Raw genomic sequence first — 115343 nt, 5'->3', positions numbered from 1 at the left:
CCGGACGCATCACCTCCTATTTCGACGGCTACGTGAGCACCTCGGGCAGGCACGAGGGGATCGACTTCGCGCGCGGCTTCGGCGTTCCCGTGTACTCGATGACGCAGGGCTACGTGATCAGGAAGACCGAGGGCAGCAACGGCAGCGGTGGCCTGTCCACGCTGGCGATCTACAATCGTGATCAGGATTTCACCATCATCTACCTGCACCTCAACCCGTCGAACGGGCTCGCGGTCGGTGAGTTCGTGAACCGCGGCCAGCAGATCGGCACCGAGGAGTACCGCGGCGCCACCGCCACGCACACACATGTCGAGTACCGGCCGGGCAGGCACGAGAGCGCCTCGGACAGCACCGGCGATCCGGTGCTCGACAACCCGAGCCCGTCGATGTTCTGGCGGAACCACGGCTACAACATCTGCTGCGGATAGCGCCGCCGGGCCCGCTCCGCTCACCTGAGCCGAGCGGGCGCCCTCCGGCCACGCACGTCGAACCGGCACTTTTTCGGTGAAACTTCCGGTTGTCCCTCCCCTGTCACTTTCCGACCATATGCGCATCGGTGACGTGAGTCGCTGAGCGAAGCGGAGGACGCCAGTGACCCGAGGTGTTCACATCGGCCTGCCCGGCAGGCAGGCGATCGTGCTGGACGTATTGTTGCTCAACGCGAACCGGGTGGTCGGCATCGACCGGTTGGTCGACGCGGTCTGGGCCACCGAACCGCCCGCCACCGCGCGCACCCAGGTGCGGCTCTGCGTGTCGGCGCTGCGGGCGAACCTGGACGGGATCGGCCTGCCGTCGTCCATCGTCACCAGACCTCCCGGATACCTCATGCGGGTGGCCGATGCCGCCCCGGCACTGGCGTCCATCACCCCGGCGGATGATCGTCCGGTCCATTTCGGCGAGTTGCTGCGGCGCCACCGGCAGAGCCTCGGCGCGACCCAGCGGCTTCTCGCCGCACGCTCCACCGTCAGCGTCCGGGCGATCAGGGACCTCGAACACGGCCGGGTCAGCAGGCCCCGCCGCGACACGGTCCGGCTCATCGCGGCCGGGCTCGGCCTGTCCGGCCAGGCGCGCGCCGACTTCGAACGGGCAGCGGCCTCGTCCCGACCGACCACCGGCACGTCAGCGCCGGGAAACCACCGCAAGAGGAGATCCGTATGAAGCATCCGTGGAGAGCGGCGCTGGCCGCCACTCTCGCCGCTCTCGCCGGCTTCGCCATCGGCGCCGTGCCCGCCGGCGCCGACGTGACACCGCAGGCCGACGCTCTGCCGCCGCTCGCGATCGAGGGACCCTGATCGGCTTCTCGAGGAATCGGCGAAGTTCTTCGACCGCCTCGCGGACTGGGCAGGCCTGCTCTCCGCCAGCTGCAGTATCGGCGCGTTGCTCACCGCGGGAGCGCTACCGCTCGCCGCCATCGGCACCGCCGCCAAGATCGTGTCCATCGCCTCCGGATTCCTCGCGGCGGGAGCGAACGGCATGCGTTACGGCTGGGAGAGCAGTGAGTTCCACACCGCCCTCGGGAAGGCGATGGTGAACACCGTATTCACGGGAATCGGGGCGATCAAGATCAACAAGAGGTCGCTGCCGGAGGGTTGGTCCGCAATCCCGCAGACGTTGCTGGAGCGCCATTACCAAAAGATCGGTTCGTGGACGTGGGACAAGTTCGATGACACCTTCGGCTGGCTGCACCGCCTCTTCAACCCCTGATCCCCGATCACCGGACGGGCCGGGTCCTCGCTCGCCGCAGGACCCGGCCCGGCGGGCGTTTTCGACCAATTTCGATCAAAATTCTCGGTGAACCTCTACATTTCGTCGTCGCGCCCGCTCTACCATCCGCAAAATGGACCCCCGGCCGAGGTCGTTGCTGGGTGAGTCGCGGCGGGACGCCGGGCTCACGCAGGAGGAGTTGGCGGAACGCACCGGGCTGACGGTGCGGAGCATCAGCAACATCGAGCGCGGCCGGGTCGCCCGGCCGCGCCGTCATTCGGTGGAGGCACTGGCGCTGGGGCTGGGTCTCCAGGGCGAGCAGGCGAGCCGGTTCGTGCGGCACTACTGCCCGGACGCCGTGTCGCCTGCGAGAACGCCGGTCGTCTCGGTGCCCGCGCAACTGCCCTCCGGCATCACGTCGTTCATCGGGCGGGAGCGGGAGATCGACGCGCTCGACGCCCTCCACGGCGAAGGGGCCGACGAGGGTGTCGTCGTGGCGGTGCTGGAAGGCATGGCCGGGGTCGGCAAGACCTCCTTGGCCGTGCAGTGGGCACAGCGGGTCAAACACGACTTCCCCGACGGGCAGCTGTTCGCGAACCTGCGCGGGTACGGGCCGGGGGCGCCCGCCGACCCGGCCGAGGTGCTGCGGTCGTTCCTGCGGGCGCTCGGCGTGCCGGTGGCGGACGTGCCCGCCGACCTCGACGACCGGGCCGCGTCGCTGCGCAGTGTGCTGGCCGGCCGGTCGGTGCTCATCGTGCTGGACAACGCCCGCTCGGCGGACCAGGTCCGGCCGCTGCTCCCGGGCCACGCGGGCTGCGCGGTGGTGGTGACGAGCCGCGCGGCACTGCACGGGCTGACGATCAGCGCCGACGCGCGCCGGGTGCCGGTGCCGCTGCTGACCGAGCGGGAGTCGTTCTCCCTGCTCGACCGGTTGGCAGGCCACGGGCGGAGGTTCGCCGACCGGACCGCGCTCGCCGACATGGTGTCGGGGTGCGGCGGCCTGCCGCTCGCCCTGCGCATCGTCGGTGAGCGGCTCGCGCACAACCGGAACCTGGCGAACGTGGCCTCCTCCATGCGCCCGACCGGGGACCGGCTCGCCGCGCTGACCACCGAAGAGAAGACCACCTCACTGCCCTCGGTGCTGTCCTGGTCCTACGAGGCGCTGCCCGGCGACGTGGCCTCTGGCCTGCGTCTGCTCGGGCTCCATCCCGGCCCGCACTGGGACACCGCCGCCGCGGCGGCGCTGCTGGGCACGGACCCGGCGGAGACCCGCAGGCTCCTCGACGCGCTCGTCGACAGTCATCTGCTGCTCGCGCACCGCGTGGACGGCCGGTTCGAATTCCACGACCTGGTCCGCGATTACGCGCGCGGCCGCGCCGACGAGGAACCGGCGGAGCGGCGGTCGGCAGCCCTGCGCCGCCTCGGCGAGCATTGTGTGGCCGGAGCGGCCGACGCGGCCAGGGCGATGACGGCGGGCGACCCCAACCGAAGACCCCTGCTCACCCCGGTCGCCGGGAACGTCGTGTTCACCGGCGCCGAGGAGGCGGCGACCTGGCTGGCGGCGGAGCTGCCCACCTTGATCGCCATCGCGGAACAGTCGTCGGCCACCGGCGACACCTATGCCCGGGACCTCTCGACCGTGCTGTGGCAGGCGTTGCGCGTGAACGGTCACTACGGCGCCCTGCGCACCCTGCACCGGCTCGCGCTCACCGAGGCACAGCGGGCGGGCGACGCCATCGGCACCCAGCAGGCGCTCGTCGACCTGGCCGCGATCTGCGCCAGGCTCGGCCATTTCGACGAGGCGGTGACGCATCTGACCCGCTGCCTCGACGTCGACGGCAGCCCGGTCGTCGCCGGCCGCGCGCTGAACACCCTCGGCACCGTGTACGCGCAGCTGGGCCGGTACACCGCCGCGGCGGACCATCTGAGCAGGGCGGTCACGGTCTCCCAGGAGACCGGGGACCGCCTCAACGAGGGACGTTCGCTGTCCAACCTCGGCTTCATCCACGAACGCCGGGGCGATCTGGACGCCGCTCTCGGCTGCTACCGGCAGTGCCTGACCATCGCCCGAAGCATCGACGACCGGCTGAGCGAGGCGATCTCGCTGCACAACCTCGGCGACGTGTACCGCGCGCTCGGCCGGTGGACGGAAGCCCGCGACCACCTCGACCGGTCGCTGGCGGTCAGCAGGGCCGAGGGCCACCGCGAGGCCGAAGGGTACGCGCTGGCCTATCTCGGGCTGGTGCACCTCCGGCAAGGCGACCTGGCCGCGGCCCGCCTGCATCAGGAGGCGGCGCTCGACATCGCGGTGGCGACCGGCATCCGGCCGCTGGAGACCCTCGTGCACAACGGGCTCGCGGACAGCGCGCTGGCGTGCGGGGACCGGTCGTCCGCGATGGCGCACTACACGCGGGCCGCCGACCTCGCCCGGCTCACCAGCGAACCGCACGAGGAGGCCCGCGCGCTGACCGGGATCGCCGCGACCCACGACGACGCCGGTGATCCGGACAAGGCGAGGCCGTTCCGCGAACGCGCGCGGACGCTGTACGACGCGATGGGCACCGCGATGGTCTCGTCGTGACCGGAACTTCGCCCGCCGAATAGTTCCGGTCGGAGTTCCTGGTCCCGGCGTCGTCCCGCAAGTTCAATCTGCCGAGGTCCGGAAGTCCGGACGGGCATGAGGGGATTCAGCGGGTTGCGGGCAGATCTGGGTGCGTTCGACCGGGTACACGAGGCGTTCGAGGAGCAGGTGCGGAAGACGCCCCACCGCTGTGCGCTCGTCGCGGGTGACGAGAGGCTGAGCTACGCCCGGCTGGACGAGGCCGCGAACTCGGTCGCGCACGCCCTGCTCGGCCGCGGGGTGGCGCGCGGTGACCTGGTCGGCGTCTGCCTGCGCCGCGGCCGGTGGCTGGTGCCCGCGCTCCTGGGAGTGCTGAAGGCGGGGTGCGCGTACGTCCCGCTGGACCCGGCCGCTCCGCCGGCGCACGGCGCGTCGGTCGTCGCGGACTCCGGGCTGTCGCTGGTGCTGGCGGACGAACCGGATCCGGCCGCGCTCGCGGAAGCCTGTGTGCCGGTGCTGGCCGTCGGAGACGTCACCGCCTCGCCCACGACCTCCCCCGGTGTCCCGGGTTCCGGTACGGATCTCGCGTACGTGATCTACACGTCCGGCTCCACCGGCAGGCCGAAAGGCGTCCAGGTCGAGCATCGCAACGTGCTCGCGTTGCTGGCTTGGGCCGCCGCCACCTACGGCGACGACGAACTGCGTGGCGTGCTCGGCGCCGCGTCGGTCTGCTTCGACGCGTCCGTCGCCGAGGTGTTCCCGCCCCTGGTGACCGGCGGGAGCCTGGTGCTCGCCGAGAACCTGCTCGCGCTGCCCGGGCTGGCCGCGCGGGACGAGGTGACGTTCGTGCAGGGCGTGCCGTCCGTGCTGGCGGTGCTGGCGCGCACGCCGCTGCCGCGTTCGGTGCGGACCGTCGCGATCGCGGGCGAGGCACTGCACCGGTCACTCGTCGACCGCCTCTACGCCAACGAGGGCGTGCGGCGGATCGTGAACTGCTACGGCCCGACCGAGGCGACGGTGAACTGCTCGTGCCACGAGGTCGGCCGGGACGGGCTGGACGACCCGCCGATCGGCACCCCGCTGCCCGGCGCCGCGTTCTCGGTGCGGGACGCCGACGGCCGCACGCTCGGCGACGGCGAGGTCGGTGAGCTGTGGGTCAGTGGAACGCTCGTGACGCGCGGGTATCTGGGGCAGCCGGAGCTGACCGCCGAGAAGTTCGTGACCGACTCCCGCGGCGTCCGGCACTACCGCACCGGTGACCTGGTCCGGCGCCACGACGGCGTGCACCATTTCGTCGGCCGCGCCGACGACCAGGTGAAGGTGCGCGGCTTCCGGATCGAACCGGGACAGGTCCAGGCGGCGCTGCTCACCCATCCGGCCATCGGCAACGCGGTGGTGCTCGCGCCCGCCGACGAGCACGGGGAGCGCAGGCTCGTCGGGTTCGCCGAACCGGCCGGTGACTCGGTGTCCGAGCCGGAACTGTTGCGGTGGCTGCGATCGCGGCTGCCCGCGCATCTGGTGCCGTCCCGGATCGCCGTGCTCGACGCGATCCCGCTCGGCACGACCGGAAAGGCGGACCGGGCCGCGCTGGCGGCGTGGGTGTTCGACCGCGAGGAGACCGAGTACGTCGCCCCGCGTACCGAGGCCGAGCGGCTGGTCGCCGACGTGGTCGCGGCCGCGTTCGGGTTGCCGGGGATTGGAGTGCACGACCGGTTCTCCGAATCGGGCGGGCACTCCCTCGCCGCGGCGCGCGCGGTCGCTCGGCTGCGGGAGGGCACCGGCCGGGTGGTGACGCTGGCGGAGTTCCTCTCCGATGGCACGGTGGCGGCGGTCGCGCGGCGGCTCGCGGACGCCCCTGCCGCGGCGCCCTCGGTGGCCCTGACCGAAAACCCGGACCGGGAGATTTACCCGCTGACCGGCACGCAGCGGGATCTGTGGACCCTCGCCCAGCTCGGCTCGACCGGCACCGCGACGACCGTCGCGTGGCGGCTGCGGCTTCATGGCCGGGTGTCGCTTCCCACGCTGCGGGCGGCCGCGGACGGGATCGTGGCGCGGCACGAGGTCTTGCGCGGCACGATCGGTGACCACGACGGCGAACCGGTCATGGTGGTGGGTCCGCCGGCGCCGGTCCCGGTGGACGAGCACGACCTGCGCGGGCTCGCCGACGCGGACCGCCGCGCCGGCGAACTGGCCGAGGCCGCCGCCCGGCACGCGTTCGACCTCACGAAGGACACGCCGCTCCTGCGGATCACCCTGCTGCGCCTCGCCGACGACGTGGCCGACCTGGTCGTCGTGTCCGACCACATCGCCACCGACGGTGCGTCAATCGGTGTGCTCATGGCGGAACTGGCCGGCACTCCCGCGGCTTCCTTCGCGCAGGTCGGTGCGGTGGCGTTGCGGGAACGCTCGCTCGCGGAGGTGCCCGGCGAGCGAGACCGGCTGACGGCGTACTGGTCGGCCGAACTGGCGGGGGCGACGCCGCCGGACGCCCTGTTCGACCGCGTCGTACACGGCCGGCGGCGTTTCGAAGGCGAGCGGATCAGCACGCCACTGCCCGAGTCGCTGGAATCGGCGGTGCGCGCGCTCGCCGAATCGAGCGGGGTGACGCCGTTCGCGGTTTACCTGTCCGCGGTGGGGGTGCTGGTCGGCGAACTGGTGCGGGGCCAGGACGTGCTCCTCGGGATGGCGGCCGCCCAACGGGACCGCGCCGAGCTCGAACACACCATCGGCCCGCTGGTCGACGTCCTGCCGGTCCGGTTGCGGCTCGACGCGGACACGTCGTTCCGCGACCTGCTGCGCACCGCCATGACCACCGCGGCACACGCCATCGATCACCGCGGCCTGCCCAGCGGTGAACTCGCCGGACTGTGGGGTTGCGACCGGCCCGCTGGGGTCCCGCTCACCCCCGTGTCGATCGCGGTGCAGCCCGACGGCGTCCCGTTGTCGGCGCACGGGCCGGACACGCGGCTCGGCCTTCTCGGCGAACTGCCGACCGGCGGCAGCCACACCCCGCTGACGGTGTTCGTGAACGCCAACGTCGGCGGCGCCGAACTGATCGTCGAGCACGATCCGTCGTGGCTCGATCCCGGCCGCGCCCGCTGGTTCACCCGTTCCCTGCTGCACCTTCTGCGCTCCGCTGTGTCCACACCGGACACCGCGTTGTCCGCGCTGGCACTGGCGGCGGACGGGGAAGTCGCCGAGCTGACGGCGTGGGGAACCGGCCCCGCGCTGCCGGACGACGGCACGACCGGCGTGCCGGACGCGGTGTGGCGCAACGCCTCGCGGACACCGGACGCGGTCGCGGTGTCGTCGGCGAGCGGGCGGCTGACGTACGCGGAACTGGCAGGCCACGCCGACCGGATCGCAGGCGTACTCGCCGCGTCCGGGGTGACGGCCGGCGACACGGTCGGCGTGTGCCTGCCGCGCGACGAGTTCCTGCCCGCCGCGCTGCTCGCCGTCTGGCGGGCGGGCGCGGGGTATCTGCCGCTCGACACCGAGCAACCCGCCGCCAGACTGGCCCAGCTCGCGAGTGAGGCGGAGCTGCGCGTCGTGCTCACGCGGGGCGACGCCCAGCCGATGGCGTCGGAGGTCGCCGAAGCCGTACCGGGCCTGCGCGTGGTCGACGCCGACCGAACCGACGGAGAGCCCTTCGAGCCGGTGTTGCCGGACGGCGACGCGCTCGCCTACGTGCTGTACACGTCGGGGTCGACCGGGCGGCCCAAGGGCGTCGAGATCAGCCACGCCAACCTGCACGCGTTCGTCCGGTCCCGGATGCTCTCCCCCGGCATGACGCGGGACGACGCGATGCTCGCGCTCGCGCCGCTCGCCTTCGACGTGTCCGCCGAAGAACTGTGGTGGCCGCTCGCCACCGGCGCGCGCTGCGTCGTCGCCGACCGCGACACCGCCGTCGACGGTCACCGGCTCGCGCGGCGGATCGCCGGGAGCGGTGTCACGGTCGTCGACCTGACGCCCACGAGCCTGCGGATGCTGCTCGCCGCGGGCTGGTCAGGCGACCCCGCGCTGCGGCTGCTGCTCGGCGGCGAGGTGCTCGACCCGGAGCTCGCCGCGCGGGCCCTGCCGCTGGTCGGCGAGCTGTGGAACGGGTACGGCCCCACGGAGACCACGGTCGCGGCGACCGCGCACCGGCTCACCGGCCAGGACCGGGTCCCGATCGGCTCGCCGACGCCGGGCGCCCGGCTGTACGTGGTGGACGAGGCGGGCAGGCTCGCGCCGCCCGGCGCGATCGGTGAGCTGTGGATCGGTGGCGCCGGTGTGGCGACCGGCTACCGGGCGCGGCCCGAGCTGACCTCGTCCGCGTTCGTCGCCGGCCCGGTCCGTCCCGGCGAACGCTGCTACCGCACCGGTGACCTGGTCCGGTGGCGTCCCGACGCGACGCTGGAGTTCCTCGGGCGCGCCGACGACCAGGTGAAGGTGCGCGGCAACCGGTTCGAGCCGGGCGAGATCGAGACCGTCCTTCGTGGACTGTCCGATGTGGACGACGCGGCGGTGGCGGTGGCCGCGGACGGCGTGGACGCGCACGTGATCGGCTACCTCACGCCCGCGACCGTCGACGCGGCGGCCGTCGAACGAGAGCTGCGGCGGCTGCTCCCCGCCTACATGGTGCCGAGTTCGTGGCGCACCCTGGACACGCTCCCCTTGCTGCCCAACGGAAAGCTCGACCGGCGCGCGCTCCCGCCGGTGCCCGCCGCCCCTCCGGCCGCGGCCGCGCCGCTGTCGGACGCCGAGGCGCTGGTCGCGCAAGTGTGGCGGGAGTGCCTCGAACTCGACGAGGAGATCGGGCCGGACAGCGACTTCTTCGCGCTCGGCGGCCGGTCGCTGGCGGCGACCAGGGTGGTCGGCCTCCTGCACACCCGGCTGAGACGCCGGGTCACCGTCCGCACCTTGTTCGACCACCCGGTACTCGCCGACTTCACCGCACGGATCGACGCGGACGCCGCCTTCGACGACCACCCGCTCGTCGCCCGGGCGGACCCGGCCGCACCCGCGCCGCTGTCGCCGGCGCAGCGCATGCTGTGGTTCGCGGCGAAGCTCGACCCGGACAGCGCCGCCTACAACTCCCCCACCGTGCTGCGGATCCGGGGCGCACTGGACGAGCCTCGGCTGTACCGCGCGGTCCGCGCGCTCGCGACGCGCCATCACGTGCTGCGCAGCCTCTTCACCGAGATCGACGGGGAGCCGGTCGCGCTCCTCGGACCGGCCGACGCGATTCCGATGTCCACTGTGGACATAGCGGAGCCGTCGGCGGACGCGACGGTGGCGGCCGAGATCCGGCGGCCGTTCGCGCTGGACGCCGCGCCACCGCTGCGCGTGGTCCTGTTCCGGCTCGCGCCGGACCACCACGTGCTGACCGTGACGTGCCACCACATCGCCACCGACGCGGTCTCCCAACGCCTCCTGTTGTCCGAAGTGGACCGGTGGTACCGCACGGAACCCGACGACTGGCCGCCGCCGCCCTCGCTCCAGTACGCCGACCACGCCGCACGGGAGCGCGAGCAGGACCACGCCGCGGGGCTCGACTGGTGGGAGCGGCGGCTCGCGGACCTGCCCGCGTTGCGGTTGCCCGCCGACCGGCCCCGCCCCGCCATCGCCGACTGGACGGCGGACGAGGTCCCGGTCCGGCTGTCCTCGGACGTCACCGGCCGGGTCCGCGCGATGGCGGGCGACGCCGGGACCACGCCGTTCACGATCCTGCTCGCAGCCTGGCAACTGCTGCTCGCGCGACTTGCCGGGGTACGGGACCTCGCGGTCGCCGTCCCGCACAGCGGCCGCCGCACCGCCGAACTGGGCGCGATGGTCGGCTTCTTCGTCGACACCGTGGCCGTCCGCGCCGATTTCGGAGCCCGGTCGGGCCGCGACCTCGTGGCCAGGACACGCGCGGCGGTACTCGACGCGTTCGCGCACGCCGACGTGCCGTTCGACGAGGTCGTGCGGCGGCTCGCGCCGGAGCGGGACCCGGCGAGCACCCCGGTGTGCCAGGTGATGATGAACGTCCTCGACGAGCAGGCGACCGCGGAGCTCGGTGATCTGGCCGTGACGGTGCTGCCGCAACCGGTCGCCACCGCGCTGTACGACCTGAACCTGGACCTCGCCGCCACCGGCGACGGCTACGTGGGAAGGCTCGTGTTCCGCGCCGATCTGTTCGACCGCGCCACGATCGAACGGTGGTCCCGCTGGTACGGCACCCTCCTCGACCGGCTCACCGCCGATCCGGACGCCGAACTGTCCACACTGGACATATCGGACGACGCGGAACGGGCGGCGCTGCGCCGCTGGGGTACCGGGAACCCGTTGCCCGCCAACCGAACCGTGGTCACCGACGTACTCGCGCAACCGCCCGGCGCGGTGGCGACGTCGTCACCGGCCGGACGACTGTCCTATGGAGATCTGGCCGACCGGTCGGCACAGGGCGCCCGCGGTCTGCTCGCCGCGGGCGTCACCACCGGCGACGTGGTCGGCGTATTCCTGCCCCGCGACGAACACCTGCCCGCCGGGCTGCTCGCGGTGTGGCGGGCGGGTGGTGCGTACCTGCCACTGGATCCCGGCCATCCCGCGGACCGGATCGCGGCGCTCGCCGCCGACGCCGGGGTCCGGGTCGTCGCCGCCCGCGGCCACGCGCTGGACGTGGCCCGCGCCGCGTTGCCGCACCTGACCGTCGTGGACCTCGACGCCCCCGTCACGGACACGCGCGCCCTGCGAGAGCCGGGCCAAGACGACCTCGCCTACGTCCTCTACACGTCCGGCTCGACCGGCGAACCGAAGGGCGTCGCGGTCACGCATCGGAACCTCGCCGCACTGGTCCACGCCTTCCGCGAAGTCACCGGCGTACAGCCGTCCGACACGTGGCTCGCGGTGGCGCCGCTCGTGTTCGACACGGCCACCGGCGAGATCTGGACGACGCTGACCGCGGGCGCGCACTGCGCGATCGCCGACCGGGACTGTGCCGTCGACGGGCACGCGCTGGTCCAGCGGCTCGTCTCCACCGGCGCGACCAGGTTCAACCCGACACCGACCACCTTGCGGATGCTCGTCGCAGCCGGGCTTCCCGATCTGCCGGGACTGCACGTGTACTCCGGCGGCGAAGCCCTCGACGTCGTACTGGCGCGGCAGATCACCGCCCGCGTCGCCAGCCTGCGCAACTGTTACGGACCCACGGAGACCACCATCACCGCGACCACACATCTCGTGACCACCGCCGATCTGGCGGCCGACCGGCCGATACCGATCGGCGGACCGCTCGGCGGCACGCTGCTCACCGTGGTCGACCCGTTCGGACAGACCGCGCTTCCCGGCGCGGTCGGCGAATTGTCCATCGGCGGCGCCGGTGTGACACCGGGTTACCTGGGCCGCCCGGAGCAGACCGCGGCCGCCTTCGGCACCGACCCGTTGCACGGAGGGCGTTCCTACCGCACCGGCGATCTGGTCCGCTGGCGCGCCGACGGCGTAATGGAGTTCCACGGCCGCGCCGACCACCAGGTGAAGATCCGCGGGAACCGGGTGGAACTCGGAGAGGTGGAGCACGTGCTGCGCACGGTCCCCGGAGTGACCGACGCGGTGGTCGTGATGCGCACTGGAGAAGGCGAACCACATCTCGTCGGTTACCTCACCCCGTCCACTGTGGACACCGAGACGGTGGCGGCCGTGCTGCGCGGCCGGTTGCCCGACTACGCGGTGCCGCACCGGTGGGTCTCGCTCGACGCGTTCCCGGTCACCGCGACCGGCAAGGTGGACCGCGCCGCGTTGCCCGCGCCCTCGGCACCGGCGCGGCCGGACAGCCCGCCCGCGTCGGCGGTCGAGGAACTCATCGCAATGACCTGGGCCGAGGTTCTCGGCCGGGAGCGGGTCGGCGCCCTGGACGACTTCTTCGGCCTCGGCGGACATTCGCTCGCCGCGACCAAGGTCGTCGGCCGCCTCGCCGAGGCGTTCGGTTTCCCCGTCCCCGTGCGGTGCCTGTTCGACCGGCCGGTGTTGCGGGAATTCGCCACGGAACTGGAACGGATCGCGATGACCGCACTGGCGGACGACGGCGCCGATGTCCCGACCGGGAGCACCGCATGACCGACTCACTCGTCACTCCCGCACAACGACGCCTGCGCGAGCTGCTCGCCGGCCGCGCCACCGCCGCGTTGCATGGCGGGACACCCGTCGCGAAGGAGCCCGCCATCCCCCGGCTCCCTCGCGACGGGTCACCGGTGCCGCTGTCGTCCGCGCAGGCCAGGCTGTGGTTCCTGGCCCGCTTCGAACCCGGCGGCCACGCCTACAACCTGCCGCTCGTGCTCGACCTGACCGGGCCGGCCGACGAGACCGCGCTCCTCGCCGCGGTCCGGGACGTCGCCGACCGCCACGACGTGCTCCGCGGCGTGTACCGGGAGATCGACGGCGCGCCGATGCGGTGCGCCGGACCGGCTGTCCCGGTGTCCATTGTGGACGTCCCCGCGGCGGAGCTGGACGCCGAGGTGGGCGCCGAGGCCATCCGTCCGTTCGCGCTCGAAGACATGCCACCGATGCGGGCGGTGCTGTTCCGCGTCGCCGCCGAGCGGCGGGTGCTGGCGCTGACGTTCCACCACATCGCGATGGACGCCCCGTCGGCCGCGGTCGTGCTCGACGACCTCGCCGCCTGTTACGCGGCCCGCCTCGGCGTCCGTGACATGCCGCCGGAACCGGCGCTCCAGTACGCGGATCTGGTGGCGTGGAACGGTTCCAGGCCGGACACCGCCGAGGCCGACCTGGCTTGGTGGCTCGAACGGCTCGCCGGGCTCCCTCCGGTGCTGGAGCTGCCGACCGACCGGCCTCGCCCGGCCGTGGCCGGGGACGACGGCGCGGAGGTCGAGGTCGAGGTGCCCGCCGCGCTCACCGCGCGAGTGCGGGAGATCGGCCGTGCCATCGGTGTCACCCCGTTCATGGTGTTCCTGGCGTGCTGGCAGACACTGCTCGCCAGGCTGGCCGGGACCACCGACGTGCCGGTCGGGGTGCCGGAGTCCGGCCGCCGCCACCCGGAGGCCGAACGGGTCGTCGGCTGCTTCGTCACCACGCTGGTGCTGCGCACCGACCTGGCCGGCGCGACCACCGGCCGCGAACTGCTCTCCGCCGCCAGGGACACGGTGCTCGACGCGTTCGCCCACCCGGACGTGCCGTTCGAGCGGATCGTCGAACGGGTCGCGCCACGACGCGGGCTCGACGCTTCGCCGATCTTCCAGGTCATGCTCAACGTGCTCGACGAACCGTCGCGGGCGCCCGAATTCCCCGGTCTGGCCGCGCGGGTCACCGAACCGCCGGTGCGGAGCGTCAAGTTCGACCTGAGCCTCGCGCTGTCCCGGTCCGGCGACGGCTATTCGGGCGGGCTGTCCTACCGCACCGACCTGTTCGACCGGGGCACCGCGGACCGGATCGCCCGCTGGTTCGTCACCCTCGTCGACGGGATCACCGCGGACCTCGACCGGCCCGTGGCCGAGGTGCCGATCGAAGCCGTCACCGCCCCGGTGCTGGCGGGACCGGAACCGGACCAGGGCGAACTCCGCCCCGTGCACACGCTGATCGAGGACGCCACCGACCGCTGCCCGGACCGGATCGCCGTGGTCGGCGCGACCGGCTCGCTCACCTACCGGCGGCTCGACGAACGGGCCAACCGCATCGCGCACCGGCTGCGGGCACTCGGCGTGCGCGCCGACGAGCCGGTCGGGATGCTGCTCGAACAGGGCACGGACGTGGCGTGCGCGGTACTGGGCATCATGAAGTCCGGCGGCGCGTACCTGCCGATGGACACCACCTACCCGCGGGCGCGGGTGGCCGCCATCCTCGCCACCGCGGGCGCGCGGATCCTGCTCGCCGAACCCGGCCTCGACGTCACCGTTCCCGGCGTCACCGTCCTGACGGTCGACGACGCGGTGGCCGCCCAGCCGGACACCCGGCCGGACGTCCCGGTCTCGGGCCACGATCTGATCCACGTGATCTTCACGTCCGGTTCGACCGGGGCGCCGAAGGGGGTCGCGGTCGAGCACCGCAACGTCGCGCACTACCTGTCGGGCATGCTGCCCCGGCTCGGCGACGTGGCGGGCGCGTCGTTCGCGGTCGTCTCCACCCCCGCGGCCGATTTCGGCCTCACCGGCGTGTACGGCGCGCTGACCACCGGCGGCACCGTCCACCTGGTCGACCGGGACACCGCGATGGATCCGGAGTCCTTCGCCGGATACCTCGCCGAGCACCCCGTCGACGTGCTCAAGTGCGTGCCCAGCCATCTGGAACTCCTTGCCCGGCACGGGGATCTGGCCACCGTGCTGCCGAGGCGGCTGCTGATCCTCGCCGGTGAGGCGTGTCCGTGGCCGCTCGTCGAGCGCGTCGAGGCGGCCCGCCCCGGCCTTCGGGTGCAGAGCCACTACGGGCACACCGAGAGCACGATGATCTCGATGACGTGCGACGTGGCGGCCGTCCCGCCGCACGAGCGCACCGGATACGTCCCGCTCGGCACGCCGCTGCCCGGCGTCGTCGGTCACCTCGTCGACGCGCGCGGCGCGGTCGTACCCGAGGGCATGACCGGCGAACTGGTGATCGGCGGGCCGCAGATCACCCGCGGCTACCTGGGCGACGACGCGCAGACCGCGGCCCGGTTCGTGCCCGACCCGCTGGGCACCGGCGTGCGGTGCTTCCGCAGCGGCGATCTGCTGCGGGTGCGGGCCGACGGCGCCGTGCAGTTCCTGGGCCGCGCCGACGACCAGGTCAAGGTGCGCGGCCACCGGGTCGAACTGGGCGAGGTCACCGCCGCCCTCCGCGACGTCGACGGGGTGGCCGAGGCCGTGGTGCTTCCGGTCGGCACCGGCCTGGACCGCAGGCTCGCCGCCTGGCTGGTCGGGCCGGGGCTCGACGTGGCGACCGTGCGCCGGACGCTGCGGGAGCGCCTGCCCGACTACCTGGTGCCCGTCTCGCTCACGGTCCTGGATCGCTTGCCGCTCAACGCGAACGGCAAGATCGACCGGGCCGCGCTGCCGGACGTCGCCGAGCGGGAGCCTGCCGCGCGGCGGCCGGTGGCGACCCCGGCCGAACGGCTCGTGGCGCGGGTCTGGGGCGACGTGCTCGGGAACGCCGACATCTCCGCCGACGACGACTTCTTCGCCGTGGGCGGTCATTCCTTCGCCGCGGTGCGCGTGGCGGGGCGGCTGGGTGAGGCGCTGCGCCGGGACGTCGCCGTGCGCACGGTGTTCGAGCACCCGGTACTGGCCGACCTCGCCGCCGTGCTGTCCGCCGACCCGGGCGGCGCGTTCGGTGGCGCGCCCATCCCCGTGCGGCCGGACCCCGAAGCGCCCGCGCCCTTGTCGTCGGCGCAGGCGCGGCTGTGGTTTCTCGAACTGCTCGGCCCGGGGTCGGCCTATCACGCCGATCTCGTGCTGCGGCTGCGCGGGCCACTGGACGCGGCGGCGATGGTGCTCGCCGTGCGGGACGTCGCCGCCCGGCACACCGTCCTGCGCAGCGTCATCGAGGAGCGGGACGGCATCCCGGTGGCCGTTCCGGTCCCCGCCGAGCGCGTTCCGGTGTCCATTGTGGACATAGACGCCGACCGGGTGGACGCGGCGTGGCGGGCGGAGCTGGCGCGGCCGTTCGCGCTCGACCGGGAGCCGCCGCTGCGGGCCTCGCTGTTCCGGATCGCCGCCGATGAGCACGTCCTCGCGCTCACCGTGCACCACATCGCGACCGACAACTGGTCGCGCGGCGTCATCGGCGCGGACCTCGCCGACGCGTACGCCGCGCGGCTCGCGGGATCGGCACCGGACGCGGCCCTGCCCGTCCAGTACGCGGACTACGCCGCCTGGCTGGCCGCCCGCGGACGCGACGAGGACCTGGACTGGTGGTGCGACCGCCTGTCCGGGCTGCCGCCGCTGCTCACGTTGCCGACCGACCGGCCCCGCCCGGCGGTGGCCGACTGGTCCGGCGGCCACGTCCGGTTCGCCCTCCCCGCCGCGCTCACCGCACGCGTCCGGCAGGTCGCGGCCGAGACGGGCGTGACGCCGTTCATGGTGCTGCTGGCCTGCTGGCAGGAGCTGCTCGGCCGCCGCGCCGGGACCGACGACGTCGCGGTCGGCGTGCCGGAATCCGGGCGGCATCACCCGGACGCCGAGTCGACCGTGGGCTGCTTCGTCAACACTCTCGTCATGCGCACCGACCTCGGCGGCGACCCGACCGTGCGGGAGTTGCTCGCCCGGTCCCGCGAGACCGTGCTCGGCGCGTTCGCGCATGCCGAGACACCCCTCGAAGGGATCATCGAGCGGCTGCGGCCGGAACGGTCCGTGGGCGCGACACCGATCTTCCAGGTGTTGCTGAACGTCCTCGACCAACCGGCGGCGCCGCCCGTCATCCCTGGCGTCGAGGTGACGGCCGTCCGCGACGCGGGCGAGCAGGTGAAGTTCGACCTCAGCATGGTGCTGGTCAACGACGGCGACACCTACCTCGGCGGCCTCGCCTACCGGACCGACCTGTTCGACGCCGGCACCGCCGACGGGATCGTCGCGGACTTCCAGGCACTCCTGACCGGGTTACTGTCCGATGTGGACCAGGCGGTCGCTGCGGTCGGTCCGGCCCGCAACGAGTCCCGCCCGACCACCGCACCGGTTCCCGTGCCGGTGACGGGTTCGCGCGCGCCGGAAACGCCGACCGAGCAACGCGTCGCAGAGGTGTGGGCGCGGGTTCTCGAGGTGCCCGAGGTCCGTGCGGACGACGACTTCTTCGCCCTCGGCGGCCATTCGTTCACCGCGGTCCGCGCGGTCCGGCTGATCGACGGGCGGCTCCGGGTCATCGATCTGTTCCTGCACCCGACCGTCCGCGAATTGGCCGCCCATCTCGACGCCGGGCGGGAGACCGACGACGGGCGCCTGCTGCACCGCCTCTCCCCCGCCCGCGCGGGCGCGCCGGAGCTGACGCTCGTCTGCGTGCCCTACGGCGGCGGCTCGGCCGCGGTGTTCCAGCCACTGGCCACCGAACTCGCCGCGGCCGCACCGGATTTCGACCTGCTCGCCGTCGAACTGCCCGGCCACGACGTGGCCCGGCCCGACGAGGCGTTCCGCACCGTCGACGAGGTCGTGGACCTGCTGGCCGACGAGATCGGCCGGACCGTCACCGGCCCTGTCGCGGTGTACGGGCACTGCGTCGGCTCCGCGGTGGCCACCGCGCTCGCCGCCCGGCTCGAGTCCGACGGCCGCGTCGTCGCCGGAGTGGTCGTGGCGGGCAGCTTCCCCGCCGCACGCCTGCCAGGCAGGCTGTCGGCCTGGCTGCAGCGCCGGTTCCCGCGCGAACGCTGGGTGGCGGACCGGCTCTACCGGGACACGCTGCGGGCCACCGGCGGCCTGCTGGACGACATGGACGAGTCCGCGAGCGCGGCGATGCTGCGGGCGTTGCGGCACGACGCCGGACAGGCGCAGGCGTGGTTCGGCCGCGCGCTCGACCCGGACGCCGCCGGAAGACCCCGGCTCACGGCCCCGGTCCTGTGCGTGGTCGGGTCGAGCGACCCGGCGACCGAGCTGTACCAGGAGCGGTACCGCGAGTGGGGCGTGTTCGCCGATCGCGTCGAACTGGCCGTGCTGCCCAAGGCCGGGCACTATTTCCTGCGCCACCAGGCCGCCGAGGTCGCCGCACTGCTGCGGGACCGGCTGTCCCGCTGGGCCGGCGGCGACCTGCCGCCCGAAGTCCACGACGTCCCGGTCGCCGCGACCGCGACCCGGCGCGGGCTGCGCGCGTTCTACACCGTGGCGGGTGGCCAGGCCGTGTCGATGATCGGCAACGAACTGAGCGCGTTCGCCCTCGGCGTCTGGGCCTATCAGCTCAGCGGCCGCGTCGTCGACCTCGCCTTGGTCATGTTGCTCGCCCGCGTGCCGAGCATGTTGCTGACCCCGATCGGCGGCGCGCTCGCCGACCGGGTCGACCGCAGGCGGATCCTGCTGTGCTGCGACCTGACGAGCGGCGCGGCGATGGCCGTGCTCGCCGTGCTGTTCGCCTTGGGACGGCTGGATCTCGTGGCGGTGTGCGCGATCGTCGGGGTGATGTCGGTGGCGTCGGCGTTCCACCGGCCCGCCTACCTGGCGGCGATCGCCCAGCTGGTGCCGAAGCCGTACCTGCCGCAGGCCAACGCGCTCGCCGACATGGGCGCCGGTCTCGGCACCGTGCTCGGGCCCGTCCTCGGCGGTGTCCTCATGGGACTGTCCGGATTGACCGCGGTGGTCGTGGTCGACGTCGCCACGTTCGCGATCGGGGTGCTCACCCTGGTGCTGGTGCGGTTCCCGAACCGGATGTTCTTCACCCAGGCCGAACCGTTCGCGAAGGCGGTCACCGGCGGGTGGAAGTTCGTGCTGCGCCGCAAACCGCTGCTCGTGATGATCGGCTACTTCGCGGTGGTCAACTACTTCACCGCCGTGATGTGGGTGGGGCTCACCCCGCTGGTCCTGTCGATCGGCTCGACGGGCGAACTGGGGGTAATCAGTGCCGTCGGCGGGATCGGCGCGGCGGTCGGCGCACTCGTCGTGGTCACCTGGGGCGGCACCGCGCGCCGCGCCACCGGCATGATCGCCTTCGTCATCGGCTCCGGGCTCGGCGTGGCGCTGATGGGCGCGTGGCCTTCGGTGTTCGTGGTCGCGATCGGCCTGTTCGTGCGGCTGGCGTGTATGAGCATCGGCAACGCGCACTGGCTGTCGGTCATCCAGACGAAGGTCGGCCAGCGGCTCCAGGGCCGGGTGCTGGCGATCAACGTCATGCTGGCGACCGCCATGCAACCGCTCGGGTTCCTGACCGCGGGACCGCTCGCCGACCGGCTCGGCGGCTTCGCCACGCTGATGGTGGTCTCCGGTGCCGTGCTGGTGGTGTGGGGCATGCTCGGCCTGCGCTACCGGCCGCTGCGCGACATCGAGGACCTGCTGCCGGACGCGGCGCCACCGGCGGAGATCGACGCCGACCTCGACCGCGTGCAGGCGGTCGCCGACCGGAACCTGGCACGGTGAAGCCGATGTCCTCCCTCGTCACCGTGGCCGACATCCGCTCCGCCGCCGCACGGATCCGGCACTCCGTGCACCGCACGCCCCTGCTCGGGCCGTTCGGCGACCTGTGGCTCAAGCCGGAGCACCGGCAGCGGACCGGTTCGTTCAAGGTACGCGGCGCGCTCAACGCGGTCGCCCGGCTCACCACGGGCCACGTCCTCGCCCAGTCGTCCGGTAACCACGGGCGGGCGGTGGCCTTCGCCGCCGCACGGCACGGGCTGCGGGCCACGGTCGTCCTGCCCGCCACCGCGCCCGCGTTGAAGGTGGACGCGGTCCGCGCGCTCGGCGCGCACGTCGTGATCGTGCCGCCCGCGCTGCGCGAGCGGGCCACGGCCGAGCTGGCGGCGCGGACCGGCGCCACCGTCGTCGGTTCCGCCGACTTCGACGTGATCGCCGGGCACGGAACGGTCGGCGCCGAGATCGTGGCGGATCTGCCGGACGTCCGCACCGTCCTGGTGCCGGTGTGCAACGGCGGGCTGCTCGCCGGAGTCGCCGTCGCCGTGAAAGCGGTGTCCCCCGGCACCCGGGTCGTCGGCGTCGAGCCGGCACTGGCCGGGGACGCGGCGGAATCGCTGCGGCTGCGAAAACTCGTGCGGTGGCCGGTGGAGCGCACCTACCGCACGATCGCGGACGGGCTGCGCGCGCCGGTGCTCGGCGAACTCGCGTGGCGCCACATCAGGGTGCTCGTGGACGACATCGTCACCGTCGACGAGGACGGCATCGTCGCCGCGCAGGAGTACCTGTCGGACCGGTTCGGTGTGCGAGCCGAGCCGAGCGGGGCGGTGGCGACCGCCGCCCACCTGACCGGGCGATGGCGGGGCACGACCGTGGCGATCGTGTCCGGCGGCAATGTCGCGGCTCCGGTGGCCGAGGGAGAGCGGGTGTCCGTTGAGCACGGATGAGTTGAACGGTGTGCTCGCGACGATCGGCGGCACGCCGCTGGTCGCGCTGGAGCGGGTCGTGCCGATCGCGGACGTCCGGGTGTTCGCGAAGATGGAGAAGTTCAATCCGGGCGGCAGTGTCAAGGACCGCACCGCGCTGCACATGCTGCGCGGCAAGATCGAGGCCGGGGAGCTGGTACCGGGCCGGTCGGTGGTGGTGGAATCGACGTCCGGCAACCTCGGTGTCGGCCTCGCCCAGCTGTGCGCCTACTTCGGGCTCGAGCTGATCTGCGTGGTCGACACCCGTACGACCGCGCAATCCGTCGCGCTGTTGCGGGCCTACGGCGCGGCGGTGGAAGTCGTGTCCGCGCCGGACGGCGACCTGCTCGGCGCGCGGATCGCGCGGGTCCGGGAGCTGGTGGCGCTGTTGCCGGACGCGTTCTGGCCCAACCAGTACGAGAATCCGCTCAACGCGGCCGCGCACGAGCAGACGATGGCCGAGATCGTCACGGCGCTGGACGGACGGGTCGACTACCTGTTCTGCTCGGTCAGCACCGGCGGCACGCTGCGCGGCTGCGCCGACCACATCCGCGACCGCGGCCTGGCCACGAAACTGGTCGCGGTCGACGCGGCGGGCAGCGCGATCTTCCACACCCCGACCGAGCACCGGCTCATCCCCGGGCACGGTGCCGGCTGGCGGCCGCCCTTGGTCGGCTCGGCCGATTCCGCCGGTGTGATCAGTGAGATCGTCCACGTGACCGACCTGGAATGCGTGCGTGCCTGCCGGTCGCTGGTGGCGCGCGAAGCGATCCTGGCGGGCGGGTCGTCCGGGGCGACCGTGGCCGCGCTCGGCAAGCTGCGCCACCGCATCCCCGCCGGTTCCCGCTGCGTGCTCGTCTTCCCCGACGACGGCAACCGCTACCTCGACACCATCTACTCGGATTCCTGGGTGCTGGAGCACTTCGGCGAAGTTCCCGAGGTCACGACCCGGCCGTTGACCGCCGCCCGCTAAGGAGAAACCTTGCGCCATCTCATTTCCCTCGACGATCTCACCGACGAGGAACTGCGTTCCGTCGTCGCGCGCGCGACGGCCCTGGCCGCCGACCCGCGGCAAGCGGGCGCGCCGCTGTCCGGTGAGGTCGTCGGCATCTACTTCAGCAAGACCTCCACGCGCACCCGCACGGCGTTCTCGTCGGGCGCGCTGCGGCTCGGCGCGCGCATCGTCTCCTACGGGCCTAGCGATCTGCAGCTCAACACCGGGGAGACCATCGCGGACACCGGCCGGGTGCTGTCCACCATGCTCGACGCGCTCGTGGTGCGCACCGCGGGCGATCCGGCGGAGCTACGGGCCATGGCCGACCAGAAGCGGATGTCGGTGGTCAACGCCATGACCGCGGACGAGCATCCCACCCAGGCACTCGCGGATCTCACCACGATGGCCCGCCGGTTCGGGCGTGTCGACGGGCTGCGGGTGCTGTACCTGGGCGAGGGCAACAACTCCGCGGCCGCGCTCGCGTTGGCACTCACCCGGTTCCCCGGTACCGAACTGCAGCTGCGCACCCCACCCGGCTACGGCCTCGATCCCGCCGTGCTGGCGCGTGCGCGAGCGCACGCCGCGCGACACCAAGCGTCCATTGTGGAGCGTCACGACATGGACGACCTGCCCGTGTCCGATGTCGTGTACACCACGCGATGGGAGACGACGGGTACGACCAAACCGGACCCTGACTGGCGCGAGGTTTTCGCGCCGTTCCAGGTGACGCGGGCGTTGTGGCGGACCAGTCCGGACGCGGTGTTCATGCACGACCTGCCCGCGCACCGCGGCGAGGAGGTCACCACGGAGGTGCTGGACGGCCCGGACAGCATCGCGTTCGTCCAGGCGGAGAACAAGATGTACAGCGCGATGGCGGCACTGGAATGGTGCCGCGGCAAGGATTCGGCATGAGCGAGCAGTGGTACGACCAGGCGGACACGGGACTCGCGGGCGCGGGCCGGGTGACCGTGCTGTCGCGCGCGGACGTCCGGCGCTGTCTCGCGACCATCGACCCGGTCGAGATCGTGCGGCGGACGCTGGCCCGGCACGACCGTGGCGAGAGCCTGCTCCCCGCGGAGGCGTACCTGCGGTGGGAGAATTCGCGGGGTGCCTACACCCGGTCGATCGGCATGCCCGGCGCGGTGGGGCCGCACCACGGCATGAAGATCATCAATGCCAGCGTGTCCAACCCGGCGGCGGGCCTGGAACGCGCGGGCGGGCTGGGCCTGTGCTTCGACGCCGAGACCGCCCGGGTCACGTCGATCATGGAGGCGGGCCTGCTGAGCGCGGTGCGCACCGCGGCGGTGAGCGCGGTCGGTGTCGACGTCACCGGTTTCGGCGGCGCCGGCTCGCTCGCGATCGTGGGATGCGGAGCGCAGGGGCGGATGCACGCGGCACTGCTGAGCCGCCGGTTGCCTGCTCTGCGCGCCGTGTCGCTGCACGACCGCGACCCGGCCGTCGCCCACCGACTCGCGGACCTGCTCTCCCGCGACGACCTCGAAGTGACCGTGCACGACAAGGCCCGCGACGCGGTCGGCGCCGGCGAGATCGCGGTCTTCACCACCACCGCCGACGAGGGTTACGTGACCCCCGACTGGACGCGCCCCGGCGCGCTGCTGGTCAACGTGTCCTTGGGCGATCTCGCGGACGAGACGTTCCTCGACGCCGCGGCCCTGTACGTGGACGACCTCGACCTGGTGGCGGACAACCCCCGCCGCCCACTCGGCCGCCTGATGCGCGACGGACTCGTCACCCGCCCGTCGGACGGTACGGCGAAACCCATCGACGCCACCTTGGGCGGGCTGCTCACCGGGCGGTACCGCAGCCGTGGCACCGCCCGGCCGCACGTCGTGCTCAACCCGTTCGGCATGGGCGTGCTGGACGTGGCGCTCTACGGCGCCATCGCCTCACAAGCCCGTCACTTGGGCTTCGGATCGCTCGTCGACCTCGGCTGATGTCCCGTTCCGGCGTTTTCGAACAACCTCGATCAAGATCACCGCACAAGATCACTAGGCGGCTCCGCACATTGCCGATAATGTTCGCCGTAGCCAGTTGATTGGCTGACGGAAAATAACTCACGCGGGCAAGTCGTGTCTTTCCGGCGCGGCCGACGGCCTATCGAACGCGAAAGAAGGCCCGGCGGAATTCGCCGTGGCTTTCGATCCGAACGACGAGAAAGAGAACACCAGTGAAGAAATGGACGACACGGGTCACGACCGGCCTGGTGGTCGCGGGTATGGCACTCGCCGCGCAGAGCGCGCCGGCGATGGCCGAGGAAGAAGCGGGCACCGCCACGGTCGCCGCCTCGGAGGCCGACGGTGACACGGCCGAGGTCACGCTGACCGAAGAGACTTCGGAAGTCGGCACCGCCGACTGCGGCGACTGGCGTCGCGCCCTCGCCGGCTACGGCAAGTGGTCGGTGAGCAAGTACGGCTGTGGCTACATCAGCCCGGATTCGAAGAAGAACCCGCAGCACCGCCGCTACACGTGGAAAATCCCGGCGGGCAGCAACGGCCGGGTCTGCGTCCAGGCGGAGGGCCACTACTGGAGCACCAAGAAGAAAAAGAGCGTCTCGACCTGGACGACGGCGGGCTGCGGGACCGGCGGCACCGTCGTCGTGCGCTGGTCGGGCCCGCCGAAGAAGGGCGGCGGTTATCTCGGCCTCGCCTCGACCCCCAGGGTGCGGGCGAAGGTCCAGCCGGGCTTCGGCGGCGCCGCGTACAGCTGGAAGTGAGCCGGCTCGCGCCGGCGTGACCGACGGCCACCACGGATCCGCCCGTCGGTGCCATGTCGCGAAAGCCACTTTCGGGACATCACACGTCTCGAAAGTGGCTTTCGCGACACGTGTCCGAGCCATCTGGGCAGGCCGCCAATGTTGCGAAAGCCACTTTCCCAACCTTCACCGTTGCGAAAGTGGCTTTCGCGACCCGCCACATTGCGTTGCCCCGCTGGAACGGCCATTGCCGCCTAGCGCAGTCCGATCTCCGTGAGCAGCGCCTGCGCTTTCCGCCCGTGTTCGTCGGCCATGCCGGTGTCGCCGGCGACGGCCGCTCCGTGCCCGATCCCTTTGTGCGCCCGTGCTTGTTCGTAACGGTCACCGAGTTTTTCGGCGACCGCAAGCGCTTCGCGGTGCCGGGTGATCGAACCCGCTGCGTCGCCCAGGTCGCCGAGTGCGATACCGATGCCGTTGAGCGCCTTGATTTCGAACTCTCCCAAGCTGTTCCGGCGCGCGAGGTCCAGTGCCTCGGTCAGGTGTGTCAGGGCGTCGTCGTGCTCGCCCAGCCGCGCGAGCAGCGAGCCGATGTGGAGCAATGCCTCGGTCTCCGGGAACGGGTAGCCGAATTCGCGTGCGGTGGCGAGCGCCCGCCGGTAGTGGCCGAGTGCCTCGGCGGAGTGACCCTGCTGCTCGTGCACCGTGCCGAGGTTGCCGTAGGTCAGGCATTCCCCCACCCGGTCCCCCACCTCCAGCATGATCGCCAAGGCCTCGTCGAGGTACGCCTCGGCCTTGTCCCAGTCGCCGACGCGCATCGCGCTGTTCCCGAGGTTGCCCAGCGCGCGGCTCTCGCTGGTGCGGTTGCCGGTCTCCCGGTGCACGAGCAACGCCTGCCGGTAGCAGTCCTCGGCCGCGGCGAAGTCGCTGAGCCGGTCGAACGCGTTGCCGAGGTTGTTCAGTGCCCGCGCCCAGCTCGCCCGGTCGCCGCCCGCCTCGTAGCGCGCGAGCGCCTGCTTGAGCCGGTCGATGCTCTCCTGATAGCGATTGGAACGCAGGTAGACCGCGCCGAGGCTCAGGTACGCGCTCGCCTGGACCAGCGGGTCGGCGGCGCGGACCGCGATACCGTGCACGATCTCCGCGTCGGCGAAGTGCAGTGCGTTGTACAGGTACCGGTTGAGGATCGGCGACATCGTGGCCGCGTCCTCGTGTCCGCCCTGTTCCTCGGTCAGCACGGTGATCCCGACCAGGTTGTGCCGCTCGGCGTCCAGCCACGCCGTCGCCGCCGCGACATCGGCGAAATCCGGCGCCGGAACGTCCGAAGTGGACACGACGGGTCTGCGGTCGCACTCGTGCGGGGCGTAGCGGTCCATGGCTCGGCAGGCGGCGTGCCGGTAGTAGCCGAACAACCGGCCGAGTGCGGCCCGCCGCGCGGAGGCGGCGTCCACGTCCCGCGCCAGTCCCGCCGCGTAAAGGCGGACGACGTCGTGCAGGCCGAACCGGTCCTGGACGCTCCGCTGCACCAGGCTGCCGGCGACCAGTTCACCCAGCAGCGCCTCAGCCTTGGGTAGATCCACCCCGGCGAGCGCGGCCGCCGCGCGGGTGTCGACGTCTCGGCCGGGGTGGATCGCGAGGAGCCGCAGCAGCAGCGCGGCATCGGCGGGCAGGTCCGCATAGGACAGGCCGATGGCGTTCTCCAGTTCGTCCTCGACCCGCAGGCTGTCCCGGCGTTCCGCGAGCCGGGCGGCGTGGTCGCGCAACGTCCAGTCGCGCCGGTTCCGGATCCGGCCGGCCACCACCGTCAACGCGAGCGGCAGATGGCCGACCAGCTCGGCGATCCGCGCGGCGGCCTCGGTGTCCTCGGCGACCTTCGCTTCGCCGACCAGCCTGCGCAACATGTCGAGCGACTCGGTCTCCGGAAGCGCGTCCAAGTGCACGAGCCGTGCACCGGCCAGGCCGGTCAGGCGCCGTCTGCTGGTGATCAGCACGATGCCGCCCGGCCGGTCCGGCAGCAGCGGGCACACCTGATCGGCGTCCGCAGCGTTGTCCAGCACCACGACCGGCCGCCGGTCCGCGAGCAGCCTGCGGTAGGTCGCCTGCCTGCCATCGGGGCCGAGGCGGTGGATCTCCTTGCCCGGCACCCCGAGCCGCCGGAGGAACTCGTCCAGCACCGCGAGCGGATCGGCGGGCGCGCGGTCGGCGTCGTAGCCACGCAGGTCCGCCCACAACCGGACCTCGGCGCCGTCCCGGTGTGCCAGCCGGTGCGCGGCACGGACGGCGAGACTGGTCTTGCCGACGCCCGCCATCCCGTCGACCACCACCACCGGCGACCGCTCGCCGCCCCCGGTGATCGCGGCCAGCTCGGCGTGCCTGCCGACGAACTCCGTGCTGTCGGCGGGCAGCTCACCCGCCACGGTCACCCACGACGAGTCGGCCGTGAGGCCCGCGATCACCTGACACACCTGCCGCCACCGCGCCACCACCGCCTCGTCGGCGGCGAGCGCGCGCACGATGTCCGCGACGAGGTCCACGTCCATCCGCCGCCTGCCCGGCTGCAGGCACCGGTAGACCGTGTTGAACACCGGCAGGTCGGGGTTGCCCGCCGCCCGCCGCGCCCGTACGACCCGGCGGTGCAGCTCCCGGTAGGACACGCCGTTCCAGCCGCGCAGCGAGTTCAGCCGGGCCGCCAGCTCGTCGAACGAACCGGCGCCCACCGGCTCCGGCGTCCCGTCGGGATCCATGGTCGAAAAGGGTAATCCGTTCGGCCGATCGGCAAGGTCCGAACAGGACAATCCGCCCGGCACCGAGTTCGCCCATCCGGCCCACCCCGGTCGCCGATCTCGACTATGGTCGAGCCGCATTCACGTGTCCAGGGGGTTCCCGTGCCGGAGGAACGGCCGCCGAGTCCGATCGGGGCTCGGTCGTACGACGAGCTTTCCCAGCGGCTGCGGCAGGCGCTGGCCTGGGCGGGATTGACCCACCGGGAGCTGCACCGCCGGGTGCGGCGCCTGCGCACGGCCAGGGGAACGGCCGACCTTCCCGCCTACAACACCGTGTACCGCTGCCTGCTGCCGGGACGCAAGCGACTGGACGTCGAGCTGGTGGTCGACATCGCGGCCGTGCTGCTCGGCATGGACGTCGCGGCGGAATGGCGGCAGGCGCACCGGGTGATCACCGGGCACGCCACCGAGGCGGCCGTGATCAGCGTGGCCGATCACCTGCCCGCCCCGGACGGCGGGTTCGTCGGCAGGCAGGCGCAACTGCGCCGGATACTGGACGCCGAGCCGGACGACGCCGGCGTGTGGGCGATCTCCGGGATGGCCGGGGTCGGCAAGACCCGGTTCGCCAGCGAGGTCGCGCGGCTGCTGGCCGAGCGGGGCCGGTTCTCCGACGTGCGGCTGGTGGTGAATCTCCGCGGCTTCGACGCGGATCGGCCCGCCGCGGACCCGGCCGCGGTGCTCGAAGGCTTCCTGCGCCGGCTCGGGGCGTCCGGTGGCGAGATCGGCTGCCTCACCCTCGCCGGCCGGAGCGCGCTGTTCCGGCGGCTGCTGGACGGGCGGCGCGCGCTGATCCTGCTGGACAACGCGGCGTCGGTCGACCAGGTGCTGCCGTTGCTGCCCGACCTGCCGACCTGCCTGGTGCTGGTCACCAGCAGGCGCCGCCTCGCCGGCCTGGACACGGCCCGGCACGTGGCGCTGGACGTGTTCACGCCGGAGGAGTCGGTCGAGTTGCTCCGCGACGGGATCGGCGACGAACGCGTCGACGCGGAGCAGGGCGAAGCGGCCGACATCATCGAACTGGTCGGCCGGTTACCGCTGGCCCTCGCACTGGTGACCCGGCGGCTGGCCGCCTCGGACGAGTGGACCATGGCCGACCACCGGGACCGCCTCGCCGACCTGCGGACCATGCTGCGGCTGGACGACGGGGTCGAAGTCGCGCTGCGCACGTCGTACGACGAGCTGGCCGAGCCGGACCGCGTCCTGCTCGGCCTGCTCGCCGTCTATCCGGGACGCGATGTCGACGACCACGCGGCGGCGGCGCTGGCGGGCGTCGAGGTCGACGTCGTGCGCCGTCAGCTCGACGACCTGGTGGCGGCCAACATGATCACCGCCCGCGCGTCCCGGTTCGAACTGCACGACCTGGTCCGGGTGTTCGCCGAAAAACGCGTCCGGGAGAACGTCCAGGCCCGGATGCGCCGGGCCGCGGCCGTCCGGCTGCTCGACTTCCAGCTGGCCACCGCCCGTGCCGCGCTCGTCACCTGTTACCCCCACGAGGCGGAGCGGTGGGAAGGCCTGCCCACCCCCGAGGCACGGGCTCTAGTGTTCGGCGGGGCCGACGAGGCGATGGCCTGGCTGGACACCGAGCGGGTCAACCTCGTCGTCGCGTCCGGCTGGGCGCTGAGCGAAGGACGCGACGACCACGTGACGCGGCTCGCGTGCGTGATGACCAGCTATTTCGAGGCCCGCGTGCACGTGAGCGACGCGCAGGCCCTGTTCGGCAACGCCGTCCGGGTCGCGTCCGGTGGCACCCGGGGGCACGTTCTGAACGGACTGGCCATGACCCATTGGCAACGGGGCGACGCCGCCGAGGCGCTGGTCGTCCTGGAAGACGCGATCAGGGAGTTCTCCGCCGCCGGCGAATCCGATTACGTCGTCTACCTGTCGGGCAACGTCGGCCTGCTGCTGACCGGTCTCGGTGACTATCGTGCCGCGTTGCCCTGTTTCCGGCAGGCCTTGGAGTTCGCCGTCGCGAGGAACAACGAGTCGTTCCGGGCACGGCAGTTGTGCAATATCGGCCTCGCCGAAATGCGGCTGGGGAACTATCCCGCCGCCGTCGACTATTTGTCGCAGGCGCTCGACGTGACCAGGGCGAGCGCGGACCACCTCTGCGAATGCCGTGCGCTCGACGGTCTCGGCACCACGTACTGGCGAATGGGAAAGGACACCGAGGCAGGGGCCTGGTACGAGCAGGCGCTCGCCGTGGCGAGGCAGTCGCACAACCGGGCCGACGAGGGCAAGGTGCTCAACCATCTCGGGGTCCTGCTCGTCGCGGCGGGGCGGTTCGACGAGGCCTTGGCGCATCACCGCCAAGCCATCGAGCTGGCCAAGGAAATCGGTAGCAGGGAAGGAATGCTGGCCGCGAACACCGACATGGCGGCGACCCTGCTCGCCGCCGGGCGGGCCGCCGACGCCGTGCGTCGCCTGCGGCAGTCGATCGAATCCGCGACCGCGGCGGACAGCCGCTACGAACTGGCCAGAGCCCAAAGTGGACTCGGCGACGCACTGTCCGCCGCCGGTGATCCGGTCGCCGCGCGGAAACACTGGCGGACCGCGCACGCCGCGTTCGCCGAGATGGGTGTGCCGGAAGCCGTCGACGTCCACGAACGTCTCGTGTCGGCCGCGACGGTGGCGTCGTAGGGCAGGCCCGTTGGAGCGACGTTCCCGCCGCTCCAACGGATCCGGTCAGTCGTCGAGGGCGTCGAGCACGCGTCCGAGGTCGACGAACTTGAAGTTCGTGGCGTCCCGGCCCGGCTCCCCCGGCTTGTCGTCACCGTCCTGGACGACGAGCAGGCCGTTCGGGTACTTGCCGCCGAGCGGCTCGTTGAGGACGGCGGCGCCGTCGCTCTCCTCGGTGCCGTCGAGGGTCGCGGACGCGGCGGTCACCCGGAAGCCGCCTTCGTACTCGTTGTCTTCGTCGAGTTCGCGGTCGTAGGCGGCGAAAGTGTCGTCCCCCTGGCTGGAGGCGAGCAGGTAGCCGTCGCCGTCCTTCTGCTTGAGGATGGTGAGCCCTTCGACGTCGGCCGACAGGCGCTTGCCACCGTAGCCCGGGTCGGATCCGGGTACGCATTCCTCGGTCGCCTCGTCGTAGGTTCCCGGGATGCCGTACTCGCGGACCTTGTCGATGAGCTTCGGAGTGCCTTCGAGGTCGGCGTCCAGCCGCCAGATACCGACATCCTCCTGTCCCGCATAGAGCGTGCCGGTCGCGGCATCGACGACCATTCCCTCGACCTGGGGCAGTTCACCCGGCTCACCGCACGGAGTCCACGTCTTGCCGTTCGGCAGCCGGAACTCGGACGGCAACACGAGCGAGCGCACCTTGCGGTAGGAGACCGTGCCTCCGGCGCCCGCGGTCAGCTCCAGCAGGCTGAGAGCGGTGCGTTCCCGCTGGCTGACCACCGCGTACGAACGGCCGCTGGCGGGATCGGTCCACGTGGCGAGGCCGTAAGCGGTGCGCTGGTCGTTGATCTCCTCCTGCGACGAAGAGAAGATCGCCGGCGCGGCGGGATCGGTGACGTCGGTGAGCGGGGCGCCGGGGTTTCCGCCGTCGATACGGTAGATCCGCAGCCGGTCACGGCCGCGATCGCTGGTGACGGCCAGATCGCTCACCCGGGAGCCGACCTTCACGCGGTGCACGAGGTCGACGTTGTTGAACCGGCCGGGAGCATCGTCCGGTCCGGGCGCTTCCGGCGCCGGTATCGACTGCACTTCGCGGCCGTCGAGGTCGTAGACCCGCAGGCCGCCCTCCTTGACCGTGGCGACGACGAGGCTCCGGTCGGGAGCCGCCGGGTTACGCCAGATCGCCGGGTCGTCGGCGTCCGCGTTGCCGCCTGCTTCGTCGTCGTACACGGCCGGGGTTTCGGTCGTCGGCTTGACGCCGGGCAACGCGTCGGCCGCCGCGGCCGAAGGGGGCAAGACCGCGGAGAGCGCCGTGACCAGCACGAGCCCGCCGACGGTGAGGCGGGCTCTGGAGGCCTGAGCCATGAAGGTGTTCCTTCCTGAGGCGAATCGGACAGCCCACTATGAAGTCACCGCGTGACAAGTTACCCGAAAGTAACGGCACACCGAGGTGACCGGAACGTGAACACCACCGGCCGTCGCCGTGGGATCATCGGTCCCGTGCGCGCGCTGAACCGCCTCCTGCTGGTGCTGTGCTCAGGTCTCGTGGTGGCAGGCTGCGGGCCGGATGGTCCGGACGTATCCCAAGCGGACACGTTGCGCTCCTACCAGCCGCGCTTCGAGGAGGTCCGGCGCAAGCTGGCCCAGACCAAATCCCTGCTACCGGCGGCGAAGATCGGCTCGGCGTCCTGTGCCGTACCCACCCCGTTGGACCCCAAGTTCACGTACACGACCGAATACGACGTCCGGACCGGGCAGAGCGCGAACAACGTCGAGATCATCTCCGAACGGGCCCTCACCGACCCGGACACCCGGGTCAAGTACATGGACGCCTTCGAATACGGCCCGACGCAGCTAACCGAGGCGTTGCGCTGGACCGGGCCGCACGGCCCGCTCGGCGACGGCCGGATCGAGCTCCTTCCACCGGCGGCGTCGTGGGACGAGGAGGACGACCGCAAGCTGCGGGCCAAACTGGACGTCGGACTCGGCACCCGGTACGCCCTGGTCCTGCGCACGATCGAATACACGCCGCCCCAACGGATCGACGAACCCACCAGACAGGAGTTCCACAGCCGTATCGTGGTCGACGCCTTCATCGTGGACCTGCGACAGCCGGCCCTCCTGTGCTCGTTCACCGCGGACGCGAAGTACTCCGATCTCGCCGTGATGTACAACAGCCGCACGAGCTGGGCCGCCGAGATGTACGAGGACATGTCGGAAAGCCTGGGGTATCAGATCGTCCGGCAGCTGGAGACGCTGACCGGCGGCACCGCCGGCAAGCCGAAGTGACCCGCTCGCGCCGGCGCTGTCTTCCCCGGCGCCGATCGGTTTAACCTGGCCGCATGCCCTCGCCTGATCGTCTGGCCGCTTTCGCGCTCGCGTCGTTCGTCCTGATCCTCGTCCCGGGCCCCGCCGTGCTGTTCGCGATCAGCCGGGCCTTGGCGTACGGCCGTCGGACCGCGCTGATGACCGTGCTCGGCGGCGCGGCCGGCAGTTTCACCGCCGCCACGGCCGTCGCCATCGGCGTCGGCGCCATCATCCAGACCTCCGCCGTGATCTACACGGTGATCAAGCTCGCCGGCGCCGCTTACCTCGTCTACCTCGGTATCCAGGCGATCCGGCACCGCCGGGCGCTACGGGACGCCTTCGAGGCGCGAGCGGTCCCGATCAGCGGCGGACGCACCCTGGTACAGGGTTTCGTCGTCGGCGTCACCAACCCCAAGACCGTGGTGTTCTTCGCGGCGATCCTGCCCCAGTTCGTCGACCCCTCCGCCGGGCACGCCGGACTGCAGATGGTGGTGCTGGGCGCGGTGTTCGCCACGATCGCCCTGGCGATGGATTCCGTCTGGGGTATGGCGGCCGGGGCGGCCCGAACCTGGTTCGCCCGCTCGGCGCGGCGCCTGGACCTGGTCGGCGGAGCGGCCGGTCTCACCATGATGGGGCTCGGCGTCGGCCTGGCGGTCAGCGGCCGCAAGGAGTAGCGCTCAGCCGAGATGGTCGTTCGCGCCACTGACCCAAGCGGCGTATCGCTCGGCGGAACGGAGAACGGCGTCTTTCGCGCCGGCTCGCACAACGCCTCCGGTGAGGCCGTAAAGCCGCTCGAACTCGTAGGGCGCGAGCCGTTCCGCGATCCGCCGCACCAGCCCGGCCGAAAGCGGGATCGCGTTGGGATAGCTGCGCATGAAGCTCACCCAGCCCTCGGCGGCCACCGGCACGATGGTGTCACCGACCAGGAGCGAGCCGCCGTCCGTGGCGACGTGGGCGACCGCGGCACCCGGGAAGTGCCCGCCCGCCTCGACAAGGGTCACCCCGGGAAGGATCCGTTCGACCCCCTGCCACTCCCGGATCACCGGATCCTCCCGCCGCACCCACCGCCGGTCGGCGGAATGCACCAGGACCGGAACGTTCCCGAGGTGATGGCTCAGACTCACCTGCGAGCCGTACATATGCGGATGGCTGGCCACGATCGCGGCCGCCCCGCCGAGTTCGGCGATCTTGTCGAGCAGGGGCCGGTCGAGAGCGTTCGGCGGATCCCACAGGAGATTGCCCTGATCGGTCTGGACCACGTACGTCCACTGGCCGATCGCGAACTCCGGTTCCCGGTGCAGGCGGTGGATTCCCGGCTCCGGTTGTTCGTGCACCAGCTCGTGCGGTTCCGCGGCGAGTTCGTCCACTGTGGTCCAAGACTGCCCGGAGGCGCGGACGTACTGTCGCTCGTCCGCGCAGATCCCGCAGACCCCGGCCGGTGGTTCGCCGGTGTCGGGATGCTCGACGCCGCAGGTGCCACAGATCCAGATCGTCATGGGCCCAGCTTGGAACCTTCAGCCGACTGGAGGTCAAGCGGCCGCGAGTTCGAGTATCGCGACCGGCGGCAAGTGATTGCGCGATCCCGCCGCCGCGGTCTATCTTCCTACGTGTCCGGATAGCGTTCCGCAGTGTCCGCATACCGGACACGTGCCTGTCCGGCCGACTCGACGAGGAGCGAAAGTGACGAACGTGCCCGCCTCGCACGAAACGGCCGGTTCGAGGTCTGGCGGCGTCAGCCGGTCGGCGTTCCGGCGGGTCCTGGCGGGCAGTACCGCCGGCGCGGTGCTCGAGTGGTACGACTTCGCGCTCTACGGAATCCTCGCGGCCACCGTGCTCGGGCCGCTGTTCTTCCCCGGCGGCGACGGGTTCGCCCAGCTGCTGCTCGCCCTGGCGACCCAAGGGCTCGGCTTCGTCGCGCGCCCGATCGGCGGCATCGTGTTCGGCCATCTCGGTGATCGCCTCGGCCGCAAACCCATGCTGGTGACCACTTTCCTGTTGCTCGGGCTGTCGACCTCCGCGATCGGGCTGCTCCCCACCTACGCCCAGGCCGGTATCGGGGCGACGATCTCGCTCGTCGTGCTGAGGCTGATCCAGGGATTCGCCCTCGGCGGCGAGTTCGGCGCGGCCGTGCTGATGGTCAGCGAGTACGGAAGCCCGAAGCGGCGGGGCTTCTGGTCGGCGTGGCCGCAGGCGGGAGCGCCGCTGGGCACGGTGCTCGCCACGGCCGTCGTCGGCGGGATCGCCTTGGTACTCCCCGAAAACGCCTTCGACCAGTGGGGCTGGCGAGTCGGTTTCCTGTTCGCGATCCCGTTGCTGGCCATCGGTTTCTGGATCCGTCGGCGGATCGACGAGTCACCGGTGTTCCAGGAAGCGCAGGCGCGGGCCACGGCATCCGCGGACGCCGTCCGGGAGCGGTCGAGCATCCTGGAGACGCTCGCCCACCCCGGCCCCGTCCTCCGCGGGCTCGGCGTGCGGCTGGGCGAGAACGTGGCCTTCTACGTCTACACCGTCTTCGTGGTCGCCTATGCCACGAAGACCTTCGGCTACGACAAGTCCGACGTCCTCCTGGCCGTGGCCGTCGGGTCCCTGCTGCAGTTCGCGGGGATGCTGGCCGGCGGCTACTGGTCGGACCGCGTCGGACGGCGTGTCGCCATGCTGGTCCCGGCGGCGGGCCTCGCGGTGTGGGCACCGGTCTTCTTCGCCATCGTCCAAGCCGACAATCTGCCGCTGCTCTATCTCGGCATCGGCGTCGGCGCGGCACTGCACGGACTCCTGGCCGGGCCGGAAGCCGCGTGGATCGCCGAACTCTTCCCCACCCGCCGCCGTTTCGCCGGTGCTTCCCTGGTGTTCCAGGGTTCCTCGATCATCGCCGGCGCGCCCGCTCCCCTCATCGCCGTGTGGCTGGCCGAAAAACAGGGCCCGACGGCGGTCGTGCTGTACCTCGTCGGCACGATCGCGGTCACCCTCGTCGCGTTGCTCCTCAGCGCCGAAACCCGGGGATCCGACCTGAATTCCGACAACCGGTGACGTCTGTCCACTATGGATCGAACCTCACCGCCGGGAATTCGGGTGCGGGAAGCCGGGACGGCCGCTACGGTCCTGGCCATGACCTCGGATGAGTTCGTACCGGCCGGTTTCGTCCCTCCGACCTCGCTCGTGACCGAACGGTTCCGCCTCGAACCGCTGGGACCGCAACACAATTCGGCCGACCACGCCGCGTGGATGTCGAGTATCGAGCATATTCGCTCCACTCCCGGCTATCCCGACGGCGACTGGCCGCCTCGCGACGGCATGACTCCCGAGGCGAACCTCGACGATCTTCGCCGCCACGCGGCGGACTTCGCGCGACGCACCGGGTTCACCTTCACCGTCCTCGACCCGGCGGACGACGTCATCGGTTGCGTGTACCTGTATCCCCCGGACTCCGAAGAATGGGACGTCACGGTGCAATCCTGGGTACGGGCCGACAAGGCGGACCTCGACGCGGCACTCGCCGACGCCGTCGCGCGCTGGCTCGCCTCGGAATGGCCGTGGAAACGCGTGGACCGCTGCGGCCGCTTCTGATCTGTCGCTTCTCAGCTCCAGGCGAACAGGTCCTGCTTGAGGTTCATCGCCGCGAAAAGGTGATCGCGAGAGGTTTCGAGTTCCCGGCGCAACCGCGCCAGGTCCACGTCGAGCAGCCGCCCCTTCCACTTGCGCACCTTGCCGGCGACGATCACCGTCTCGACGTTGGTGCGGTCCATCAGCGACACGATCGCTCCCGGCACGCTGTTGAGCGGAGCCACGTTGAGCGCGGTCGCGTCGAGCAGGACGATGTCGGCCTCCTTGCCGGGCGTCAGGGTGCCGGTCCTGCCGTCGAGGCCGAGATGCTTGGCACCGTTGATGGTCGCGTACCGCAGCACGTCGCGGACGGTGAGCAGCTCCGGCGTGCCCGGGGCCGGCGTCGGCCAGTTGCCCGGCGGCACCAGGTCACCCTGGTCCAGGATCATCTGGTTGACGATCATGCGCTGCATGGTCATCGCGGAGCGCATCAGCGTGAAGGGGTCCGCGGCCATCGTCGTCTCGACGTCGGAGCTCAGCGAAGGTTCCATGCCGAGTTCCCGCAGCTTGAGGATGGGCGGCGTGCCGTGCCGCATGGTCATCTCGATCGGGAACGCCAGCGAAACCTGCGCACCGGCGTCCCGTAGCCGTCGCCAGGTCCGGTCGGACATGCCGGTCATGTGGATGAACAGGTTGTCCGGCCCCACCTCGACCCCGGCGGTGCCCTGGGCGAGGTCGTCGAAGACCGGCCGCATCCCCCACGAGCCGACGGCGTGCGCGGCGATCTTGAGATCCAGCTCACGGGCGATCGCCCAGGCGCGGGTGTACACCTGCCTCCCGAGGTGGAGCTCCCCGCCCATGACCATGGTCACCAGCCGGTCGTTCGAGGAGAACCATCGGTCGCGGATGCGGTACGCGTCCTCCGGATACCGGGCGCCCGTGCGGCCGTCGCCCTCGAAGAACCCGAACGCCGAACGCCGCCCGGTGTCGACGAGCGCCTGGATCGCCGCGTCGGTGTGCTCTGGTGAATGGTGGATCTGCGAGACGTCCAGCACCGTCGTGACCCCTGCGTCGAGCTGGGAAAGCCCTCCGAACAACGAGTTGACGTAGACGTCCGCCGGCCGGTAGGCCCGCGCGAAACCCTGCAGGATGTGCTCGCCGTAGTTCGGTTGCGCGCTCGGCGAGCCCGAGTGATCGTCGAGGAGCAGGCCGTTGGCGAGGAACGCGCGCTCCGCCGTCTCGAACAGGTGGTGGTGCGTGTCGACGAAGCCCGGCAGCACGACGCGCCCCCGTGCGTCGATCTCGCCGGCGCTTTCGGCGCGGATATCCGGCCTGATCTCGACGATCTTGCCGCCCTCCACCAGAACGTCGGCGGTCGCGAAGTCGCCGACGTTCGGATCCATGGACATCACCGCGCCGCCACGGATGACGTAGCGGCGTCCCGGCCGCCCGCTGTCTTCCGGCGGCCCGCCCTCGGCACGTCTTTCGGTCATGGGGGTGCCTTTCTTCGTGCGAGCACTATGAGTTGACGTATCAACTGATAGTCGTCGCTGAGTTGACTTGTCAACTCATGGGATAAGGTGGTGCCATGAAGCAGCAGGAGTTGACGGAACACGAACTCCGCGCGTGGCGGGTGTCCTTCCAGATGCTGGAGCTGCTGCGGACACGAATCGAACAGCAGCTCCAGGCCAGCAGCGGCCTGTCCAACGCCGACTACACCGTGCTCGCCCTGTTGTCCGAGGCGCCGGACGGGCGGATGCGCGTCTACGAACTCGGCCGCGCGGCCTCCTGGGAAAAGAGCCGCATGCATCACCAGCTCACCCGGATGGGCAAGCGGGGCCTGGTCACGCGGGAACGCTGCGGCTCGCGCGGCATGGAGGCGGTGATCACGGCGAACGGCCTCACCGCGCTCAAGCGGGCCTCGCCCAGCCACGCCCAGGAGGTCCGGCGCCTTGTGGTCGACCGCCTCACTCCTGAAGAACTCGACCAGTTCGCCGATATCGCCACCACGATCCTCGAGAATCTGCAGGCGGACCAGCCACCCGCCTAGCGGCTTCACCGATCAGGAAGGATCGACGGCCATGACCGACGCCAGACCGCTCGGCACCGACGAAGCCACGTTCATCGCGGCGGCCCGCTCAGGCGATACGGCACGGTTCGCGCTCATCACGGAGCCCCACCGGCGCGAGCTGCAGGTGCACTGCTACCGGATGCTCGCGAACTACGAGGACGCCCAGGACATGACGCAGGAGACGTTCCTGCGGGCATGGCACAAGCGGGAGTCGTTCAAGGGCCACGCCGCGCTGCGGACCTGGCTGTACCGGATCGCGACGAACGTCTGCCTCGACTTCCTGGAGAAGCGCCACGACCGCACCCCCGTCCCGGCCGAGCTGGCGGACTCCGAGCTGGGCTACCTGCAGCCGTTCCCCGACCGGATGCTCCCCGAAGACCCGCAGGAATCGGTGGTGGCGCGGGAAACGATCGAGCTGGCGTTCATCGTCGCCGTCCAGCGGCTGCCGCCGCGGCAGCGGGCGGTGTTCGTGCTGCGCGACGTCCTCGGCTGGCCGGCGCCGAAGGCCGCCGACGCCCTGGAGCTGACCGTCGCCTCGGTGACCAGTGCTCTGCAACGGGCGCGCGCGACGATGCGCGAGCAGCTGCCCGGCCCCCGTCTCGACTGGCGGAGCCCCGCCACCCATGAGCTGTCGAAGGACGAGCGCGGCGTGGTGAAGTCGTACATCGACGCCCACGAGCGCAACGACCTCGACGGCCTGATCTCCCTGTTGCGCGACGATCTGCGCTTCGCGATGCTGCCCGATCCGGGCACCGTGACCAGGACGGCCGGGGACGCGGTGGACGGCTGGATCTCCGGTGGGCTCTTCCAGCACGGCCACGACGACTGGCGCGGTATCCCCACGACGGTCAACCGCATGCCGGCCGCCGCACTGTACCTCCGCGCCCCCGGCACCCCGGACTACCGGCTGTTCGCCATCGCGGCCCTGCGCGTCGTCGACGGGAAGATCGCCGAACTCACCGGATTCGACGTCACCGGCAAACCATGGCTGGACCTTCCCCCGGCACTGTGATCGGTCACCGCCTCGTCTCGTATCGGGTCAGCACCACGCCGCCGGGGAACGTGCGCGTCTCCACGAGGTTCAGCTTCACCCAGCTGTCCAGCGCGGAGAAGAACGGCGTGCCCCCGCCCACCAGAACCGGCACGGTGACCAGCAAGTACTCGTCGATCAGCCCGGCCCGCATGGCGGCGCCGGCGAGCGTCGCGCCGCCGATGTCCATCGGGCCGCCGTCCTCGGCCTTGAGCCGGGTGATCTCGGTGACCGCGTCGCCGGTGACCAGGCGGGTGTTCCAGTCGACCGTGCCGGTCTTCGAGGAGAACACCACCTTCGGCATGTCCCGCCAGCGGCGGGAGTACTCGATCTCCGCCGGGGTCGCGCCGGGCCGCTGATCCGCGGTCGGCCAAGCGGCACTCATCACCTCCCACAGCTTGCGCCCGTACAGCGCGAGCCCCGTCGCGGCCACCCGGTCGGACCACCACTGGAACAACTCGCCGCTCGACGACGAGTCCGGTCCGTCACCCCCGCTCCAGCCGAGGTCGTCGCCGGGCGCGGCGATGTAGCCGTCCAGGGACACATTCATGCCGAAGGTCAGTTTTCGCATGGCGTCAGCCTCCCGTGAGTAGATCTCACCCATACAGACGGACGGGGCGGGAAAACCTGATCGGTGCCGGCACGGACCACTAGACTTCCGCGGCGTTCCAGGTCGGACGGCTGAAGGAGCTCGGGTGGCGGTCGATTCGGAGGACGCCGGATCCGGGGCGCCCTCGCCGTCGCCGGTGACGGATTGCGCGGTGTACGTCGACGGCCGCCGCTTGCCGGGCCTGCGCGATCACGCCGAGGCGCTGGCCGAAGTACGCCGCCGTGGCGACGGGTTCGTCTGGGCCGGCCTCTACGAGCCGGACGCGGCGCGGATGCAGGGCGTCGCCGAGGTGTTCGGGCTGCACGAGCTGGCGGTCGAGGACGTCGTTCACGCCCACCAGCGCCCCAAACTGGAGCCCTACGGCGACACGTTGTTCATGGTGCTCAAGACCGTCCGGTTCGTCGAGCACGAGTCGCCGACCACGGCGAACGAGATCGTGGAGACCGGGGAGATCATGGTGTTCCTCGGCAAGGACTTCATCGTCACGGTGCGCCACGGGCAGCACTCCGCGCTCCGCAGAGTGCGCTCGGAACTGGAAGCCATCCCGGAACGCCTGGCCGCCGGGCCGTCCGCGGTCCTGCACGCGATCGCCGACCACGTCGTCGACGGCTACCTCGACGTGAGCGAGGCGTTCGAGAACGACATCGACGTGATGGAGGCGCTCGTGTTCGCCCCGGGCAGCCCGATCAGCGCCGAGCAGATGTACCTGGTGAAACGGGAGATCGTCGAGCTGCGGCGGGCGGTGATGCCGCTGGCCACCCCGCTGCGGAGGCTGGCCGAGGGCTCCACCCCGCTCATTTCCGAGCAGGTCCGGACCTATTTCCGCGACGTCGACGACCACTTGACCACCGTCACCGAACGGGTCGCCGGGTTCGACGAACTGCTCACCACGCTCGTCGACGCGACACTGGCGAAACTGTCGCTGCAACAGAACAACGACATGCGCAAGATCACCTCGTGGGCCGCCATCATCGCCGTCCCGACCATGGGAGTCGGGATATACGGCATGAATTTCGACTTCATGCCCGAACTGCACTGGAAGTACGGCTATCCCGCCGTGATGGCGGTGATCCTGACCGCGTGCCTGGTCCTCTACCGGATCTTCAAAGGCAAGAAATGGCTTTGAACGACCGAGCCTGCCGAGACCAGGAGACAGCGTTGTCGAAACCGAAGAAGCCCACGTCCGCACGCTGCTTCCAAGGACCGTCGCCCGTCCAATGTGGCCTCCGTCGCCGCTGGCAGGCAAGTCGACCACGGCCCGATCGTTCCCTCCGTATCACCGAGGCGGTGGGTGGCCGCCCAGGCGGGATCGTCCGATACAGAGGGAAATTCCCGCCCAGGCGCCACCGCCGAGGGCTCACGGCCGCCGGAAACCCCTCACACGAATCCCCTCGTTCCGGCGGTTTTCCGGTCAGTAGTCACGTCCTGCGGTCATGACACCTCCTTTCGCCCTCCGCGACGCCGCTTCCGGCATCGCTCGGGCAGGACCTTAAGACGGGTGACGCGACAGCCGCTGTCATCGCACTTGCACAGCGCTGTCACCCGTCCGCGGCGACATCGCCGATCGTCAGACGAGCGATCAGGCCCGCGTCCACTTCGAAGCAGTAGCGCAAAGTGACGGTATTTCCGGGAAAGTTCCCGTCGAGCCGGATCCGCACGACGGGCCGGGTCGTGTCGGCCTCGGTCTGCCCGATGCGGGTGCTGGTGTACTCGTACTCACCGGCGGAGCGTTCGATCCACGCGCCGATCTCGTCGATACCGCGGTAGGTCTTGCCGTCGTCGATGACCGTCGCGTCCTTGGCGAAGGTGGCCTTCGCGTCGTCGTAACGGCCCTCGTCGTGAGCATCGAGGTACGCCAGTACGACGGAGGGCAGCCGCGCGGCGTCATAAGCGGTGTAGCTGTCGGTCATCGAGCGCTTCTTTCTATAGATGGGTTTTGCGGTCAGATCGTGCGAAGGGTGCCGCCGTCGACGACGATGTCCGCCCCGACGATGCTGGAGGCGGCCCCGGAGACGAGGAACGCGACCGTCTCCGCGATCTCGTCGGGCATGGCGAAGCGGCCCAAAGGCACACCACCGAGCGCGGCCATCAGCGAGTCCTGCGCCGCCGCCCGGTCGCCGTCGAACCGCTCGGCAAGGCGATCGACGAGATGGTCGGCGGCGTCGGTCTGGATGCCGCCCGGGGAGATCGTGTTGACCCGGATGCCGTGGGAGGCGAGCTGGCCGGCCAGTCCCTTGCTGTAGGCGCGTAGCCCGGCTTTCGCGGCCGCGTAGGCGAGCGTGCCGTCCCACAGCGGCATACGGGACTGGATCGAGGTGACGTGCACGATAGCCCCACGCCCTTCCTCGATCATGGCGGGGACGAGCGCGCGATCCAGACGCACCGCGGCCATCAGGTTCAGATCCAGCTCCTGCCCCCAATGAGCCTCTTCCAACGCGGCGAAGCCCCCGGCCGGCGACTGTGAACCGCCGGCGACATGGACGATCACCTCCGGCACGCCCCCGGCGAGGACCTCACCGGCCGCCCGGGACACATCGGCCGGATCGGTCAGGTCGCACGCGAGGAAACGCGCTTCGCCGTCACCGGCGGTGCGGGCGATGACGGTGACATCCATCCCCTCTCGCTGGAGGCGGCGTGTGACGGCGGCACCGGTACCACGCGTTCCACCGGTCACCACGGCGCGGACGAGGGACGCTCGCGAACGAGTCACTTCTAAATTAGCAGTCATAGTAACTGCTAGAGTAGCAGTAACCTGAGTTCTGGAGGAGGACCCCTTGGCGGCACGCGTCCGCGCCGAAGACCGGGAGTGCCCGCTGTCGACGGCGATGTCCTACGTCGGGGAGTGGTGGACGATGCTGATCCTCCACGACTGCTTCGACGGCTACACCCGCTTCGACCAGTTCGAGGCCAACATCGGCCTGTCCTCCAGCATGCTCACCGCCAGGCTGAAAACCCTGCTGGAGAACGGCATCCTGACCAAGCGGGCCTACCAGGACCGCCCCGTGCGGTACGAGTACGTGCTCACCGAATTCGGCCGCTCACTGCGCCCGGTCCTGGTCGCCATGGCCGCCTGGCGCAACGAGCAGCTCGCACCCGAGGACCGGGCGATGATCCTCGTCGACGCGGTCACCGGCCGTGAGGTCGAGCCGACGGTCGTCGACCCCGCGACCGGGCTGCCCGTCTCGGATCCGCGGTTCGTCTACACCGCCGGGCCGGCCGCGGGCGAGCAGATGCGCGCGCGCTATCGATCGCGCCCCTGAAGTGCGCGCATGAGGACATCCGCAACGGCGCGGAGGACCGCGTGACCTCGACCGTGGAGGATGTGACGGGGAGGCGGGCGCGGTCGTTCCGCGAGTTCCTCACCCGAAGTTCCAGCGCCACCCTCATCCACGAAAGGCGCCGTCCATGACCGAGACGCCCACCCCCGCCGATCCCGGCAACCCGCCCGTGCCGCCCGGCAAGCTGTTGCTGGAGCTGGTGCCGGTGCCGGTCACCGACATCGAACGGGCCAAAGCCTTCTACCAGGACCGGCTCGGGTTCCGCCTCGACGTCGACGTCAACCCGAAGCCCGGTGTCCGCATCGTCCAGCTCACCCCACCCGGTTCGGCCTGCTCGATCACCCTCGCCGAAGGCCTCCCCACCCTCGACATGCCTCCGGGAACACTGCGCGGCCTGCACCTGGTGGTCGCCGATATCGAGGCGGCTCGCGCCGAACTCGTCGAACGCGGCGTCGAGATCAGCGAGGTCGAGGACCTCGGCGGAGTGTTCTACGCGTACTTCGCCGACCCTGACGGCAATACCTGGTGCCTGCAGCACATGCCCTGGCGTTGACCATCGGGGACACGGCATGGCCGTCCCTGGGGGAACGACAGCGCGCGTCCGGCCATGAGCTCACGCGATCGCCGCGGCTTGGCCGACATGGATGAACGGCGCGTTCATGACGAACGCGCCGTTCACGACAAACCGGTTATGGCGTGAAAGCCCTTTCCTAGCTGAGGTAGAAGCCGCCGTCGTTGCGGAGGACCGTCGCCACGATCGGGAACCGTCGGCTGCCGTTCCACCAGTGGTAGACCGCGTGGTACTGGCCGTTCGCCGCCTGGAAGAAGTCCATCCCGCCCGGGCCGGGGTGGTTGCCGGGCAGGCCGCGGTAGGGGTTGAGACCCCCGGTGCCGGTGTACCCGAAGTACGGCCGCTCGCCCCCGTTCTGCCGCGGCGTGCAACGCGTCGACGGGAGCGGTCCGGTGCCACACCTGGCGATGCCGGTCGCGTACCGCGCGCTGTCCCAGTTGTTGCCGGAGTAGGCCAGGTACCAGTAGCCGTCGGCGGATTTGAACATCGACGGGTTCTCGACCACGTGCGTGCCGCCGCTCATCCGGATGGTCTCCCAGCCGATGTCGGTGCTCTTCAACGCGTCCCGGCGGGTGTCCCAGTCCGCCATGCCGTTGGAATGGGTGCGCACGATCGAGATGCCGGTTTCCGGGTACGAGGTGATCGCGTCGTCCCGGTAGGCGACGTACATGGAACTGCCCGAGACGAACGGGTTCGCGTCGATGGCCCAGCGGCCGCTGCCCGGGCACGCCCACTCGACGGGGTTGGTGAACGGTCCCCGCGCGCTGCCCGAGACGGCGCGGCCGAGGCATTTCTGGCCGCTTCCCCGCTTGGACGCGGTGTAGTACATGAAGTAGGTGTCGCCGAAGCGGACGACACCGGGTGCCCAGACGTTGCCCTCCGCCCAGCTACCCGGCCCGTTGGGCAGCGCGTCGGCGGACGCGCACGTACCCACACCGACGGTGTTGCCGGAGCCGTGCACGAGCACCGGCACGAACAGGTGGCCGGTCACGCCGCATCGGGCGCCGACACCGGCGCCGACCGAGGTGCCGTAGGTGACGTACGAGCCGTCCTTCGCCTGGACGGTGTCCGGGTCGGCGAGCGGGAACGTCGACTCGGCGGCCGCGGTCGAGACACCGTCGGCCGCACTGGCCGTGCCGACCGCCACGACGGCGGCCGCTGCGGTCGTCGCGAGCACGCCCGCCACGAGTAATCTGGTCGTCCACTTGCGCATACTGAATCCCTTACTAGGCAAGGAGAGTAGGGTCGATCACAAGGCGCACCGCCGCGATGCGGAACAACGATTCGCCGGGGTGACCGGCCGGCCTCCCCGGTTACTTGTGGACGGACAAGTGCGCCAGTCGGAAAACTATGTGACCCCCGTCGCCGACGCGACCGAAAGCGCGGAAACTGCCGCTCGATACATCCGTACGGCCCATCCGGCGGAGCCGTTCGAGCTACCCCATGCGCCGCGCGGTGATCCGCTCCCGCCGGACGGATCCGGGGACTCACGCGAGGCCGCCCCGTGCCCGGCTCGGGTTGCCGAACACCACCAGCAGGGAACCCTTCGCTGTTCCGGTACTAATCGCGTCGTTTGGCTGTGCGCGAGCGAATTACCGCACCCAGCAGGGCACCGGCCGCGCCACCGATCAGGGGAAGCCCGATCGAAGGTAGCTCGTTGACCCAGAATACGACTCCGGCCCCACCCAGCACTATCAAGAACAGGAAGGCCGCGCCCTTCTTGGACATTTCACCCAATCTGCCAGCCTGCCGCACTAGTGGAAGTCGTGGGGATTATTGCAGAGATAGCCTTCCCGGTGCCCGTAGGCCGATCAGGCGGGACTCGACAAATGAATATCGGCGGGCACCGAGAGGCACCCGCCGATATTTCCGCTCCACTCAGGAAGTCGCGAGTTCGTAGGCGCGTTGCGGGACGAACTGGCCAGCCGACGCGATACAGCCGTCGGCCTCACCGGGCGGCTTCACCCACAGGAACGCGTCGATCCGCCCGTCCCCGGTGTTCGTGGTGCTGGCCGTCCCGATCCGGCGGCCCGGCGGATCGCACCACTCGCTCCCCGCGGGTCCGTTGCCGTTGCGGCTGGTGTCCACGACCGCGCGCAGCCTGCCGTCGCCGATCCCGGCGAGCACCGCTCCCGCGAAGGCCACTTCGTCGGCGGTCCTCCGGTAGTTGGAAACGTTGGTGGAGATGCCATCCGCGGCGACGGAGATCTGGGCCGCCCGCAGCCGCGCGGCGGCTTCACCGGGCGAGAGCCACGCGGAATGCCCGATGTCGAAGTACACCTTGGCCGCCGCCGACCCGGCCTTCAGCCGCTTGCCCGCGTACGCCATGGACGCGCTGGTCTCGGCCTGCTGCCCGGCGTTCTGGCAATTGGTCATCAAGGGCAGGACGTCCGGTTCGAGCACGATGGACGCCGGCCGCCCGGCGAGACCGGCCGCCACCTCGTCCACCCAGGCGCGGTAGGCGGCGTGCGACGGCGCGCCGCCGGAACTGGCGCCACCGCAGTCGCGGTTCGGGATGTTGTAGACCACGATGATCGGGATCTGGTTCGCGGCCGCCGCGGCGCCGACGAAGGCGTCGACCTGCGCACGCACCGTGCCGGTGTTCGTCGTGGTGAACCAGCGCGCCTGCGCCACCTTCGCGATCCGGTCGCGGATGGCGGCGGCCCGGCCGTCGTTCGGGTTCGCGGCCACCCACCGGGCGGCGTTGGTCTGCGGGTCGACGTAGAACCCGGCCGGCGCGCCCTGCGCCGTCCCCGCGGTCAGGGGGACGACCGCGAGCGCGGCGAGCACCGTGGCCCCTGTCTTGAGCGTCATTCCTACCTCCGGAGAATCGTCGGGAAACTCAGGCGGACACGCATCGCCGGCCGTCGACCATGAATTCCGACGGCGACCGATGGGCGCCGGTGTTGTTCGCGTTGAAGCCGATGGACACCGACGCGCCGGGCGCGACCACGGCGTTCCACGACGCGTTACCCGCCCGGACGGCCGCGCCGGTCTGGCTCCACGCGGCGCTCCAGCCGTGCGTGATCCGCTCCTCACCCCCGAAGGCGAAAGTCAGCGCCCAGCCGTTCCACGCTGTCGTGCCGGTGTTCTTCACGGTGAGCGCCGCGGAGAGCCCGGTCTGCCAGGTCGACGCCGTGTACGTCACCTGACAGCCCGACGCCGGCGCGGTGGCGGAGTGTTCCGCCACCCAGTTCGACAGCCACGCGAACGCCGAGTTCCAGTTGACCGTCACCTCGTTGAGCGAATAGGCCTCGATGTGGTCGACCCAGCACCGCTGCGGGGCACAACCGGGCAGCAGCCGCTGCGCGACCGGGTCCTGCAACGCGCTGTTGGGCCCGCCCGACAGCGCACCGGGCGGCGCGGTCGGCAGCGACGGATCCTTCTGGTTCGCCCAGTGCCGGTGGTGCACGTTGCGCACCGGCCGGTCGCCCCAGCCGGAGACATAGGAGAAGTCGACCGGGTTACGGCCCAGCAGGTAGTCCATCGTGGCGAAGGCGCCGTTCCGGTACTTCGCCGCACGGGTCAGGTCGTAGGCGAGGCCCAGCAGCATTCCGTTGTTGGCGACCAAGCCGTTCGATCCCCACTCGTACCCGCCGTCGCCGGTGCGGTACGGCGCCGGGTGCCCGGCGGACGCCATGTTCGCGAGGTGCGCGTCCGCGGTCGTGACGATCGCGGACCGGATGTCCTCTGTGGACACCCCGCGCGAGGCCAGCACCAGGGAAATGTCACCGAGCGCGCCCGTGGCACCCCAGTCGAAACCGCGCGCGTCGAAGCTCTTTCCGCCGAACAGCGGGGAATCCGTCACGTCCGCGCGGTACCGCCCGGTGGACACGTACAGTTCGGCCGCGGCCCAGTAGAACTCGTCGGTCACCGTGGGATCGCTGTACGAACCGCCGCCGACGCCGTCGTTCGGGTCGGCGATCATGCCGGGGTGCGCCTTCGCCGCCGCGTAGGCCTTCTCACCGGCGGAGAGCGCGCGGGCCGCGAACTCGGCGTCGTAAGGAGCCCACAGTCGCGACGCCTGCGCCGCCACCGCCGCGAGGTTCAGGGTCGCCGCGGTACTCGGTGCGGACAGCCTGCGCGGCTGGGCGTCCTGATGCGGCAAGGTCGGCAGGCCGGTCCACTGCTCGTCGTGGATCTTGTGGTGGGCCATACCGGACAACGGCCGCCCGTCGGGGACCTGCATGCTCAGCAGGAATTCGAGCTCCCACCGCGCCTCGTCGAGCACGTCCGGCACTCCGTTCGACCGCTCGGGAATGGCGAGGGTGCCGTCGCCGAGCGCGGCTTTGTCACCGAACAGCGCCGCCCGCTCGTAGGTGTTCTGCAATTGCCACGCGGCGATCCCGCCGTTCACCACGTACTTGCCGTGGTCGCCGGCGTCGTACCAGCCGCCGCGCACGTCGAGGGTGTATCCGCAATCGAGGTCCGCCCGGCAGGGGACCTCGTCGTCCCCTTGGTTCGGCGCCACGTTCGCATGTCCGGCCGGCCGCGCGTAGTCCTCCCCCACGTACCGCGCTTCGATCGGTGTGCCGCTGCGCTGGTGATAGAAGAACGCCAGCGAGTCTTGCCGCAGCCGGGTCATGACCGTCGGGGAGATGTCGAACGGGCGGCTCACGTCGTCGCCGACACTCAGCGTGTAGCCGCTGCCCTGCCGGTCGTAGGCCGAGAAGTCGATGGCGTGGACGTTCTCGTCCGACGCCGCGTCATGGCCCTTCGGAGTGGTCTGGCCGGTGGCGACGGACGCACCCGTGCCGTCCCGCAGCGTCCAGGTCAACGGGGTGGTCGAGCCGGTCGCGAGGCTCGCTTGTTTGGGCAGGCCGGGCACGTAGCCGACCTGGTTCACCCGCAGCGGCCCGGCGGGTTCCACGCCCGGTGGTGGCAGCACGCCACCGACGAGCGAAACGTTGTCGACGCAGACGGTGTTGTCGAACGACTGGCCGCCGAACCAGAACGCGAACTGGCCGTTGCCCGCGGCCGGAAAGTCCAATGCGGACTGGAAGGTCAGCGTGAAGGTCTGCTTGACGGGTGTCACGGTCACGTCGGTGCGTGCGATCTGTCGGTACGGATCGACGGCTTCCCCCGCGACCGCGGACAGCGGTTGCGCGACGGTCGCCCGCGCGTCGAATTTCAGCGTGTAGGACTGGCCGGCCTCGTACGGCACACCGTTCTGGCCGGACAAGGCGTCGTATCCGTTGGCCGTGCCGCCGGTGACGGCGACACAATATTCCCCGTCCGTCACCGAACCGCGGGTGTTCGCACCGGCCCACCAAGGGTCGACGCCACCCGCGGAGAAGTCACCGTTCACGATCCGCTCGTACTCCGCCGCCGAGGAAGAGGCTTCGGGAGCGACGGCGACGGCCGCGATGAGTACGGCGGGAAGCAGCACACGCCAATTGTCGATCACCACGTCGTGATCCTTTCGGAAGGCCGAATTTTGGGAGCGCTCCCACAATTTAACCCGGCGTCGTCCGGCAGGGAAGACCGTTACGCGAATTCGCCGATACCGGACGATTCTCACTCGTTCGGCCCTGTTCCCCCGATGCGCGACTCACGCTAAGGTGCCGACACTGGGAGCGCTCCCAGTCTTTGTCGGAAAGAAGGCGCGATGACACACAGAAAGGCAATGACCGCGATACTGGCCGTCGTCACCACGATGGTGGCCGGTCTCGTGACCGCGACACTGAACGCTCCGACCGCGTCGGCACACGGCGCGCTGATGAAACCGGGCAGCAGGACTTTCTTCTGCTGGCAGGACGGACTGACACCGCAGGGCAACATCGTCCCGAAGAACTCGGCGTGCAAGGCGGCCGTCGCGCAAAGCGGGGAGAACTCGCTCTACAACTGGTTCTCCGTACTCCGTTCGGACGGCGCGGGCCGCACCGAGGGGTTCATCCCGGACGGGCAGCTCTGCTCGGGCGGAAATCCGAACTTCGCGGGTTACGACCGCACGGGGAACTGGCCGGTGACCCATTTGACGGCCGGCGCGTCGTTCGGCTTCTCCTACAACGCGTGGGCCGCCCACCCCGGCTGGTTCTACCTGTACGTGACCAAGGACGGGTACGACCCGAGCCGCGCACTGCGCTGGGACGACCTCGAGGAACAGCCCTTCCTCACCGTCGACCACCCGCAGGTGAGCGGTAACGTCGGCAGCGTCGACGGCCAGTACAAGTGGACCGGCAACTTCCCGGCGGCCAAATCGGGCAAACACGTCGTCTACTCGGTCTGGAAGCGATCCGACAGCACCGAGACGTTCTACGGCTGCTCCGACGTCGTGTTCGACGGCGGCAACGGCGAGGTCACCGGGATCGGCGTCGTCGACGATCCGCCCGATCCCGGGCAGCCGCCCAACGGCGCGTGCACGGCGAAGTGGACGACGACCGGTGACTGGAACGGCGGATACCAGGCGGAAGTGACCGTCACCAACCCGGGCACGACGACGCTGTCCGGCTGGCGGGTCGGCTGGACCGTTCCGGCGGGACAGACGATCAACAGCGTCTGGAACGGCACCCTCACCCTGGACGGCACGCGGGCCACCGTGGGCAACGCGGGCTGGAACGGGTCACTACCGGCTGGCACCACCCGTTCGTTCGGGTTGAGCGCCAACGCGACGGGGAGCACCGCCGCACCGGAGCTGACCTGTTCGAGCCCGTAGCACCCTGGGCACCAGTGAAGTGGCGGCTTCAGTGGTGCCCGTGTCCGTGCTCCGGGTTGGCGAAGACACAGCCCGCCACACCCGAAGGCACCTGATGCACCCGGGGATCGACGTTTCCGCACCGGAAGTAGTACAGCCCCAGCTTGCCGACCCCGAGAAATCCCGCGGAGACCGCGAAACCGTTGCCGAAGGCGAAGGTCGGCCCGTCGGCGATCTCACCCGCCCTCATCGCCGCGTGCCAGGATTCCTGGAATCTCCGCTGCTCATCGCCGTCGAAGAGAATAAGACCGACGACGGGGAATTCCGGTGACACCCGGCAGGTGGCCCATTCGGCCACATGCGGTTGAAAGCGCGCGGCGATATCCGGCCCGACGAACGTGCGCAGCTCTCCGATCTCCCGGCGGGAGACCGCGGCGCAATCCCCCGCGGTCTCGTCGATCCAGTCGACCAGATCGTCCATTGTGGTCAGTCGGGTGCCGAGCGCCTCCGCGCCGGCGGTGGCCGTCGGCGCCGGCGCTGAACAGCCGGCGAGTATTCCGGCGGAGATCAACAATGTGGTGGCGAGTCGCCTCATGCTTTTCTGCTCTACTCCGAAAACGGCCGGATCACAACACTTCGCCGAAAGACGCCCTTACAAATCCGACGGTCCGCCGCTACTCTCATGAGAGCGCTCTCAGACTCATCCGCTCCCGTTACCCCGGCTCAGGGCCATTGCCTGCCCACGTGGCCCTGGGCCGGTTCCACCTCTTGAGGTTGCCGGAAATCCGCTCGGACGAGGAGGACCTGTGAGATCACGACCATTGGCGCGCTCGACGAGAGCACGTCCCGTCACGGCGCTGGCCGCCACCGTGGCCCTCGCGGCGGCGGTCACCACCGGCGCCGCGCCGACGGCCACGGCCGCCGCGGTTTCCTGTACGACGACGTACAAGATCAGCAGCGAATGGGGCGACGGCTTCGGCGCGACGGTCTCGATCCGCAACGAAGGCGGCGACGCCATCCCCGACTGGAACCTGACCTGGACCTTCGCCGACGGGCAACGGATCACCCAGCTGTGGAACGGCACGTACACGCAGACCGGTGGTGCGGTGAGCGTCCGTGGCGCGGACTGGCAGCGCGGCATCAGCCCCGGCGCGTCCGTCCAATTCGGCTTCAACGCGGCGAAGGCCGGCGCCGCGAACCGGGCGCCGGTCGACTTCAAGGTCAACGGCGTCAGCTGCGCCGGCCCGAACGCGGCACCGACGGTGCGGCTCACGAAGCCGGAGAACAACGCGGCGTTCGCCGTGTCGTCACCGATCGAACTGGCGGCGTCCGCCGCCGACGGCGACGGTTCGGTGTCCTCGGTGGAGTTCTACGCGGGCACCACCCGGCTGGGCTCCGACACCACCGCGCCGTTCGAGTACACCTGGACCGGCGCGACGGCCGGCGAGTATTCGGTCACCGCGCGGGCGATCGACAACCTCGGCGCGGCAACGGTTTCCGCGCCGGTCGCGGTGCGAGTGCTGGCCGCGCCGTCGGTCGTCGCCACCCCGTCGACGGTCCGCGTCAAACAGGGCGGCTCGGCGGGAGTGGGCGTGAAACTCGCGACCCGTCCGGCGGGTCCGGTCACGCTGAACGTGGCACGCACCGGGGGCAGCGCCGACCTCACGGCCACGCCCACGACGCTCACGTTCGACCAGAACACTTGGAACACGGCGAAAACCGTGACGATCGCTTCCGCGGCGAACGGCGGCACGCTCGCCACCGCCGCGTTCTCGATCACCGGACCCGGCCTCACCGCGGCCGCCCTCGACGTGGCGGAGATCGACGCCTCCGCCTCGGACTACCGGGCCGCCTTCCTCGAGCAGTACCACAAGATCAAGGACGCGGACAGCGGCTACTTCCGGAATTTCGACGGCCTGCTCGTGCCGTACCACTCGGTGGAGACGCTGCTGGTCGAGGCACCGGACCACGGGCACCAGACCACGTCCGAGGCGTTCAGCTACTACCTGTGGCTGGAAGCCGCGTACGGACAGCTGGAAGGTGACTGGGCGCCGTTCAACCAGGCGTGGGCGTCGATGGAGAAGTTCATCATCCCCGCGCACACGGATCAGCCGACCAACGACAAGTACAACGCCGCCGATCCGGCCACCTACGCGCCGGAACACCCGCGGATGGACCGGTATCCGGCGGTTCTGGACGGCGGCGTCCCGGTCGGCTCCGACCCGATCGCGGGCGAACTGCGCCAGGCCTACGGCACCTCGGACGTCTACGGCATGCACTGGCTGCTGGACGTCGACAACACGTACGGTTTCGGCCGGTGCGGCGACGGCACCACCGCGCCCGCCTACATCAACACCTACCAGCGCGGGTCCAGCGAATCGGTGTGGGAGACCATCCCGCAGCCCTCCTGCGACACGTTCGCGCACGGCGGGCCGAACGGGTACCTCGACCTGTTCACCAAGGACGCGAGCTACGCCAAGCAGTGGAAGTACACGAACGCGCCCGACGCCGACGCGCGTGCCGTCCAGGTGGCGCACCTCGCCAACCAGTGGGCGACCGCGCAGGGCAAGGGCGCCCAGGTGGCCGACGTGGTGAAGAAGGCGTCGAAGATGGGCGACTATCTGCGATACGCCATGTTCGACAAGTACTTCAAGAAGATCGGTGACTGCGTCGGTCCCAGCACGTGCCCGGCGGGCAGCGGCAAGAACAGCTCGCACTACCTCATGTCGTGGTACTACGCGTGGGGTGGCGCCACCGACACGTCCGCGGGCTGGGCGTGGCGGATCGGTGACGGCGCGGCGCACCAGGGCTACCAGAACCCGCTCGCCGCGCACGCGCTCGCCAACGACCCGGCGCTGAAGCCGGTCTCGGCGACCGGCGCGACGGACTGGGCGGAAAGCCTGGACCGGCAGCTGGAATTCCTGCAGTGGCTGCAGTCCGCCGACGGCGGCATCGCCGGCGGCGCGACGAACAGCTGGGACGGCCAGTACGCCGCTCCCCCGGCTGGTTCGCCGACCTTCTACGGCATGTACTACGACCAGCAGCCCGTCTGGCACGATCCGCCGTCCAACCGGTGGTTCGGGTTCCAGGCGTGGGGCCTGGAGCGGGTCGCCGCGCTGTACCAGCTCACCGGGGACGAGCGGGCGAAACGCATCCTCGACAAGTGGGTGCCGTGGGCCATCGCGAACACGACGGTCGGCTCCGGCGGCGACTTCCGGATCCCGTCCGACCTGGAATGGACCGGCAAACCCGACACGTGGAACCCTGCCACGCCGGGAAGCAACGCGAATCTGCGGGTCCGGGTGCTCAACCACAGCCAGGACGTCGGCGTCGCGGCGTCGTACTCGAAGATCCTGCTGAACTACGCCGCCCGGTCCGGGAACGCGCAGGCGCGGACGGTCGGCGAAGGTCTCCTCGACGCGATGCTCGCGCACACCGACTCGATCGGCATCGCGGTCCCGGAAACACGTACGGACTACAACCGGTTCGACGACGAATACGACTCGTCCACCGGTGAAGGTGTGTACGTGCCGCCGGGCTGGACCGGGACCATGCCCAACGGCGATCCCATCGCCGCGGGCGCGGACTTCCTGTCCATCCGGTCGTTCTACCGGGACGACCCGCAGTGGCCGAAGGTCCAGTCCTATCTGGACGGTGGAGCGGCGCCGACGTTCACCTACCACCGATTCTGGGCGCAGGCGGAGATCGCGACCGCGTTCTCCCTGCACGTGCAACTGTTCGGCTGAGTCCATACCCCAGGTCCCGCCGGCCGCCACCGGCGGGACCTGGCCTCCCCCGCAAGTCGAGAGGATGGCGATGAGGAGACCACTGGCCGTCGTGGCCGCGCTGACGGCCGCCTTGGCAGCCGTCTTGGCAGCCGTTGTGAGCCCGCCGGTTTCCGCGGCGCCGGCCGGGTTCCACGTGTCCGGCGGCAAACTGTACGAGTCGAACGGCGCCGAGTTCGTGCTGCGCGGGGTCAACCACGCCCACACCTGGTATCCGCAGCGGACGAGTGCGCTGGCGGACATCAAGGCCTTGGGTGCCAACACGGTGCGGGTGGTGCTCGCGTCAGGTCAGCGGTGGGCGAAGAACGACACCGAGGATGTCGCCGCCGTGGTGTCGTCGTGCAGGCAGAACCGGCTGATCTGCGTCCTGGAGGTGCACGACACCACCGGTTACGGCGAACAGTCCGGCGCGGCGACCCTCGCGCAGGCGGTGGACTACTGGCTTTCCGTGCGGAGCGCGCTCGCCGGGCAAGAGAAGTACGTGATCGTCAACATCGGCAACGAACCGTACGGCAACAGCGGCTACCAGAGTTGGGCGCCGGACACCTCCGCCGCCGTTCAGCGCCTGCGCGCGGCGGGATTCGGCCACACGCTCATGGTGGACGCCCCGAACTGGGGCCAGGACTGGACGTTCACCATGCGTGACAACGCCGCCGCGGTGTTCGAGTCGGACCCGGACCGCAACACCGTGTTCTCCATCCACATGTACGGCGTCTTCGACACCGCCGCGGAGATCACCGACTACCTCGGCCGCTTCCGCGCCGCCGGTCTGCCGATCGTGGTCGGCGAGTTCGGGCACGACCATTCCGACGGGAACCCCGACGAGGACACCATCCTGGCGACCGCGCAGGCGCAAGGCATCGGCTACCTGGGCTGGAGCTGGAGCGGGAACGGTGGCGGCGTCGAGTACCTTGACATGGTGACCGGCTTCGACCCGGCGCGGCTCACCGGCTGGGGCGAACGGATCTTCAACGGGGCCAACGGAATCAAGGCGACGTCCCGCGAGGCGACCGTGTACGGCGGCCCCGATCCGGGCGCGTGCACTGTCGGCTACCGCGTGACCGGTCAGTGGCAGGACGGCTTCCAGGCCGAGGTGACGGTGACCAACCGGCAGGCCACCGCGCTCGACGGCTGGCGGGTCCGGTGGGCCTTCCCGGCGGGGCAACGTGTCACGAACATGTGGCACGCGGTGCCGTCACAAACGGGTGCCGACGTCGTCGCGACCAACGCTTCGTACAACGCCCGCATCCCGGCGGGAGGCTCGCTCACGATCGGTTTCACCGGCTCGTGGACGGGCGGTAATCCGTCGCCGAGCACCTTCGTGCTGAACGCGACCGCCTGCGCGGTTACGTGAGCGGCATTTCGCGAGGTCAGGCGAAGGCGGCGTGTTGCGAAAGCCACTTTCGCAACGTTGAAGGTTGGGAAAGTGGCTTTCGCGACACGAAGACCGACTGGCTCACGAGCTCAAGAGAAATCCGGGGCCAGCACGCGATCGAAGCCGACCTCCCGACGCGGACCGGTCAACGTGCAGCCGAGCGTCGCCACGATCCGCGCGCTGGAGGTGCCCACCCGCAGTTCGACGTCCCCGGGCTCGACGAGCCGCGTGCCCGCTCGCCCGGTGTAGGAGGTCAGATCGGCGTGCAGCCCGATCTCGACCACCTCGGTCGCGCCGGGAGCGACTTCGACCCGTTTCGCCGCGATCAGCTGCTGGACCGGCCTCGCGACCTCGGCCACCGGATCGTGCAGGTAGACCTGGACGACCTCCGTCGTGGTGCGGTCGCCTGTGTTGCTCAGCGTCACCCGGACCCGGCAGCGTCCGTCCGTTGGCCACGCGGGATCCGCCACCGTGACGTCGTCCCAGCTGACGGCGCCGTAGGAAAGTCCGTGCCCGAACGGGAACAGCGGTGTCGGATCGACCGTGCTGACCTCGCTGCGCCGCCCGAGCGGAGCGGTGAGATAGGTCGACGGCTGGGAGGCGTTCTCGCCGGGGAACCCGACCGGGAGCCTGCCGGAGGGATTGATCCGTCCACTGAGGACACCGGCGAGCGCCACCGCGCCCTCTTCACCGGGGTAGAAACCGCATACGATCGCCGCGAGCCTGCTGGCCTGTCGCGAAAGCTCGTACGGCCGTCCGGACAGGAGCACCAGTACCACCGGTGTCCCGGTCCCGAGCAGGGCTTCGAGAAGCTCTTCCTGCCGCCCCGGCAGTTTCAGGTCCGGCACGTCGCAGCCCTCCCCCGACGTGCCGCCGCCGAAAAGGCCCGCGCGGTCCCCTAGCACGGCGACACAGACTTCCGCGGCCTCGGCGGCGGCGACGGCTTCGGCGATGTCCGCGTCCTCTCCGCCGAGCACAGGGCAGCCGAGCGCATAGGTGACTTCGTGGTATTCACCGAGCGCGTCGAGCACTGTCGGAACCGAAATCCCGAACGGCACCTCCGGATGGTGCACGCCGACGTGCATCGGGAACGAGTAGCAGCCGAGCATCGCGCCGGGGTCGTCCGCCCGCGGCCCGACGACGGCGACCTTGTAACGAGGAGAGAGCGGGAGCACGCCGTCGTTCTGCAGCAGCACGATCGAGCGTTCGGCGATCTCCCTTGCCAGCGCACGGGATTCCGGGTCGTCGAGGTCGATCTCGTCGGGTACCTCCGGCACCCAGTCTTCGTCGAGCAACCCGAGTTCGCACTTCTGCCGCAGCACCCGTTCGAGAGCGCGGTCGACGACGGCGGTGTCGACCGCGCCCTCTTCCACCGCCGCGAGCAACGGCTCGCCGTAGCAGTCCACTGTGGGTAGTTCCACGTCGATCCCGGCGGCGAGCGCCTGCCCGGCGGCGTCGCCGCGATCGGCCGCGACACCGTGGAGTTTGTGCAGGAACGCCACGGAGAAGTAGTCCGCGACCACGGTCCCGGTGAACCCGTAGGTATCGCGCAGCAGATCCGTCAGCAGCGTCTTGTCCGCGGCGGCGGGGACGCCGTCGTTGTCGGTGTAGGCGTTCATCACCGACCGGGCGCCCGCGCGCAACGCCATCTCGAACGGCGGCAGCAGGACGTCGGCCAGTTCCCTGGGGCCGACCGAGACCGGGGCGAGGTTGCGGCCGGCTCGAGAGGCCGAGTAGCCGGCGAAATGCTTGAGCGTCGCGATCACCCCGGCCGACTCCAGACCCGCGACGTAGGCGCTGCCGATCATGCCGACCAGATGCGGATCCTCGCCGATGGTCTCCTCGACGCGGCCCCAGCGCAGGTCACGTGCCACGTCGAGGACCGGCGCGAGCCCTTGATGGACACCCAGCCGCCGCATGGTGCCGCCGATCCGCGCCCCCATGCGGTGCACGAGATCCGGGTCGAAACTCGCTCCCCAGCACAGCGGGGACGGATACACCGTCGCCCGCCAGGCGGCGAGGCCGGTGAGGGTCTCCTCGTGCACCAGCGCCGGGATGCCGAACCGGCCGTTGGCGACGATCTCCCGCTGCGAGCGGGCCAGGCTGTGCGCGCCGGTCACCGGGTCGACGGGCCGGGTGCCGTACACCCTGGTCAGCTGGCCGATCCCGTGGCGTACCAGTTCGTCCCAGTCCAGTGCCGCGTCGGCGAAGTCGTGCTGGTGCGGGGCCATCTCTCCGCCGGAGTCGATCCCGACCCAGACGCCGTAGAGCTGGGCGACCTTCTCCCGCAGGGTCATCCGGTCCATCAGCGCGCGGACGCGATCGGCGGGATCCGCGGCGGTGTCGTGCCATGGCCGGGGCGACTCGCTGGGCTGGGTGGTCAAGATCGTCCGCCCTTCGTCGTGGTTCCGAGGGCGCGCGTCGAGCGGCGCACCACGAGACCCGTGGACAGCGTGATGTGGGTTTCCTTCTCGGGTTCCCCGCTGATCAGCGAGATCAGGAGGGTGATGGCGCGGTGGCCCATTTCGCGGATCGGCTGGTCCACTGTGGTCAGTGGCGGGGTGCAGAGCGCCGATTCGGGGACGTTGTCGAAACCGACCACCGACAGGTCGTCCGGGACGGACAGGCCGAGTTCCGCGGCGGCCCCGACGGTCGCGATCGCCGAGATGTCGTTGGCGGCGAACACCGCCGTCGGCCGGTCCGCGCCGGTCAGCAGTTCGCGGGCGGACCGGGCGGAGATCTCCGGATCGTAGGCGCCGAGCCGGATCAGATCCTCGTCGATCGGGACACCGGCGGCGGTGAGCGCCCGCAGGTACCCGGTCTTGCGCAGTTCGGCCGATTCGAGATCCGGCCGCCCGGCGAGGAAACCGATCCGGCGGTGGCCGAGCTCCAGCAGATGTTCGGTCGCCAGCTGGGCACCGCGCAGGTTGTCGGAATCGATGGTGGGCACCGTCGAGGGACCGGTGTGCGGGTCCACCGCGACCACCGGCGTCCCCGGGACGGCTTCCAGCGAAGCCACCGGCGTCACCAGCACCGCGCCGTCGACCAGCGTGCCGGAAAGCCTTGACAGGTAACGCTTCTCCCAGCCCGACGGATCCCCGACCCGGCCGCCCGCCGAGTAGACGACGAGTTCGTAGCCGGTGCCGCGGATGGCGTCGGCGGCGCCCTTGAGCAATTCGGTGGAGAACGGTTCGAGGTCGGCGACCAGGATCCCGATCACGTTCGTCTTGTGGTTGCGCAGGCTCTGGGCGACCAGGCTCGCCTCGTAGCCGAGTTCGTCGATCACCGCGCGGACCTTGGCCAGGGTCGCGGCGGCGACGCCGTAGCGGTCGTTGATCACCTTGGACACCGTGGCCACGGAGACGCCGGCGCGGGCGGCGACGTCACGGATAGTGACCCTCGAACTGGGCTGCATACGGTCAGACTAGCGATGTAAAACGTTATCGACAACGATTGACATCGGAAATTCGGGCGCGCAAACTCATCGCCAGTCCGGGCGCAGTCACGCCCCGTCCTACTCGGCCGAAGTCGTCAGGAGTGGACTCACCATGCTTTCGAACCGCCGAATCCCCGCCGCCGCCGCGCTGGCGGCGGCCATCCCGCTCGCGCTCGCCGGCTGCTCCGGGGGTACCGAGACCGCGGCCGAGCCCACCGGACCGGTGACTCTCACCTGGTGGCACAACGGCACGACCGATCCACTCAAGTCGATCTGGGCCCAGGTCGTCGCGGACTACCAGAAGGCGCATCCCGAGGTGACGATCAAGGGGCAGCCGCTGCAGAACGAGGAGTTCACCACCAAGGTCCCGCTCGCCCTGCAGTCGAACGAACCGCCGGACGTCTACCAGTCCTGGGGCGGCGGCGAGCTGGCGTCGCAGGCCACCTCGGGCAAGGTCGCTGACCTGACCGACGCGGCCAAGGACTGGCTCTCCACGGTGGGCAAACTCGCCGAGAGCTGGCAGGTCGACGGCAAGCAGTACGGGATCCCGTGGGAACAGCATTTCGTCGGCTTCTGGTATCGCAAGGACCTTTTCGCGCAGGCGGGGGTCACCGCGCCTCCGTCCACTTTGGACGAGCTCAATACGGCCGTCGCCAAGCTCAAGCAGGCGGGTATCACACCGATCGCGGTCGGCGGCAAGGATCGCTGGCCGGACGCGTTCTACTGGAACTACTTCGCGCTCCGGGCCTGCTCGGCGGACACGCTGAAGCAGTCGGTCAAAGCGGTAAAACTCGAGGATCCCTGCTGGACCAAGGCCGGGCGTGACCTGCAGGCGTTCCTTGCCACCCAGCCGTTCCAACCCGGCTTCACCGCCACCCCCGCCCAGCAGGGCGCGGGCAGTTCGGCCGGACTGGTGGCCAACGGCAAGGCCGCGATGGAACTTCAGGGCGACTGGGAACCCGGCACGATGTCGTCGCTCACCGAGGACAAGGACCTCGACTCGAAGGTCGGCTGGTTCCCGTTCCCGGCGGTCCCCGGCGGCCAGGGTGATCCCGCCGCGGTGCTCGGCGGTGGCGACGGTTTCTCCTGCACCACCCACGCGGTCAAGGCGTGCGTGGACTTCCTGCGGTACCTCGGCAGCGAACCGGTGCAGAACCAGCTCGCGGCGAAGGGCGCCGGGCTGCCGATGTCCGCGTCGGCGGCCGGATCGCTCAAGACCGAGTCGCTGAAGTCCGTCTTCGACTACGGGCAGAAGGCGCCGTACGTGCAGATGTACTTCGACAAGGCGTTCCCGACCGCGGTGGGCGCCGCGCTCAACGACGCCGTCGCGAACTTCTTCGCCGGGCAGGGCACCCCGGAGGGCATCGTCGACGCGGTGAACAAGGCAGCGGCGGGCGACAAGTGACGGCGATGGCCACGCGGGTGCGGGCGGCGGCGCGGCCGTCCGCACCCGCCGTCCGGACGCGGACGCCGGGCGTGCGCAAGAAGCTGGAGCTGACCTTCTTGCTCGGGCCGGCGCTGGTGCTGTTCGCCGGGTTCGTGCTGGTCCCGATCGGGATCGCGGCGTTCTACAGCCTCTACGAGTGGAACGGTTTCGGTCCGCTCGACGATTTCGTCGGCCTCGGCAACTACGCCGACGCCCTGTCCGGCTCGGTGTTCCAGGGCGCCATCGGGCACAACCTGATCATCGCGGGGCTGTCCATCGTGGTCCAGCTTCCGCTGTCCATCGGGCTGGCGTTGCTGCTCAACCGCAAGCTGCGCGGGCGCGCCGTCCTCCGCGCGCTCGTGTTCGCGCCCTACGTGCTGTCGGAGGCGATCACCGCGGTGATCTGGCTGCTCATGTTGCAGCCGAACGGTTTCGTGGACCAGCTGTTGCGCGGTATCGGCCTCGGCGGGCTGGTCCAGCACTGGCTCGCCGACCCGGGGATCGTGCTCTACACCCTGTTCGCGGTGATCACCTGGAAGTACATCGGCTTCGGCATCATCCTGCTGCTCGCCGGGCTCCAAGGCGTGCCCGCCGAGCTGCGGGAAGCGGCCGCGCTCGACGGCGCGTCGGCCTGGCAGACCACCCGGCACGTCGTGCTGCCGCTGCTGGGGCCGACCATCCGGATCTGGGTGTTCCTGTCGGTGATCGGCTCGCTGCAGCTGTTCGACCTGGTGTGGATCATGACCCTCGGCGGGCCAGCCAACGCGTCGGCGACCATGGCGACCTACCTGGTCGACCACGGGTTCAAACGCTACGAATTCGGTTTCGGGAGCGCGGTCGCGGTGATCCTGTTCGTGGTCTGCTTCGTGTTCGCGTTGCTGTACCAGAGGTTCGCGTTGCGCCGTGACACCGATGGCGCGCTCACCAGGATGGTGGACTGATGCGCCGCGCCGGGACGCCGATCGGTTACGTCGCCGCGATCGCCGTCCTCGGGATCACCGTGGTGCCGCTGTTGTTCGTGGTACTGGGCGGTTTCCGCACCACCGCGCAGATCAACGCCTCGCCGGCCGGCCTGCCCGGCCCGTGGGTCTGGGACAACTACGCGGCGATCCTCGGTTCGCCGTCGTTCTGGACGTTCCTGGGGAACAGCGCGCTGATCGCGGTGATCGCCACGGCGCTGACCGTGGCGCTGGGATCGATGGCCGCGTATGCCTTGTCCCGCTACACCTTCAAGGGCCGCGAGGGTTTCTACACCCTGTTCACGCTCGGCCTGTTGTTCCCGCTAGGCGTGGCGACCTTGCCGCTGTACCTGTGGCTGCGCCAGCTGGGAATGCTGGAGAGCTTCTGGGGCGTGGCGATCCCCGAAGCCGCGTTCTCGCTCCCGGTGACCATCGTGATCCTGCGGCCGTTCATGCGGGCGATCCCCGGCGAGATCGAGGACGCCGCCGTGCTCGACGGCGCGAGCAGGCTCGGCTTCTTCTGGCGGATCCTGCTGCCGCTGTCCGCGCCCGCGCTGACCACAGTCGCCGTGCTCGCGTTCGTGACCAGCTGGAACTTCTACCTGCTTCCGCTGCTGGTGTTCAACGACTCCGCGAACTTCACCCTGCCGCTCGGCGTGGCGACGTTCCAGTCCCAGTACTCCCAGGACACCGCGCGCGTGCTCGCGTTCACCGCGCTGTCGATGATCCCCGCGCTCGCCTTCTTCGTGCTCGCCGAACGCCGCATCGTCGGCGGGCTGACCGGATCCGTGAAGGGCTGATCGAACCGTTCGGTTTCCGAAAGGAGTTCCACGATGAACACCATTTCCCTGAAACGAACCGTCGCTCTTTTCACCGCTTTGGCAGGTGTCGCGCTGCTGAACGCGCCACCGGCCTCGGCGGCAGGCCCGCTGAAGGACATCACGAATCGCTACGTCGGTAGCGCCGTCGCGGCGAACCACCTGGCCAACGAAGCCGACTACCGTTCGGTGCTCACCCGGGAATTCGACAACGTCACCCCGGAGAACGAGATGAAATGGGGCGTCGTCGAGGCGAACCGCGGCCAGTACAACTGGTCCGGCGCGGACGCGATCGTCGACTACGCCCAGCGGAACGGCAAATCCGTCCGCGGGCACACGCTCGTCTGGCACAGTCAGCTGCCCGGCTGGGTCAGCAACCTCTCCGCCGGGGATCTGCGGTCGGTGACGCAACGGCACATCGCCACCGCGATGGGGCGCTACCAGGGAAAGATCCGGGCGTGGGACGTCGTGAACGAGATGTTCAACGACGACGGCACCCGCCGCGCCTCGGTGTTCCAACAGAAACTCGGCGACGGCTATGTCGCCGACGCGTTCCGCTGGGCACGGGCGGCGGATCCGTCGGCCAAGCTGTACATCAACGACTACAACACCGAAGGACTCAACGCGAAGAGCGACGCCCTGTACAACCTGGTGCGGACGCTGAAGCAGCAAGGTGTGCCGATCGACGGCGTCGGCTTCCAGGCACACCTCGCGACGCGGTACGGCTTCCCCGGCGGCTACCAGGCGAACCTCGCCCGCTTCGCCGCTCTGGGCGTCGACGTCGCCATCACCGAGGCCGACGTCCGCATCCCGATGCCCGCCGACACGACCAAACTGAACACGCAGGCGACCTACTTCAAGCAACTCTGGGACGGCTGCCACGCCGTCGCGCGGTGTGTGGAGTTCACGACGTGGGGCTTCACCGACCGCCACTCGTGGGTGCCGGACACGTTCCCCGGCGAAGGCGCGGCCTGCCTGTTCGACACGAACCTGCGGCCGAAGCCGGCGTACACGCGGATCAACCCGTGACGTAGGCCGGTTTCGGCCGGACGGCACGACACCGGCCCCTCACCTGTTTCCCTGGTGAGGGGCCGGTTTTGCCGGTCGTACCGGGTGCTCCTTCACCGGCCACTGCGGCGGGACCAGAGATGGGGGCGATTACCCGGCCGTCGATCCGGGTACTAGAAGGATCATGTGGATGGTGCTGGTGATCCCGTTGCTGGTCATGTCGTTCGCGCTGCTGATGGAGCGTGTCGAGGCGAATGTGCCCGAACGGGATCACAGTCGTGCCCCTGAACCCGTCTGAGTGGGAGCCCATCAGTTCGCCGCAGCCGCCCGAAGGATCGCCGCGGCCGAGCGCTCGACGTCGGACTCGGTGGTCGACCAGTTGGAGACCGAGATTCGCAGGTAGCGACGACCGCGCCAGGTGGTGCCGCCCAGCCAGCAGGTGCCTTCGCGCTGGACCGCGTCGATGATCGTGTCGGTGCGGTCATCGTCGCCGAACCCGACCAGCACCTGGTTCAGGACGACGTCGTTGGCGATCTCGGCGCCACCTTCGGCGAGGATCGCGGCGAACAGCCGCGCAAGCCTGCAGCAGCGGCCGACGAGGTCCGCCACACCGTCGCGCCCCAACTCCCGCAAGGCCGCCCACACCGCGAACACCCGTGCGCGACGCGATGCCTCGAGCGTGAGGTCACCCATTCGGGACAGCTCAGCAGAGCCGGCAAGGTAGGGAGCGCGATAGGCGATGGTCTCGGCGTGCAGCGCCGGATGGGCACAGAACGCGAAGCCGGAGTCGTAGGGGACGTTCAGCCACTTGTGCCCGTCGCACGCCCAGGAGTCGGCCAGCTCCAGGCCGTCGACCAGCGCCGCTGTCGCGGGGTTGGCGCCGGCCCAGAGTCCGAAGGCACCGTCGATGTGGACCCAGGCCTCATGCCTCTTCGCGATCGTGCAGGCGGCGCGCAGGTCGTCGCAGGCGCCGGTGTTCACGTTTCCCGCCTGCAGGCACACGATCGTGGGGCCCTCGCCCGCGGCCAGCACCCTGGCCAGATCCTCGACGTCGATCGCGCCCTGCGGACCCGCCGCCACCGCCTGGATCGCCCTGGTCCCGATCCCGAGCAACCTCAGCGAGCGGTCGATGGTCGCGTGCCGCTCGGCGCTTGCGACAACCCGGAGAGTGGGCGCACCGGCCAGACCGTCCCGTTCGACATCCCACCCGGCTCGAGCGAGGACGTGGTGACGTGCCACCGCCAGCCCGACCGTGTTGGCCGCCTGGCCCCCGGTGACGAATCCGGTCGACGCGGTGGCCGGAATGCCAAGGAGATCCCTGAGCCACCTGCCGGCGACGTCCTCCGCGGCGGCCGCGGCCGGTGACAGAGCGGGATTGAAGCTGTTCTGGTCCCATCCCGCCGCCAGGAAGTCCGCCGCGACCGCGGACCTCAAGGCCCCGCCGATGACCAACCCGAAGTACCGCGGACCCGCGGTGGCCACGAGCCCTTCCTCGGCGATGCGGGCGAGTTCCTCGATGACGGCTTCCGGAGGGCTGGACTCCCGGGGAAGTTCTTCACCGAAGGCCTGCCGCAAGGCCGCGAGGTCGACAGGCCGCGCGACAGGTCGTTCACCCAGACCGGCCACATACTCGGCAGCCAGCTCCGCCGCCCGCGTGAAGAGAGAGTACTCCTCGTGCATGAACGTCCTTCCGGCAACGCCACGGCGACTCAGCCTGTCAGACGACACGGTACGGGTCTCGACAGCAGCGACGGCTAGATTGCCTCCAGCAGCAGCCCGGCGAGTTCGCCGGGCATGGTGATCATGCAGTCATGGCCGGCCGGCAGTTCCCGCAGCCGCTCGCCTGCCGGAACGGGACGCCGGGTGATGCCGTCCGGCTCGGCCCCGACGCAATGGATGTGCGTACGCGGGATAGTGCGCGCGGCCGGGTCGTCCAACCGGACCGGCTCCCGAAGGCACCGCACCGGATGATCCGACAGCATCGAACGCAGCCAGGCGGCATCCTCGGGATCGGTGACCCCGAACAAGCCGAGCGGCGGCGGCTGCTCCGGCATCGGCGGAACCCGCCAGCCGTCCACGGCGACGTCGATGAGCTGCTTGGTGACCGGAAGGACATCGACCGCGGCCTCGCCGTCTTCGGGCACCATCGCGTCGAGGAACACCAGGTGCGCGATCCGTTCCGGGACCCGGTGGGCGACCCCCGATATGACCATCCCGGCGTAACTGTGCCCAACGAGCACGACGTCGTCGAGACGCTCACCTTCGATCAGGCCGGCGACGTCGTCGATGTGAGTGCCGAGCCCCACCTCGGGGCCCAGCAGGTGTGACTTGTCGCCGTAGCCGGTCAGCGACGGCGCGAGCACCCGGTGCCCGGCCGACTCCAGCAGCGGGACCAGCCGATCCCAGGCCCGTCCGCTGTGCCAGGCGCCGTGTACCAACAGAAAGGTGGCCATTGCCGTGTGGTTCCTCCTCGTGCCTCGGTACCTTTTGATAACCGAGAACATCGTGATCCACTCGACGCGCACCGGGCAATACGGCACTTTCGGGTGCCCCGGTTCTCAGGAGGTAACCATGCAGGACCCGTGCCAAGCCCGCGAAGTCCTCGGGATCGTCGGGGACAAGTGGGCACTGCTGATCGTGCGCATGCTCAAGGACGGCCCGCGACGCTTCACCGAACTCAAACGGTCCATAGACGGCATCAGCCAGCGCATGCTCACAGTGACGCTGCGCGACCTCGAACGCGACGGGATCCTGACGCGCACGGTCCGCAACGTCATGCCACCGCACGTCAGCTACGAGCTGACCACGATGGGCCGGACCCTGCGCGAGGCCACCGCACCACTGCTCGACTGGAGCATCGAACACCTGCCTCACATCGACGCCGCCCGCGCGGCGTACGACAACCGTTAGTGCGCCGCGTATGCGAACGTGGTCGGTCCCGCGTGTCGAGCCAGGCCGACCTCTGTCTCAGGAACACGGCGGGCTGTACGGCAGCTCAGCCGACACGAACTCGTCCCACATCTCGCGGGTGAGCGTGTTCCCCGTGACGGCGCAGATGCGGTGCATGGCTTGGGGCACGGTCAGGTCCCACAGCCGAACGGTGTGGTCATGGCTACCGCTGGCAAGGGTGGTGCCATCGGGGCTGAACGCCACCGTGCCGACGTGGGCCTGGTGTCCGGTGAGCGGCTGACCCGACTGCGTCCGGTCGGCTGTCCGCCAGAGCCGCACGGTGTTGTCGCCGCTGCCGCTGGCCAGCATGTGACCATCTGGGCTGAACGCCACCGCCGAAACGGGGTTGGTGTGGCCGGCAAGGGGTTCGCCGAGCGGTGTGGCGTGAGCGGGATCGGTGACGTCCCACAGCCGCACCTGCTCGTCGTCGCCGCCGCTGGCCAATGTCCGCCCATCCGGGCTGAACGCGACCCGGCGGATGTCGTCCTGGTGTCCTTTGAGGGGGCCGGACAGCAACGTGGGTTCGGCCGGATCGGAAATGTTCCACAACCACACCGCGACGTCGCTGTATTCGGTGCCCGTCGCCAGAGTTCTTCCGTTCGGACTGAAGGCCACGGCCAAGGGGTTGGCGTCCGGTCCGATCACGATCCGGGACAGCAGCACGGGTTTGGCCGGGTCGGCGACGTCCCATAACCGCGCGGAGTTCTCGTCCTTCACATCGCCGCCGGTGACCAGGACGCGGCCGTCCGGGCTGAACGCCATCGACCGGACGTCGTCGGCATGCCCGGTGATCGGCGCGCCGATGGGCACCGGGTGGGCCGGATCGGCGACGTCCCACAGCCGCACTGTCCGGTCGTTGCCGCCGGTGGCCAGCACACGGCCGTCCGGCCTGAACGCCAAGGCGTTGACGTCGTCTTGGTGGCCGGTGAGCGGCCGGCCCAGCTGCCGCCGATCGGCCGGTGTCCACAACCGGACGGTCCGGTCGCCGCCGCCGGTGGCCAGGATGCGCCCGTCCGGGCTGAACGCCAACGCGTTGACCTCCCCCGTATGTCCTTTTAGGACAGTGTCGGGGATGTTCCACAGCCTTACCGCCCGGTCGCCACTGGCGGTGGCCAGGATGCGGCCGTCCGGGCTGAACGCCATCGACCGGACGCCGTCGGCATGCCCGGTCATCGGCGCGCCGATGCGTGTGGGGTGGGCGGGATCGGTGACGCCCCACAGCCGCACGGTGTAGTCGTCGCCACCGGTGGCCAGTGTCCGCCCGTCGGGCCCGAACGCCAACGACCGGATCGCGCTGGCATGCCCCGTGATCGGCCTGCCCAGTGCCACCGGGCGAGCCGGGTCGGCGACGTTCCACAGCCGCACTGTCCGGTCGTTGCTCGCGCTGGCCAGTGTCCGTCCATCAGGGCTGAACGCCACCGACTGGACCGCCCCGGTGTGGCCGGTCGACGGTGGCCCGAGGGGTTCGGCTCGGTCCGGCGCGGCGACGTCCCACAGTCGCATGGTCCGGTCATCGCCGCCGGTAGCCAGAGTCCGGCCGTCAGGACTGAACACCACGGAGTGGATCGAGTCGGCGTGCCCGGCCATCGGTGGGCCGAGTGCCCTGGGCTGAGCGAGGTCGGCGACGTTCCACAGCCGTACGGTCCGATCGTCGCCCGCGCTGGCGAATGTCCGCCCGTCAGGACTGAACACCAACGACCGGATCGTCTTGGTGTGCCCAGTGATCGGCGGGCCGAGCGCCTCGGGGCGGGCTGGGTCGGTGACGTTCCACAGCCGCACTGTGTTGTCGGCGCCGCCGGTGCCCAGAGTGTGTCCGTCCGGGCTGAACGCCAGCGCACGGGTTGCTTCGCCGTGACTGATGGTTTCGTTCAGCAGCACCGGGCGGGCCGGATCGGCGACGTTCCACAACCGCACGAGTCTGTCACCGCTGCCGCTGCCGGTGGCCAGCGTTCGCCCGTCGGGACTGAACGCCACCACGCTGACGTCCTTGGCGCCCGAGGGCAACGTGGCGGACAGCGGCGCGTTCGCGTCGACGATCAAGTGGGTGCCCGTGTCCGGATCCGCCGGGCGCATGCGGTGGGCGACGAGATCGAGCTGGGCCGCCAGCGACACGTCGACGGTCCGTATCCGGTTCGCCTCGGCGGTGACCTTGTTGAAGATCGCGGCGTCGCGTTGTTCATGGGCGATGTCGCGTTGCTGGAAGGCGTAGACGGCGGCACTGGACGCGACAAGACCGAGAACGGCCAGCAGGGTGACCGCAGTTCGGCGGATCCTGCCCCGCCGGCTTTCGTGCCGGATCGACGCGCCGAGGAAGGCCGCTCCGAGCGGCGTGAGGGCGGCGCGGTGCTCAGTCCTGGACTGCCACCCCCTCGCGATGGCCAGCCGATCACCGCGATAGAGCGAGCCGACCGGTTTCCCTTCTCTCTCCCACTGTTCGGCGGCCTCGATCAACTGCTGCCGGACGACCTGATCGTTGCGGCCCGTCTCGATCCAGGCGCCGAGCTGCGGCCACGCCCGCAGTAACACGTCGTGGGAAAGCTCGACGGCGTTGTCGTCCAGCGTGACCAGACGTTTCTCGATCAGCCAGCCGAGCACCGTCTCAGCGGTCCGCGGTGCCTCGAAGCCTTCGACAAGGTCGGCCGGATCCGCGCGCCGCCTGGCAGGCGGCGCGTCGTGCCTGACCACCACCAGGTGCATGAGGATGTGCTGGAAGATCATGCGCTGCTCGGCCGTGGAACAACGCGCGTAGGCCTCGTCCGCGGTCGCCACGATCGCGCCTTGGATCCGCCCGGCCCGGTCGTAATCCGCCAAGGTCAGCTTGTCGCCCGTGCGCCGCTGCCAGGTGACGGCCAACGCGTGGGCCAGCAGTGGGAGCCCGCCCGCGTCCGTCCCGATCTCGTGCAGGAGGACCTCGACCAGGCTCGGCTCGACGTCGACGCCGATCTGCCGAGCAGGCCGCTCGATGGCCGCTCGCAACCCCACCGGAGTCATCGCCTGGAGGTTGAACTGGCTTGCCGGCAGGAACTCCGCGAGCTGATCGTCGGCGAGGCAGTGGTCGTAGAAGTCGCCCCGCACCCCGAGAACCGCGCGCATCGCGATCAGTGCGGCGATGAAACGCCGCCGCTCGGCCTCGCCGGCGCACAGGGTGAACACCTCTTCGAACTGATCCACCACGATGACAGTCCCGTCCGGCAGCATGCTCGCCAGCCGGGCAGGATCAGCTCTGATCGCCGAGAGCACGCCGTCCACGCTGCCGTCGATGAGCTGCGCGACCTGCTGTGCCAGTGTCTCGCAGGGCTCCTTCGCCGGGGTGAGCAACAGCCATGGGCGTCCACTGCCGGCGACCGCGGTCGTCACGCCCGCTCGAAGCAGCGACGACTTGCCGACACCGGACGGCGCGACGACGAAGACCGGCCCGCTGCGGTGATCGATCTTGTCCATCAACACCGACAAGGCCGCCTCGCGGCCGAAGAACCACCGCGCTTGGTCGGGTTGAAACGCCCGCAGCCCCGGATAGGGGCAGACGTCCTCCGGCCACTCCGCCTGGCTGACGTCGGGCGGGTACGGGTCGTCCGGCAGGCAGATCCACCCCACCGTCGCCGTTTCCTTGACCCGGATGCGTTTGGGCCGATAGCGGGTCTCATCGGCAGCGCTGTGCCAGACCACTTCCCGGAACAACCAGTCGGAGGTGATCACCGCGAGCACACCGGCCGACCCGGCGAGGGCGTCCTTCAACGGTGGCGCGTCGAGCAGCCGGAACGTGTGATTGATCGCGACGCCGGTCGCGCCGTGCGCGTCGAGCAGAACCTCCCCCGCGTGCACCGCCATCCTCAGCCGGATCTGCTCGCCGGTCCCGTGCGCCCGGTTGTGCCTGTTCAACGCTTTCACCAGGCGACCGGGCAGCTGCTCGACGAACAGCTGCTTCGGAACATCCGCCGGCGCCAGAAGAAGCACACCGTCACCCCGGTCTTCGCGATGGCAGACGCTCCAGTGCGGGCCGAGCGCATGTGCCAAGGCCGTATAGACGGCGTTGCGCACGTTCCTCTGTTCCGGGTTCTTCCGGCCGCTGAAGCGCTCCACGTCCACCACCAGAACAGTGCGATGCAGCGCATCAGGCGACACGAGACCTCCCCAGATCACGTCACTCGGCCAAAGATGCCGCCATAGTCCCCGCAGCCGCACAAAGCCGGACGAGCTTTCACTCGTTCGCGTGAACCGATTGATCCCTTGACAGGCAGCGGTTTTCACCGGCGCGGCAGAGAGACCGATCCAGTCGGTGCCCCGTTCGACGCCGCACCGGTCGGCGACGACGATCGGGATCTCGTCGACAACCGCAGGCAGGTCAGGTACTCCTGAACAGCCGGTCCAGCTGCACGTCGATCGCGGCGAGCGCGTCCTGGGGCTCGATCACGTCGAGTTCTATCAGGGGGGTGAAGCCGGTGAGGGCGATGAGCAGGTTGGTCTCGGTCGCCGGGTCGAGGCCGGAGTCGATGTGCCCGTCGGCGATCGCCTGGCGGACCAACCGCTCGACGAGGGCCCGCCCTTGGACGAGGCCGCGGCGCGCCTGCTCGTGCACGGCCTCGTCGTGCAACGCCTCCAGGACGTAGGCGGCGCTCATCCGGCTGGTCGCGCGGGCGTCGGCGTGCAAGGGGAGCATTTCCGCGAGCGTCAGTCGCAGCACGTCACGGGGGTGCGGACGGTCACCGAGCTTTTCGAGCCCCTGGTGTACGCGCACCGAGGTCTGCTCGGACGCGAAATCCATGGCGAAGGAGAGCATGTCGGTCCGGGAAGCGAAGTAGTGCTGCAGCTGTCCGAGCGACATGCCCGCCTCCTGCGCCACCACGCGCATCGTCAGCTGAGTGACGCCGCGCTGCTCCACCACCCGCCACAGTGCGCGGGCGATCGCTTCGCGGCGTCCACGGTGATCCACCTGCTTCGGCATCGCCGGCCTCCCCGCGCAATCCAGGACTGTTCCAATACAGTTGACATAATACACCTGACCTATAACCCTGGGGTGCACGAGGGAGGAGTCGTCATGTCCGAACAGCCGAAGGTACGGACCACGGAAGGCGTGGTGCAGGGACTCTGGCGGCAGGGGCACGCGGTGTTCCGCGGCATCCCCTACGCCCAACCGCCGGTCGGAGCGCTCCGCTTCGCCGCGCCCGCACCGCCGCGCCGCTGGGAAGGGACGAGGCAGGCGGTCGAGTTCGGTCCCGTGGTGCCGCTGTCCCTGCCGATCGACGTGCCCCCGCAGGGCACCGACTGGCTGACGCTCGACGTCGGCACTCCGGACCCCGGCGCGGCGGGACTACCGGTGCTGGTGTGGATCCCCGTGGGCGGCTACCTCTCGGCGGCGTCGAGCGATCCGATGTACGACCCGGCGGCGCTGGCCGAGGCGGGAGTCGTCGTGGTGACCATCAACTGCCGCGTGGGCGCGGAGGGATTCGCGTTCCTCGACGACGTGCCGCCCAACCGCGGATTCCTCGACCAGATCGCGGCGCTGGAGTGGGTGCAGCGCAACATCGCCGCCTTCGGAGGCGACCCCGGCCGGGTCACCGTGGGCGGGGTGTCCGCCGGGGCGGGCTCGGTCGCCGCCCTGCTGACGATGAAGTCCGCGCGCGGTCTGTTCCGGCGGGCCATCGCCCATTCGGTGCCGGGGCTGCACAGCACCCCCGCGCTGGCACGGCAGGTGACCGCCGCGTTCGCGGACCGGCTCGGCGCGGCGGCCCCCACCGCCGAGGCCCTGCGCGACATCGACCCATGGCGCCTGGCCGCCGAGCTCACCTCCTTCAACGCCGGCCTCCACTCGCACCGGGAGAGCTGGGGACGCCTCACGGAGACCGGCACCGCGCTGTGCCCCGTTGTCGACGGCGAGATCCTCCCGGAAACGCCCTGGCCCGCACTGACCGCCGCGCGCGCGAGCGGGACCGAACTGCTCGTCGGCCACACCCGGGACGAATTCAGGTATTTCAGCGTCGTAAGCGGACGGTACGGCACCTTCACCGAAAAGGACGCCGACGCGGCCCTGGCACTGCACGCCCCGCAGCCCGACGGCACGCGGGCCTACCGAGCTGCGTTTCCACAGGCAGACTCGGAGGAGCTGGTGGAGACGGTGTACTCCGACGCCCTCTTCCGCATGCCGTCACAGAAACTGGCCGAGGCGAACGCCGCAGCCGGCGGCACCTCGTACCTGTTCGAACTGTGCTGGGTCGCCCCCGCGCTCGGCGGCATCCTGGGCGCCTGCCACAGCCTCGACGTGCCCCTGGCGTTCGGCACGCTGGGCAGTCCCGTCGGCACCCAGCTCATCGGCGAGGAGCCCACTCCCGAGGCCGTCGCGCTCTCCCGCGAACTCCAGGAGGCATGGGTCCGCTTCGTCACCACCGGCGACCCGGGCTGGCCCGCCCACCGGCCCGGCGGGCACCTCACCCGCGTCCTGGACACCGAGTCGAAGACTCTGCCCTACCCCGAACAGGCATCCCGCCAGATCTGGGAAGGCCACTCCCCCGCCCCCTTCGATCTCTCGTAACCGTCCGGGCCGGCTCCTACGGCTGTGACGCCGCAGGCCCCTGGGCCTGTCGTCTGACCGTGCGGCCTGGCCGCGGTCCGTCCTCCATAACCTGTGCGCCGCAAGCAAGCCGGATTCCACCTGCTCCGCGCACGAACACTCTTGGCGTGACAATCTGTTGCCGCACCACAAATCTGTGCAAGACTGCCTACCAGAGCTCGGTCACCTTGACATTGGTGATCGCGGCCTGGCACGAAGTGCTGCTGTTTCCCTTGAACTTGAGGAAAAGGGTATCGGTGTGCGCCTGGAAGGGCCGGAGCACGACCTTCCGCCAGTGCGCCTTCCCGTCCGCCGCATGTGGCTTGATTTCGGCCGACACCACGGTCGTCCCGTCGTCGTCGGCGAATTCGACGGTGAAGTCGACGTTCTGGCCGACGCAGTTACCCCACGCGTCGGGACTGTTCTGGAAGCTGAGGCGATACCAGGCGCCCGGGTCGGAACTGAGGCGCTGCTGGATCCCCCCGCCGGTGAACTCGGGGCCGAGATCCACAGCCTGGTAGCCGTTGGGATGCTGGGCGAAGCCCGCGCTGAGCAGGTCGTAGCCGGCTCCGATGCCTTGCCAGGGGGTGACAGCTCCGTTGTTGCGCCAGCTGACGCCTGCCAGGGCGGGATCGGTCTCGAAGGTTCCGTTCTGCACCAGGTTGTCCTCCGGTGCGGCGGAAGCTGGGATCGGCTGCGCGGTCAGCGGGGCCGCCAGGAACATGGCCATGACAGCGACGACGGCGCGCCTACGGGATTTCCAATGTCCGGTCATGGTCGAGGTATAGGTTCACACACCGACGCCTAAACGGATTCAACCCGGGCTTCCCCTCTGTGTGTGAACGAGTTCGCCCACAAGTGGATACGGGATTCGAAACGCTCTCGCATCCGTCCTGCTGGCTGTCGTGGCGCGACACCGGCTCGACGGGCCCACCTTCCGGTAGCGGAGCACACTCGGCGAGGTTCCACCGACACCAAGGCCGCCATCGCACGGAGGCCAGGGCTGACACGTTGCGGTCTCCACCGGAGCCGGCTTCTGGACCTCACCTGGGGTGAGGGTGCACACCGTCGTTCGACGACAGGGAGACCATCTTCCGCACATCGATGAGCGTGGTGAACCCGCGCGGTCTGCCCGGCAGCAACAAGATCTGCTACCGGTGTCTCGCGATCACATCCCGACTGGCGACGTGCTGCTGCGGAACAGTGCCGAGATCTGGCGTCTGATCCACAATGGACAGTTGATGGTCGGGAGATCCGCCGACGTTACCGCGGGGCCCCGAGCAAGCCGGAGGCGGCGACGAGGGAAGCCGTCGCCGGCAGTTCGCCGCCGCGCCCGACGACGTCGTCGGTGCGGCGGTTGCCGGAGCTGACCCGGACGGCGATGTGGACCACCGCGGTGTTGACTGCGGTGGTGGTGGCCGGCCACCGCCGGACTCGCTGGCTGCACCGTGTGCACGCGGTCGTTGAACAACCTCCCGGTCCGCCGATGGCCTGTTCAGCCTTTGTGGGGAATCACGAAAATGTGGCTCATGGTGGCGTTGTGCGTTGAGGTGGATCCGCGTGAGTCGGTCAGGTCTTCCACGGCGCCCTGTACCCCGCCGTCCATCCCGTCTACCCACTTCACCATGACGTAGGCGCTGAACCGGGGGTCACAGTCGGCGCGGACGGTGAAGTCGGGCAGGTGCAGTGGTACGTGATGGCGGTGCACCGCGTACGACATCTCGCGGAGTTCCCCGGTAGCCCGGTCCTTGTGGCAGACCTCGTTGCCCTTCCACTGGGTGACGTACAGAGTGAAGGTGGCCGTCGACGCGGTCGGGGCGGGCGTGTCGCAGTGCTTGTCCTTCTGCGGATAGCAGACCTGGAATTGGGTGTCGGCGACGACGCTGAGATGGGTGAATCCCGGCGCGAAGGTGAAGGACCTGAGGACCGGCTCCCGGGCGATCATGCGGGGAGCCGGTCCCACGTGCAGGAGGCCACGTGGCACCGCGCTCTGTGCGGGCACGCCTGTGGTCGTGTTGTCCACGGACGTATCGGCGATCTCGATCCGCCCGCTGTCCAGCCGGAACTGCGCGTCGAGGCCTTCACTGAGCGCGGCGGCGCGGGCGTAGGCGGTGCAGGCGACTTTGGCGGCCACACCGGGATGTAGCAGGAAGCGTGTGGTCAGCTCGACCTCTTCCTTCTCCCGCTCCGACGACGCGCCTTCCGGCAGGATGTTCTGTCCGGTCACGAAGTTCTGTTCACCGCCGGGCCACCTGCACCGCACCTCGTTGTCGAACTGCGAGCGGTGGGTCGCCGAGCTCGCGCGCATCACCGACACCACGTGCGCGGTCTGGGTCGTCGACATCTCGAGCTCGACGCTGCCCAGCGCCACCACCTCATGATCGGGCTTCCAGGATCCGTCAGGCACGGCCTTGGGCATCCGCGGCGCGAGTATGCGACGTGGCACGAAGTCGTATCGGACGATGGCGTCGGCGGGCGCGGCGGCGGGCGCGGGGGTGGAGGGGTCTGCATCAAGGAATGCCGTGCTCGACGGGATCACGATCGCCACGAGGACCGCAACGGCGGCCGGGAGTGATCGTGGGCGCCGCCGGCCAGAGCCGGAGGCCAAGTCCGGAGTGTCGACTGAGGAAACCGGTCTCTCTGCGGTGATCTTGCCGTTGGCCACATGCCAATGCCGTAGCAAATCGGCGAGGTCTTGGTCAGTCGCTCCACACGCGGTGGCGATTGCGGCAATCGTCCGATAATCGGGTGGAACTGTTACTCCAGAGCAGTATCGATGCAGGGTGGAACTGCTGATATGTGACTTTCGTCCAAGCTCTGAGTAGCTCAGCCCGCTGCGCTCCTTGAGCGCGGCGAGAAGTTGCGCAAGCGCGCTGCGCGTGCTCGACACATCCATCGACCCTCCCCAAGTCTCCGGTGCCGCAACCAGTATGGCACCGTCCCACGCCCTCCGGGAAACCCCTGATCAGAGCCGTTTCACGCATGCCGGGACGACATACGTTCCGGCAACCCTTGCCGCCACTGCCTGTTACGCGACATGGTTGTTCCGCACCCCTGGTGGGCCGTGAATCAAATTCACTTCAGGAGCATCCGCACCCACCGAAACTCGACACTCGGCCCCTTATGAAGGGGCCATGTGTTATCGCCGGAATAGTTCGTCACGCTAAATTCTCACTGGTGAAAGGAGACCGCGGGTGAAGCGAATCCTGTCGTTCATTCTCGGTGCCGTGGTGCTGGTCGTGCTCGCGCCGGCGGCGACCGCGAGCGATGCCACCTATGTCAAGTTCACGCCGCAACCGGTGCTCGCGCCGAAGGTGCCCGAGACAAAGCCGGGGGAACCGGTGAAGTTCGACCAGGAGGTCAAGAAGCTGGGCAGCGTGGAGCTGAAGATGTCGGCGACGCAGACCGCCTACGTCAGATCGGTGATGCGCGCGAACTCGGCCACCTACCGCTCGCTGTTCGACAACGAGGTGCGGTGCACCTGGCCAGGCGGCGAACAGAGCTTCGTGACGGGACAGAACATCCTGCAGAAGGGCGCGTCCCTGGAGCCGGACAAGGAGGATGTCCAGCTCACCACCCGCTTCCTGGTGCACCCCGGTGTCGACACGAAGGTCACCTGCACCGCGTACGTCCGTGCCGCCACGATGCGCAAGGAACTCGACGCCCGGTTCCAGTTGCACGACGGATTCCTCGAGTTCGCGGACACGTCCGTGGCCAACACCGCAGCCGGTCTGCCCGCCCAGCGCGCCACGCCCCGTGGCCTCGTGCGTGTCGGGCCGGACCCCGAGGTCGTGGCACGCGAGCCCGCGTTGCCGTACTTCACCCTCGCGCCGGGCTTCACAAAACTCAGCGTCTTCGCCGACACCGAGTACAAGACGTGCTACCCGGTGAAGGACAAGGACTGCAGCAAACCGCCGGCCTCAACGGCCACCTTCACGCTCTTCGTCAACCAGTGGAACGGCGACAAACTCTGCCAGACCAGCAACGCCACCACGACGACCCGCCGGATGTCCTACTCGGTCCACCACCATTACGTGCCGCTGCACCTGCCCGACTTCCCAGTCCGGGCCGACTGCGAACAGCGGTTCAACGCCTACGTCCTGGTGAAGTGGCAGGACGGCATGGACGGCGGGGTGCAGGGAACCGCGGTAGGCCTGACCGACTCACGCGGGTCGACCACGACGCACAACGCCGACATGAGCCATGTGTTCGTCGTACCGGTCAAGAGCTGATGACCGGAAACCGCGCCGCCACAGACAGCGCACCAACAATAAACAGGAGATGAAATGAAGAAACTCTTCGCCACGATCGCCGCTGGTGCGGCCTTGTCCGCCGGCGTGGCATTCGCCGGAACGGCAAGCGCTGAAACGACGGCAGGGACCGCCCCAGCGTCGCGAGAAGGTGGTGTGTCGATCACCGCCTACTCGGACTGCCCGTCCGGCTGGTTCTGCGCCTGGGAGCACGCCGACGCTGGGGGCCGCATGGTGCGCTTCCAGATCGGCTCCGCCAATCTGCAGGGACAGAACTTCAACGACCAGATCTCCTCCGTCTACAACCGCACCAACAGGATCTGGTGCACCTACACCGACGCCAACTACGGCGGCACCCTGTGGCGTGTTTCCGTCGGCTGGCGAGGGAACGTGCCCGCCCACATGAACGACCGCATCAGCTCGCTGCGCCCCTGCTGAGCAGGCGAGTCGATGCCACGCGTTGAGCCGACCGTGAGCCGTACTATCGCGGTCTAGTGTTGCGGATCGGCGATTGGGCCTGGTTTGCCGACAAAGCAGGTCGGCAAACCAGGCCTGTTGCACAACGCGGGCTCGCTTCAACCCGTCGCCTTCGTCGTCTCGACGCTTGATCAGGTCCGCGAGCGCTTCCGCTAACGCCGTGGACAGCTGACGTGACTCGGCCTTGTCCCCAGCGAAAAATCCGGTGGTTCCGAAGGGAACGCCACGTCGGGCTGATCGTGGGCCGACACCCTGACTCCAGGCGAAGATCACCAGTCTGGACGAAGCGGACGCGGCGACACCTCGGACCGTGACAACCGATGAAGGGGGCCGCTGTGTTCGGCGTGTCCCCTTCGAAGGTCGCGGCCTCGATGATCCGATCGGATCGGCGGAGAGCTCAGCGAGCGTGACACGACGGGATCGACCGGCTCGGGCACAGTAGGCACCCAGCCCGCGCGAGCCATGCCTCCAGCAACGCGGCGATCAGCGCGTCCTTCGACCAGACGCGGTAACGCGCCCGGGTGGTGTCATCGGTACGAAGCACCTTCGCAGCACACCACAGTTCCGTCGCACAGCTCGAAAGACTCCTACAAGCCGAGTTCGGCCAATCGCTGGGTGATGCGCGCGTCGGTCGACACGACCGGGGCTTCGGTGCGCACCCAGGGGTCGCCGCCGAACCGATCGGCGAAGATCTTCTCCGCCGTTCGCGTGGACACCGCCTGCATGGTCAGCGTCGGATTGGCGCCGCTCGCGCCGTTGGGCAGTGCCGAGTTGTCGGCGATGTAGAGGGCGTCGACCCACCTGGCGCGGCCGTCGGCGTCGAGCACGGAGTTCGCTTCGGATTCGCCCATCCGCATGCTGGACTGCACATGCAGGATGATCGGTGCCCAGTCCATCCGGAACACCTTCTTGGCGCCGGCGGCGCGGGCGATCTCGACGGCGCGGCGCACGAGGAACTCCCGGTTCTCGACGGTGCGGCGGCCGCGTTTGCGCTGGTGCATCTCCACTTTGGCGATGGACCCGTGTTCGTCGGCCGGCAGGGCGGACAACGACGTGCGGTTCTGCGCCTCGACGTGGTCGTCGGTCATGATCAGCATGGCGAAGACCCGGTCGATGCCGTGCATCATCAGGTCCTTGAGCTCGTTGCCCAGCAGCCTTCCCGCGGGGCCGTCCCAGGGGCCGGTCGGCCCGCGGCCGTTGGCGTACTCGCCGCGGATACCGCTGTCGGACACCGTCATGGTGAACCCGAGCAACGCGGGCGGGATGCCGACGTTCATCACGCCTCCCCTGCCCAGCCAGTCCGATCGGGCCGAGGAGCCGGTCCCCTTGCTCGAACCGGTGTACTCGTCGAAGGTGGCGAACACCCAGTCGAAATAGTGGTCGGTGTAGCCACGGCCGACCCAGTCGTTCGGGTTGGGCAGTCCGCTGTTGAGCCACAATCGCGGATTCTCGGTGCAGCCTCCCGCCAGCACGACGACCTTGGCGTCTTCGCGATGCAGCTCACCGGTGGCGCCGGCCCGCCACGTCACCCCGGTCGCCGTCTTCTTCCCGTTGCGCTCCTCGGTGTGAACCCGCGTGACGAACGCGTCGGTGATCAGCTCGACCGGCTTGCCACCGGCGGCCCAGCGGTCCGCCGTCAGCGCCATCGGCACGTAACTGTTGTCGGTGGACCGCTTCGCGATCTGGTTGCGGGGCGCCTTGGCGGGATGGCTGCATCCCATGATGCAGTAGCCGCAGAAGGTGCAACCGGTCGACGCGGGGTAGAGCAGGCGCGGTTCCGCCTCGTGCCCGGTGACCTTGCCCGCGAACCCTTGCCGAACTCGAAGGCCAGATCAGGCCTGACGCCATGGGTGAAATGCTGCACCGGCTCGCGCGATTCCGCGTGCTCCAGGCATTGGAGAGCCACTGACGTCTTACCGAGCACTTACGAGCTGACATGCTGATGAAAGGTCAGCTTCCAGCCGTCGTCCTGGCGAACGTAGACGCTGCTCACCCGAGCCGAGTAAGGAACCCCGTCCTTGGTGGCGGCGACCTGGTAGTCGACCGCACCCACGACAAGGCTGAGCCTCGTGGCATTCAGACCACTGAGGCTGCACCCTTTCCACTGCGCTTCGCACAAGGCGACCAAAGCCGCCTCACGCTGCTGGATCGGCTTCCGCCCGATCAGAAGAACCACAACGCGGTCATGCAGCACGTCCTCGTAGAACGACCACGCGGCGGCCGGTTCGCCGGCGAGTGAACGCCAGGCGCGTTGCTCGAGATCTGTCAGCGCGTCCACGGCTGTCGCTTCATGATCCGCACCACGAGGCGTTCAGCCGGGACTCATCGTGCGGCCGCTGCACGATCCATGCCTGAGCCCCGCCGATTCTTCATGGCCCCGCACCCTTCACGCCGTCACGTCACCATTCTCCGCCATACGCCGGACGGAGTTCAGCATCCCGCGGTTCGACGCGGCCGAACCTGACGATTACCTTACGATTCGACCGCCCGCGTATTCGGCGAGCCCGGTGGCTGTTTTCGTCATCTCGCGCTGCATATGCCGCTCCGAGGACCGGAGCCCCATACCACGTACGGAATACACTCCCTGCCAACGGATCCGGGTGCCCCCGCCGGGAATCTCATGGAGGTCGATCGTCGCCTGGTGCTGCGCCAACTGCGGGCTCTCCACGGTCTCATAGGCGAACCGCTTCCCCGGCTTGAGGGCGGTGATCCGGTCCCGGACGACAGTCCGGCCCGCCCGGAAGGCACGGGTGGCGCCGACTTCGTCACGCCCGTCCGGCGAAAGCCCGGTCGAGCGGCCGACGTCCAGCTCACCGGCTCCAGACCAGGCAGGCCACGTTCCAGGATCCAGCAACACGGCCCACACCACTGCCGGCGGCGCCACCGATTCGACCAGGACGTCGTACGACCGCACTGTAGGACCCCTTCGGAAAGGCGACTGTGACGACACAGGATCGTGCCACAGGTCGCGTCCGCCGGTAATCCGATCGAGCCACATCGCCAGCGACAATCCACTGTGGACAGACAACCGATTGGGCATGCCCAATCGATTTCACGAGGCGGGCCGGCGGAGAAAAAGATACGTCGACCGGTTGCCGCACGACCGGCCGGTATCCGCTTCCCGGCTTCAGCAAGGTGCGACTACCCAGGACGACGGCGGGTATCCACAGCGTATGACGAACTTCGATCCGGGCATCGGTGGCTTGGCCGATCGCCTCGTCGCGGCGGTGTCAACGCCCGATTGATCGCCGCTCGTGTCGTGGCTCCCGCGGGTGAGCTACCCGCCGCTCGCGTTCGACCTGGTGCACGTACTGTCCACGGCCCAGGCGAAGAAGCGCGCCCGGCCGGTATTCGTGGCGGTCCTGCGCGATCCGCAAGAACTTCACGACCCCCGGTACCCAGGGGAAGAGGCGACCTGGCGGCGGTTGTTACGCGGTTACTTGGCGATCGGCCTGGTGAGGTTCGCGGACGCTACCGCGGCCGACGACCTGCTGAAGCTGGCGATAGCGGGCCTGGGCAAACTCAAGTACGCTCCCGCCCGCAGTAGCTTCGAATCCATGTTGGACAGTCCCGACCCGGACACACGGCAAGAGGCTAAACAGGCGCTGAAGAAGCTCGGTTGACCCCGCGCTTGTGGAGGCCGTGTCCGGCTGACCATCGCCGACTCGGAATCCGCGCTCGCCATCAGTTCGCGGCGGCCCGGCGAGCGGTAAATGGGTATGACGGTGTCCTTCGGGATTCGCTCACGCCACGACGCCGAACCCGACCGAGCGAAATTGCCGTGCGACACAAGGCAACAGCGTCAATGTGCACGCCAACGGGCCCCTTCGCCCTCGTTGACTGGGTATTCTCTGGCAGGAGAAATCACCGAGGTGTCTGGTCTTGTTGGTCTGCGCCGTCCACGGCTCGGGTTGAGCGGGATCCGTGGCGAGCATCTTCGACCGGGCGGTGGTCGGGAACGCCGTGCACGTCCAGGAGGCCTGCCCGAACTCGGTGCGACGTGCTACCGAAACTGGGCAAACGGCTGCTCGGCGGGGTCCGCGTGTCCCGGGACACACTGCACCGGCTGGCGAGCGGCCGTACCGAGCCTCGGGAAACCCGCGTTACGCGCAACCCTCTGCGACGGCGACCGCACGTGATGTCCCGACACGATCGGTCCCCCGTGAGAGCTACTCGGATCGTCCGCTCGTTGGTGATTCGCCGGTGCCGGTGCGCTTCTAGCGTTTCCGGCGAGTCGCGCAGCCGTGCGGCCGTGGTTCTTCTGGAGGTCACCATGCACACGAGGCCGATCGCACCGACGGATCACCAGCCTGGGCGAGCGGGCCGCGTCTTGCGGTTTCCGCTCGTCTGGACGCTGGTCGGGGTAGTCGGTGTCGGCGGAGTGTCGGCGCTATCCTCGGGCGGGCCGCCGGTGTTGGCAGCCGTGGGCGCGGTGGCAGCGGTCGTCGTCTATTGGGCGGTGATGCGCTACGTCGCGCGGCGAAGCACACCGGAGATCGCGAGGGCCCGGGCCGGGATCCGGGCGTTGCTCGGCATCGGGCTCGGCTTCGCGTTCATCGCCGTGTCGATCCTCATGGTGATGACCGAGTTCTCGTTCACCTGGGCGTCCGGTAGCGCCGTGGCGACCGTCGCGAGCATCATGGCGGTGCAACTCGGTGCGGCGGTGACCGAGGAACTGCTCTTCCGCGGCCTGTTGCTGCAGGGGCTGGAACGGCTGGGGGGCAGTTGGTTCGCGCTGACGAGCACGGCGGTGTTGTTCGGTGCCATCCACCTGGCCAACCCCGGCGCCACGCTGTGGACCGGGTTCGCGATCGCCGTTGAAGCCGGTGTCCTGCTGGGCGCCACTTTCCTGTGGCTGCGCAATCTCTGGGCGGCCATGGGCCTGCACTTCGCCTGGAACACCACCGTCGGGCTGCTCGGCCTCCCGGTCTCAGGTCACGCGTCGCCGGGTCTGCTGATCGCCGAACCGACGGGCCCGGAGCTGGTGACCGGCGGCCAGTTCGGCATCGAGGGGTCGATCGTCCCCGTCGTCGTGAGCCTGCTGCTCGCCGTGCCCATGCTCATCGCCGCCCACAAGCGCGGCAACCTCGTGCCCATGCGGCGGCGCTAAGCTCGCCGAATGCTTGCCGGCACGGCGTCCCGCCTCAGCACCGCACTCAGCGGGTGGCGAGAGCTCCCATCGTCCACAAAAGACAGTGTGTTGGCGGCGGTGGTGACCGTGCTGGCCTTCACGCCGACCGTCGCCCACATCGGCCCGGAGATCGGCGATCTCCCCCAGCGCGACACGGGCGGCATCGACGCGGTGATCGATGCGGCACTGACACTGGCGATGTGCCTGCCGCTCGCGGTACGCAGCCGCCTGCCCGCCGTATGTCTGTCGGTCATCGGTACCGCGTTCGCGATCGGTCAGGTGCTGAGCCACCCGGACACGTTCGGCAAGGTGGGGATCCTCCTCGCGCTGTACGCCGCCGGCGCGCACCTGGCGCGGTTCCGCCGGGGGCTTGCCGCGACACTGACCGCGGGCTATGCGGTGCTCACCGTGGTACTGCACGATCTTGGCTCACCGCAACGGTTTCCGGACTTTCTCGCGTTCTATCTCGTCTTGGTGGTGATCTGGCTGGCCGGCACCGGCATGCGCCGATGGCGCGCGGAAGAGACCGAACGGAGACGGCTGGCGGCCGAGGTGGCCGCGGCCACCGAGCGGGCCCGCATCGCCCGGGACCTGCACGACGTGGTCACCCATCATGTGACCGCGATGGTGGTCCAGGCCGACGCGGCGCAGTTCCTGCTCGACTCCGCGCCGGATCGAACCGGGACGGGCCTGCGCGCCATCAGCGACACCGGACGCCGGGCGTTGACGGAGCTGCGGACCCTGCTCGGCATTCTCGAGGCGACCGGCGAGCCCGGGACGGCGGACCGGACACCGGCCCTGGGAAAGGTCGCCGATCTGGTCGAACAGGCCCGGCTGTCGGGTCAGCCCGTCGAGTGGACCGAGCGGGGCGATCGGCTACCGCGATCCGTCGACGTGGAGCTGGCCACCTACCGCGTGGTACAGGAAGCGCTCACCAACGCGCTCAAGCACGCCACCGGTAACCCGACCCAGGTCCTGGTCCGACATGGCGAGGACCACGTCGAGGTCGAGGTGATCACCCTCGGTCCCCCGGCAGGCGACACGGCCACACCATCCGGTGGCCGAGGCCTGACAGGACTACGGGAACGGGTGCGCATGCTCGGCGGCGACCTGGTTTCCGGCGCCCTGCCCGACGACGCCGGTTTCCGGGTCTGGGCGATGATTCCAGGGAGCCCCACATGACCGAGCCGATCCGGGTGCTGATCTGCGAGGACCAGGAACTGGTCCGCACCGGGTATGTCACCATCTTCTCCGCGATGCCCGACATCGAGGTCGTCGGCGAGGCGGCCGACGGTCGCACGGCGGTGGAGGCCGCGCGGCGGTTGCGCCCCGACGTGATCGTGATGGACATCCGCATGCCCGTCCTCGACGGCATCGAGGCGACCCGCCAGTTGGCAGGCCCCGGCGTCGAGACACCGGTGAAGGTACTGGTCGTCACCACGTTCAACGTCGACGAGTACGTGTACGAAGCACTTCGCGCCGGCGCCAGCGGGTTCCTTCTCAAGGACACGCCACCCGCGCAACTGGTCGACGGCGTCCGCACGATCGCCCGCGGCGAGTCCCTGCTGGCCCCCGCGGTCACCCGAAGCCTGATCGGCCACTTCGCCGAACGGCTCCGCCCCGCCGACACCTCCCGTCCGGCACGAGACAGCGTCATGCGGACACTGACGCCGCGCGAGCTGGAAGTGCTCGAACACCTCGCGGCGGGCCTGTCCAACGCCGAAATCGCCGCGGAACTGGTCATCTCCTCCGAGACGGTGAAGACCTATGTGTCCCGGATTCTCACGAAACTCGACCTACGGGACCGCGTCCAAGCAGTCGTCCTCGCCTACCGAATCGGCCTGATAACCAACACAGACTGACGCTCGCCCCTCCTTAAAGATCCGCACCGGAAGAGTTCATCGGGCAGCTCCGCGGTCGGGGTCGAAGACGCGCGCCATCGTCAGAGCATTGCGTCGGCGGCTCAGGAATCGGCTTGCGAGTACGCCGAGCTGGTTGGCGCGGCCGTCGATGACGATGGGGCCCGGGTTGCGGCCATCGAGGTGCTTCAGGGCAGTGGTCACGACGTCGTCGGGTTTGCGTACCTTTCCTGCGGTCAGCACTGCCGCATCCGGTCCCATTCCGGTCGTGAAATCGGTGGCGGTGGCGCCGGGGCAAACCGCGAACACGGTGACGCCGGTGCCGCGCAGCTCTGTCCACAGTGACTCGGTGAAACTGAGCGCGAAGGCTTTCGTGGCGCCGTAGACCGCCATCCGGGGAGAAGGCAGGTAGGCGGACACGCTGGCGAGGTTGATGACGAAGCCATGACCGGCGTCCACCATCCCGGGGAGGAACGCGGCCGTCAGTTGCATCGGGGCCAAGGCGTCGACGGCGATCTCGGCGGAGAGGTGGCCGGGATCCAGTTCGATGAACGGGGCGAACGATCCGAACCCCGCATTGTTGATCAAGCCGGTGATACGGATGCCCCGCTCGGTGACCGCTTGCCGGAGTTCGCCGGCGACGCCTGGCCGGGCGAGGTCGGAAGGGATCACGTCGATGCGGACATCGGCGGTGCTGCGGAGCTCGTCCGCCAGCGACGTCAGCCGGTCCGCGCGGCGGGCGACGAGCACGAGGTTCGCGCCGCGCGCGGCCAAGGCCTTGGCGAAAGCGGCTCCGATACCGGAGCTCGCTCCGGTGAGCAGCACAGTCTGGGCGCGGTAGTCGATGGTCATAGCAGCCAGTGAACCGACGGCCGAGGCACGCGTCCAAGACCCGTTTCGCACCTCGTCATGCACCAGCCGTATCGCGGGTCAGCTCTCGCGGACGAGCAGGTTTTCCGCGGAACAGACGAACTCCGCGACGAGCGGGTTGGTCTCCTCCGCACGGCCGGCGACGACGACCTGGCTCTGCCCGGCCCCGTCAACGGGAACAGCGACCAGGTCGGGACGCAGAGTGAAGCGCCGGTCATCGGCAGGAACGATGGCGATGGCGCTTCCCTCGGCGATGGCCTCGAGCTTGTCGTCGTAAGTGTCCGCCAGTATGGGTCCGACCGGGGCCAGACCACCGCCTTCTCGGGGTTCGAGCCGCCAGAAGCCGATCCAGTCCTTGCCCATACCTGTACATCCGACGAGCGGTTCGGACCAGACGTCGGTCACGTCGACGGACTCCTTGTCGGCGAAGCGGTGGGCGGTGGACACCAGGGCGACCAAGGGCTCGGTATAGAGCGTCGTCACGGCGAGGTCGTCGTCCGGTATCGGCAGCGGTGCGCGGGTGACCAGAGCGTCGATCCGCCGATCCACCAGTGCACCGGCGTCGCGGGAACTGAGGTGACGGGTGCGGACATGGGCGCCGGGATAGCGGTTTCGCAGGTCGCGGACGGCGGGCGTGATGACGAGATCGTCGGTGTACCCGATGGTGATCGTGCGAGCCGGCGCCGCGGCGCGCGCGGTAAGCACCGCTTGCTCAGCGCTGTGCACCAGTTGCTGCGCCCGGGGCAGGAACGCCGCGCCGGCGGCGGTGAGCCGGCTTCCCTGGCTGGTGCGTTCCAGCAGGCGTACACCGAGTGCGTTCTCCAGCCGCTGGATCTGGCGACTCAGGGACGGCTGGGCGACCCGCAGCTCCTCGGCCGCACGAGCGAAGTTCAGCTGCTCGGCGACCACCAGGAAGTACCGGACCAGCCGCAGATCCAAGTCAGGGAGCACGCTCCCAAGCTACCTCGTCATGCAGTTCCTGTATGACGAGATGCGAGACAGGTCTTGGACGACGGCCTCTCCCCAATGATGTTCTCGCTACATGACCATTGCTTTCGTCAACGGCGTTCCAGTAACGCCCGCGGTGTGGACTCCCCTGATCAACGAGTTGCCCGAAGCCCGGCAGCGGGAAGTGGTCCTGCTCTCGCCGCCTGGCTTCGGCTCGCCGCTCCCCCCGGATTTCGAGGCCACGTTCGACGGCTACCGGACCTGGCTGATCGAGGAGCTATCGCGGTTCGACACACCACCAGACGTCGTCGGCCACGACTTCGGCGGAGGGTTCGCGCTCGAAGTGGCGATGACCCGTCCTGACCTGATCCGCAGCTGGGTCAGCGACACCATCGGCGGTTACGAGCCGGACTTCACCTGGCACGAGATCGCGAAGGTCTGGCAAACGCCGGGCGAGGGCGAACGCGACATCGCGGAGACCTTCTCGGGAAACGCCGACGAACGTGCGGCTCGCATGACCGAGTGGGGCATCCCGGAGCCCACAGCCGGCGACGTAGCGGCCGGCCAGGGCCCGGTGATGGGCAAAGCGATTCTCTCGCTCTACCGGTCCGTGCCCCAGCCGGTGCTGATCGAACGCGGTCGCGACTTGCCCGCGGCCGCCGCCAGGCCTGGCTTGGTTCCCATCGCCACACAGGACCTCACCGCGGGAAGCGCCGCCCTCCGCCACCGAGCCGCGGCACGGGCAGGTGCTCGCGCCGTCGAACTCGACGGGCTCGGCCACTGGTGGATGCTGGAGGATCCCGCACGAGCCACTGGCATGCTGATTGATTTCTGGAACAGCTTCTAGCTGCCTCGCCTGGTCGCCGAAAGCCGGGCAACAGAAAGCACGGTGCTCGACCGGCATCACCCGGTGCGGCACCGGCCCGATCCCGTCGACGCGCTGCACACCACGGCAGAACGGGGCCGAGCGGCCGTACTTCGGGTACACCGGCAGCGGCGGCCTCAACTCCTACCGCGGTCTGCCCGGCAACCACCCCGGCCCCGGCGGGATGGACTTCTTCAGGCGGCCAACGGCCAGTACCACGCGGTCTACCACTGGTGGGACGGCAGCAGGCGCTTCCCGATCGTGGCGACGGTCCTGCGCAACGACGGCGGCTTCCACTCAGTTAAGGGCCCACTCCGGCTTGTAAGGACCCCGCCGCGGCGCGCGGCGGGGTCGCTGAAGTGTCACAGTCCTGAAAGTCGCGCTCGATGACATCACCTGCCTTTCACTCAGCCGTGCCGGACTCACGAACCGGTACCGGAGGTGAACGCTGCCGCATCCAGCGCTCCCCAACGTGGACAGCGGGACACGGTCGCGCTGTCGGTGAACGCTCCGGCCGTGCGGTTCGAGCGGCCCGTGATCGCTCGGACGGGGCCACACCCCGCGAACGCCGAGGAGGAATACGTGAGACATCGGCGAAAGAGGCCGCGATGATCGACTCGAACTCGGTGCGCAGCCACACCCGGTCCGCGTACACCAGCTCGGCGAACGCTTCGTTCACCGCTGTACGGCGGATACCGTGCCGCATGTCGATCACTCCCCGGGAACGTCGTCGGGACCGAAGCCAGGTCAAGTCATCTCTGAAAAACTATGTAACCCGCCTTGCCGAGGATGTCAAGCCCCGCACGCTTGCGGACCCGTGCTCGACGTGCTATGAGAGAATTAGCACTCGGGGGTCGAGAGTGCTAACGGGCCACACCTCTCCACAAGGACGGGAAAGCATGACAGCTGTGATCGTTTTCAGCACCGTGGTCACGGGCATCGTCGCGATGGTCGCCGTCGCCGCCCGCAGACACCACCTGGACGATCTCACCCGCGACTGACCACGGGACTCCCGCTCACGAACCGATGGAGCATTCATGGGGTTGAACAAAGTCTGGATACGCACTCTCAGCGATGGTCTTCTCCGTGCCGACCAGGTCATCGGGCTGACCGCGCACGCCACCCCGTCGATTCCCGGCAAATCCCCGCGCTGGCTGTTCGACGCCACCGTCGCGGTCCCCGCGGGCAGCGGCAACACCAGCGGCTGGGATGTCGGCATCCTGCATCGCACACTGATCCAGACACCCGTCGAACCGGTCGAGGCACCCGACGAGCTCGCCCGGCTGCTGGCCCGTCTCGACGAGCCGGGCACGGCCGGGATCATCGAACCGATGGCCGACCGGGTCGCGGACGGCGCCGGCCGGATTCGTTTCCTCTTCCGCCCCTTCGGCGATTCCTCGCCGGACACCACGGCGGCCGGGCAGGAACACGAAGCGGCGAGCCGCCGTTGACAAAAACGAAGGCACACGCTTTCGCCGCGAAGAAGTGGCGATACGAGGAAGGAGGCAATTGTGATGTTGATGCGAACCGATCCGTTCCGTGAGCTGGACAGGCTCACCCAGCAGTTCCTGGGCGCCAACGGCACCGCTTCCCGCCAAGTGATGATGCCGATGGATGCCTACCGGTCAGGCAACGAATACGTGGTGGCGTTCGACCTGCCCGGGGTCTCGCCGGATTCGATCGAAATCGACGTGGAACGCAACGTGCTGACGGTCAAGGCCGAACGCACCCTCGAACCGGGCGGGGACGCCGAGGTCCAGGTGACCGAGAGGCCTCGCGGGGTGTTCAGCCGTCAGCTGTTCCTGGGAGACGCGCTGAAGACCGACGACATCAGCGCGGATTACGACGCCGGGGTGCTTACCCTGCGCATCCCGATCGCCGAACAGGCCAAGCCACGCAAGATCGCCGTCACCGGTGGCGAAAAGGCCAAGCAGATCAACCCCTGACCGTTTCCGGGCACCATTCGACGCGGCGCGGCCCGCCCTTCCGCGGTGCGGGCCGCGCCCCTCAGCGCAGGAGTATCGCGATGCTCGACGACGAAAAGCCCGTGGCGGACGTGGCCGACCAGCACCGGCTCGCCCACGCGGTGGACGGTGATCCCGGCGAACACTTCGACGAGGAAATGGACACCGCGTTCGACCCGAGCCGGATACCGGAGGCCGATCCCGCCGACGTGGCCGACCAGCGACGTGGTGTTCCCCCGCTCGCGGACCGGGAACCCTGGCACTGACAGGGCTTTCGGGGCAGGTGATGGATCATGACGGCCGATCCGTACACGGTGCTCGGGGTGGCTCGCGACGCGACCCCGGCCGATATCGCGACGGCGTATCGCCGTCTCGTTCGCAGGCTGCATCCCGATGGCCGGTTCCCGGATCCCGAGCGCCTCGCCGCCGTCCTGGCGGCCTACCGGACGCTTCGCGCCCAAGCGCCGCGGACGACCGGGTCACGCGGCGTCGCCATACCCGTCCGTGTCCACAAACGACGGAGCGCGTCGCCCTACCTCCGGTGGCGTCCAGGCTCCGATGACGGCGAGAAGCCGTGATCGGGCCTACGGCCGTGTGCCGGCGTCGAGCCAGCGCGCCGTTTGCGGAATCAGCGCCAACAGGAGCGTCGCGGCCGCCGCGACCAGGACCACCGCGAACGGCCAGCCGGAGTCGATGCGCGGGGTGAATCCGCTGTACGAGACAGCGAAACGTGAGCCTATCCACGGCACGAGCAGGACCAGGCCGGCGAATCCGCATGCGATCGACGCTCCGGCTGCGGCGAGTACCCGCCCAGGGCTTTTGCGGCGGAGCAGCATGATCCCGCCACTCGCGAGCAGCGCTGTGGTGAAGAGATCGGTCACCGCGGCGATCCCCAGGAAGACGGGGACAGCGACGGAGAGATCGATGTCGGGGGCGATGACTCCGACGGCGAGCAGGATGAGGGAATAGGCGAACTCGACGGTGTGGAGCGCGGCAGCTGCCAGGAAACCGAGACCGCCGAGAATCGCCAGAACCCCGGCAGCGATCCCGGTCGCGCTTTTCGGCTGCGACATCGCGGCGGGCAACGGATGGTGCTCGAGTGTCATCACATTCCCGATCCCGTGCTTGCCCGCCTGGTCTGAGACGATCGCCCTGCGATCACGGTTCCGGCCGTGCGTCAGCGAGCCGGTCGACGGTCGTCAGCAGGCCTTGACGATGACCGAGTGCGCCTTGCTGCCGAGGTCGAGGATCTTCACGTTCCGGTTCCCGGCAGGCACGCGAACCTCATAGGTACCCGGATTGACCGGGTATCCGAAGTAGCTGCCCGCCGGAGCGGCCCCGGTGCCCGCGATCATCGCACCGTCGGTGCGGTGGATCGTCGTGGAGACCGAGCTGCCGCAGTTGTTCGAGAGGTAGATCTTGCCCTTGGTCGCGGCCGAGGCGGAGCCTGTGCCGAGGACCGAGACGGCCAGCCCTGTGGTGGCCAAAACGGCAAGTGCGCGCCGGGTAGCCGTCATGGTGGCTTTCTCCAGTGTCCGATCGGGGTCGGCCACAAGCTACCGGCAGGCGTGTTCCCCTGCTGTCGGTCGAACAGACCACAACGCACGAGTCGATCGGTGATGTCGGTCTCGCCGGACCTCGAACGCCCGCGCGAAGTGCTCACCGCACCCCGTTGGTCCCCGCTGTGACCCGTGGCCCGCCCAGTCCGAGGGTCGCGGCCGTACCGAGAACGGCGGCCCCTAAAGCCACGAAGATCCCGGACGGCAGATCCGTCGCCCCGCTCCCCAGCGCGACAGTGCTGATCACCGCCGTGCCGAGCGCGGAGCCCAGTTGCGGCGCGGTGTTGAGCAGACCGGACGCGATACCGTGGTCCGTCTCCCCCACCACGGAGGTCCCGGCGTTCGTCGCCGCGACCGACGCCGCGCCGAGACCGGTTCCCGAAATCGCGAGCGACATCGCGAAGCCCGCCGTCGAGCCGGTGCGCAGCGCGATCAACCCGATCACCAGCGCCCCCGCGACGACACCGAACGCCCCGAAGGCGACCCATCGGCCGCTGAGCCGGTCCAGCAGCCGGGTGCCCAGCCAGCTTCCGCCCACGACGCCGATGCTGAAGGGGGCGAACAGGAATCCGGTGGTCCCGGCCGACAAGCCTTGCTGCTGCTGGAAGAACACCGTTCCCAGCACACTGGCCGGGGTGGTGGCGAAGGTCAGCGCGAACGCCACCACGAGCGCGGCGTGCCGACCAGACGCGCCGGGACCAGCGGGGCGGCGGTCCGCCGCTCCACCACGACGAAGGCCGCGAGCAAGGCGCTCGCGGACCGGGAACCCTGGCACTGACAGGGCTTTCGGGGCAGGTGATGCCTGGAACCAGACGGAGAACAAGCGAAAACCGTGGCCCTGATCGCCAAATGGCGCTACCACGAAGCGCTGGGATTCGACACCATCGCCGAGCGCCTGAATCAGAACACCGATGAGCACCCGCCACCACAGCCACCCGGCGGCACCCGGGCACGGGGCGTGTGGTCGAAGTCCAGCGTCGCCGACATCCTGAAGAACCCGAAATACACCGGATACCAGGTCTACAACCGACGGGCACGCCGCAGATCGCGGCGCACGGAACCGGCAGAACCCTCCACCGAACCCGCGCACGAACCGCTCATTCCCAAGTGGATGTTCGACGAGATGACCGCCACCAAAACTCACGGCAAGGTTCACGCGACGGCACCGGAATGAAGCAGGATCCCCGCGCGAAGCGAACGTATCTGCCGCGAAGGCGCGTCATGGGAATGGTACGCAAATCCGGTGTCCACTACCGGCTGCCACCCAGCAGGCAACAACCGCGGACGACCGGACAAACACGAGGCCCACCCACCGTCTACATCCGCGAAGGCCTCATCCTCGACCAGGTAGACGCGTTCTTCAACGAGCGCCTATTCGGCGCACAACGCCACGCACTGCCAATCGCCGATCAAGACGACACCCACACCGCCAAACGACGCGACACCGAACGTCGACGGCAGGCACTCCAGAAGAAGATCGCCGACGCTGCCCGCGAACAAGACAACCTGCTACGCCAAGCAGAGAACGCGGACCCCGACGATACCGACACCCCAAGCCCATCGAGCCCGGACCAAGCGAACCTGCTGGACGCACTGCCGTACCTGAAGGCCAACCTGCGCCACGCCCCAGGAGACCTGCTCGACCTGACACAGCTCCCGATCAAAGTCCACTACAAGACCGACCAAGCCACCCTGCCCGCCGACCCGGACTCGATCACGTCCATCGGCGATACCGCTTCGCGGCAAAGCTGCGCAGGTGGGAACGAATGTGCATCCTGCGAGTGCCCCCGGTGAGATTCGAACTCACACTGGACGGGTTTTGAATCCGTTGCCTCTGCCAGTTGGGCTACGGGGGCGGTGCCCGGTGAACTTTACGGGATCACGGGTCCGCGCCTTTCGCCGGGCCCGGGGTGTGATGCCCGTCTGACGTGGTGAACGCCATCTAGCCGTCTGGATCGTTCCCGGTAGGCTTCAGGTTCGCGGAGAAACCGCGAGCCGAACTGCCCGACGACCTTCAGGAGGACCCCGGTGACCGAGCAGGCTGCCGAGGCCAATGGTGCCGTCGCCGCACCCCAGCGGCGGGTGCTCGTGGCCGAAGATGAGGCCCTCATCCGTCTGGATCTCGTCGAGATGCTCCGTGAAGAGGGTTATGAGGTGGTCGGTGAGGCCGGGGATGGCGAGCAGGCCATCAACCTGGCCACCGAGTTGAAGCCCGACCTGGTGATTCTCGACGTCAAGATGCCCAAGCTCGACGGTATCGAGGCCGCCTCCAAGATCACCGGCGACCGGATCGCCCCGGTCGTCATCCTGACCGCCTTCAGCCAGCGCGACCTCGTCGAGCGGGCCAGGGACGCGGGCACGATGGCGTATCTGGTGAAGCCGTTCGCCAAGCGTGACCTGGTGCCCGCCATCGAGCTGGCCGTGAGCCGGTTCGCCGAGCTCCAGGCACTGGAGTCCGAGGTCGCGGGCCTCACGGACCGGCTCGAGACGCGCAAGGTCATCGACCGCGCCAAGGGGCTGCTGATGAGCCGTCAGGGGCTCACCGAGCCGGACGCCTTCCGCTGGATACAGCGCACCGCGATGGACCGCCGGACCACGATGAAGGCGGTCGCCGAGGCGGTCGTCGAAAGCATCGGCTGACCAGCGCCGTGAAGGCCACCTCCGTCGCCGGAGGTGGCCTTTTTCGTGCTCAGAGACCGCTTGCCGCCCGCATCACCCAGTGGACGTCGGTGTTCTCGACGGTGCCACCCAAACGGGTGGCGCCGGGGCCTTCAGCGGTGACCGGGGTGTCGGAGCCGGTGTGGTCGCGGGTCGTCCAGTCGACGGTGAACCGGAGCTTCGAGCCCGGGACGTCGAACGGGCCGTCCTGGTCGGGGTCGGTGTCGGAGGCGTCGTAGTTCTCGATGGCCAGCCCGCCGGTCTCGTGGTCGCCGCCGATGATCACCAGCGTGTCGGGATGCGCGCGGACGAACCGCATGACCTCGGCGACGGTGGCGTCGAGCGCGCGACCCGCGTCGATCACGCCGTGCGCGTTGTTCTCGTGCGACATCCCGTCGGTCCCTTCTTCCTCCAGGAACAGGAAGAAACCGCGCGGGTTCTTGGAAAGGGTTTCCAGCGCCTTGCGCGCCATCTGCTGGAGCGGCACCCGCGGTGCGTACTTCCCGACACCGTCGGGGCCGTAGTCGACCATGTCCTCGTTCGCGAACAGGCCGAGGATCCGGTTCGCCCGCGTGTTCCGCAGTTCGTCGCCGTCGCGCACGTAGGTGTAACCCGTTCGCTGTGCGCGTTCGACCAGGTCGCCGTACGGGCTGCGGCTCTCCTCGCCCGGTTTGTCCGGCCAGAGCCCGGGATTCCCCTTCGGGTACCACCAGTCCTCGCCACCGCCGAGCAGGACGTCCGGGCGGCTGTTCTCGATGTACTGCTTCGCGATGTCGCTCTGCGAGTCCCGGCTGGGCACGTGCGCCGCGAAGGCGGCCGGCGACGCGCCGGTCACCTGCGCGGTCGTCACCAGGCCGGTCGACTTCCCCGCCCGTTTCGCCCGTTCGAGGATCGTCTCCAGCGGGCGCCCGTGCGCGTCCACGCCGACCGCGCCGTTGCGCGTCTTGTGCCCGGTCGCCAGGGCGGTGGCCGCGGCGGCCGAGTCGGTGACGATCTCGCCGGGGTCGGCCGAGGACGTCCGCACGAGGCCGGTGACCGCGAGCCCGTCCATCGCCAGCCTGCCGTTCTTGCCCTTGAGCGCCAGGCGAAGCAGGTCACGCTGGCCGAGGCCGAGGCCGTCCCCCTGGAGGTAGATGATGTTGTGTGCCGAGTGCGCGGCCGTCGTGTCCGCGACGGCGGCCGAACCACCGCACAGGACCACCAGAACCGTCGCCGCCGCCAGACCACGTCCGCGCATATCGCCTCCGTTAGTTAGGAACCTTTCCTAACAGAGAAGTCAGCCGAAGACCAGAGGTCCGCTCAGCCGCGCAGGATGCCCGCGTCGTGGGCGAGGATCGCGGCCTGGACCCGGTTCGCGCAGCCCAGCTTGGCGAGGATCCGGCTGACGTGGATCTTCACCGTGCCGCTCGAAAGCCGCAGCTCGCCCGCGATCTCCGCGTTGCCCAGGCCGCGCCCCACTCGCACCAGGACTTCGAGTTCGCGGGCGGTCAGCGCTTCCAGCCTTCGCCTCGCCCGCGCGACGCTGTCCGCATCGGCCGCGTCGGCGTCGCGGAACCGGTCGATGACCTGCTTCGCGATCCGGGGCGACAGCACCGCCTCGCCGGCGGCCGCGGACCGCACCGCCTGGATGAGCTGCGCGGGATCGGTGTCCTTGAGCAGGAAACCGGCCGCTCCCGCGCGCAGGGCACGGGCGACGTAGGCCTCGTCCCCGAACGTGGTGAGCATGATGACCCGCACCTCGCGGGCGATCTCCTCCACGGCGGCGAGCCCGTCCACCCTGGGCATCCTGATGTCCATCAGCGCGACGTCCACGGTCATCCGCCGGACGACGTCGATCGCCTCCGCGCCGTCGGAGGCCTCGGCCACGACCTCGATGTCACCCGCCTGATCCAGCAGGAGCCTCGCGCCGGCACGGAGCAGCGGCTCGTCGTCCGCGAGCAGAACCCGGATCATCGCTCCTCTTTCGGTACGGGGACCTCGAACCAGGTCTTCTCCACCAGCCGGTCGTCGCCGAAACAGAACCGGAAGATCGCGGCGGTCTCCGCGTCGGGCGGATCGGCGGCCGCCGTATAGACGCAGTAGCTGCCCTCGGGTATCGGCGGCTCGTGCCCCTGCGCGGCGACCTGCGCCGACGGTTCGTTCGGGCCGAACCACTCCTCGACCTCTTCCGGTGTCATCCCGATCCGGACGCTGGCGAGCGGATCCTCGCTGTCCGCCGGCGCGAGCGGCGGCACGAAGGCCAGTGTCGTCAGCAGCAACGCGGCGACGGCGGCCAGCCCCGTCACCAGCAGCAGCCCCGACTGGAAGCGACCCGGCCGCTCCTCGACCACTTCGTCGGCGAGAGGCGCGCCGGCCCGCAGCGGCAGCTCGGTCGTGACGGCGAAACCACCTTCCGGATCCGGCCCGGCCGTGAACACGCCACCGAGAAGACGGACCCGTTCACGCAGGCCGGTCAGCCCGCGCCCGGTGCCGGGCAGGCGTTCCGCCTCGACCCGCTCGGCACCGTTGCGCACCGCGACCTTCACCACTTCGGGGCCATGGTCGACGACGACGGTGACAGACGCCCCGGCGGCGTGCTTGTGCACGTTGGTCAGCGCCTCGCGCACCACACGGTGCACGGCCCGGCGGACGGGTGGCCGGACGCCGTCGAGGTCGGCGCCGCGCCAGTCGAGCGCCACGTCGAGGCCGGCGTCACGCGACGACGTCACCAGCTCCGTGATGTCCGCCTTCGTACCGGCGGCGTCGGTGGCTTCGGCGGGGTCGGCCGGTTCCCCGCCCGGCCTCAGGATGCCGAGGGACTCCCGCAGTTCTTCCAGCGCGAGCTTGGCCGTCGACCGGACGTGCCCGGCGGCCTGCCGCAGCTCGGGATCCTTGCCATCGGCGGCGACCTCCAGCGCGCCGGAGAACATCGTGATCAGGCTGAGCCGGTGCCCGAGCTGGTCGTGCATCTCCTCGGCGAGACGCGAGCGTTCCTCCAGCCGGGCGCGGTCGCGCAACGCCACCACCAGCCTGGCCTGCTGCGCCTGCATCGCCCCGGCCAGCGCGGGCAGGACGAGACAGAAGACCGTCGAAACGACGATCACCACCAGGACGTACTGCCAGCGGAACGCGGGCTGGGTGAGCAATACGACCGCGGCGGGCGACAGCGCCGCGACACCGAACAGCGGCCACCTCCGCCCGCGCGTCCCCGCGGTATGCGCGACGACCGCGAGGGCGACGCCGGTCGCGGGGAACAGCCCGAACGACACCGACGCGGCGAGCAGCGCGGACACCGTGAACCGGCGGCGCGCCAGCGTCAGCACGACGGCGCCGACGATCACCGCGGCCGGCACCGGCCCCGTCGTCCGGAACACCTCCGGCCAGCCCCACGCGGGCAGCAGATCGGCGAGGAAGATCGTCACGCCCGCGACGAATCCCGCCAGGAGCGCCTCGGCGAGCACGGTTCCCCACCGCCGGTCGACCCTTTTCACGCTCCCAGCATCACACGGGACCGGTGGCGCAGCGGGCCGGGGCCGCGGGAAGCGTCAGCTCGATCAGGTACCGGCTCACCCGCTCGTCCACACAGGACGATCCGCCGCCGAAGACGGCGTGGCCGACGTCCTCATTGGACAGGAGCACAGCCGACTTGAGGCTTTCCAGCAGCTGCCGCGCCCAGCCGTAGGGCGTCGCGGCGTCCTTCGTGGTCCCGACGAGCAGGATGGGCGGCGCGCCCTCGGCGCGGACCGTCCGCGACGGAGCCGCCCCGGTGGGCAGGAAGGCACAGCCGAGCGCCTCCGTACCGGACGAAAGCCGGGATACGCGGCGGAGCTCGCGCGCGGCGTCCTCGTAAGCCGCCAGATCGGTGGGATGGGCACGATCGAGGCAGTTGACGACGGTGAGCGCGTCGGTCGTGTCGCCCGAGGGCTCCGGCTCGTCGGCTGGTTCGTCCGGCGAGTCGTCGGCGGGAGCATCGGCGTCGAGGATGATTTCGGACAGCTCCGCCCAGTCCGCCGGGAAGGTGAGTTTCGCGGAGATCTCCTGCCTGAGCGCGCTTCCATCGCCCGCTTTGTCCGCTTTGGCCAGCACGCGGTCCACGGTGGCGAGGATTTCTGTCCCGTCCTGGCCGGGGCAGGGCTTGCCGGTCCTGGTGGCGCACTGTTTCGCGTAGGTGAGCAGCGTGTCTTCCACCCCCTTCGCCTGCTCGACGGTGTCCGCCCGCCAATCGAGATAGGTGTTGTCGACGCCGTCGAGCACCATGGCGCGGATCTTCTTCGGGAACCGGTCGGCGTACAGCTGCCCGATCCGCGTGCCGTAGGAGTAGCCGAGGTAGTTCAGTTTCTCCTGGCCGGTGACCACCCGCAGGACGTCGAGATCGCTGACGACGTCGTCCGTCCCGAGGTGCCGCAGCACGTTCTCCCCCGTGCCCCGCAGGCACGCCTCGGTGTACTGCCGGGTGCTCGGGACCTCGGCGCCGATCAGCGGCAGCCCGTCGGGCGCCTTCGAAGTGGGCTCGCCCTCGGTCTCACAGCGCAGCCGCGGTTCGCTGCCGCCGATCCCCCGGGGATCGAAGCCGACCAGGTCGAACCGTTCCCGGACCGCGGCGGGCCAGGTACCCGCGATGTCCTTGACCATGGCGACGCCGGACTGGCCGGGGCCGCCCGCACCGGCGACGAGCGTGCCGATCGGCCCCGGCCGGGTCGCCACGGCCTTGATCACCGGCAGGGTGAACTTCGGCCCGTCCGGCCGCCGGTAGTCCACGGGCACCGTCAGCTTCGCGCACTCGAAGTCGTCGCAGGGCCGCCAGTCCAGGGTCTGCCGGTAGTACGACGTCAGGGCCGCCTCGCGCTCGGGTTCGTCCACTTTGGGCACCGGGGCCGGGCTTCCCTGAGACGCCGGACCTCCGGTACATCCGGCGACCAGCACGACCGACAACACCAGGCACTTCCAGCTCACTCGTAACTCCTGCCTTCGGGACACCGGACGATCCAACCCCGGCGCCCACTCCGCGCACGACCTTCGACGGTCTGAAATGACGGCACCGTCGTCGGCCGTGGGGAGTAGGCCGAAAGGCATACCCGCGATCGGTGAGATCCAGACCACACGATCGTGTCGTGACGATCTTCGCGCGGCTGGGTCTATGGAGTGTGGGAGCGAAGAACTTCCACCGCAGGCAACGGAATCCGAACCGAGGAGATCGCGATGACGAACACCGCCACCACCGCCAAGCCGAACTCGAACTCCACCGCCCCGGCCGAGAACAGCGCGCTCGTCTCCACGCAGGGCGTGACCACGATCGCCGACACCGTCGTGCAGAAGGTCGCGGGCCTCGCGACCCGCGAGATCACCGGCGTCCACGCGCTGGGCGGCGGCGCCGTCCGGGCGTTCAACGCGCTGCGCGAGCGCATCCCCGGCGCCACCGCGTCCGCCGGTCAGGGTGTCTCCGTCGAGGTCGGCGAGCGCCAGGCCGCGGTCGACCTGCAGATCGTCGTCGAATACGGCGTCGCGATCGCGGATCTCGCCAAATCGGTGCGCCGCAACGTGATCGGCGCCGTCGAGCAGATGACCGGGCTCGAGGTCGTCGAGGTCAACATCAACGTGTCCGACGTGTACATCCCTGGCGACGACGACGCCGACGAGAACAACGAATCCACCCGCGTCCAGTGACCACCGGCGCCGGTTCGCGCCCGACCACAAGGAGAACGTTCATGAACGCCACCCATCTCGGCCTGTTGACCGGTCTCGTGCTCGGCGTGGCCGGCGCGTTCGGCGGCTTCGGCGCCTTCCTCGTCGTGCTCGTGCTCGCCGTCCTCGGCCTGCTGGTCGGCCGGTTCCTCGACGGCAAGCTCGACCTTTCGGCCCTGTCGGGCCGCGACAGGGGCTGATCGCCATGACGACCATGACCGCCGCGCCCGGAACGGACGGGCGCGGCGCCCTGACCGTGGCCGACGGCGCCGTCGAGCGGATCGCCGCACGGGCGATCACCGAAATCGACGGCGTCGGCGGCGCGGCCTCGCGGGTGCTAGGTATCGCGGTCGGTGGTGAAGACCTCGACCAGGGCGCCAAGGTGAGCGCGCACGTCACCGGATCGACGGCCACTTTGGACGTCCGGCTCTCGGTGAAGTACCCGCTTTCCGTGCGCGCCACCGCCGAAAGGGCGCGAAAGCACCTGATCCGCCGCGTGGGCGAACTGTCGGGCCTCGCCGTCACGCGGGTCGACATCACCGTCACGGCCCTGCATTCCACGGAGACCGAAACGAGGAGGGTCCGATGAAACGGCGCCCCCGCCGCACCGTCCCGGCCGTGCTGGTCGGCATCGCGGTGCTCGCCGGATGCGCGCTGGCCGCCACCGTCGCGGTCCAGACGATCATCGGCGAGAAACCGTGGATCAGCTACGACGCCGTCGCGTCCGCCCTGCACGGCACCCGGTGGAGTGATCCGCTTCCGGCGATCGCGGGCGGCGTGGTCGCGCTGCTCGGCCTGGTGCTCCTCGTGGCCGCGATCGTCCCGGGACGGCCCACCGTGCTGCCGCTCGAAGGCGGCCCCGACTCCGGCGCCTCCCGGCGCAGCTACCGGTCGACGCTGCGCACCGCGGCGTCCACTGTGGATGGTGTCTCGGCGGCGAAACTGAAGGTCAAGCGGAGCAAGATCGTCTCGGTGGTCACCACCGGGCGGACGAACACCGCCGGACTCGCCGACGCCGTCCGCGCGGCCATCGAGCACCGCCTCTCCCAGATCGGCCCCGCGACCGTCCCGGCCGTGCGGGTCCGCGTCAAGGCCACCAGGAGCGCGTCATGACCGACCTCAACCGCCCCGCCCGGCTGAACCGCACCCTGCTGGTGCTGACCGGGATCGTGTTGCTCGCCGTCGGCGGGATCGCCGTCGGCACCCATTTCGGCCGGATCCCGCCGCTCGACCCCGGCGCCACGCTCGTCCCCGGCACCGCCACGCCGCCCGGCTGGGTCTGGTACGCCGTCGCCGGGGCCGCGGTGGTCGTCGGGCTCCTGGCGCTGCGCTGGCTGATCGCGCAGCCCGTCCGCAAACCGAAGTCCCACACCTGGCGGTTCGACCAGGAGACCGGTCAGACCACCCTGGCCGCGAGCACCGCGGTGGAACCGTTCACCGCGGAGGTCGCGACCTATCCCGGTGTCCACGCCGCGCACGCCACGCTCGGCGGAACGCAGGACGCGCCGGTGCTGGCCGTGGTGCTGAGCGCCGAGCAGGACGGCGACCTGGCCGCCATCCGTGAGCGGATCGCCGACGAGGGCCTGCCGCGTCTGCGCCAGGCGCTGGATCTCGCCGAGCTTCCGATGACCATCGAGTTCCGGTTCTCCTCGAAGACCGGGGCCCGTATCCAGTGACCCGCTAGACCAGGTCCACCATGACCACCGCCGGAACGGTCGGGGCAGGCGAGCCACCGGCCGGTTCCGCGGTGATGCCGACCCGGTCGATCGCGCCCGGCAGGTCCGCGAGGAGCGGACGAATCCGATGTGGACCGTCCGGCGCCAGCAGCCCGGCCGAATGCACGCCGCTCGCCCCGAGGAGCCAGACCTGATACGCCTTGCCGGGCGCCAACGGCGGGAGGTCGCCTGCCAGCACGACGACCTTGCCCTGGCTCCGCGAGATGACGACCGTGGTGGTCCTGGGCTCGGCGCCCTTGACCGTGGAGGCGTCGGGCGCGGTGAGCACGGCGTTCACCGAGGCCAGCCGCTGCTGGGCGGGGTCGGTCCCCGGATCGGTGGTCGTGGTGACCAGGCTGAACACCAGCGCTCCGACGGCGGCCGCCGCGGCACCCCAGAGGGCGATCCGCGTCTTCACCGGCCCGCCCTGACGCGCGACAGCGACCAGCGGAGGCCACTGACGGGTGCGGGCGACCTCCGTGAGCGTCGCTTCCCGCAGCCTCGGCGGTGGCGAGGTGGCGAGCGCCGACCCCAGCCGGGCGGCGGCCTCCCGCAGCTCCCGGACCTCTTGGCCGCACGCGGGGCAGCCCCGCAGGTGCCGTTCGAAGGCCGCGGCCTCTTCCTCCGGGACGGCGTCCACGGCGTAAGCCCCGGTCAGCGTGTGCAGTTCCGCCGTCATTGCCCGACCCCCAAGCAGTCGCGCAACCGGATCAGGCCGTCGCGGATGCGGGTCTTCACCGTCCCGGGCGCGGTCTTGAGCACTTCCGCGACCTCCGGGTACGTGTAGCCGTTGTAATAGGCCAGCACGACCGATTCCCGTTGCAGGTCGGTCAACGAGGACAGGCACTGGCGCACCCGTTGCTGCTCCAGGTTGCTGATCGTCGACTCGGCGACCTCGTCGAACGGGCGGCGGAAGTCGAGCCTTCCCGCGCGATCGTCGCGGTCGAGCGCGGCCTGATGCGAACGCACCCGGTCCACGGCCCGCCGGTGCGCGATCGTGAGCACCCAGGAAAGCGTGCTCCCCTTGCCCGGTTTGAACCGGGCCGCCGTCCGCCACACCTCCACCAGGACCTCTTGGGTGACCTCCTCGGCGAACGTGCCGTTGCGGACGACCCTGTTCACCACTCCCCACACCGGTCCCGCCACGACGTCGTACAGGTCGGCGAACGCCTGTTCGTCGCCTGCCGCGACCCGTTGCAGCAAACTCGCCTCGGCAGGCTCCGCTCCGGAGTCGCCGTTTCCGCGCGGACTCGTCCGCACACCCTCGACCATCAAGCCGCCTCCACCTCACCCGACGCCCGGCTACGCGGTGCCGTGACGTCCGGGAGGGATTCGGTGCCGAGGGCGGATCGGACTGGTCCGGGTCACCCCTGTTCTTCGAGCACGCTGTCCATTGTGGACTTCAGATGGCGCAGGAAGGCTTCGAACCGTTCGATCTCCTCCGCCGGGTACTCCGCCACCAGCGCCGCGAGCCCGGCACTGAACGGACCGAAGAACTCGCGCGCCGGCCCCTGGATGTCCGGGCCGCTGCGCAGGGTCACCCGCCGCCGGTCGGCGTTCTCCCTGGTCCGCACCACGTAGCCGAGGTTTTCCAGCCGGTTCAGCAGATTCGTGGTCGCGCCGGACGTCAGTGCGATGCGCTCGCCGAGCCGGGCCGGGGACAACGGCGAGCCGGTGTCCTCGGCGTAGAGGATCTCCACCAGCGCGGCGGCGTCGGTGGCGTGCAGGCCGAGCCAGTCCGCGAACCGCCGGGTGAACTCGGTGTAGTTCGCCCCGAAACTCCGGAGGCCGTCCAGCAGCGACGCGCTCCGCGCCGCGACATCGTCCGCCATCACCCCTCCTCGGATCCGTGCTTTGACAACCTACCGGCCCCGAATATACCTTCACGGTGAAGCAACTTTCCTATGAAGGAGTTCTTGTGCTCCCCGATCCGTTCGCCGCGACGACCCGCGGCATCACCGAACCCGACCCTGTCCGCCCCGCGCTGCGGGCCGCCGGCCCCCTCGTCGAAGTGGCCGCCCCCGAGGGCGGAAGCGCCTGGATCGTGACCGAGGAGAAGCTGGCCCGCGAGGTCCTGGCCGACCCGCGCTTCGCAAAGGATCCCGCGCTCTCCCCCGAGGGGTGGACCAGATTCGAACAACCGGCCGCCGAACAGCCGTCCCTCACCACGCTGGACGGCCCAGACCACACGCGCCTGCGGCGAGCGCACGCTCCTTTGCTGAGCGCCAAACGGATCCAGGCGCAATCCGACCGGATCCACCGGATCGCGCGCGCCCTGCTGACGGACCTCGGCGGCGGAACCGTCGACCTCATGGACGGGTTCTCCACCCGCTTCCCGCTGACCGTCCTGCTCGACCTGCTCGGCATCCCGCTGCACCTGCTCGACGCCGCGGTCGACGCCTGCCGCCGCATGTCCGACCCCGAGCCGGGCGCACAGGGCAAGGCCATCGCCGCGATCGCGGATCTCGCCGCCGCCGGACTGACACCGAACCGGACGGGGCTCGCGACGGAACTCCGCGACAACCTCCCGCCCGAGACGTCCGAAAAGGACCTGAGGTATCACCTGTTCGCGTTGATCTTCGCCGGGCAGCTGACCACTGACGCCTCGATCGGTTTCCTGATCTCGCGGCTCCTGAACGGGGACGACGCCTCCGTGAACGATCTCGTCCGCGAAACGCTCCGGGAACATCCGCCCGCGCCGTTCACGCTCTGGCGGTTCACCACCGTGGAACTCGACCTGGCCGGGATCCGGCTCCCCGCCGGGGCTCCGGTGCTCGTCGACATCCAGGGCATCAACACCGACCCGGCCAGGGAACCGGGCCCGGACCTGACCTTCGGCGCGGGCCCGCATTTCTGTGTCGGCGCCCAGCTCGCGCAGCTCGAACTGCGGGCGGTGGCGACGGTGCTGCGCACGGACTTCCCCGAAGCCCGGCTGGCCGTGCCCTACGGCGAACTCCGGCAGACGTTCCTCGGCGGCATCCAGGGGACGCGGCTCACGAGCCTGCCGGTGGTCCTGCGCGACTGAAAACGGGCCGGGGCGCGGAAATCCGCTGCCCCGGCCCGGAGGGAACGTTACTTCTTGAAGGTGTCGCGGACCTTGTCCGCCACGTCGCCGACGGCGTCCTTCACGTTTTCGACCGCACCCTTGAGACCTGCCTTCGCCTGGTCCGCCTGACCTTCCGCGCGCAGTTCCTCGTTGCCGGTGGCGTCGCCGGCGGCCTCCTTGGCCTTGCCGCCGAACTCCTCGGCCTTGTTGCTGATCTTGTCACCCAACGACATCGTGTCCTCCTCAGGATCGAACGCCTTACCTCCGAAGGACAGACGAAGATCGCGATTCGTCACGCGCACGGACGGGTGATCGGCCTCACCCGAGCAGCGACGCCACGGCGGCCGCGAACGCTTCAGGGGCTTCCTGCGGGACGTTGTGTCCCACCCCCGGCAGGACCCGATGCTCGTACGGCCCGGTGAAGTACTCGCGGTCGCCCTCGGCGCTCGGGCCGCCGATGCCGTCGTCCCCGCTTTCCAGCACCACCGTCGGTACCGTGATGGCCGGCTCCTCCGCGATCAGGTCTTCGAGCGCCTGATACCGCGGATCGCCTTCCGCCAAGCCGAATCGGTGCCGGTAGGAATGGATGACGACGTCGACGAAGTCCGGGTTGTGGAGGCTGGGAGCGCTGGCCGGGAACGCCTCGCCGGCGCCGGTCCAGGTCGGCGACCAGGTGCGCCACAACAAGGCGCACAGCTCTTCGCGGTTCTCCGCCAGCCCGCGACGGCCCCGCTCGGACTGGAAGTAGAACTGATACCAGTACGTGCGTTCCCACTCCGGCGGCGCGGGTTCCCCCGCGTAGGCGAGGTTCTGGACGTTGTAGCCGTCCACCGAGACCAGCCCGCGCACGCGCTCGGGCCGGAGCGCCGCCACGATGCACGCCGCGCGGCCGCCCCAGTCGTATCCCGCGACGACAGCCTTCTCCAGCCCCAATGCGTCCATGAAATCGAGCAGGTCCTGGGCGAGGGCGGCCTGCTGCCCGGAACGCGGCGTCGCCTCGTCGAGGAAACGCGTCCCGCCGAACCCGCGAAGATACGGGACGTACACGGAGGCTCCGTCCGCCGCGAGGAGCGCGGCGACCTCGTCGTAGGCCCGCACGTCGTACGGAAAGCCGTGGAGCAGGACCACCGGCGGCCCGTCCGCTTCGCCGGAGTGCTCGTACTCGATCTCCAGGACCGGTGTGGTGACACGCTTCGTCGCCATCAGCCGGACCAGCCGCTCAACCGGGTCAAAAGCCGTTCCAGGACTTCGGGATCGGCGCCGACGGGCTCGCCGGAGACGGGTTCGTCCACCAGGGTGCGACGGTCGCCTCGCCTCGGCAACTGGACCTGGCCTGCCGACAGGCCACCGGGCAGCGGCAGCTCGCACCAGAAGGTCACGCCGCGGGTCTCGCTCGGCGCCACCCCGGTCCGCTCACCCGGTGCGGGCGTCGGCACGGGAAGCCCGTCCAGCTCGTGGTCGACCTCGATGACCAGCACGTCCGACCGCAGGCGCAGTCTCAGCGTCAGGAACGGCGGCTCCTTCGGATCGGCCGCGTCGACCAGCGTGCCCACCAATCTGGCGGCGGCGGTCTTCGCCTGATCGAGCAACGGCCGCAAGGACCAATCCGACAAGATGAGACGGACGAAGAGCTCGGAACACAACACGGCATTCGGTTGTGCCACCAGCCGGAGGTCGTCCACCTGGGAAGTGCGCGCGCTCAAACCAAGGCCTTCCTCGTCGACGTGCGAGCGTGCATCATGCCACTCCATCCGGTGAACCCTTCACGCCGGGCTTTGGTCCTGTGGAGTCACGCGTGTTTGGCTCTGTTCGCCGGACCAAAAAGCGCGCACAGTGATCTCGTGAGCATCGCCTTCCTGATCACCACGCTGGTCGTGGTCGCCACGCCCGGCACCGGTGTGGTCTACACCCTTTCCGCCGGGCTGGCCCGGGGCAGACGCGCGAGCGTCATCGCCGCGCTGGCGTGCACCCTCGGGATAATTCCGCACATGATCGCCGCGATCACCGGCCTCGCGGCGCTGCTGCACGCGAGCGCCGTGGCATTCGAGATCATCAAGTACCTGGGCGTCGCTTACCTGCTCTACATGGCATGGGCGACGCTGAAGGACCGCGAAGCGATCGTCGTGGACGGTGATCCCGAACCAGCGTCGACCCTGCGGACGATCACCTCCGGCGTGTTGATCAACGTGCTGAACCCGAAGCTGACCCTGTTCTTCTTCGCGTTCCTGCCGCAGTTCGTCCCGGCGGGCGAGCCCGGTTCGATTCCTCGGATGCTGCTGCTGAGCGGGGTGTTCATGCTGGCGACCTTCGTGGTGTTCAGCGTGTACGGCGTCCTCGCCGCCGGTGTGCGGCACCACGTCCTTTCCCGGCCGCGCGTGCTCTCCTGGCTCCGGCGGGTCTTCGCCGGTTCCTTCGCCGCGCTCGGCGTCAAACTCGCGTTCACCACCCAGTAGACAGGTTCAGCATGAAGCTCCAGCACCACCCGGAAATCCGCGCCGCTCACCCCGGCCTCGCCGTCGGCACGCTGCAGGCCACCGGCATCACCACGGAAATGCCGGTCGACCTCGAGAAGTTCCTCGCGCGGGCGACGCGGCGGCTCGCGGACGGGCCCGAATCGGAATTCCCCGAGATCCAGGCCTGGCGGCGGGCGTTCGCCAAGATGGGCCTGAAGCCGACGCAGTACCGATGCGCGTCGGAGTCACTGCTGCGCCGGCTGCGGAAAGAAGGCACGCTCCCCCGGATCCATCCGGTGATCGACCTCTGCAACGCGGTGTCGGTCGCCTACGCCATCCCGGTCGCGGTGCTCGACGTCGCGAAGATCAGCGGCTCGCTGGAAGTCCGCCACGCGCGGGGCGACGAGAAGTACGTGACCTTCGCCGGGACCGTCGAGCAGCCGAACCCCGGCGAGGTGATCTTCGCCGACGAGGACGGTCAAGCCCACGCGCGCCGGTGGACGAACCGGCAGAGCGGGCACTCCGCGGTCTCCGCCACGACGTCCGACGTGCTGATCGTTTCCGAAGGGCTGCACGCGACAGCGGCCGAGGACGTCCGGCTGCTGATCGAGGCCATCGCGAGCGAACTGGCGACGGCGGGTGTCGTCACGACGCTTTGAGCGCCTTCTCCAGACCCGCGCGCGTCATCTTCGACCGCCCCTTGATGTTCCGCTCCCGCGCCAGCTTGTCCAGATCCGCCTTCGACAACGAGGACAGGTCTTTCGCAGCAGCCTTCTTCGCCGCGGTCTTCTTCGCGGGCGGCTTCTTCGCTCCGGACTTCTTCTTCGCCTTCCCGCTCTCCACGCTCTTCGACAGCGCCTCGAACAGGTCGACGACCTTCGTCGGCTCGCCGGGTTCGGTCGCGGGCGTGATGGTGTCGCCCTTCTTCTTGGCCTTGATCAGCTCCCGCACGCGGTCGGTGTAGGTGTCGCGGTAGTCCTCGGGCCGCCAGTCGTCGCTCATCGCGTCGATCAGGTTGACGGCCATGTCGAGTTCCTTGCCGCGCGCCTTCGCCTTACCCGGCAGGTCCGGCAGCTGCTCGGCGGGATCCCGCAGGTCGGCGGCGAAATGCAGGGTGTTGAGCACCATCACGCCGTCGCCGGAACGGACGAGCGCCAGGTACTCGCGGCCGCGCATGACGAACTTGGCGATCCCGGCCTTGCCCGAGGAGTCCATCGCCTCGAGCAGCAACGCGTACGGACGCTCGAACTCGTCCTTCGCGGGCGCGAGCCAGTACGTCTTGTCGAAGAACATCGGGTCGATCGCGTCCAGCTCGACGAAGCTCTCGATGTCGAGCGACTTCGACCGGCCGGGGGCGATCTCGTCGAGCTCCTCGGGTTCGACGACCACGTACTCGCCGTTGTCGAGCTCGTAACCCTTGACGATGTCGTCGTAGTCGACTTCCTTGCCGGTGCGCTCGTTCACCCGCCGGTACCGGATGCGGTCCTCGGTCCCGCGCTGGAACTGGCGGAAGTGCACCGTATGGTCCTCGACCGCGCTGTACAGCCGGACCGGCACCGTCACCAGGCCGAGCGAAAGCGAACCGCTCCAGACCGGACGCATGGGCACTCCTCTCCTCCAGCGGGCTGGTACCCGGAATCGAGGCCGATCACACCTGGTCAGAGGCTGAACGCGAGAGACTGCAGGAGGACGACCCCGAGGAACACGAGGGTGAAGGCGAGGTCGAACGCGACCCCGCCCGCCCGGACCGGGCGCACGACGCGGCGGACCGGCGCCAGCACGGGCTCGGTCAGCCGATGGGCGATCCCGCGGGCCCGGAAGGCCCAGCCGGGCGGACGGGTGGCGAGGTTGACGACCCAGTCCAGCACCATGCGGACGATGAGCACGATCAGGAACAGGGTGAGCAGGTAGCCCAGCAGATCACCTAGAGCACTCATGGCGGCACACTCCTCTTTGGTCCAGTGTGCCGCGCTTTGCTGGGAGCAACCTGTGACGAAAGAAAGGGCTACCAGGGCGGTTGGCCACCCCCAGTTCGAAGGCCAACCGCCGCGGAGCCCCTACCCGCGGTTCGGCGCGCTGCCCCGTCGCTCCGACCCGCCAGCTGTGCCTCCAGCTTTCCAAGGCCCTGCATCGGAATTACATCGGCTCTCCACCGCATGGCATCCGCGCAGTTCAGGAGTGGCCCGGCGTAGAATCGAACCGGTTTCAGGGCAGCCCCGTGCCCGTCCGTTAGGCCGAATGCCGTAAGCGCGCACCGCGCCGACCTGGCTGGCGGCCGAAGCGGTGGGCTAGGGTGCCGGTCAGCCGCCGAACGGACTGGAGGTAGTGCGTGAGCACGCTCACGGTCTCGGACGACATAGTCGCATATGACCGCTGATCGTTTACCCGATTCGGCGGGATCGCCCACCGGCGGCCCATCCCAGCTCAGCTTCTCCGTTCTCGGCCCGCTCGAAGCCGAGGTCGACGGTGTCCCCGTCCGCTTGGGCGGACGCCGCGAACAACGCCTCCTCGCCGCCCTGCTGATCAACGCGGGCAGGCTGGTCCCGGTGTCGTACCTGATCGGCACGATGTGGCCGGAGAATCCGCCGAAGACCGCGGTCCGCCAGGTCAGCAACGCGATCGCGCGGTTGCGGCACGACCTCGGCGTGGCCCGGTCGGCCGTGGTCACCACCGGATCGGCGTACCGCGTCGTCGTCAGCAGCGCCTCGGTCGACTCGGTCCGCTTCGAAGCGGACTACAACCAGGGCGCCGAACTCCTGTCCGCCGGGCTGATCTCCCAGGCGGCCGCCAAGCTGGCGGACGCGCTGTCGCTCTGGCGCGGACCGGCGTTCGACGGTCTCGAAGGCGACGCCATCGAGCAGACCGCGCGACGCCTCGACGAAGAACGCCTGGCCGCCTGCGAGCTCCTGATCGGTGCCAGGCTCCGGCTCGGCGAAACCGAAGCGGCGGCTCGCGAAGCCTTCGACCTCGCCGCCTGGCATCCCACGCGCGAGACCCTGCAGTGCCTCACCATGCTGGCGCTCTACCGGGCGGGCCGCGGCGCCGACGCGCTCCGGACGTTCGACCGGACCAGGGTCGCGCTCGCCGAGGAGCTCGGCGTCGACCCGAGCGCCGAACTGAGCGCGCTCCACCAGCAGATCCTGCGCGCCGACGCCGAGCTGATGACGGACGGCGCCCTCGTCCGCTACGGCGTCGGCGGGCTCCGGGCCGGAATGGACACGGGCGGACGGCGCGAGGACGCGGACGCGCAGAAGGCGCTGTTCCCCCGTCCCGCGCAACTTCCCGCGGATCTCCCCGCGTTCGGCGGCCGTGCCGCGGAACTGCGGACCGTCCTGGAGATCGGCCAGGCGGGCTCGACGGGGCCGAGGCTGATCGCGATCGACGGGATGCCCGGGGTCGGCAAGACCGCGCTGGCCGTCCACGCCGCACACCGGCTCGCGCCGCTGTTCCCCGACGGGCAGCTCTTCGTGAACCTCGAAGGGTTCTCGCCCGCGGGCGACCCGGTCGACCCGGGAGCCGCGCTCGAGGCGCTGCTGCGGTCGCTCGGCATCCAGGGTTCGGACATCCCCTCCGGGACCGAACAGCGCGCGGCGCTCTTCCGGAGCTGCCTCGCCGGCAAACGCGTGCTTCTGGTGCTGGACAACGCCATCGGGGCGGCGCAGGTGAACCCGCTGCTGCCCGGCTCGGCGAGTTGCTGCGTGCTGATCACCAGCCGCACCCGGCTCGTGGACCTCGACGGCGCCGAGTTGCTCTCGCTGGAACCGTTCAGCCGGGCCGACGCCGTGGAACTGCTCGGCCGGATCGTCGGGCCATCGCGGTTGAGGAGGGAATCCCCCGACGCGGCCGACCAGGTCGCGAGCCTGTGCGGTGATCTCCCGCTCGCACTGGCCGTCACGGCGAGCAGGCTGCGCGCGCGGGCCTCGTGGACGCTCGACTTCGTCGCCAGGCAGCTGCGCGACGAACGGAACCGGTTCGGCGAGCTCACCGCCGGGGAACGCGACGTCGCGGGCGCGTTCCGGGTGTCCTATCTGAACTTGACCGAGACCGAACGCCGGGTGTTCCGCCGGCTGAGCCATCATCCCGGCGCCGCTTTCGATCTCCACTCGACGGCGGCCCTGGCGGAAGTGAGTCTCGGTGAGGCCCGCCGTCTCGCTGAGCGCCTCGTCGACGTGAACCTGCTGCGCCAGCCGTCGATGGACCGGTACGAGATGCACGACCTGCTCCGTAGTTACGGTCGCGAACTCCTGCTCGCCGAGGAGCCCGAGCACCAGCGCGAGGCGATGATGCGGCGGCTGTTCGACTACTACCGCAGCACCGTCGCGGCCGCGATGGAGTTCATCGACCCGGACTCCGAAGACGAGCCGGGCGGCCTGGAGGTCCCGAAGAGCGAGTACGGACAGTCCTTCGCGGACTACGACCAGGCGGCGCACTGGATGGACGCGCAATGGCAGAACGTGCTGCCGGTGGCCGTCGCGATGAACAACCACCAGCAGTACTCCGACCTCGTGCCCTTCTGTTCGGCGGTGTGGCGCTACTTCGACAACCGCGGCTACTACCGCCAGGCCAGGGAGCTGGAGACCCTGGCCCTGTCCGCCGCGCGGGTCACCGGGAACGTGGTCCTCGAGTACCAGGCGCTGCACATGTACGCGCTGACCCTGTGGCGGCTCGACGAGTTCACCGAGGCGAACCGGCTGTTCAACGAGGTGTTCGAGCTGGCCGCGACCACCGGCGACATCCGGATGCAGTGCCGGGCCAGGGGCAACTCGGGGGTCACCCACTGGCTCAAGGGCGAGTCGGACGAGGCGATCGAACACCTCGGCTGGGTCCGCGAGACCGCCCATGCCCACGGCAGCGTGCTCATCGAAGCCCGCGCCAGGCACCGGATCGGGCTGATCCACACCGAGAACAGGCGTTATCCCGAAGCCGCCGAGGAACTCGACAAGGCGCTGAGGCTGGCGCAGGAGAACGAATCGCCCGATCTCGAGGCGGAATGCTTTCTCGCGCTCGGTATCAATTCGCGCGGACTCGGTGACGGCGCGCTCGCGGTCAGTCAGTTGACGACCGCGGTCGAAGTGCTCGAATCGACCGGGAATCGCAGCATGCTGCCCATCGCCCACAAGGAGATGGCGTTCGCGTTCGACATTCTCGGTGAGCGACCGAATGCGGACCGTCATCGCCGGTTCGCATTGCGCCTCTACAGCGATCTCGGCATTTCGGAGTCGCCCGAGGTTCGCGAACTCAAACAGCGCCTGAGTGATTACTCGGCGTAATTGCCCATTCTCCTCCGGTACTCTGTTGGCGTGGGTATATTCGCTTGACCGGAGTAACCGCTCACGGAGAGGATCGACGGCATGCACGACGAGGATGACGACGAGTTCTTGTACGAGCTCGAAGCGGAGTACAAGGCGCAGAGCACTTGGGGCGGGTTCGAGCCGCCTCCGCACGGCGGGCCTCCTTTCCGCTCGCGACGCTGAATGACCTGACGAATTCGGAAAGTAATACTGGGGACTGGGGCACAAGACATTCGATGCTGGTCAGGGTTTCCTCGTGCGGAACGCTTTATTGGTCCGATGGTGACGTCGTCTGGGACGACCACCTCGGCCATCGCCAGCTGAAACTCGCCGAAGGAACCGAACGCGTCCTGCGTTGGTTCAGTTCTTGGCGAGAACCGGAATCGATCCGCACCGCGGACGAGAATCCCGAGATCGGGGAAAGGCTCGTCCGTATCGCGCGGGCGATGATCCGGTACGACGTGCTGGTGGTCAAAGGTTCTTCCCGGCAACAACGGGAAGAAGAGATCCTTCGGGATTGGGGCCCTTGGGGAACGTCCGCACGGGCGTTTCACTTCGGCACCCGCTCCTTACGGGAGACCGAGTTCACGACCAGCGAAATGACGGCGAAAACCTTGCTGGAGAAGGCGAAGGCCAGTCCTCCGCCTTCTCCGGTGAGGCCGACCGGCGAGCACGACGCGATAGCACTGCCCGAACCGTCACCGGAACCCTTGAACGCGATCGCGCTGGGCGACGCGCTGAACCAGCGCAGAAGCGTCCGCGAGTTCGGCGAAGAACCCTTGCGGCTGCGCGATTTGAGCACTCTCCTCACCGCGGCCAGGCCGACGAGGCCCGAAACGCATTCCGACATCCCCGCCACCGGGAACGTCTTCAAGACGAGCCCGTCGGGCGGAGCCCGGCATCCGACCGAGGTGTACGTCTACGCGAGGAACGTCGAGGACCTGGATCGGGGCGCCTACCACTACGACGGTTTCTCGCACCGCCTCACGCCACTGGACGCCAAGCTCGACGACGACGAACTGACCGCGCTCGCCGGCGACCAGCAGTGGACCCGGAACGCCGGCGCGCTGCTGATCTACACCAGCGTCATCGAACGGAACCAATGGAAGTACCCGGTGAGCCGCACCTACCGGGTACTGCTGATGGACGTCGGGCACCTGAGCCAGACCGTGTACCTGATGGCGACCGCGCTGGGACTGAACGTCACGTTCACCGCGGCGCTTCGCGACGAACTGGTCGAGGACCTCCTCGGCTGCGATCCGGCCAACGAGCTGGTGCTGGGCATGTCGGTGCTGGGCACTCGCCCGTGAATGCCTGATGGCATAGCGCTTTGCCGTATTTCGGCGAAGGGGCACTTTGGCCGCCGGGAAGGACGGGCTATGGTGCGGCCCGGTGCCAATGAACCCCAGGACCGTATGCAGCGCGACAGCCGCACCGAGTCCTGTCCACGCGCTCGGCCGTTGCCGTATTTCGGACAATGCGGTGGGGCCATCGACCCCGTGGCCGTCATTCGGCGATGGCGCCTCACCGAGGCACTGTCGCCGCTGTGAACCTCAGAGCCTGCTCGCGGCCCGCCATTTTTCGGCAACGCCTGGGCCAGACAGCAGTTCCTCCACCTAGCGGCGCAAGGATGGCACCCAAGACCACACGGCCGCACCGAGTCCTGTCGGCGCGCCGGGCGTCGCCGTGTTCCGGCATCGGTGAACTAGATGCCTTGGGCTACATATCGACTCCCGTCTTTCGGCAATGGCCCAGGTCTGGGCACGCGGCTAGGGGGCGGAGGACGCTAGCTGGACGACGGGCGCAGCCACAAGCCGCGAGACATCATCACAGGGTGCACCGTCCTTGGCTCTGTCGCCGAACTCCGGCAACGAAACCAACCCTCGGCAACCGTGGCCGTTTTCCGGCGACGGTTCAGAACGGTGGTTCCTCGGCACGAGGTTCGTGCAGGGGCGGTGGCGTGCTGTCGTAGGTCTGCCCGGTGGGTGTGGTGATGGTGAGGGTGCCGTCGGCGTCGAGTCGGTAGGTCCAGCCGGGTTCGTCTTTCAACCGGTGGTCCCGGCGGCAGAGGTCGATCAGGTCGGTGTGAGCGGTGTGGCCGCCGTGCTGCCACGGCACCGCATAGTCGAGATCGCAGGCCTGCGCGACCCGATGGCAGCCAGGTCTTCGGCATTCCCGATCCCGCACCCGCACGAACTCACCCAACCCCGCAGTAGGCCGATACCGGTCACGCCCCAAATCCAACACCTGTCCGGAGAGCGGATCGGTGATGATCCGCCGCAACACCGTGTCCGCCCCAGACGCGATATGCCGAGCCAGGGCGGCCGGAATATGGCCGTGGCCGGCGAGTTCGGCAGGGTCATCATTCAGCCCCAGATAGGTGTTGAGGTCCATGTAGAGAAACACCTCGGGCCGTTCACTCCCGCCCTGCCCGCCCAGCAACAGATCAAGCGCGACGTCGGCGCGGAGCTGATCCAGGGTGCGGGGTTCGCCACCGGTCTTGAGAGCGCGTGCTTCACGGTCGATCCGGGTGTAGGCGGCGGCGACCTTCTCCACCGGCCCGTCCTCGACCTCGATCGACGCCACCCCCGTCTCACCCTGCCGGATCGACAATCGACGCCCGGCACGATGCCGCTCCGCACGCCGGGCGGCACCCTCGCGGTCGACCATCATCGCCGCATGATTCGCCGCCTTCCGAACCTGCTCGGAATTCCGCCCCGGCAACCGATCCTCCAAAACCGCGTCCACCGCACGCGCGTCCTCGTCGGACAACCACGCGGTCGCGGCGGCGACCTTCATCGCCCCATAGCCACCCACCTTGCCCCGATCCAGCAACCCCAGCGTGCACGGAAGCCGGGTGGTCAACGCCTCCGCCGTCGACACCAACCCAGCCGCGTGACCGTCCACAACAGACAACCCCAGCGCAACCTCCTGCACCACACTCGATGCGCCGTCACGGTGACGGCTCAGTTGCGCCAACGCCCGGAACCGCACCGCCTCCAACCGCGCGATCCCCTCCGACGCAGCAACCGCAGCAGCCACAGCATCGCCGTCCTCCAACGTATCCAACGCCGCATTGACCTCCCGAAGCAGACCAGCCGACGTGATTTCCTTGAGTACCGCCACAATGGCGTTGCGTGTATCCACACACCGAAGCTACAACCGACCACCGACAGTTTTCGCACCCACGAGCTTTCCTTTGAACCACAACGGTTTCGGCACCACGTTGCCCTGTCGCCGAATTTCGGCAACGGCCCAAACCCACCCACGGTAGAACCGGAAGCCTTCAAACCACAAAGCTGCCAGCACCCTCTTGCCCGTCGCCAAATTCCGGCAACGACCACCTCAAACCACCCCCGAAGCCAAGAACTGCGGCACAGCCACCTCCCCGACCTGATCCGCCAGCCAGATCTCCCCCTCCGCCGCCGAAATCGCCCCCACCCGAACAGCCACGTCCACCAGCCCACGCAAGAACCCCTCCCCACCGACGAACCCGACCACTCCCTCGACCGACACCTCACGAAACCCGCTCCCGACAAGCAACCGCCGGAACCCACGCGCGATCCGCGGCGCGGTGATCACCGAAGCCCGCGCACGCACGATCTCCCGGGTCAGCGCCGGATAGGCGGAATCGATCACCAGCGCCTCCCAATCGGGCCCGGACAACACGATCCGTCCACCAGGCACCAGAATCCGCCGAGCCTCCGCGAGGGCGGCCTCGGGATCGGCGAGTTCATGGAACAGCTTGTCCGCCCGATAGCCCGCGAAGCCGCCCTCGACCGGCAACGCGTAAGCGTCCCCGATCAGGAAGTCCCGATCGGGCGAACGCCGCCGGGCCTCTTCCACCATGTCGGCCGCCAGGTCGACACCGACGGCGCGGAAACCCAGTGACGACAACTCGGTTACGGCAAGCCCGGCACCGCAGCCGACGTCGATCACGGCGGAGCCGGGGTCGAGGCGGAGAAGTTCGTAGGTCCGGGCCCGCAGTTCGGCGGCTCCCGGCAGGGCGTCGGCGGCGTCGAGCCGCTGCAACATGGACATACCGGGGATCGTCCGACTTAATGACGACATGAAGTCAAGCACCTTGAGCGTCGGCGAGGTCGCGGAGCGCTTCGGCCTGGCGACGCACGTCTTGCGCCATTGGGAATCCGTCGGCCTCCTCGAGCCGGCGCGAGCGGGAGGCCGGAGGCGGTACGACGACAACGACCTGCACCGGATCGCGATCATCCTGCGTTCGAAGGAGGCGGGCCTGAGCCTCGACGGCATCCGCGAGATGTTCGGCAAGCCCAGCGAGCGCGAATCGATCCTCAAGCGCCACAAGGAAGAACTCGAACGACGTATCGCGGCCGCGCAGGCGTCGCTCACGATCGTCGACTGCGCGCTCGGGTGCGAGCACGACGACTTCACCCGGTGCGCACACTTCCGGGAGGCGGTGGCGCGAGCTCGGCCCGCGCCACCGTCCCGGCTCAGCCGAGCAGTGCGCGCATCTCGGTGATCTCGGCCTGCTGACCGTCGATCACCTTCTGCGCCAACGCCTTCACCTCGGCGTTGCTGCCTTGCTGCAGGGCGGTCTTCGCCATCGAAAGCGCGCCTTCGTGATGTTTGACCATCATCTCGAGCCACTGCTTGTCGAACGCGGCGTCCTTGGCTTTGCCGAGTTTCTCCAGATCGCCCTCGGTCATCATGCCGGACGCCGAGCCGTGCCCGGAGTGTTCGCCCGACGGCGCGACTCCCCAGCCCTTCAGCAATCCGTTCAGCTGCTGGATCTCCGGATCCTGCGCCTTCTGGATCCGCGCGGCGAGGTCGACGATCTTCGCGTTACGAGTGCGGCCGTCGACGAGTTTCGCCATCGCGAGCGCCTGTTCGTGGTGCGGGATCATCCCTTGCGCGAACGTGACGTCGGCCTGGTTGTGGCCGGCCCGCTGGGGATCCGGCGCCTTCACCG

General features: G+C 69.6%; 101 protein-coding genes and 1 tRNA gene (2 of these 102 running past the window's edge). 57 read left to right on the top strand and 45 right to left on the bottom strand.

The window, feature by feature from the left end:
• From H4W30_RS02715 to H4W30_RS02655, 12 genes are all read left to right on the top strand, one after another.
• On the top strand, positions 1 to 428 hold the 3' portion of the coding sequence (locus H4W30_RS02715) for a peptidase inhibitor family I36 protein (RefSeq protein ID WP_192741321.1). 433 nt of this gene lie to the left of the window's left edge; 428 of the gene's 861 nt are visible here — the last part of the coding sequence; its start codon lies beyond the left edge, outside the window; the stop codon is at positions 426 to 428.
• A gap of 163 nt (positions 429 to 591) precedes the next feature.
• Positions 592 to 1158: a helix-turn-helix domain-containing protein gene (locus H4W30_RS43535; RefSeq protein WP_318780513.1), complete on the top strand. Its 567-nt coding sequence runs from the start codon at positions 592 to 594 to the stop codon at positions 1156 to 1158.
• Entirely contained in the window at positions 1155 to 1292 is a 138-nt protein-coding gene (locus tag H4W30_RS02700; RefSeq protein ID WP_192741320.1) for a hypothetical protein, read from the top strand. The genes H4W30_RS43535 and H4W30_RS02700 overlap by 4 nt, the downstream gene beginning before the upstream one ends.
• 85 nt (positions 1293 to 1377) lie before the next feature.
• A complete protein-coding gene (locus tag H4W30_RS02695) occupies positions 1378 to 1704 on the top strand; it encodes a hypothetical protein (RefSeq protein WP_192741319.1) in 327 nt (108 codons plus the stop codon).
• Between the two features lie 133 nt (positions 1705 to 1837).
• A complete protein-coding gene (locus H4W30_RS02690; RefSeq protein ID WP_192741318.1) occupies positions 1838 to 4285 on the top strand; it encodes an ATP-binding protein in 2448 nt (815 codons plus the stop codon).
• A gap of 114 nt (positions 4286 to 4399) precedes the next feature.
• On the top strand, positions 4400 to 12340 hold the full coding sequence (locus H4W30_RS02685) for a non-ribosomal peptide synthetase (protein ID WP_225948735.1): 7941 nt from the start codon (positions 4400 to 4402) through the stop codon (positions 12338 to 12340).
• On the top strand, positions 12337 to 19254 hold the full coding sequence (locus H4W30_RS02680; protein WP_192741316.1) for a non-ribosomal peptide synthetase/MFS transporter: 6918 nt from the start codon (positions 12337 to 12339) through the stop codon (positions 19252 to 19254). The genes H4W30_RS02685 and H4W30_RS02680 overlap by 4 nt, the downstream gene beginning before the upstream one ends.
• Positions 19255 to 19259: 5 nt before the next feature.
• Positions 19260 to 20192, top strand: a complete 933-nt coding sequence (locus tag H4W30_RS02675; protein WP_192741315.1) for a threonine ammonia-lyase — start codon at positions 19260 to 19262, stop codon at positions 20190 to 20192.
• Positions 20179 to 21183, top strand: a complete 1005-nt coding sequence (gene sbnA / locus H4W30_RS02670) for a 2,3-diaminopropionate biosynthesis protein SbnA (protein WP_225948734.1) — start codon at positions 20179 to 20181, stop codon at positions 21181 to 21183. Before H4W30_RS02675 ends, sbnA begins: the two co-directional genes overlap by 14 nt.
• A 9-nt stretch (positions 21184 to 21192) precedes the next feature.
• Positions 21193 to 22116, top strand: a complete 924-nt coding sequence (locus H4W30_RS02665; RefSeq protein WP_192741313.1) for an ornithine carbamoyltransferase — start codon at positions 21193 to 21195, stop codon at positions 22114 to 22116.
• Positions 22113 to 23159 (top strand): ornithine cyclodeaminase, encoded by a 1047-nt coding sequence (locus H4W30_RS02660; RefSeq protein ID WP_192741312.1) that lies wholly within the window; start codon positions 22113 to 22115, stop codon positions 23157 to 23159. The genes H4W30_RS02665 and H4W30_RS02660 overlap by 4 nt, the downstream gene beginning before the upstream one ends.
• Before the next feature lie 233 nt (positions 23160 to 23392).
• Positions 23393 to 23938, top strand: coding sequence for a hypothetical protein (locus H4W30_RS02655; protein ID WP_192741311.1), 546 nt, complete (start codon positions 23393 to 23395; stop codon positions 23936 to 23938).
• A gap of 233 nt (positions 23939 to 24171) precedes the next feature.
• On the opposite strand, the gene H4W30_RS02650 is transcribed toward H4W30_RS02655, so the two are convergent.
• Positions 24172 to 26655 carry a tetratricopeptide repeat protein gene (locus tag H4W30_RS02650; RefSeq protein ID WP_192741310.1) on the bottom strand — a complete coding sequence of 828 codons (2484 nt, stop codon included), beginning with the start codon at positions 26653 to 26655 and terminating at the stop codon, positions 24172 to 24174.
• Positions 26656 to 26796: 141 nt separating this feature from the next.
• Between H4W30_RS02650 and H4W30_RS02645 the strand changes: the two genes are divergently transcribed.
• The gene (locus tag H4W30_RS02645; RefSeq protein ID WP_192741309.1) at positions 26797 to 29331 is read left to right on the top strand and encodes an ATP-binding protein; all 2535 of its coding nucleotides are present in this window, start codon (positions 26797 to 26799) and stop codon (positions 29329 to 29331) included.
• A gap of 45 nt (positions 29332 to 29376) precedes the next feature.
• Here H4W30_RS02645 and H4W30_RS02640 read toward each other — a convergent pair whose 3' ends face one another.
• Positions 29377 to 30675, bottom strand: a complete 1299-nt coding sequence (locus H4W30_RS02640) for a phytase (protein WP_192741308.1) — start codon at positions 30673 to 30675, stop codon at positions 29377 to 29379.
• 96 nt (positions 30676 to 30771) lie between these two features.
• On the opposite strand from H4W30_RS02640, the gene H4W30_RS02635 reads away from it, so the two are divergent.
• Both H4W30_RS02635 and H4W30_RS02630 read left to right on the top strand, forming a co-directional pair.
• Positions 30772 to 31599 carry a hypothetical protein gene (locus H4W30_RS02635; protein WP_192741307.1) on the top strand — a complete coding sequence of 276 codons (828 nt, stop codon included), beginning with the start codon at positions 30772 to 30774 and terminating at the stop codon, positions 31597 to 31599.
• Between the two features lie 53 nt (positions 31600 to 31652).
• Positions 31653 to 32291, top strand: coding sequence for a LysE family translocator (locus tag H4W30_RS02630; protein ID WP_192741306.1), 639 nt, complete (start codon positions 31653 to 31655; stop codon positions 32289 to 32291).
• Positions 32292 to 32294: 3 nt separating this feature from the next.
• Here H4W30_RS02630 and H4W30_RS02625 read toward each other — a convergent pair whose 3' ends face one another.
• Positions 32295 to 33113 (bottom strand): MBL fold metallo-hydrolase, encoded by an 819-nt coding sequence (locus H4W30_RS02625; protein WP_192741305.1) that lies wholly within the window; start codon positions 33111 to 33113, stop codon positions 32295 to 32297.
• A 184-nt stretch (positions 33114 to 33297) separates the two neighbouring features.
• Between H4W30_RS02625 and H4W30_RS02620 the strand changes: the two genes are divergently transcribed.
• Together H4W30_RS02620 and H4W30_RS02615 are read left to right on the top strand one after the other, a co-directional pair.
• Complete coding sequence (locus H4W30_RS02620) at positions 33298 to 34644, top strand: MFS transporter (RefSeq protein WP_192741304.1); 1347 nt, start codon at positions 33298 to 33300, stop codon at positions 34642 to 34644.
• Between the two features lie 78 nt (positions 34645 to 34722).
• A complete protein-coding gene (locus H4W30_RS02615; RefSeq protein WP_192741303.1) occupies positions 34723 to 35181 on the top strand; it encodes a GNAT family N-acetyltransferase in 459 nt (152 codons plus the stop codon).
• Positions 35182 to 35192: 11 nt separating this feature from the next.
• Here H4W30_RS02615 and H4W30_RS02610 read toward each other — a convergent pair whose 3' ends face one another.
• Positions 35193 to 36650: an amidohydrolase family protein gene (locus tag H4W30_RS02610; RefSeq protein WP_192741302.1), complete on the bottom strand. Its 1458-nt coding sequence runs from the start codon at positions 36648 to 36650 to the stop codon at positions 35193 to 35195.
• 95 nt (positions 36651 to 36745) lie between these two features.
• Between H4W30_RS02610 and H4W30_RS02605 the strand changes: the two genes are divergently transcribed.
• Both H4W30_RS02605 and H4W30_RS02600 read left to right on the top strand, forming a co-directional pair.
• Positions 36746 to 37207, top strand: coding sequence for a MarR family winged helix-turn-helix transcriptional regulator (locus H4W30_RS02605; RefSeq protein ID WP_225948733.1), 462 nt, complete (start codon positions 36746 to 36748; stop codon positions 37205 to 37207).
• Positions 37208 to 37238: 31 nt separating this feature from the next.
• Positions 37239 to 38240, top strand: coding sequence for an RNA polymerase subunit sigma-70 (locus H4W30_RS02600; RefSeq protein ID WP_192741301.1), 1002 nt, complete (start codon positions 37239 to 37241; stop codon positions 38238 to 38240).
• A 4-nt stretch (positions 38241 to 38244) separates the two neighbouring features.
• On the opposite strand, the gene H4W30_RS02595 is transcribed toward H4W30_RS02600, so the two are convergent.
• Positions 38245 to 38829: a dihydrofolate reductase family protein gene (locus H4W30_RS02595; RefSeq protein ID WP_192741300.1), complete on the bottom strand. Its 585-nt coding sequence runs from the start codon at positions 38827 to 38829 to the stop codon at positions 38245 to 38247.
• Between the two features lie 124 nt (positions 38830 to 38953).
• Between H4W30_RS02595 and H4W30_RS02590 the strand changes: the two genes are divergently transcribed.
• Positions 38954 to 39994 (top strand): magnesium and cobalt transport protein CorA, encoded by a 1041-nt coding sequence (locus tag H4W30_RS02590; RefSeq protein ID WP_192741299.1) that lies wholly within the window; start codon positions 38954 to 38956, stop codon positions 39992 to 39994.
• 412 nt (positions 39995 to 40406) lie between these two features.
• On the opposite strand, the gene H4W30_RS02585 is transcribed toward H4W30_RS02590, so the two are convergent.
• Both H4W30_RS02585 and H4W30_RS02580 read right to left on the bottom strand, forming a co-directional pair.
• The gene (locus H4W30_RS02585) at positions 40407 to 40778 is read right to left on the bottom strand and encodes a nuclear transport factor 2 family protein (protein WP_192741298.1); all 372 of its coding nucleotides are present in this window, start codon (positions 40776 to 40778) and stop codon (positions 40407 to 40409) included.
• Between the two features lie 32 nt (positions 40779 to 40810).
• Positions 40811 to 41596, bottom strand: a complete 786-nt coding sequence (locus H4W30_RS02580) for an SDR family oxidoreductase (RefSeq protein WP_192741297.1) — start codon at positions 41594 to 41596, stop codon at positions 40811 to 40813.
• A gap of 46 nt (positions 41597 to 41642) precedes the next feature.
• Between H4W30_RS02580 and H4W30_RS02575 the strand changes: the two genes are divergently transcribed.
• Both H4W30_RS02575 and H4W30_RS02570 read left to right on the top strand, forming a co-directional pair.
• Positions 41643 to 42128 carry a winged helix-turn-helix transcriptional regulator gene (locus H4W30_RS02575; RefSeq protein WP_192741296.1) on the top strand — a complete coding sequence of 162 codons (486 nt, stop codon included), beginning with the start codon at positions 41643 to 41645 and terminating at the stop codon, positions 42126 to 42128.
• A gap of 145 nt (positions 42129 to 42273) precedes the next feature.
• Positions 42274 to 42699: a VOC family protein gene (locus H4W30_RS02570; RefSeq protein ID WP_192741295.1), complete on the top strand. Its 426-nt coding sequence runs from the start codon at positions 42274 to 42276 to the stop codon at positions 42697 to 42699.
• Between the two features lie 157 nt (positions 42700 to 42856).
• On the opposite strand, the gene H4W30_RS02565 is transcribed toward H4W30_RS02570, so the two are convergent.
• The 4 genes from H4W30_RS02565 to H4W30_RS02550 form a co-directional block, all read right to left on the bottom strand.
• The gene (locus H4W30_RS02565; RefSeq protein WP_225948732.1) at positions 42857 to 43930 is read right to left on the bottom strand and encodes a family 43 glycosylhydrolase; all 1074 of its coding nucleotides are present in this window, start codon (positions 43928 to 43930) and stop codon (positions 42857 to 42859) included.
• 347 nt (positions 43931 to 44277) lie between these two features.
• Positions 44278 to 44445, bottom strand: a complete 168-nt coding sequence (locus tag H4W30_RS02560; protein ID WP_192741294.1) for a hypothetical protein — start codon at positions 44443 to 44445, stop codon at positions 44278 to 44280.
• Positions 44446 to 44595: 150 nt separating this feature from the next.
• A complete protein-coding gene (locus H4W30_RS02555) occupies positions 44596 to 45531 on the bottom strand; it encodes a glycoside hydrolase family 6 protein (RefSeq protein ID WP_192741293.1) in 936 nt (311 codons plus the stop codon).
• A gap of 28 nt (positions 45532 to 45559) precedes the next feature.
• The gene (locus tag H4W30_RS02550; RefSeq protein ID WP_192741292.1) at positions 45560 to 48127 is read right to left on the bottom strand and encodes a glycoside hydrolase family 9 protein; all 2568 of its coding nucleotides are present in this window, start codon (positions 48125 to 48127) and stop codon (positions 45560 to 45562) included.
• Between the two features lie 216 nt (positions 48128 to 48343).
• On the opposite strand from H4W30_RS02550, the gene H4W30_RS02545 reads away from it, so the two are divergent.
• Positions 48344 to 49372, top strand: coding sequence for a lytic polysaccharide monooxygenase auxiliary activity family 9 protein (locus tag H4W30_RS02545; RefSeq protein ID WP_225948731.1), 1029 nt, complete (start codon positions 48344 to 48346; stop codon positions 49370 to 49372).
• Positions 49373 to 49400: 28 nt separating this feature from the next.
• Here H4W30_RS02545 and H4W30_RS02540 read toward each other — a convergent pair whose 3' ends face one another.
• Positions 49401 to 49946 carry a hypothetical protein gene (locus H4W30_RS02540; protein ID WP_192741290.1) on the bottom strand — a complete coding sequence of 182 codons (546 nt, stop codon included), beginning with the start codon at positions 49944 to 49946 and terminating at the stop codon, positions 49401 to 49403.
• Between the two features lie 211 nt (positions 49947 to 50157).
• Between H4W30_RS02540 and H4W30_RS02535 the strand changes: the two genes are divergently transcribed.
• Together H4W30_RS02535 and H4W30_RS02530 are read left to right on the top strand one after the other, a co-directional pair.
• Positions 50158 to 53097 carry a glycoside hydrolase family 48 protein gene (locus H4W30_RS02535; protein WP_318780512.1) on the top strand — a complete coding sequence of 980 codons (2940 nt, stop codon included), beginning with the start codon at positions 50158 to 50160 and terminating at the stop codon, positions 53095 to 53097.
• Positions 53098 to 53167: 70 nt separating this feature from the next.
• Positions 53168 to 54490 (top strand): cellulase family glycosylhydrolase, encoded by a 1323-nt coding sequence (locus H4W30_RS02530; RefSeq protein ID WP_192741289.1) that lies wholly within the window; start codon positions 53168 to 53170, stop codon positions 54488 to 54490.
• A gap of 110 nt (positions 54491 to 54600) precedes the next feature.
• On the opposite strand, the gene H4W30_RS02525 is transcribed toward H4W30_RS02530, so the two are convergent.
• Complete coding sequence (locus tag H4W30_RS02525; RefSeq protein WP_192741288.1) at positions 54601 to 56895, bottom strand: beta-xylosidase/alpha-l-arabinosidase; 2295 nt, start codon at positions 56893 to 56895, stop codon at positions 54601 to 54603.
• Positions 56892 to 57926: a LacI family DNA-binding transcriptional regulator gene (locus tag H4W30_RS02520; protein WP_192741287.1), complete on the bottom strand. Its 1035-nt coding sequence runs from the start codon at positions 57924 to 57926 to the stop codon at positions 56892 to 56894. Before H4W30_RS02520 ends, H4W30_RS02525 begins: the two co-directional genes overlap by 4 nt.
• Before the next feature lie 133 nt (positions 57927 to 58059).
• Between H4W30_RS02520 and H4W30_RS02515 the strand changes: the two genes are divergently transcribed.
• Genes H4W30_RS02515 through H4W30_RS02500 form a run of 4 tightly spaced genes read left to right on the top strand, consistent with a single transcriptional unit; the run spans position 58060 to position 62179 of the window.
• The gene (locus tag H4W30_RS02515) at positions 58060 to 59352 is read left to right on the top strand and encodes an ABC transporter substrate-binding protein (protein WP_192741286.1); all 1293 of its coding nucleotides are present in this window, start codon (positions 58060 to 58062) and stop codon (positions 59350 to 59352) included.
• A 5-nt stretch (positions 59353 to 59357) separates the two neighbouring features.
• Positions 59358 to 60314: a carbohydrate ABC transporter permease gene (locus tag H4W30_RS02510; protein ID WP_225948730.1), complete on the top strand. Its 957-nt coding sequence runs from the start codon at positions 59358 to 59360 to the stop codon at positions 60312 to 60314.
• Complete coding sequence (locus tag H4W30_RS02505; protein ID WP_192741284.1) at positions 60314 to 61132, top strand: carbohydrate ABC transporter permease; 819 nt, start codon at positions 60314 to 60316, stop codon at positions 61130 to 61132. The genes H4W30_RS02510 and H4W30_RS02505 overlap by 1 nt, the downstream gene beginning before the upstream one ends.
• Before the next feature lie 33 nt (positions 61133 to 61165).
• A complete protein-coding gene (locus H4W30_RS02500) occupies positions 61166 to 62179 on the top strand; it encodes an endo-1,4-beta-xylanase (RefSeq protein ID WP_225948729.1) in 1014 nt (337 codons plus the stop codon).
• Between the two features lie 288 nt (positions 62180 to 62467).
• Here H4W30_RS02500 and H4W30_RS02495 read toward each other — a convergent pair whose 3' ends face one another.
• Together H4W30_RS02495 and H4W30_RS02490 are read right to left on the bottom strand one after the other, a co-directional pair.
• Entirely contained in the window at positions 62468 to 63838 is a 1371-nt protein-coding gene (locus H4W30_RS02495) for a pyridoxal phosphate-dependent decarboxylase family protein (RefSeq protein ID WP_192741283.1), read from the bottom strand.
• Positions 63839 to 63912: 74 nt separating this feature from the next.
• Positions 63913 to 64611, bottom strand: a complete 699-nt coding sequence (locus H4W30_RS02490; RefSeq protein WP_192741282.1) for an alpha/beta hydrolase — start codon at positions 64609 to 64611, stop codon at positions 63913 to 63915.
• Between the two features lie 118 nt (positions 64612 to 64729).
• Here H4W30_RS02490 and H4W30_RS02485 point away from each other — a divergent pair, with 118 nt between their 5' ends.
• Entirely contained in the window at positions 64730 to 65068 is a 339-nt protein-coding gene (locus H4W30_RS02485; RefSeq protein ID WP_192741281.1) for a winged helix-turn-helix transcriptional regulator, read from the top strand.
• Positions 65069 to 65125: 57 nt separating this feature from the next.
• On the opposite strand, the gene H4W30_RS44435 is transcribed toward H4W30_RS02485, so the two are convergent.
• Together H4W30_RS44435 and H4W30_RS02475 are read right to left on the bottom strand one after the other, a co-directional pair.
• Positions 65126 to 69229, bottom strand: coding sequence for an NACHT and WD repeat domain-containing protein (locus H4W30_RS44435; protein ID WP_192741280.1), 4104 nt, complete (start codon positions 69227 to 69229; stop codon positions 65126 to 65128).
• Between the two features lie 220 nt (positions 69230 to 69449).
• Positions 69450 to 70049, bottom strand: coding sequence for a TetR/AcrR family transcriptional regulator (locus H4W30_RS02475; protein WP_192741279.1), 600 nt, complete (start codon positions 70047 to 70049; stop codon positions 69450 to 69452).
• 93 nt (positions 70050 to 70142) lie between these two features.
• Between H4W30_RS02475 and H4W30_RS02470 the strand changes: the two genes are divergently transcribed.
• Positions 70143 to 71633 (top strand): carboxylesterase/lipase family protein, encoded by a 1491-nt coding sequence (locus H4W30_RS02470; protein WP_192741278.1) that lies wholly within the window; start codon positions 70143 to 70145, stop codon positions 71631 to 71633.
• Between the two features lie 187 nt (positions 71634 to 71820).
• Here H4W30_RS02470 and H4W30_RS02465 read toward each other — a convergent pair whose 3' ends face one another.
• The 3 genes from H4W30_RS02465 to H4W30_RS02460 form a co-directional block, all read right to left on the bottom strand.
• A complete protein-coding gene (locus H4W30_RS02465) occupies positions 71821 to 72426 on the bottom strand; it encodes a DUF642 domain-containing protein (RefSeq protein WP_192741277.1) in 606 nt (201 codons plus the stop codon).
• Between the two features lie 488 nt (positions 72427 to 72914).
• Positions 72915 to 73043, bottom strand: coding sequence for a hypothetical protein (locus H4W30_RS44085; RefSeq protein WP_264082803.1), 129 nt, complete (start codon positions 73041 to 73043; stop codon positions 72915 to 72917).
• Positions 73044 to 73146: 103 nt separating this feature from the next.
• On the bottom strand, positions 73147 to 74547 hold the full coding sequence (locus H4W30_RS02460; RefSeq protein WP_192741276.1) for a helix-turn-helix domain-containing protein: 1401 nt from the start codon (positions 74545 to 74547) through the stop codon (positions 73147 to 73149).
• Positions 74548 to 74845: 298 nt separating this feature from the next.
• Here H4W30_RS02460 and H4W30_RS02455 point away from each other — a divergent pair, with 298 nt between their 5' ends.
• Together H4W30_RS02455 and H4W30_RS02450 are read left to right on the top strand one after the other, a co-directional pair.
• Positions 74846 to 75883, top strand: coding sequence for a hypothetical protein (locus H4W30_RS02455; protein ID WP_192741275.1), 1038 nt, complete (start codon positions 74846 to 74848; stop codon positions 75881 to 75883).
• Between the two features lie 54 nt (positions 75884 to 75937).
• The gene (locus H4W30_RS02450) at positions 75938 to 76339 is read left to right on the top strand and encodes a peptidase inhibitor family I36 protein (protein ID WP_192741274.1); all 402 of its coding nucleotides are present in this window, start codon (positions 75938 to 75940) and stop codon (positions 76337 to 76339) included.
• A gap of 626 nt (positions 76340 to 76965) precedes the next feature.
• On the opposite strand, the gene H4W30_RS02445 is transcribed toward H4W30_RS02450, so the two are convergent.
• The 3 genes from H4W30_RS02445 to H4W30_RS02435 all read right to left on the bottom strand — a co-directional run bounded on the left by H4W30_RS02445 (position 76966) and on the right by H4W30_RS02435 (position 79292).
• Positions 76966 to 78147, bottom strand: a complete 1182-nt coding sequence (locus tag H4W30_RS02445; RefSeq protein WP_225948955.1) for a GMC oxidoreductase — start codon at positions 78145 to 78147, stop codon at positions 76966 to 76968.
• 155 nt (positions 78148 to 78302) lie between these two features.
• Positions 78303 to 78656, bottom strand: coding sequence for a hypothetical protein (locus H4W30_RS02440; protein WP_192741273.1), 354 nt, complete (start codon positions 78654 to 78656; stop codon positions 78303 to 78305).
• 189 nt (positions 78657 to 78845) lie between these two features.
• Entirely contained in the window at positions 78846 to 79292 is a 447-nt protein-coding gene (locus H4W30_RS02435) for an SRPBCC family protein (protein WP_192741272.1), read from the bottom strand.
• 358 nt (positions 79293 to 79650) lie between these two features.
• Here H4W30_RS02435 and H4W30_RS02430 point away from each other — a divergent pair, with 358 nt between their 5' ends.
• The 4 genes from H4W30_RS02430 to H4W30_RS02415 all read left to right on the top strand — a co-directional run bounded on the left by H4W30_RS02430 (position 79651) and on the right by H4W30_RS02415 (position 83371).
• The gene (locus H4W30_RS02430) at positions 79651 to 80001 is read left to right on the top strand and encodes a hypothetical protein (RefSeq protein WP_192741271.1); all 351 of its coding nucleotides are present in this window, start codon (positions 79651 to 79653) and stop codon (positions 79999 to 80001) included.
• Positions 80002 to 80789: 788 nt separating this feature from the next.
• Entirely contained in the window at positions 80790 to 81488 is a 699-nt protein-coding gene (locus tag H4W30_RS02425) for a CPBP family intramembrane glutamic endopeptidase (RefSeq protein WP_318780511.1), read from the top strand.
• Between the two features lie 87 nt (positions 81489 to 81575).
• On the top strand, positions 81576 to 82691 hold the full coding sequence (locus tag H4W30_RS02420) for a sensor histidine kinase (RefSeq protein ID WP_318780510.1): 1116 nt from the start codon (positions 81576 to 81578) through the stop codon (positions 82689 to 82691).
• Entirely contained in the window at positions 82688 to 83371 is a 684-nt protein-coding gene (locus H4W30_RS02415; RefSeq protein ID WP_192741268.1) for a response regulator, read from the top strand. Before H4W30_RS02420 ends, H4W30_RS02415 begins: the two co-directional genes overlap by 4 nt.
• 36 nt (positions 83372 to 83407) lie before the next feature.
• Here the strand turns inward: H4W30_RS02415 and H4W30_RS02410 are convergent, their stop codons facing one another.
• Both H4W30_RS02410 and H4W30_RS02405 read right to left on the bottom strand, forming a co-directional pair.
• On the bottom strand, positions 83408 to 84220 hold the full coding sequence (locus H4W30_RS02410; RefSeq protein ID WP_192741267.1) for an SDR family NAD(P)-dependent oxidoreductase: 813 nt from the start codon (positions 84218 to 84220) through the stop codon (positions 83408 to 83410).
• Between the two features lie 78 nt (positions 84221 to 84298).
• Positions 84299 to 85189, bottom strand: coding sequence for a LysR family transcriptional regulator (locus tag H4W30_RS02405; RefSeq protein ID WP_192741266.1), 891 nt, complete (start codon positions 85187 to 85189; stop codon positions 84299 to 84301).
• Positions 85190 to 85280: 91 nt separating this feature from the next.
• On the opposite strand from H4W30_RS02405, the gene H4W30_RS02400 reads away from it, so the two are divergent.
• From H4W30_RS02400 to H4W30_RS02380, 5 genes are all read left to right on the top strand, one after another.
• The gene (locus H4W30_RS02400; protein WP_192741265.1) at positions 85281 to 86033 is read left to right on the top strand and encodes an alpha/beta fold hydrolase; all 753 of its coding nucleotides are present in this window, start codon (positions 85281 to 85283) and stop codon (positions 86031 to 86033) included.
• A 1055-nt stretch (positions 86034 to 87088) separates the two neighbouring features.
• Positions 87089 to 87502 (top strand): hypothetical protein, encoded by a 414-nt coding sequence (locus H4W30_RS02395; protein ID WP_192741264.1) that lies wholly within the window; start codon positions 87089 to 87091, stop codon positions 87500 to 87502.
• Between the two features lie 63 nt (positions 87503 to 87565).
• Positions 87566 to 87997, top strand: coding sequence for an Hsp20/alpha crystallin family protein (locus H4W30_RS02390; RefSeq protein ID WP_192741263.1), 432 nt, complete (start codon positions 87566 to 87568; stop codon positions 87995 to 87997).
• 80 nt (positions 87998 to 88077) lie between these two features.
• Complete coding sequence (locus H4W30_RS02385; RefSeq protein WP_192741262.1) at positions 88078 to 88281, top strand: hypothetical protein; 204 nt, start codon at positions 88078 to 88080, stop codon at positions 88279 to 88281.
• Positions 88282 to 88308: 27 nt separating this feature from the next.
• On the top strand, positions 88309 to 88593 hold the full coding sequence (locus H4W30_RS02380) for a J domain-containing protein (protein ID WP_192741261.1): 285 nt from the start codon (positions 88309 to 88311) through the stop codon (positions 88591 to 88593).
• Between the two features lie 6 nt (positions 88594 to 88599).
• Here H4W30_RS02380 and H4W30_RS02375 read toward each other — a convergent pair whose 3' ends face one another.
• From H4W30_RS02375 to H4W30_RS02365, 3 genes are all read right to left on the bottom strand, one after another.
• Positions 88600 to 89121 carry a hypothetical protein gene (locus H4W30_RS02375; protein ID WP_192741260.1) on the bottom strand — a complete coding sequence of 174 codons (522 nt, stop codon included), beginning with the start codon at positions 89119 to 89121 and terminating at the stop codon, positions 88600 to 88602.
• A gap of 93 nt (positions 89122 to 89214) precedes the next feature.
• Positions 89215 to 89532, bottom strand: coding sequence for a hypothetical protein (locus tag H4W30_RS02370; protein WP_192741259.1), 318 nt, complete (start codon positions 89530 to 89532; stop codon positions 89215 to 89217).
• Positions 89533 to 89674: 142 nt separating this feature from the next.
• Positions 89675 to 90241, bottom strand: a complete 567-nt coding sequence (locus H4W30_RS02365) for an MFS transporter (protein WP_192741258.1) — start codon at positions 90239 to 90241, stop codon at positions 89675 to 89677.
• A gap of 135 nt (positions 90242 to 90376) precedes the next feature.
• Here H4W30_RS02365 and H4W30_RS02360 point away from each other — a divergent pair, with 135 nt between their 5' ends.
• Positions 90377 to 90748: a recombinase family protein gene (locus H4W30_RS02360; RefSeq protein WP_225948952.1), complete on the top strand. Its 372-nt coding sequence runs from the start codon at positions 90377 to 90379 to the stop codon at positions 90746 to 90748.
• Positions 90745 to 91368, top strand: coding sequence for a hypothetical protein (locus H4W30_RS02355; RefSeq protein WP_192741256.1), 624 nt, complete (start codon positions 90745 to 90747; stop codon positions 91366 to 91368). Before H4W30_RS02360 ends, H4W30_RS02355 begins: the two co-directional genes overlap by 4 nt.
• Here H4W30_RS02355 and H4W30_RS02350 read toward each other — a convergent pair.
• Positions 91357 to 91430 (bottom strand) — tRNA-Leu (locus tag H4W30_RS02350). The genes H4W30_RS02355 and H4W30_RS02350 overlap by 12 nt on opposite strands.
• A gap of 172 nt (positions 91431 to 91602) precedes the next feature.
• Between H4W30_RS02350 and H4W30_RS02345 the strand changes: the two genes are divergently transcribed.
• On the top strand, positions 91603 to 92214 hold the full coding sequence (locus H4W30_RS02345; RefSeq protein ID WP_005157321.1) for an ANTAR domain-containing response regulator: 612 nt from the start codon (positions 91603 to 91605) through the stop codon (positions 92212 to 92214).
• A gap of 49 nt (positions 92215 to 92263) precedes the next feature.
• Here the strand turns inward: H4W30_RS02345 and H4W30_RS02340 are convergent, their stop codons facing one another.
• From H4W30_RS02340 to H4W30_RS02325, 4 genes are all read right to left on the bottom strand, one after another.
• The gene (locus tag H4W30_RS02340) at positions 92264 to 93469 is read right to left on the bottom strand and encodes an alkaline phosphatase (protein ID WP_192741255.1); all 1206 of its coding nucleotides are present in this window, start codon (positions 93467 to 93469) and stop codon (positions 92264 to 92266) included.
• Positions 93470 to 93531: 62 nt separating this feature from the next.
• On the bottom strand, positions 93532 to 94185 hold the full coding sequence (locus H4W30_RS02335) for a response regulator (protein WP_192741254.1): 654 nt from the start codon (positions 94183 to 94185) through the stop codon (positions 93532 to 93534).
• Positions 94182 to 95702: a sensor histidine kinase gene (locus tag H4W30_RS02330; RefSeq protein ID WP_192741253.1), complete on the bottom strand. Its 1521-nt coding sequence runs from the start codon at positions 95700 to 95702 to the stop codon at positions 94182 to 94184. The genes H4W30_RS02335 and H4W30_RS02330 overlap by 4 nt, the downstream gene beginning before the upstream one ends.
• A 10-nt stretch (positions 95703 to 95712) precedes the next feature.
• Entirely contained in the window at positions 95713 to 97164 is a 1452-nt protein-coding gene (locus H4W30_RS02325) for an alpha/beta hydrolase (protein WP_192741252.1), read from the bottom strand.
• A gap of 246 nt (positions 97165 to 97410) precedes the next feature.
• Between H4W30_RS02325 and H4W30_RS02320 the strand changes: the two genes are divergently transcribed.
• Genes H4W30_RS02320 through H4W30_RS02300 form a run of 5 tightly spaced genes read left to right on the top strand, consistent with a single transcriptional unit; the run spans position 97411 to position 99569 of the window.
• Complete coding sequence (locus H4W30_RS02320) at positions 97411 to 97875, top strand: Asp23/Gls24 family envelope stress response protein (protein WP_192741251.1); 465 nt, start codon at positions 97411 to 97413, stop codon at positions 97873 to 97875.
• Positions 97876 to 97916: 41 nt separating this feature from the next.
• Complete coding sequence (locus tag H4W30_RS02315) at positions 97917 to 98093, top strand: hypothetical protein (RefSeq protein WP_185927356.1); 177 nt, start codon at positions 97917 to 97919, stop codon at positions 98091 to 98093.
• A gap of 5 nt (positions 98094 to 98098) precedes the next feature.
• Positions 98099 to 98482, top strand: a complete 384-nt coding sequence (locus H4W30_RS02310; RefSeq protein WP_192741250.1) for an Asp23/Gls24 family envelope stress response protein — start codon at positions 98099 to 98101, stop codon at positions 98480 to 98482.
• A complete protein-coding gene (locus H4W30_RS02305; protein WP_192741249.1) occupies positions 98479 to 99006 on the top strand; it encodes a DUF6286 domain-containing protein in 528 nt (175 codons plus the stop codon). Before H4W30_RS02310 ends, H4W30_RS02305 begins: the two co-directional genes overlap by 4 nt.
• On the top strand, positions 99003 to 99569 hold the full coding sequence (locus tag H4W30_RS02300) for an Asp23/Gls24 family envelope stress response protein (protein ID WP_192741248.1): 567 nt from the start codon (positions 99003 to 99005) through the stop codon (positions 99567 to 99569). The genes H4W30_RS02305 and H4W30_RS02300 overlap by 4 nt, the downstream gene beginning before the upstream one ends.
• A 4-nt stretch (positions 99570 to 99573) precedes the next feature.
• On the opposite strand, the gene H4W30_RS02295 is transcribed toward H4W30_RS02300, so the two are convergent.
• From H4W30_RS02295 to H4W30_RS02285, 3 genes are all read right to left on the bottom strand, one after another.
• Positions 99574 to 100287 carry an anti-sigma factor gene (locus H4W30_RS02295; protein ID WP_192741247.1) on the bottom strand — a complete coding sequence of 238 codons (714 nt, stop codon included), beginning with the start codon at positions 100285 to 100287 and terminating at the stop codon, positions 99574 to 99576.
• Positions 100284 to 100880 (bottom strand): ECF RNA polymerase sigma factor SigK, encoded by a 597-nt coding sequence (sigK, locus tag H4W30_RS02290; RefSeq protein WP_192742389.1) that lies wholly within the window; start codon positions 100878 to 100880, stop codon positions 100284 to 100286. The genes H4W30_RS02295 and sigK overlap by 4 nt, the downstream gene beginning before the upstream one ends.
• Before the next feature lie 92 nt (positions 100881 to 100972).
• Complete coding sequence (locus H4W30_RS02285; protein ID WP_126736722.1) at positions 100973 to 101440, bottom strand: MarR family winged helix-turn-helix transcriptional regulator; 468 nt, start codon at positions 101438 to 101440, stop codon at positions 100973 to 100975.
• Between the two features lie 86 nt (positions 101441 to 101526).
• On the opposite strand from H4W30_RS02285, the gene H4W30_RS02280 reads away from it, so the two are divergent.
• Positions 101527 to 102633: a cytochrome P450 gene (locus H4W30_RS02280; RefSeq protein WP_192741246.1), complete on the top strand. Its 1107-nt coding sequence runs from the start codon at positions 101527 to 101529 to the stop codon at positions 102631 to 102633.
• Positions 102634 to 102680: 47 nt separating this feature from the next.
• Here H4W30_RS02280 and H4W30_RS02275 read toward each other — a convergent pair whose 3' ends face one another.
• From H4W30_RS02275 to H4W30_RS02265, 3 genes are all read right to left on the bottom strand, one after another.
• On the bottom strand, positions 102681 to 102887 hold the full coding sequence (locus H4W30_RS02275; RefSeq protein WP_126736724.1) for a CsbD family protein: 207 nt from the start codon (positions 102885 to 102887) through the stop codon (positions 102681 to 102683).
• A gap of 85 nt (positions 102888 to 102972) precedes the next feature.
• A complete protein-coding gene (locus H4W30_RS02270) occupies positions 102973 to 103857 on the bottom strand; it encodes an alpha/beta fold hydrolase (protein ID WP_192741245.1) in 885 nt (294 codons plus the stop codon).
• Positions 103857 to 104357 carry an ATP-binding protein gene (locus H4W30_RS02265; protein WP_192742388.1) on the bottom strand — a complete coding sequence of 167 codons (501 nt, stop codon included), beginning with the start codon at positions 104355 to 104357 and terminating at the stop codon, positions 103857 to 103859. Before H4W30_RS02265 ends, H4W30_RS02270 begins: the two co-directional genes overlap by 1 nt.
• Positions 104358 to 104495: 138 nt before the next feature.
• Between H4W30_RS02265 and H4W30_RS02260 the strand changes: the two genes are divergently transcribed.
• Together H4W30_RS02260 and H4W30_RS02255 are read left to right on the top strand one after the other, a co-directional pair.
• Positions 104496 to 105107: a LysE family translocator gene (locus H4W30_RS02260; protein ID WP_192741244.1), complete on the top strand. Its 612-nt coding sequence runs from the start codon at positions 104496 to 104498 to the stop codon at positions 105105 to 105107.
• Positions 105108 to 105118: 11 nt separating this feature from the next.
• Positions 105119 to 105766 (top strand): B3/B4 domain-containing protein, encoded by a 648-nt coding sequence (locus tag H4W30_RS02255; protein ID WP_192741243.1) that lies wholly within the window; start codon positions 105119 to 105121, stop codon positions 105764 to 105766.
• Here the strand turns inward: H4W30_RS02255 and ku are convergent.
• Both ku and H4W30_RS02245 read right to left on the bottom strand, forming a co-directional pair.
• On the bottom strand, positions 105753 to 106709 hold the full coding sequence (gene ku / locus H4W30_RS02250; protein WP_192741242.1) for a non-homologous end joining protein Ku: 957 nt from the start codon (positions 106707 to 106709) through the stop codon (positions 105753 to 105755). The two genes, H4W30_RS02255 and ku, sit on opposite strands and share 14 nt — an antisense overlap.
• A gap of 56 nt (positions 106710 to 106765) precedes the next feature.
• Positions 106766 to 107044 (bottom strand): YggT family protein, encoded by a 279-nt coding sequence (locus H4W30_RS02245; RefSeq protein ID WP_126736729.1) that lies wholly within the window; start codon positions 107042 to 107044, stop codon positions 106766 to 106768.
• Positions 107045 to 107473: 429 nt separating this feature from the next.
• On the opposite strand from H4W30_RS02245, the gene H4W30_RS02240 reads away from it, so the two are divergent.
• The 3 genes from H4W30_RS02240 (at position 107474) to H4W30_RS02235 (ending at position 111708) form a co-directional block, all read left to right on the top strand.
• Entirely contained in the window at positions 107474 to 110377 is a 2904-nt protein-coding gene (locus H4W30_RS02240) for an AfsR/SARP family transcriptional regulator (protein WP_192741241.1), read from the top strand.
• A gap of 81 nt (positions 110378 to 110458) precedes the next feature.
• Positions 110459 to 110581, top strand: a complete 123-nt coding sequence (locus H4W30_RS44080; protein WP_255432121.1) for a hypothetical protein — start codon at positions 110459 to 110461, stop codon at positions 110579 to 110581.
• Between the two features lie 53 nt (positions 110582 to 110634).
• Entirely contained in the window at positions 110635 to 111708 is a 1074-nt protein-coding gene (locus H4W30_RS02235; protein ID WP_192741240.1) for a SagB/ThcOx family dehydrogenase, read from the top strand.
• Between the two features lie 604 nt (positions 111709 to 112312).
• Here the strand turns inward: H4W30_RS02235 and H4W30_RS02230 are convergent.
• Both H4W30_RS02230 and H4W30_RS02225 read right to left on the bottom strand, forming a co-directional pair.
• The gene (locus H4W30_RS02230) at positions 112313 to 113545 is read right to left on the bottom strand and encodes an HNH endonuclease signature motif containing protein (protein ID WP_378233680.1); all 1233 of its coding nucleotides are present in this window, start codon (positions 113543 to 113545) and stop codon (positions 112313 to 112315) included.
• A 198-nt stretch (positions 113546 to 113743) separates the two neighbouring features.
• A complete protein-coding gene (locus H4W30_RS02225; RefSeq protein ID WP_192741239.1) occupies positions 113744 to 114439 on the bottom strand; it encodes a methyltransferase domain-containing protein in 696 nt (231 codons plus the stop codon).
• A gap of 28 nt (positions 114440 to 114467) precedes the next feature.
• Between H4W30_RS02225 and H4W30_RS02220 the strand changes: the two genes are divergently transcribed.
• Entirely contained in the window at positions 114468 to 114893 is a 426-nt protein-coding gene (locus tag H4W30_RS02220; protein WP_192741238.1) for a helix-turn-helix domain-containing protein, read from the top strand.
• On the opposite strand, the gene H4W30_RS02215 is transcribed toward H4W30_RS02220, so the two are convergent.
• A protein-coding gene (locus H4W30_RS02215; protein WP_192741237.1) for a DUF305 domain-containing protein crosses the window boundary here: on the bottom strand, positions 114865 to 115343 show its 3' portion. Its footprint extends 109 nt past the window's final position; the window shows 479 of its 588 coding nt (coding positions 110-588); its start codon lies beyond the right edge, outside the window; it ends in the stop codon at positions 114865 to 114867. The two genes, H4W30_RS02220 and H4W30_RS02215, sit on opposite strands and share 29 nt — an antisense overlap.

Origin of the sequence: Amycolatopsis roodepoortensis, assembly GCF_014873915.1 — a bacterium.
Classification (GTDB): domain Bacteria; phylum Actinomycetota; class Actinomycetes; order Mycobacteriales; family Pseudonocardiaceae; genus Amycolatopsis; species Amycolatopsis roodepoortensis.
This window is presented reverse-complemented; position numbering and strand designations above follow the sequence as displayed.

Excerpts from the sequence above, each read along its gene's own strand:
- H4W30_RS02520 (WP_192741287.1), bottom strand. The coding sequence starts at position 57,926 with ATGCAGCCCAGTTCGAGGGTCACTATCCGTGACGTCGCCGCCCGCGCC.
- H4W30_RS02390 (WP_192741263.1), top strand. The coding sequence starts at position 87,566 with ATGTTGATGCGAACCGATCCGTTCCGTGAGCTGGACAGGCTCACCCAG.
- H4W30_RS02450 (WP_192741274.1), top strand. The coding sequence starts at position 75,938 with ATGAAGAAACTCTTCGCCACGATCGCCGCTGGTGCGGCCTTGTCCGCC.
- H4W30_RS02240 (WP_192741241.1), top strand. The coding sequence starts at position 107,474 with ATGACCGCTGATCGTTTACCCGATTCGGCGGGATCGCCCACCGGCGGC.
- H4W30_RS02305 (WP_192741249.1), top strand. The coding sequence starts at position 98,479 with ATGAAACGGCGCCCCCGCCGCACCGTCCCGGCCGTGCTGGTCGGCATC.
- H4W30_RS02285 (WP_126736722.1), bottom strand. The coding sequence starts at position 101,440 with ATGGCGGACGATGTCGCGGCGCGGAGCGCGTCGCTGCTGGACGGCCTC.
- H4W30_RS02275 (WP_126736724.1), bottom strand. The coding sequence starts at position 102,887 with ATGTCGTTGGGTGACAAGATCAGCAACAAGGCCGAGGAGTTCGGCGGC.
- H4W30_RS02465 (WP_192741277.1), bottom strand. The coding sequence starts at position 72,426 with ATGACCGGACATTGGAAATCCCGTAGGCGCGCCGTCGTCGCTGTCATG.
- H4W30_RS02410 (WP_192741267.1), bottom strand. The coding sequence starts at position 84,220 with ATGACCATCGACTACCGCGCCCAGACTGTGCTGCTCACCGGAGCGAGC.
- H4W30_RS02355 (WP_192741256.1), top strand. The coding sequence starts at position 90,745 with ATGAAGCAGGATCCCCGCGCGAAGCGAACGTATCTGCCGCGAAGGCGC.
- H4W30_RS02600 (WP_192741301.1), top strand. The coding sequence starts at position 37,239 with ATGACCGACGCCAGACCGCTCGGCACCGACGAAGCCACGTTCATCGCG.
- H4W30_RS02400 (WP_192741265.1), top strand. The coding sequence starts at position 85,281 with ATGACCATTGCTTTCGTCAACGGCGTTCCAGTAACGCCCGCGGTGTGG.
- H4W30_RS02255 (WP_192741243.1), top strand. The coding sequence starts at position 105,119 with ATGAAGCTCCAGCACCACCCGGAAATCCGCGCCGCTCACCCCGGCCTC.
- H4W30_RS02595 (WP_192741300.1), bottom strand. The coding sequence starts at position 38,829 with ATGCGAAAACTGACCTTCGGCATGAATGTGTCCCTGGACGGCTACATC.
- H4W30_RS02585 (WP_192741298.1), bottom strand. The coding sequence starts at position 40,778 with ATGACCGACAGCTACACCGCTTATGACGCCGCGCGGCTGCCCTCCGTC.
- sigK (WP_192742389.1), bottom strand. The coding sequence starts at position 100,880 with ATGGTCGAGGGTGTGCGGACGAGTCCGCGCGGAAACGGCGACTCCGGA.
- H4W30_RS02495 (WP_192741283.1), bottom strand. The coding sequence starts at position 63,838 with ATGCACGAGGAGTACTCTCTCTTCACGCGGGCGGCGGAGCTGGCTGCC.
- H4W30_RS02690 (WP_192741318.1), top strand. The coding sequence starts at position 1,838 with ATGGACCCCCGGCCGAGGTCGTTGCTGGGTGAGTCGCGGCGGGACGCC.
- H4W30_RS02650 (WP_192741310.1), bottom strand. The coding sequence starts at position 26,655 with ATGGATCCCGACGGGACGCCGGAGCCGGTGGGCGCCGGTTCGTTCGAC.
- H4W30_RS02475 (WP_192741279.1), bottom strand. The coding sequence starts at position 70,049 with ATGCCGAAGCAGGTGGATCACCGTGGACGCCGCGAAGCGATCGCCCGC.
- H4W30_RS02630 (WP_192741306.1), top strand. The coding sequence starts at position 31,653 with ATGCCCTCGCCTGATCGTCTGGCCGCTTTCGCGCTCGCGTCGTTCGTC.
- H4W30_RS02310 (WP_192741250.1), top strand. The coding sequence starts at position 98,099 with ATGACGACCATGACCGCCGCGCCCGGAACGGACGGGCGCGGCGCCCTG.
- H4W30_RS02225 (WP_192741239.1), bottom strand. The coding sequence starts at position 114,439 with ATGTCCATGTTGCAGCGGCTCGACGCCGCCGACGCCCTGCCGGGAGCC.
- H4W30_RS02395 (WP_192741264.1), top strand. The coding sequence starts at position 87,089 with ATGGGGTTGAACAAAGTCTGGATACGCACTCTCAGCGATGGTCTTCTC.
- H4W30_RS02570 (WP_192741295.1), top strand. The coding sequence starts at position 42,274 with ATGACCGAGACGCCCACCCCCGCCGATCCCGGCAACCCGCCCGTGCCG.
- H4W30_RS02335 (WP_192741254.1), bottom strand. The coding sequence starts at position 94,185 with ATGATCCGGGTTCTGCTCGCGGACGACGAGCCGCTGCTCCGTGCCGGC.
- H4W30_RS02505 (WP_192741284.1), top strand. The coding sequence starts at position 60,314 with ATGCGCCGCGCCGGGACGCCGATCGGTTACGTCGCCGCGATCGCCGTC.
- H4W30_RS02460 (WP_192741276.1), bottom strand. The coding sequence starts at position 74,547 with ATGGATGTGTCGAGCACGCGCAGCGCGCTTGCGCAACTTCTCGCCGCG.
- H4W30_RS02515 (WP_192741286.1), top strand. The coding sequence starts at position 58,060 with ATGCTTTCGAACCGCCGAATCCCCGCCGCCGCCGCGCTGGCGGCGGCC.
- H4W30_RS02300 (WP_192741248.1), top strand. The coding sequence starts at position 99,003 with ATGACCGACCTCAACCGCCCCGCCCGGCTGAACCGCACCCTGCTGGTG.
- H4W30_RS02610 (WP_192741302.1), bottom strand. The coding sequence starts at position 36,650 with ATGACCGAAAGACGTGCCGAGGGCGGGCCGCCGGAAGACAGCGGGCGG.
- H4W30_RS44080 (WP_255432121.1), top strand. The coding sequence starts at position 110,459 with ATGCACGACGAGGATGACGACGAGTTCTTGTACGAGCTCGAAGCGGAG.
- H4W30_RS02470 (WP_192741278.1), top strand. The coding sequence starts at position 70,143 with ATGTCCGAACAGCCGAAGGTACGGACCACGGAAGGCGTGGTGCAGGGA.
- H4W30_RS02320 (WP_192741251.1), top strand. The coding sequence starts at position 97,411 with ATGACGAACACCGCCACCACCGCCAAGCCGAACTCGAACTCCACCGCC.
- H4W30_RS02545 (WP_225948731.1), top strand. The coding sequence starts at position 48,344 with ATGACCGCGATACTGGCCGTCGTCACCACGATGGTGGCCGGTCTCGTG.
- H4W30_RS02485 (WP_192741281.1), top strand. The coding sequence starts at position 64,730 with ATGCAGGACCCGTGCCAAGCCCGCGAAGTCCTCGGGATCGTCGGGGAC.
- H4W30_RS02560 (WP_192741294.1), bottom strand. The coding sequence starts at position 44,445 with ATGTCCAAGAAGGGCGCGGCCTTCCTGTTCTTGATAGTGCTGGGTGGG.
- H4W30_RS02680 (WP_192741316.1), top strand. The coding sequence starts at position 12,337 with ATGACCGACTCACTCGTCACTCCCGCACAACGACGCCTGCGCGAGCTG.
- H4W30_RS02270 (WP_192741245.1), bottom strand. The coding sequence starts at position 103,857 with ATGGCGACGAAGCGTGTCACCACACCGGTCCTGGAGATCGAGTACGAG.
- H4W30_RS02580 (WP_192741297.1), bottom strand. The coding sequence starts at position 41,596 with ATGACTGCTAATTTAGAAGTGACTCGTTCGCGAGCGTCCCTCGTCCGC.
- H4W30_RS02340 (WP_192741255.1), bottom strand. The coding sequence starts at position 93,469 with ATGCGCGGACGTGGTCTGGCGGCGGCGACGGTTCTGGTGGTCCTGTGC.
- H4W30_RS02675 (WP_192741315.1), top strand. The coding sequence starts at position 19,260 with ATGTCCTCCCTCGTCACCGTGGCCGACATCCGCTCCGCCGCCGCACGG.
- H4W30_RS02380 (WP_192741261.1), top strand. The coding sequence starts at position 88,309 with ATGACGGCCGATCCGTACACGGTGCTCGGGGTGGCTCGCGACGCGACC.
- H4W30_RS02295 (WP_192741247.1), bottom strand. The coding sequence starts at position 100,287 with ATGACGGCGGAACTGCACACGCTGACCGGGGCTTACGCCGTGGACGCC.
- H4W30_RS02235 (WP_192741240.1), top strand. The coding sequence starts at position 110,635 with ATGCTGGTCAGGGTTTCCTCGTGCGGAACGCTTTATTGGTCCGATGGT.
- H4W30_RS02500 (WP_225948729.1), top strand. The coding sequence starts at position 61,166 with ATGAACACCATTTCCCTGAAACGAACCGTCGCTCTTTTCACCGCTTTG.
- H4W30_RS02530 (WP_192741289.1), top strand. The coding sequence starts at position 53,168 with ATGAGGAGACCACTGGCCGTCGTGGCCGCGCTGACGGCCGCCTTGGCA.
- H4W30_RS02640 (WP_192741308.1), bottom strand. The coding sequence starts at position 30,675 with ATGGCTCAGGCCTCCAGAGCCCGCCTCACCGTCGGCGGGCTCGTGCTG.
- H4W30_RS02385 (WP_192741262.1), top strand. The coding sequence starts at position 88,078 with ATGCTCGACGACGAAAAGCCCGTGGCGGACGTGGCCGACCAGCACCGG.
- H4W30_RS02510 (WP_225948730.1), top strand. The coding sequence starts at position 59,358 with ATGGCCACGCGGGTGCGGGCGGCGGCGCGGCCGTCCGCACCCGCCGTC.
- H4W30_RS02625 (WP_192741305.1), bottom strand. The coding sequence starts at position 33,113 with ATGACGATCTGGATCTGTGGCACCTGCGGCGTCGAGCATCCCGACACC.
- H4W30_RS02490 (WP_192741282.1), bottom strand. The coding sequence starts at position 64,611 with ATGGCCACCTTTCTGTTGGTACACGGCGCCTGGCACAGCGGACGGGCC.
- H4W30_RS02605 (WP_225948733.1), top strand. The coding sequence starts at position 36,746 with ATGAAGCAGCAGGAGTTGACGGAACACGAACTCCGCGCGTGGCGGGTG.
- H4W30_RS02315 (WP_185927356.1), top strand. The coding sequence starts at position 97,917 with ATGAACGCCACCCATCTCGGCCTGTTGACCGGTCTCGTGCTCGGCGTG.
- H4W30_RS02540 (WP_192741290.1), bottom strand. The coding sequence starts at position 49,946 with ATGAGGCGACTCGCCACCACATTGTTGATCTCCGCCGGAATACTCGCC.
- H4W30_RS02375 (WP_192741260.1), bottom strand. The coding sequence starts at position 89,121 with ATGACACTCGAGCACCATCCGTTGCCCGCCGCGATGTCGCAGCCGAAA.
- H4W30_RS02700 (WP_192741320.1), top strand. The coding sequence starts at position 1,155 with ATGAAGCATCCGTGGAGAGCGGCGCTGGCCGCCACTCTCGCCGCTCTC.
- H4W30_RS02565 (WP_225948732.1), bottom strand. The coding sequence starts at position 43,930 with ATGCGCAAGTGGACGACCAGATTACTCGTGGCGGGCGTGCTCGCGACG.
- H4W30_RS02220 (WP_192741238.1), top strand. The coding sequence starts at position 114,468 with ATGAAGTCAAGCACCTTGAGCGTCGGCGAGGTCGCGGAGCGCTTCGGC.
- ku (WP_192741242.1), bottom strand. The coding sequence starts at position 106,709 with ATGCGTCCGGTCTGGAGCGGTTCGCTTTCGCTCGGCCTGGTGACGGTG.
- H4W30_RS02370 (WP_192741259.1), bottom strand. The coding sequence starts at position 89,532 with ATGACGGCTACCCGGCGCGCACTTGCCGTTTTGGCCACCACAGGGCTG.
- H4W30_RS02415 (WP_192741268.1), top strand. The coding sequence starts at position 82,688 with ATGACCGAGCCGATCCGGGTGCTGATCTGCGAGGACCAGGAACTGGTC.
- H4W30_RS02660 (WP_192741312.1), top strand. The coding sequence starts at position 22,113 with ATGAGCGAGCAGTGGTACGACCAGGCGGACACGGGACTCGCGGGCGCG.
- H4W30_RS02615 (WP_192741303.1), top strand. The coding sequence starts at position 34,723 with ATGACCTCGGATGAGTTCGTACCGGCCGGTTTCGTCCCTCCGACCTCG.
- H4W30_RS02555 (WP_192741293.1), bottom strand. The coding sequence starts at position 45,531 with ATGACGCTCAAGACAGGGGCCACGGTGCTCGCCGCGCTCGCGGTCGTC.
- H4W30_RS02245 (WP_126736729.1), bottom strand. The coding sequence starts at position 107,044 with ATGAGTGCTCTAGGTGATCTGCTGGGCTACCTGCTCACCCTGTTCCTG.